The organism is Clostridioides sp. ZZV14-6150, assembly GCF_020657875.1.
Taxonomy (GTDB): Bacteria; Bacillota; Clostridia; order Peptostreptococcales; family Peptostreptococcaceae; genus Clostridioides.
In genome coordinates, this window is record NZ_JAGWDA010000009.1 from 57,672 (window position 1) to 173,014 (window position 115,343).

Consider the following 115,343-nt stretch of genomic DNA (forward strand, 5'->3'; position numbering starts at 1 on the left):
GTACTTTTTTAATGCCAGGTGCACTTGATGTATTATCATATCTTAAAAGTAAATACAAAATTATCATAATAACAAATGGAATTTCTAAAGTCCAAAATAATAGACTTAAAAACTCAGAAATAAAAGAATATATTGATGGAATGATTGTATCAGAAGAAGTAAAAGTATCAAAACCAAATCCTGAAATATTTAAATATGCATTTAAGAAGTTTAACTGTTATGATAAAACTTCTGCTTTGATGATTGGTGATAGTTTAACTTCAGACATATTAGGAGGAATAAATTCAGGAATAGATACTTGTTGGCTAAACTCCAATAACAGTATAAATTATACTAGTTCTATACCCACTTATGAAATAAATACTCTCATTGAATTAAAAAATTTATTATAATCTGTAAGTATGAGTATATCAAGTAGAATCTTATTATTTTGCAATAATTTTTTTAGCTAGCATATCTTTAAGCTAAAAAAATTATTGCAACTTACCAATATCAACTTTAATCTTGTAAAAATTTCTAAAAACACTTTCTAATACATTTACTACATCTTGATTCAGTGTTTTCTTTATCTCCCATTAAAATAAGCATCGCAACACTTTTTATAGGAGATAATTGATGATAATCATTGATTTCTATTTCTAGATTATCGTATTTATTTTTTACATATTCATAAATATCTTTTTGGTTTTCAACTTTAAAATCTTTATCTCCTGGATATATCTCATATGATATATTGAGATTACTATAGGTTTCCTTTAAATACATTTTTATTTTCTCGTTGATGTAGTCTAAGCACACTATACCTATTTTATCTAGTGCCAAACCTGCCATCATATTACAATTTTTCATGTAATCTTTCATTTTAATGTCAATTTTATCTCCTACGGTATATAAAATGGCAAATGCCTTTTTACACTCTTTAGGCATTTTATCAATATCAATTTCACTTACATAAACCTTAATATTCAATATACTTTTTATACTTTTTATTTCTTCTTCAACTATTCCATTAATCATTTCTGGAACTTTTCTATTCGAATATCCCAAAAACTTTAGCACTGTATCTTTATTTATATAAATATCTTCTAAATCTATATATTCTAAATAAGGCATATTTTCATTGTTATTCCAACTCATTCATATCAATCCTATCTAATTCTTTATAACTAATTCTCCCTGCCTTTATGGCTGCTTGTAAATTTTCTACTGGTGTTGTATTTAAACAGTTGCAACCAAAATCGCATAAGAAATTGTCATACTTTCTCATCTTTTTTAACAACTTTAGTGTTTCTTTTGTTATTTTATCAGGTGTGGAACGTCCAAGAAGTTTTATTGGGTCTAAATTTCCAATTAAAACTATATCTTTTGGAATTCTTGGTGCAATCTCTTCATAGTCTAGAATTTGGTCTAAACTTACTGCATCTATATTGCAACTCAACATATTATCTAACAACTCTCTTGTATCTCCACATATATGCATACCTTTCCAACAATCAAGTTCATCATATACTTTATTTAAATTTTTTACTATATATTCATCAAATCTAGTTTTGTTTAAAGTTACTGATGTTGGCTCTGCTATTGAAATATATTTTGCACCTGCTTTATTTGCAGCAACAGCATATCTCCTTACTAACTCAGTAGTGAATTCTAATAACTCCTCCACAAATTTTTTATCAGTTATTATACACCTCAAAAGTTGTGTAGCCCCAGCTAATTGACCCGCAAGAGTAAATGGACCTTGTATTGATTCATATAATGGTTTTTTTATAGTTTTTGATATTAGTGATAAGCTTTCTAGATTAAGTGGCATACGTCCACTTGTATATGGGTCTGGCACATCTAATTTTCTTAACTTTTCACTATTTGTTATTGTATGTGTCAATACACTTGGAAAATCATAATCTGGTCTTAGTGTCTCTAATCCCAGAGTCTCGCAAAATGTAATCCCATCACAAAATGAATATATAAAATCTGATTCAAAATATTTATCCATAGTTCTTGCTAATTCCAATTGTATATCTACACTATCATATACTTCATATGCTTTTTTATTTATCAAAAATAAACCATTTGTACCCATATCGGGCAGGAAAAATCCTCTATCTTCACTATTTATATATTGTAATAAAGTCATATCTGAAAACATTCTAAATTTCTCCTCCTATAAGTTTGTCTATTAATTTAACTGCTTTTGGAGCATTTGGACTATATCCATCTGCACCTATTTCTTCTGCAAAATCCATACTTACAGGACCTCCACCAATTATTACCTTTGGCCTTTTACTTAGATTAAGTCTGTTAAGCCTATTTATTACTGATTTCATGTTTTCCATCGTCGTTGTCATCATTGAAGATAAACCTATTATATCTACATTGTTTTTTATAGCCTCTTCTATTATATCTTCGCTTTTTCTATTTACACCTAAATCAATTACTTTGTATCCAGTGGCTTCAACCATTACTTTTACAATATTTTTTCCTATCTCATGAGTATCACCTTCTACTACAGACATTAAAATTACTCCCTTTGATTTTTCTTTTATTTTGCCAGTTCCCTTCAAGAGATTAATACCTTTATTTAATGCATCTGTACATACTATCACTTCTGAAAGATAGTATTCTTTATTCTCAAATTTGTCTAAAGCACCTATCATACCCTTGTTTAACCCATATTCATATATATCTTCTACATTAATATTTTCCTCTATAGCAGTTTTTACCAAGCCTTCTATATTATTTACATCCATATTTAATATACATTCTGCTATCTTTTCAAGTATATCCATATAATACTCATCCTTTCCAATTCCTTCATAAAAGTACTTTACTAACATTCAATAAAAAATTAGTTCATACTTTAAGAACATTTCTTATCAAATCTTAGGTTAAAAGTATAATAATTATTGATAATTTAAATTTGCAGTCCATGGAAAATCTATAGGAAATACTTTTGTAGTAAATTCATATATATTTTTCAAATGTTTAAATTCATTGTGTTGTTCTTCATTTCTTTCAAAAAATAGCTTATTAAGTTTATCTAAGCTTTCTATTATAAGCTCCTCTTCCTTATATTTGATGATATATTTATTTTCAACTTGTTTAAATTCAATATGCTCTAATAGTTCAGAATCTACATATTGATTAAAATAACCTTTTAAATTATTGCATAATTTACTATAATTTATTATTTTAATTGTTCCTTGTTGATAATCTAAAGACTTTAATTCATTACATTCTAATTGGTCTTTTAGATTTCTTACATGTACCTTATAGTCTAAATACTCTAAACCAAATTTATTCGTAGTATATTTTAATACATTTTCAACATTTATATTATTCAATCCTAGTTCAACTACTTCTCCTACAATAGAGTACTCTTTTTTTATTGTTCTTATTATTAAATATCCTATCATGTTATTATTATCTTTTATAAATACTTTCTTATAATTAATTGGTCCCCAAGCAAGAGTAGCTGCATGTAATAATTTTTTAAATTCATCTCTTGTTCTTATAAATCTAGTACTATTTTGATTATATAATTCAATCATTTTATTTAAATCAGTATCTTTTTCAAAATTAGTTTCATCAAATTCAACTATTTCATATGGTATTTCAATATTTTCTGGCTTTATTGTATATTTATAGAAACTCTTCACCACACTGCAATTTCTTCTACTATATAAACTTCTTGTCCCTGAAATAATTAAAACATCTACACCATCAGAAAACATTTTTTCTTCTGCTTTATCTAGTATTTTAGATGAATATCCCTTCTTCTCATAATCTGGATGTGTGCATACTCCACCTATAGCTGCAACCTTTAGTTTATTTCCTTGAATAGATACATCTTGTACCAAATAGTTTACATCTGAAACTACTTTTTCATTTTCTGATATTATAATCATATTTTCTATGTTATCTTTATTCAATAAAAGTGGAAACTCTTCCACCATAGTTGGCTTATAATTTCTTGATATTCTAAACACATAGTTTATTAATCCTGTTACTTTATTAAACTCTTCTACTTTTGCACTTCTTGGTTTTATTTCCATCTATATTCCTCCTGATATTATTTAAAATATTTCAATGTTATCATTCTTAGTAAAATATTTATTACCACGTTTTTAAATTTATCACTACATTTCTAATTATATCTTTTTTCTTCATGATTTTTAATTGTTTTTCAACAAACTTCTATAAAAAATATATATACTTTCCAGTTATACTTATAAAATGACCATTTATGTATAATATATTGAAATATTTCCTATATATTTATATGATTAAACTCTATAGGTCAATTGAAACAACCATTTTATTGAGAAGGTTATATTTTTTTATTACCTTCTTTTTTTTATAATAAATTACTATTTGCTTAATAGAAAATATTCTAAGTTGCTTTTAAATAATGACTTTATTGTTTAATTGTACTAAAATAGTATATGTAGGTTACAAATAATCTAATAAATACTAAAAATTGGAGGTAATAGATATGGCAGATTGTAATTCATGTCCATCAAAGGGAAATTGTAATAGTCAATCAAATTGTTCTATTGAAAATAACCCTAACAATAAATTTGGAAAAATAATTGGTGTTATGAGTGGGAAAGGTGGAGTTGGTAAATCGACTGTAACTGCTTTACTTGCTAATAAACTAAATAAAATGGGATACAAAGTTGGTATATTAGACTCTGATATAACAGGACCAAGTATTCCTAGACTTATGGGTCTAAAAAATGTAAAAGCTTATTCTGATGGCTCTTATATTTATCCTGTAGAAAATTCAAATAACATAAAAGTAATGTCTATAAATCTTATGATAGATGACGAAAATGAGCCTGTTGTTTGGAGAGGACCTCTAGTTGGAGGAGTTGTAAAACAATTTTATACTGATGTACTTTGGGAAGAACTAGATTATTTACTTATAGACATGCCCCCTGGAACTGGAGATGTTGCATTAACAGTTATGCAATCTATACCTATAAGTGGAATAGTTATGGTTTCAGTTCCTCAAGATTTGGTATCTATGATTGTATCAAAAGCTGTTAATATGGCTAAAAAAATGAACATAAACGTTCTTGGAGTTATTGAGAATATGAGTTATATTCAATGTCCTGATTGTTCTAAAAAAATCAAATTATTTGATGGTGACTCTACTGAAAAGTTTTTAAATGACTTAGATTTAAAACTTCTAGGTGAACTTCCTATGACTAAAGAAATCATAGATATTACTCATAATGGTGTTACAGAAATTAGTAATGATTTAGACTCAGTATTAACTGATATTGTTGAAAATATTAAATAGATATAAATTAAAATTTTATAGTTTTACACTTTAACACTAAAAAAAGAGGTGTGTATTTATTTTGTAATATTACAAATAAAATACACACCTCTTTTACATCTATCTATGTTTTAAATACACAAAATATTCTTCTATCATATCTCCATTTTTCACTTTTACTAGATATTCATTATAGTGAGCATTGTATGGCTGTGTCATTTTACACTCTACTACATTTTCTATATCTTCCAATTCTAAGAGTTCTACATCTTTTAAAAATTTTCTTTCTAAAAGCTCCATTAGTCTTTCCATAACCTATTCCCCCACTTCTCCAACATAATTAAAATAAAGCAAATAAATTCTCTACTTACAAAATTTACTTATTTATATTATATCCCATATCCTACAAATCCTAACAGAATTCATAAATTATTGTGAAAAAATATGCATTAACGTTTTAATAAATCTATCTTATAGTGATATATTAAGTATTCTTTCAATTATGTAAAGCACTCCTCTTAATCCAACAAATGGTGTATATGGATATATATTTACACTTTTTAAGTTTGGATTACTTATCTGTATATCTAACTTTGAATTATGATTCATATCAATACTAGTACCATCTCCAAATAAAACCAACAACTCATTTTCTTTTAAATATTTGTTTCTATCTAACTCATTATTTCCAATATATACGGATTCGTCCTTACAATCTGTATTATGTAATATGTTAACTCTATCAACTTCAAGACCTAATTCATTTAATAAATCTTTAAACCCTAAAGCAGTGTCATAATCTCCAAATACAGCACATTTTTTGCTTCCCTCATAAAAATAAAACTTCCTTTTTATATTAAATACTTGTCTTTTTATGCTAGATACTTCAGCTTCATAAGCACTTTTATTCAAATCCCACATAGTTACTTTTTGTATGTCTTTAATAAACTCTTCAGTATTTTTTATTCCATAAGGCTTTTTATATACATAAGGTATATTATACTTATCCTTCATAAAAGTTGCTGCTTTGATACCTTCTTTCCTAAGTACTATATTTAGACTAGACTTAGATGCATTTTCTATTTCCTCAATTGATGTGTATGATGTAAAGGTTACATTTACTTCTTTTTTGAAAAAAGCCTTTATCATCCTTTTAATTTCTTCACAATCTGATAAAAAATTATATTGGTCTATATTACATCCAATTATATTAAAGCTATCAATTTTTTCATTGCTCTCTTTTACTACATCCTTTGCTAATATATAAAGAAAATCTTCAACTCCTTGATTATAATCTTCTCTTAATCCACCTGTTGTGATTGGGATTAGCTTACAGTTTACGGAATCACTTATAATATTGCAGATTCCTACTATATCCACACCTATAATAGAAGATACAGATGAAGCCATTACAAATATATACTTGGGTTTAATATTATTATCTATTTCAATTATAGCCTTTTCTAATCTATCATAATTTCCAAACGTAACATCGCTTTCACTCATATGAGTTGAATAAATCTTTGCTTTGTCTTCTCCATTTAAACTTCCAATTGCTTCTATAGCATAGTGAGTTGTTCCTGATGGACCAAATTCTATGACACAGGCTTCGCTTATTGATGATACTGTAAATATTATTCCCATTCTATCAGAAGGATTTGGAAAATATTTATATACTTCCATATTAAATCACTTCCTTTCTTGTAACTTTCTCCACATCAAATAATTTAATTAAAGTTTCCATTATGCCTATTGGAAGCTCAAATCCTATTTTTTGTGCATGTTCGTCTAACGTTATTTGCATAAGTCCCTTTTCTTTTAATAACATTGGACTTTCATGACCTATATAAATATCTGCATTTATAGTATCATACAAACTTCTAAGTGGTGCTATATTTGCAATTCTGCTTACATATGGATTGTGTCCTTTTTTTATTATGTTGTCTTTAAATAAACTATCTTGTTCATAAAGTTCACGCACTTGTATAAATTCTGGCACTAACCCTAATTCTGTTAAGAAATCCACTGTTTCAAATGCCATCATTGGTGTATTCCCATAAATTAGCTTTTTACCTTCCATTAGAAGTCTACATTTATTCAATAACAAATTATATCTTTGTCTTTGCTCTAATAATTCATCTTGTACATCTATGTCTAAAATGTTACAAAGTTTATTATAGTTTTCCATTATAATTGACTCTTTCATGTTTTTATCAAAATATATGTATTCTATTCCAAATTTATTTTTCATATCTTCTGCTAAATCCAATGCTATCATATCTGTTACTATATTTAATTTAGAACTAGATGCACTTTTTATATCTCTTATAGTACATTTAGATGGTATTACACAATTTATTTTTACACCTTCTTTAGAAAGTAACTTTACAAGCTCTGTATCTTCTACATTCTCTTGTCTATGCCCTAAAATATTAACACCTTTTTTATTTGTATAATTCTCCATAACTGATGATAAACTCTTTAAAGCTCTGGTCATTCCAATTATATGAGAATTACAAGTATAATGTTCGGTATTAACTGCTAAAACAGGTACACCAATCAGTTCTTCCAATTCCTCAGATAAAGCATTATAATCCTCACCTATTAATTCTGGTACACATGTAGTTACTATCATTATTGCATCAAATTTTTCAACTTCTGAAATATACTTTACAGCTTCTATTACTTTTTTTTCTGCACCAAAAACTATATCTTTATCTTTTAAGACTACTGAATAAACACTATCTTGACCAGACTGTCTATGATATGCAAAATTTTTACTATAATAAGTACATTCATTTGTTCCTACTATCACAAGAGCCATGTTTTTTATATATGATGCAGTTAATACAACTCCAAACAATGGACAATGAGTCCCTGGAAACACAGCATATGATAAAGATTTTATATCTTTATCATACGCTATATCTTTTAATCTATTTAATACATTTAAAGTATACATATTTTTTCCTTTCCAATCCTATTACTTATACAACTTTATAAATTTAAAGTTACACTTATATTACTTTTTATATTTTTTCAACTATAGTCATCTTAAATATTAAAATTTTATATACTACTAGTTCTTCTACATAACATTATTGGATGAATTCTAGGCTTTTTACTAATTGGGTCTATATCTATATCACATTTTACCTTGTAAACATCTTTTATTATCTCTTCACTTATTACATTATTAGGATGTCCATCCGCTACTATAGCACCATTATTCATAATAATAAGTCTATCACTGTATTTGCTCGCTTGATTTATATCATGCAAAACCATAATTATAGTCATTCCAAATTTTTTATTTATATCTTTTACAAGCTCCATTAGTTCTAATTGATGAGATATATCCAAATATGTTGTAGGTTCATCTAATAAAAGTATATCTGGCTTTTGACAAAGTGCCATTGCTAACCATACTCTTTGTCTTTCTCCTCCAGATAAATTGCTTACCAATTTATCTTTATATGTTTCAAGACCTGTATTTCTCATTGCCCAATTTACTATTTCTTCATCATTTTTATTTTTACTTTCAAAAAAACCTTTATGTGGTATTCTTCCATAATATATTAAATCCTTTACTTTTATATCCTTTAGGGAGGCATTATGTTGAGCTAATAATGCCACTTTTCTCGAAATTTCTTTATTACTCATGACTTTCATATTTCTCTTACCGATATATATGTCACCCTGTTTAATTTTCAAAATTCTAGATAAGGACTTAAGTAATGTAGATTTTCCTGAACCATTTGGACCTAATATAGAAACCACTTCTTTTTCTTTAATGCTCACACTCAGATTGTCTATGATAATCTTATCTTCATAACCTATTTTGACATTTTTTACATTGAACATTAATAACTGCCTCTCTTTCTTAATAAATATAAGAAGAATGGACCCCCTATTATAGACATAATAACGCCTACTGGAATCTCTATAGAGCCTCCTATTGTTCTTGCTAATGTATCTGCAATTAATAATACAATACTCCCTAGTACTATACTAAATGGTATCGTATATTTATGGTCACTGCCAAGCAACATACGCGTTATATGTGGTACTATAAGACCTACAAAACTGATGACACCAACTATTGAAGTAGAAACACCTGCTAAAAATATAGCTACTAATGAGATTAAAAACCTACTTTTATTTACATTGAAGCCAAGATTTGTAGCTGCATCATCTCCTAATTGTAGTACATTTGCACTTCTGATGAGGAAAATAGCTCCTATCAATCCTATAACAGAATACCATATTAGCATATTTACATCTAACCAAGTCTTTGTGGCTAAACTTCCATTTAACCACAACATTGCACTTTGAATTCTTTCACTATACATAGTTGATAAATATGATATCACACCACCTAATATAGTGTTTACAGCTACTCCAGCTAGTATAATTCGCTCTGGTCTAAGCCCATTTTTATACGCCATCAAATATACTACTCCACAAGATATGAGCCCTCCTATAAAAGCAACTATTGGCAACATACTTGTATATTGTGGAAATAAAAGCAATATTATAATAGCAGCTACACTTGCTCCTGTAGATATACCTGTTATACCAGGGTCTGCTAATGGATTTTTCATAACAGCTTGTAACAATAGTCCTGAAACTGCTAGATTTGCACCAACTAACGCTGCTAAAATATTTCTAGGTAACCTCATCTTATAAACTATGGTAGTAACCATTGCATTATTTTCATTTATCAATGCATCAAATATTTCCCCAATACTTAAATTTACACTCCCTACAGTAGAAAAAACAATTAATAAAATAATTACAGTTATCAACCCTGTAAATATCAATAATACTTTTTTATTATCCATATTCTTCACCTAAAATTTATTTATCTCCATATAAGATATCTCCCAATTTATTTATTGAATCTTTGACATGTATATTTGCTGATACATTAAATATACTTGAGTCTAAATCTATAACTTTTCCATTTTTTACTGCACTTAATGTATCCCATGCAGGATTTTTATCAAAAGAATCATCAAATGCTTTTTTAGTCTCTTCTATATTCCCATGTGCAAATCTAAGTATGTAATCTGGATTTTCTTTTATAATTTGTTCTAAGCTAAATTGTATATAATCTGAATCCACACTATCTGTTAAGTTATCAGCTATATTTTCAGCACCTACTGTTTTAACCAAGTCACCAAGATATGAGCTCTTTGTAGCTAACATAAAATTATTTCCACCACCAAATAAAATAGCTACCCTTGGTTTTTTATCCTGTTTTTTTGACTTTTCTACTACAGATTCTTCTACTCCTTTTAGCTCTTTTATAAGTTTTTCTGCTTCATCTTGTTTATTTATTTTATTACCCAAATTCTCTATGCTTTTAAGAAACTTTGTGTATGTTCCAGTTTCAAAATAGAATGTATCTAGGTTATATTCTTTCATACTCTTTTCAACATTTTCTTTAAACATACTATCAACTATAAATACATCTGGCTCAAGAGAGGCTACAATTTCTAAATCAGGATTCATAGCTTGTCCTACTTCTGGTAGATTTTTATATTTTTCTGGTAGTTCAGATTTAGTCGTTGGAATGCCTACTAAAGTAGCATCTAATTTATCCAATACTTGTGTTGCTGCTACTGTGGCTGAGACAACTTTTACGTTGTTATCTGACTCCTTATTTGCAGACTCATCATTTGACGGCTTTGAGCATCCTGTTAATATTAATGCGCTAAGTAAAAATACTGAGCATATTTTTTTAAATTTCATAAAAATTTCCTCCATAATAAACTTTATTTTAAAACTGTATTTTCTATTTAAACCTATATCTATCTAGTTACTTTGTATAATCTTATTTGCAAGTTCTATATATACTTGTGACATTTCATTATCTTTATCTTCTTCTATAACGGTTCTTCCATTATTCTCAGACTGTTGCATGATTTTATTTCTTGGTATATAGTGAAAAACTTTACTTTTTATTTCATCAGCCAATTTTTCAACTAATTCTAATTCATTTTCAACATTTTTAGCATTTAATATGAGTCCTTTTAAAGAGGCATATCCTCTATTTTTAAATTGCTCTACAGCTAAAGATATATTACTAGCAGCATACATTGACATCATTTCTCCAGAAGTTACTATATACACTTCATTTGCAAATCCATTTCTTATTGGCATTGAAAATCCTCCACAAACAACGTCTCCAAGTACATCGTAAATTACTACATCTGGATTATATATTTCAAAGGCCTTTAATTCTTCTAATTTTTCAAAAGCCGCTATTATACCTCTTCCAGCGCACCCTACTCCTGGAGTTGGTCCTCCAGCTTCAATACATAATACTCCACCATATCCTTCAAATACTATGTCTTCAAGTTTCAAATCATCTTTCTTCTCTTTCATGACATCGAGAACTGTTGGTATAAATTTTCCTTTCATTAAATTTTTAGTAGAATCTGATTTAGGGTCACATCCTATTTGCATAACCTTATATCCTAAATGAGAAAGTGATGCAGATAAATTGGAAGTTGTTGTTGATTTTCCAATTCCTCCCTTCCCATAAATAGCTATTTTTTTCATTGACTTTTTACCTCTCTTACATCATAATATTATTTAACGAAATTAATTATCATTCGCAACAACTATTTTACGCGATATGTTTTTTAAATTCTTAACTATATTTGTTTTTTTATAAAAATATTTGTATAAATTTAAATGAGGTGATTTTTTGAAATGTTTTAAAGATGATATAGAACTTATCATTAATGATTTTTTTGACTGTTGTAATATCCCAACAAAAGTGATTAATAAGGATTTAAAAGAACTTTGTAGCGTTGGCTACAATGATAAACTAGAAAAGTACTTTTCTAGTTTAAACATATTCAATAATATAAAAAGTACAGATTTTATATCTAATAAAAACTTGTCCTATATAATGTTAAGTTTTTGCGATGACATACAATTTTTAATTATGCCGATACATAAATTTGATATTTCTAGTGGCTATTTTGTTATAGGACCTTTTAAATCATGCATTAATAATGATATTGAGTTTTCTGACATACCATTTAAGCCTCTATCATGTATAGATTATATATCAAATCTTTTATCAGAAATATGTAATGATAAAATGAAACACAAACCAGCTCTTAGTTTTTATGTAAAAAAAACTATTGATTATATTCATAAAAACTACTCAGAAGATATAACAGTAAGTGATATATGTAATAATTTACAACTTAATAAAAGTTATTTTTGTTCCCTATTTAAAAAAGAAAGTGGATATACATTTACTAATTTTCTCAATAAAGTTCGAGTCGAAAAAAGTAAAAAATATTTACTTCGAGAAGATATGTCTATTTTAGATGTTGCTGTATTTGTTGGGTTCAATAGCCAAAATTATTATAGTATGGTTTTTAAAAAGTTTAACAACCTTACACCAATTGAATATAAAAATATTTATAACTAAAAAAGTTAATTCTTTGTTAAGTTGATTTTATCCAAAATATGCTAAATATCACCTCAAGTATTTAAATTACTATATGATATAAGTTTTCTCAAATTAACAACAACTTAAAGATTTAACATTCTCTTAACCTATACTTAACAAAACGTTAATATTTAAATTGACAAAATTTGTTATTCTATATTATGGAAACGATAAATTTTAGTTAATAAAGTTTATAATTCATATAAAAAATTTATTAATTTCTTAAGGGAGGAAATGTTGTGAATATAGCAATTAGTCTTATCGGTGGTCTTGGACTTTTTCTTTATGGAATGAGTTTAATGGGAGAAGGTTTACAAAAATCGGCAGGAGACAAATTAAAGAAAATCATCGAACTCTTAACAAGTAATGTTGTTATGGGTGTATTGGTAGGTACAGTTGTTACAGGTATCATACAAAGTTCAAGTGCTACTACTGTAATGGTTGTAGGATTTGTAAATGCAGGAATAATGAATCTAAGTCAAGCCATTGGTGTAATAATGGGTGCAAATATAGGTACTACTGTTACTGCCCAACTAGTTTCATTTAATCTTGAAGGAATAGCCCCAATTGCATTAGGTATAGGTATAGTATTTTATTTATTTACATCAAATCAAAAAACAAAACACTTAGCTGAAATACTTATTGGTTTTGGTATATTGTTTACAGGTATGGAATTTATGAAAGATGCAGTAGCTCCACTTGCTGAATATAAGGGATTTACTGATACACTTTTATATTTTAGTAAAAATCCTATACTTGGTATATTGGCAGGATTTGCAATCACTGGTATCATACAAAGTTCAAGTGCTTCTATGGGTATGCTAATCGCTTTAGCTTCTCAAGGAATACTTCCTCTATCAGCTGCTTTACCTATACTTTATGGAGATAATATTGGTACTTGTGTTACTTCACTTTTATCAAGTGTTGGTGCAAATAGAAATGCTAGACGTGCAGCTGTAATGCATTTAAGTTTTAATGTCATTGGTACAATAATATTTATGCTTGTTTTAAATAAACCTATATCAGCTATAGTTACTCATTTTGACCCAACTGACACAGCTAGACAAATAGCAAATGCACATACTTTATTTAATCTTACAAATGTTATAATATTATTGCCATTTTCTAAATACATAGTTAAATTAGCAAACAAACTTATACCTATTAAAGAAACTGAGTCAGAAATTGTAAACAATACTAAGTACTTAGATGAAAGAATGTTTAGTACTCCATCTATAGCACTTGGTAATACTGTACAAGAAGTTGTTAGAATGGGACACAAGGCCACAAACTCTTTAGAACATTCAATTGCAGGTTTTTTAAATAAAAGTAGTGAAGATATTAAGAAAACTTTTGAGTCTGAAAAAGTTGTTAATAAATTGCAGAAAGATATATTAAATTATTTGTTAAAACTTTCTAAAGAACCACTTAGAGATGATGAACGATTTAGAACAGATTTACTCTTCAATACAGTAAATGATATCGAAAGAGTATCTGACCATGCTGAAAATATAGCTGAGTTGGCTATGACTGTTAAAGAAATGAATGTTAACTTCTCTGATAGTGCAATAAAAGAAATCTATGAAATATACAATAAAACTATGACTAACTTTAAGGATGCTTTAGTAGTTTTAGATGTAAAAGATTTTGAATTAGCAAACAAAGTTTTAGAAGTTGAAAATGAAGTAAATTACTTAGAAAAAACTTTTAGAAATGCTCATATGATTAGATTAAATAATGGTAGTTGTACAATTGATGCTGGTGTACTTTACCTTGACTTACTTACTAACTTAGAAAGAATTTCTGACCACTCAACAAACATAGTAACACAAGTTTTAAAACTTAAACAAAAAATATAGTTATTACAATTTATATTTAATTTTAATTAACTATTTAATATAATAAAAAGCTATAAATAATAATTCTATTATTTATAGCTTTTTTAATTTAATTAATATAAATTTGGAATATGTATTTTACTTTTTCTCTTATATAATAAACAAGTACCCTAAACATTTGATTTAATTTTCAGTGCAGGATTTTTTAATAATTGCTCAAAATCATCTTGTGGCATTGGCTTTGCATAAAAATATCCTTGTGCCAAATAACATCCAATTTCTTTTAGTCTTATCACTTGTTCTATACTTTCTACTCCTTCACATATAACTTTCATATTTAATTCTTTTGCCATATTTACCACTCCACGCACAACAGCTTGTTCACGACTACCATGCATTCCTTTTTGTATAAATGTACGGTCCAACTTAATTATATCAACAGAAAATTGTTGTAATAAACCAAGAGATGAATATCCAGAACCAAAATCATCTATAGAAATAGGAAATCCTGATTCTTTTAGTTGATTAAAATGACTCAAAATCTGATTGAGATTTTCAACAAAAATGCTTTCTGTGACTTCTATTTCAAGGTATTTGTGAGGTATTTTATAGTAATCTGCTATTTCTATCAATGTTTCTGAGAAGCTTTCATTATTAAAATGAATTCTGGAAAAATTACAAGATACTGGACTAATATTTAATCCCAAATCTATCCATCTCTTTAACAGTTTGCAGACTTCTTCATAGATATAAAAGTCAATTTCTACCACAAATCCGTTTTTTTCAAAATAAGGAATGAATTTTCCAGGACTTATTATACCTTTATCTGGATAATTCCATCTTACCAGTGCTTCACTTCCTACCAATTTATTTGTATTCATATCTACCTTTGGTTGAAAGTATGGAACAAACTCTCCATGTTCTAAGGCTATTTGCATCCTATCTGTTAGGTTTCTTTGATGTAACCCTTCCTCTCTCATAGTCATATCATAAAGTACAACACAACTTTTGTGAGTTATTTCCGTATTTCTTCTCGCATAATTTGCTAGGTCAAGCATAAGAGATATATCATGTTTTTCAACTTCATTTACTATGTATATGCCAAATACAAGAATAAGTTGGTAAGTTTTTCTCATTTTTTCTACCCAATCATTTAATTGAGTATCAATCTTAAAGAGACGTTCTTCTAAGCAATCCCAGCTATTGTATTTTAATAACATAACAAATTGGTCTGCAGAAACGCGAGCACAAGATTCTTCAAAAGAGACAGTATTTTGTAAAGCTTTAGCTAATACACAAAGTATTTCATCTCCTTCTGAAAATCCTAAAGTGTCATTAATCATTCGAAATTGTTTTATATCTAAATAAACAATCACATATGAACCACTTTCTGCATTTCTTAAACTCTTAATAGCTTCTTTACAAAATTTATTTAAATTCCAAATTCCTGTAAGACTATCTCGGTATAACAAACTCTCAATACGTTTATTATTTTTTGACTTTAATAAAAGTAGAAAACTCAAAAGTATAATAATAATAGCTGCTATTATAATAATTCCTCCAATAATTGCCATTGGATGCTGATGAATAATATCTTGCCAAGTTATATCATATTGAATTATTGTATTTTTTAAAATTATTCTGTCCATTTGTTCTGTTGACATGTATTGAATACATTTATCTAGTATAGAAAATAACCTTGAATCTGCAGAATCAGAAATGCCAATACTTATTTCTTCTGCATAGTTTGTCAAAGTCGAAACAGAAAATTTTTCATAACGAGGATTGGACAATAGATAATCCGCAATATATGTATTTACATAAACAGCATCCACTTTATCCTTTAATACAGCTTCAAAACATTCTTTTGGAGAATTATAATATTCTATAGTTCTATCTAGTTTCCCATCTTCAGTAATATTTTGTCCAATTAAAGAACCATTTACAGCTGCTACTTTTTTAATTTTATTTTCTTTTTCTCCACTAACTAAAACTACTGGAGCACGTAAATAATACTGAGTTGTTCTTATATTGTTTTTTTGGTTATTAATATAATCGTTTTCCATACCACAAACTATAGATGTGCTAGAATCTTTTGATACTTGAAGTGCTTCATTATAACTTTTTGCAGAAATAAATCTAAATTTTAACCCAGTGTTATTTGTAATTTCCTTAAATAAATCAGCAACCACACCAGAAAACTCGCCTGTTTTGGAATCACCATATTCTAGTGGTGCCTTTGTAGAATCATACACAGCTGAAATTTCACCAGATTGTTGTATATATTCTTGCTCATCTTTTGTAAATACTGGCTTCTGAGCAGTACTTATAGAAAAATATTTATTGTATAATTTTGTTTCATAACTTGAATTCCTAAGTGTCAATGTATTCAAAGCAGAATTCAGTTGAGATAATAAATCCAGCTTCTTATTTGAAACCACAGTATAAAGTGGCTCTGGAGAAAACTGTGCTACACTTTTAAATGTACTAGTCCGACCAAGATGTGTTATAGCAACACCGTCAAGATTTCCATTTTTTAAATTTCTTAACAAATCATCTGTTTCTTTATAAGATATAATTTGAACTTCAAAATCATTTGTTTTACAATATTCTTTAAAGTTTTCAGCATCCTTACTATTACTAATAATACCTACTTTCATATCCTGAAAAGAATCAAAATCCTCATAATCATAACGAGTATCGTCCACTCTTACATTTAAAGTTGTATAGATATTACACATTGGTAGGGTTGGAAAAAGCATTTCTTTTGTGCGTTCTTTTGTATAATAGACACTAGGAAGAACATCTATCTCACCTGATTTTAACATTTCAAAAGCATTTTCCCAACTTTTACAATCTACTATTTCATATTTCCAGTTAGTGTACTTAGTAATTTCTTGTAAGTATTCAAAATTAAATCCTATATACTCTCCATTTTCATTTCGACTCATATAATCGCCATCATCATAATACCCGACTTTAACTGGAACCCTATCTGAAGCAGAGTTAATTTCTATTGGAAAAGAAGGAAAAATCATACAAACAATCAGAATCAATTGAAAGGATTTTAACTTCAAAATTTTGTCCTCCTCCCTCTTAGTAGATATATTATATCATTTTCAATAGAAAAATAGAATATACTGCCAGTTTTTTAACTTTCAAAATACTTCTAAAATATATATTACAAGTGACAATACAGAAAACTTAACTTATATAAATATACCACTTTTTATACCTACCACACATAATAAGAATACTTAAAAAAGCTATATAAATTTGCAAAATAACAAATTTATATAGCTTTTAGTATTATAAAATAATTAATTTTTTATATAGTTTTTTATAATTACATCAAATTGAAATTTCTATAAATTAATTTTATTGCACAATTGATACTTTAATAATATCCCCATTTTTTCTTTCTAGATGAACCACTTCTCCAGTCAAATCATAATCAAATGCCTTAACTAATATTTCAGTAACTTTTTTACCATCAACTACATCATCTTTTCCATTAAACAAATCTAAAGCATTGTTTTCAATCATTCTCTTTGCAAAATTTACAGGTAATTTTATATGTATTTTGTCGCCTGTATGTGACAGTACCCTTATTCTTAAAAACTTTTCTAAATTATTTCTTGGTGTTTGTTTTGATGCCATTCTATTAAATCACTCTCCCCTTATTTTTTATTTAATAATAAATTTTATTCTTAAAAATATCTTTATATGTATCTATTATAAAAGTAACACTATTATTTTCTGTGTTTAATTTATACTTAACTCTATCTAATATGCCAATTTCATGAGCGCATATAATTTTTTTAATAATTGTACATTTTTAGACTTTATTTTATAATTATTCTATATGCTTTATACTCTCAATGAAACTTTTTTATCAAAATGTTTTATTATATAAAATATTAAAATTAAACTAATCTATTTATCACTAAATAGTATCAGGGGGACATATTTATGATAGAAAAAATTAAAAACATGTTAAAAAATTGCAATCATGATATATATATTTCACCACACAAATTATTAAGACCATACATAGCCCATTATACAATAACTGTTCAAGATAAAAATTCTATAGAAAACCTGACATTGATACCTGATGCAAGTGGATGTATGGTATTTGAATTTAGTAAAAAAGGTATAAATAGCAAATTTTGGGGTGCTACAACAAAAACTACTATTGTAAAAAACGATATAGAAAATATACTCTTTAGGGTATTTGTTGAATTTCTTCCATGTGGAGTATACTATTTGACAGGTTTTCCTCAAATAGAATCAGCCGATTTAATAATTCCTGTTAAAGATTTTAACACTCAACTTGATTTGGAAACTAATTCTATCTTTGAAAAGTCCAGTACTCTTGAAGAACTCATTGAACAATTTGATAGGTTATTTTTATCGTACTTATTTAAATCTAATATAAAAGATTTAACAATACCAATTCTTATAGATGCTAGAAAACAAAACTCTATCATGTCTGTTAAAAATATTGCTCAAATTAGTTGTTATAGTGAACGCCATTTAAATAGGATTTTTAATAATTCTCTTGGTATGAGTGTTAAGACATACCTTAGATTATTACGTATAAACATGGTACTACAAGAAATACAAAGTAATAAGATGTCATTTACAACTTTAGCTCAAAATATAGGTTATTATGACCAATCTCACTTTATAAATGATTTTAAATCTATTTGTGGTGTTAATCCAACAACCTATATAAAAAATTTGTCTGATTTTTACAATGAGAAATATAAATTTTAACATATAATTATATAAAGTTTATATTTGAGGAGTGATTTAAAATGATAGAATCAAGATGTGGAATTTTGTGTTGTGAATGTAAGTATAAGGAAGATGTAAATTGCGCTGGATGTACAAATATTGATAAACCTTTTTGGTCTGAAGAATGTCCTGTAAAATCATGTTGTGAGAATAAAAATCTTACACATTGTGGCCTATGTGACACATTTCCATGTGAAATATTAACTCAATTTGCATACAATAAAGAGCAAGGTGATGATGGAAAAAGAATTTCTCAATGTGAAAAATGGGCTTCTCTAGCTTTATAATAGTATAATATTTATATATTTTATCTTATATATAAATATTATACTATTACTTTAATACATAATTATATATTCTCTAAGATAGATAGCTATTATTCAATATAAAATAATAGCTATCTATCTTTTTCGCAAATAAACATTGATTTTTAAATCTCTTAATTTTAGATTTTAATATTTATGTCAGTTAAATGTCAGTAAAGTATTTTATCTACATTTTCACTAATATATAGCAATACAAAGCTTTTTAATTTTTTTATGGTTAAGGATAAACAAAAAATGTTAACTAAAAATTACAATTAAGTAGACATTTTTATTAATCTGTGATACAATAGTATTTGTGGTAATACACAATTAAATCAAGTATATCTTGATATAGGTTAATAGGAGTATTTTTAATGAATAATGGAATAGTGAAATGGTTTAACAACGAAAAAGGATTTGGTTTTATAACAGTAGACGGTGGAGATGACGTATTTGCTCATTTCTCAGCTATACAAACTTCAGGATTTAAATCATTAGAAGAAGGTCAAAAAGTAAGCTTTGATATAGTTAAAGGTGCTAGAGGTCAGCAAGCAGAAAACATAACTATATTATAATTATATAGATTTTTTCGGAAAGACTCTTTTAAGAGTCTTTTTTTATTGATAATATATATGATAATTATTAATTAAGTAAATAATATTGTTTGGACAAATGAAAAAATCCCTCTTCTAAATATAAAATAATCTTCATAAATAAGAGTTAATTCAGTAAGGATATATAGTATGTTGTATATAAAAAAATCCAATAGATTAACTCTATTAGATTTTTATTTCATATATAAACATTTTTCATTAATGTTTTCAAAATTTTAATAATGTTTTTGAAATTTTATCAAACCTTTCATTAGATATACCAAATTTTTGCTTAAATTTTTCATCGTTCATTCTTTCAATAATCACTTTATTTGGAGATAATTCATCAATAATACTTTTTATCTTATTAATAGATTCCTCATTATCATTATATCCCTTGATAATTGTTACTTCTAAAATAAATTTTCCTTTATACTGTTTATTAAATAAAATCATATTTGAAATATATTCTTCTAGAGTATATCCTACAATTGGTCTCTGAATTTTTTGAAAATCTTTTTCCGATATTGTTTTTATCTCTCCAATAATTTCATCACACATATTGGCTACTTTTATATATTCATCTTTACCTAATAAATATCCATTAGAAAGTAATCGTACAGGCACTCTTTTACGTTTTACTAACTCAATTACATCACAAACTTTATCATTCAATAGGGCTTCTCCTTTTGAATTAATGAAAACTAGTTCTGCTTTATACTTTTCTATCATACGTTCTAATTCTCTAAGTGAGTCATCAATCTTGTCAAATGATTGAGGTGTATCTACTTTATTATATGACCTTCCAATAGGACAGAATATACAATCAAAATTACAATACTTTTCAGGAAGTATGTTTACTTCTAATACTCTTTTGCCATCCTCAATATAAATATCTTTATAACTAAAACTACTCATTACTCTACACTCCCTCAAATTAATTTATTGATACTTCTTTATTGTTAATATCTAAAATTGAAATTTTACATGTTCCACCTAAATTTTCTTGAACTGTTTTCACTAAATCATTCAAAGCATTCTCAAATTCTTCAAATCTGCTTTCATCTACTAATTCAATGCATAAAAAGGCATTGTTTGTATTTTCAGTAAGCATTGTTCTCACTGCTTCACGCCAATTCCAACACCTACAAATTGCTCCACCATTATCTTTATAAACTATTTCTCCTTCATATGGAGATGAGTTTTCACCTGCTCCTAATGGTATAAATTCTTCATTTCCAACTGCTCTAGTCAACCTAATATCTCCTATAAATTTGTCTATGTCTTCTCCACCACAAGGCAATGCATATTTTAATGAAATAGAATTGTAAATATCCACTAAGGGGTTAATCGTTGCTATATGATTTCCATTATGAACTCTTTTTAACAATGCCTCAATAGATGACCTTGCTCCTTTTTTCGTTTTAAATTTTTTGAATGCTTCTCTCCATACTTTAATTACTTGGTTATTGCTAAATTCTACATCCTTCAAATGTTTTAATGCATATTCTTCTCCCTGCAAAATCATTTCCTTATATTCTTCTTTATCCTTTATAGAATTGTCTATGTCCTGACAAATAACAACTCCAATCTTTGAACTAGGAAATAGGTTCCAAAACTCATTCTCAACAACAAATTTTTTCATTAGAATACCTCCTCAACTTTAAAATATCTAAAAATAAAAAAGCCTACAGAAATATTATTAAATATCTCCCAGGCTTTTATCCTTCCGTGTACACAATAACCGTGCGTTTTCTCTTGGACCTGCCCATTATAAAATGCGGAACCCTAGAAAACTAAACTATATATTTTTGTAATTTATAAAATACAAATAAATTTTAGCATAATATAAGATTTAAAACAATACTATATTGGATTCTTCTATTTATATTATACAAAATAATATTTAAAGGTTATTTAGCTAATCTAATAGAATACTACATTATTAATATAGTTTTATTAATAAAATTATAAGTATAAAAATTTCAAAATAGGTCTATTTTAAATGTAAGTTATAAATCTCAATTAAAATAGACTTAAATTTCATTTTATGTTAAAATCTTTACAGTAATAAACAATTTTATTTTAAGGAGATAATTTTATGAATAATTACTTAAAATTTGCTACATATCAACTCATAGGCTTTACATCTTCTATACCTAAACTTATAAAAATCAAAAAAAATCCAGATAAATTTAGCTTAAAAGAAAAATTTGAATTTATGCAAAAACAAGCTAAAAAATCTTTAGATATAGTAAATATAGACCTTAATATACTTGGCAAAGAAACATTACCAAAAGAACCAATCTTATTTGTTGTAAATCACTCAAGTATGCTTGATAGTTTTATCCTAGCAGCAAGTGTAGAGAGACCAATTGGATGTGTAATTGCAGATGAACCAGTTTGGAGAAATATACCTATATTTAAAGAATGGGCAAAGTTGTTAAGATGTGTATATGTAAACAGAAAAAATAATCGAGAAGGGATTAAAAGTATTGCTGAAGCCTCACAAAATATACTTACAGGCCAGAGTATGGCAGTGTTTCCAGAAGGGGATTTAACATGGATTAAAGAACCAAATTCACTAGTATCAGATTTTAGAAGTGGAGCCTTAAAAATAGCATATAAAGCAAAGTGTCCTATTGTTCCATTAGTCATAAAAAATTCAAAAGATACTTATGAAGGATATCAACCTATTGGTAAAATTAATTCTGTTCCTGTTGAAGTTGAATTTCTAGAACCAATTTATGACCATATTGAAAATCCTAGACTAAAATCTTCTGTATTAGGCGAAAATATAAAAAAAAATATGATAAGCAAAATAGAAAGTTTTAGAAAAACAAACAAAAACTTTTAAAGAATTTTAATGTTAAAATTTATTGACTATAAAAAATTTTAATGTTAAAATTTTTTTAAGAGGTGATTAAGGTGGCAAAAAATACAAAACAAACAACGGTTCACATTGATGAAACATTACTTAAAGAAGTTAAAAGAATAGGAATTAATGAAAATAAAAGTATATCTCAAATAATAAATGAATCAATAATAGATTATGTATTAGTTTACAGAGAAAACGAAGACAAAGAAAAAAATGAACACGATAAAAATTTAAATGATACAATAAATGCTTTTAAAAGAGAAGAAGAAAAAAGAATCGAGGAAAAAAGTGCTGCTAGAGCTATAGCAGAAGCAAAAAAACGAGTTCTCTACTAATAAAGATAAAAAATCGGTACAAACTATGCACCGATTTTTTTATATCTAAAACATATTTAAAAGCACTTAAATTTTCTTTAAATTATATCAAATCTCCAACAACTTTTACTTTTATAAGGAGTGCATTCCCTGGAAGATATGCAAGTGGAACATCTTCTATATTTAATACTTCTATAGTATCCTTTTTAGCACCTGCTTTTAAAGCTTTATTTATGGCTTCTTGTTTTGCATCTTCTATAGCATCTTCTCTAGACATTTTATCTAAGCTGTACACTTTTTCTACATCTCCACTTATTTGCCCTAAAGCCGCACCAATAGCATTTGCTGCGGTATAATGAGGAGGTCTTATAACATCACTTATGCCTTTTAGTTTTTCTGGGACAATTATACTTCCTCCACCAGTTAAAACTAATTCAACATCATTTTGGCTAGTCTTCATTTGGTCTACAGCATCTTCTAGTTTTAAAATTACTTTTTTATATACATCATCACAATAATCTTTATCTAAATTTTCAACATTACTTTTTCTATCCTCAAATGCCATGCCTAACTTTGTAACAACATCTGATAAAGTTAAAGTGTCACCACCAAATATTATTGCATCTTCAGTTATTCTATACCCTACACTCTCAGGGCCTATTTTTATATTGTCTTTTTCACCTTTTACACAAGTTCCCCCAGCAAGTCCAATGGTTAAAACATCTGGCATTCTAAAGTTTGTATGTACTCCTCCAATTGTAACAGGAATTGAAGATTCTCTAGGAAATCCATTGTATAATACACCTAAATCACTCGTAGTTCCTCCAACATCTAGTACTATTGCATTTTTTACTTTTGATAAAAAGGATGCTCCCCTTATAGAATTTGTTATTCCACATCCAATTGTGAAAATAGGATACTTCATTGTGTACTCTAAATTCATTAATGTTCCATCATTTTGACTAAAATATATTTCTGCATCTATTCCTAAATCTTTCAATGCTTTCTCAAATCCTAAAGAAACAGCCTTACCTACTCTAGACAATGCAGAGTTTAAAATTGCTCCGTTTTCTCTTTCCAGGATACCTATATTACCTATTTCATTTGATAAGGATATTGGAATATCACCAAGAATCTCTCTAACCCATTTTGCAACTTCTTCTTCTTGTTGCTTATTTACAGGAGCAAATACTCCACTTATTGCAACACTTTCTACCTTACCTTTTATCTTATTGCAAAAATCTACTACTTCATCTTTACAAAGTTCATTTATCTTTCTTCCATCAAACTCATAACCACCAGATATCAATATTGAATCTAATTCTATTTTTTCTCTTAAATCTTCTGGCCAATCTATAAATGGTAAAATGGCAGTGGTTGCTGGTTTTCCTATTCTTATCATTGCTACATTATTAAGCCTTTTTCTTTCTACTATTGCATTTGTACAGTGAGTTGTACCAAGCATAGCATATTTTATTAATGAATGGTCAATTTTACTTTCATCTATAACTTTTTTTAAGGCATTATAAACACCAGTTTCAACATCTTTTGTAGTTGCTACTTTAACTGAATGGATTACTTTTAATTCCTTATCCAGTATACAAGCATCTGTATTTGTTCCTCCAACGTCAATTCCTACACGATACATCAAAATTTCCCCCTAAATTTTTATTTTCCTTGTAATTCTTCTACTGTTTTATACTCTACATCATACCCAAAGTATCCAGGTCCAACTGTCTCAATTCCTTTTTTAGTTCTCCATTTTTCATTACAAGGAAAAGCTACTACCATCACACGAGAACCATATTTTATTCTTTCTGTAGTTATTGGGAATCCAGTTTCTAAATCTAATATTGCTATTAAATCTGGTGTAATACAAAGTGGTGTACTACCTTTTTTTGCAATTAGATTTTCATTTTGGAATAGTACAGAGTATTCTCCATCATATCCATTAATTCCAGCAAAGAATGCATGCCCTCTAGTAAACCCACCTTTTAATTCTCTTTTAATATCAACTACTTTTCCTTCAAATAATTTGTATCCTTTTAATTCTTTCAATATATTTTCAATAGCACCTTTTGAGTCTGACTTATTCTCAAGTAAAAATCCTCCTATAGTTTCAGCTATAGTCAAGGTATTTCCTATAGCAGCTTTTTTAACTTGAGCTCCGCTTAAATTATAGTCACTAATAGAAGAACTTCCTCCCATTTCTACTGTTAAAGTTCTAGCCAATCTTTCTGACCAAATTCCATCAACAGGATAAAGGATAGCTGAATTACCCTTTTCATCAGCCATTACAGCAGGTGATGCTTCATATCCTTCAAGATAAAAAGTTACCATTTGAGCTTCCGGAAACGCTCTACCCATAGAATCTGCATCCAAAATAGGAAGCCCTTTTTTTGCAGCAACTGCTATTGGCATAAGTGAATTTATTCCCCCTATTTCTATAGGAATTATAACATCAACTTTTCTATTCAATAATTTTTCCATTATCTCTAAAGGAGTAGTTAATTCCACTTCAGAAAGTAATTTTTCTATTGTAATTACAGGAGAACCCATACCAGATACTGGTACTACTAAAGCATCATCCTCTAGTTCATCTAAACTAATCACTTTTACAGGTCCATACTTTTTAATTGCTTGTTTTGCAACTAATTTACCTATGTATGGGTCTCCTCCTCCTCCAGTTCCAAGCACTGCTGCGCCAACTGCTATTTTATCCACGCTTTCTTCTGTTAAAAATCTCATGTTACTTTCTCCTCATATCCCAAATTTATTTTATACTTTACAAGCATATTTCATTAAACTGCTTTTTTTACTTCTTGTTTGTTTTTTGATGAACAAATCGCTTTTCCAATAATTGATTGTATTATAAATCCTGCTATAAAACCATCTAAAGGTGCTATAGTAGTAAGAGTTATAAATCCATATGTAGAAAGGTATGTTATTAATATACCAATTATCCAAGATATTATTGAATGTTTAACTATTGGTTTGTATGCTATCCCCTTATCAAATCCTTTAAGTTCTTGTTTTACTATATAATATTCTGCTGTATACACACCACCAACAGGTGCAATAACAATTCCAAGTAAATTTAAAAATCCTATAAATCCTTCATATATTCCAAATACAGCTAATAAAGTTGCTACAACACCAAGAACTATAGTTAATACTTTTTCAGGAGCTTTTTTTAGTACAAGAGCTATACTTAGTGATGCAGAATATACATTGCTTGTATTTGTAGTCCATTGAGCTAATGTAAGTACAATTATACCTGGTATAGCAATTCCTAATGTAATAAAAATTCTCATAATATCTGAAGTACCCATACATTTTACTAATATTATTGATACTACTATCATAAAGGCATTTCCAAATTGTATCCCTAGAAAACTTGAAAGTGCACAATCTCTTCTACTTTTAGCCCAGCGACTTATATCAGGAGATACTATTGCTCCAACTATTATTATACTCATTGATAGAGAAACTCCACCTGCAAATGTCATAGTCGATTTCATATTATCATCAACTGGAATTCCATTTGCTTTAAAAGACAAGAATATAGTTAACATCATAAGAATTAATAAGAATGGTACTGAATACACACTTAATTTTTCCATTGCTTTATATCCATAAATAGCTGTACTCATCATCAAAAGACCACCTATGAGGCTTAAAACTTGCATGCTCACATCTAGATTAAATATATCTTTTATTATTATTTGAGCATTTTGAGCAAAGAAGCCTACTTGAACTCCAAACCATCCTAATAGAGAAACCCCTATAACTAGAGAAAATATTTTTGCTCCAGCTTCTCCAAATACATATTTTGTTATCATAGATGTAGATAAACTTGTAGATGAGCCAACTAAAGAGCATATAGTATACAAAATAGCAGAAAAAAATGAACCTACAATTACTGATAATATTGCTTGTTTCATTGGCATACTTTGAGCTAACTCAGCTCCTAAAATAACAGATGATAAATCCACGCCTATCGCTACTAGCACTGAAAACATAGCTACCCAACCACGTTTTTGATTCTCTGGAACCTGTTCCAAGGCATAATTAATTTTTTCTTCTTCCATTTTCATCCCTCCATTAAAATTGTAAAACCATTTAGTTAGTTTATTTTACAATTTTCTAATTTATAAATTTATTAACAACTATATATTTATAATTTTCATTTAATATATAGTTTTAAATTTTCTGAAATAATTTTATAATAAAAAACGCCTCTTGGAAAAAATCCAAGAGACGAATACAAATCCGTGTTACCACTCTTATTAGTAAAAATTTATTTTACTCACTCATTTTCTTAAGGCGAATTAAACCACTACTACAATAGAGCTGTAATAGTATTCTCCAAAGTTCTTTTCACACAAATTTCAATATTAGTTCTCAGCTAAATCTAACTCTCTGTAAAATTCCTTTATGCTACTTTCTTCTTCTGCGAATCTACGTTATTTATTTATGATTTATATCATAATATATATGCAATATTTTGTCAACTTAAAAAGTAAATTACTTGTATTTTTTAGTTTTATATGTAATTTTTTATATTATTACTGTATTTATATTTTGTATTTTTTAAATTTAATAAAATTTTATATTATTTTTATATACAATTGAATATAATTTTACAAATTATTTTCATTTTATATGATGGATACTACTTGTTACTCAGGTAAAATTATACATTCAATTCAAAATCTAACTTATCTTGTTCTATGCCATTAATGATGAGTACAATCGAATGAGTTCCTGAGTAATATTTCCTTACACTTACATCTGCAAAAGAATGTTTTTTCGTGTAAAGCTTCTTCTCATTTTCTTTTAATAAAACCTCTGATATTTTAAAAATCTTCCTCTTTCTTTTTCCGCATATGAGTATCTCTCCTCCCATATTTAATTTATTAATCATATCTCATATTATACAACAGTATGTTATATTGTTAAATCTATCTATTTAAAATACTTTACACTACACATTCTGAAATATTGTGAAGTATCTCCTGACAGTAAAAATGTCCGAACAGCCTATAAAACAAGGCTATACGAACATTTAAGAAAATTTTTAAATATAATCAGAAATTTATTTTAAGTTTAATCAAATTTTTATTGAATTATATCTATTGAATCTCCAATATTTATAACTCCTTCCTTTAAAACCTTAACAAAAATTCCTTCGCGTGGCATTACACAGTCCCCTGTTAATTTTTTAATCTCACATCCATTATGACACTTTTTCCCTATTTGAGTTACTTCAACTTCACATTTGCCTATCTTTAATTTTGTACCAACAGGTAATGAAAATACTTCTATTCCTTCTGTAGTTATATTTTCAGCAAAGTCTCCAAATTTTAATTGGTCAAAGCCTCTCATTTTCATTTTATCTATACTTTCTTTTCCAAGTAAACTTATTTGACGATGCCAGTTTCCTGCATGTGCATCTCCAACTATTCCATAATTTATTTTTAGTTCTGCACATTGCACAGGAACCTTAATGACACCCTTTCTGTCACTTATATTTATTGACACTACTTTAGCCATATTTCCTCCAAATTTTCACCCATATATTCTTAAATTATTCAAACTTAAAATCACCTGATTTTCCACCAGTTTTCTCCACAAGATGTATATTGCTTATGACCATCTTTTTATCAACTGCTTTACACATATCATAAATTGTAAGCGCTGCTAAAGAACAAGCATTTAATGCTTCCATTTCTACACCAGTTTTGCCAAGCGATTTACAGGTTGCATATATTTTAATAGCAGACATAGAATCATCTATCTCAAATTCTAAATCACATCCAACCAATTTAATTTGATGGCACATTGGTATATTTGAAGATGTATTTTTAGCTCCCATTATCCCTGCAACTTGAGCTACGGATAATACATCTCCCTTTTTTATTTGTCCATTTTTTACCTTTTCTAAAGCTTCTTTGCCAAGAGTAATCGTAGCTGTTGCTATAGCAGTTCTCTTAGTATCATCTTTTTCACTTATATCTACCATTTTAGCATACCCTTTTTCATTTATGTGCGTTAACATTACCTATCCTCCAATTTCATACATACGTCTATTTGTATCACTACATTTATTTTCTATTAAATGATGTTTTTCTGGCTTTTCTTTTATTATATCTTTCATAGTTTCTCTAAATAACAATGGTTTATGTAAAAGTGGTTTTATATCTATTTCTTCTTTTGAATGTAGACACAGTTTTATTGCACCACTAGAGGTAAGTCTAATACGATTACAAGTGTTGCAAAATGAACAGCTTAATGGAGTTATAATTCCTATTCTTCCTTTTGCTCCTTTAAACTTATAATATTCTGCTGTACTTTTTTCATCATTTTTAACTTTATATAAACCATATATTTTTTCAACCATTTCTTTTACATTAAAATATCCTTTTTTGTAGACTCTATTAGCTTCACCTAATGGCATAAGTTCAATAAATCTTACATCAATTGGTGATTTAACTGTTAAAAACATAAAGTCTTTAAGCTCATCATCATTAAATCCATTTATGGCAACACAATTTACTTTTACTTTTATACCTAAATTTAAACATGACTCAATCGATTTTAATACTTCTTTTAAATTGCCGCCTCTTGTCACAGATTTATATTTATATTCCTTTAAAGAATCTAAGCTTATATTTACTTTATTCAGACCACATTCTTTAAGCTCAAATATTCTATCAGAAAGTCCAAGAGCATTAGTTGTCATTCCTATATTTTCTATTCCACATTCTTCTCTTGTAAACCTTATAAGTTCATTTAAATTGGGATATAAAAGAGGCTCTCCTCCAGTAAATCTAACCTTTGTTATCCCTTGTTCTGACATAGCCTTTATAATAAATTTATAGTCTTCAAAACTTAGATTATCGTTTATATAATTTTTTTCAAATTTAACATCTGGTGGCATACAATAAACACACCTTAAATTACACTTATCTGTAAGTGAAATACGAAGGTAGTCTATTTTTCTTCCATACTTATCAATCATACTTTATCTACCTCTTTGTCTATTTTTTATCTATCTGAATTATATACTATTTTTTGTTATTAGTGGCACATTCTGTGGCTTCTCCTCTTAAAATTTCTATGCCATGGTCTAAGACATCAATAATGAAGCTTAGATTTTCAACTGCACCTTTGGGACTTCCAGGTAAATTTATTATTATAGAATTATTCCTTATTCCACTTACACCCCTACTTAGTATAGCTTTTTTAGTAATTTCTGTAGATTTCATTCTCATGTATTCACTAAGACCTGGTATCTCTCTTTCTAAAACATCTTTAGTAGCCTCTGGAGTTATATCTCTCTTTGAAAATCCAGTACCTCCATTGGTAAGAATTAAATCTACTTTATTACTGTCACAAATTTTTATAATATTTTCCTTTAACATTTCCTTATCATCTTTTATCAACACATATTCAATAACTTTATAATTCCCTGTATTTTCAACAAATTCAGTTAATTTTTTGCCTGTTATGTCTTCTCTTTTCCCTTCATAGCCCTTATCACTAAGTGTTATAATTGCTACATTAAACATATGGTTTCACCCCTTTACATATTAATTAAACTTTTATAAATAAAAAATCTATTTAATAGAACCTATTCTGGTAATATTCCTTCTGATAATAATGCTTCTAAAACTGCTCCTGCTATACAACGTCCTTTATCTGATATCGTAAATGAATTTTTTACTTCTTTCATTCGAGGGTCTATATCCAATATCTTTAATCCTTTTTCTATTTGTGAACCATTTCTCAATATGCCTCTCAAAACACCATCTAAAGAAGTTTTCACTTCTATTTTATTTCCATTTTTTTCAGTGATATAACATATTATATCTCCTTTTTTAACTACATCTCCTATATTACATATAGTTTCTATTATTCCAACGTTCTCAGAATAAAAAACTCGGTCTTTAGTTATACCCAATATAGCACCTGGTATTCCTGTATTTTTTAAAGCATATCCTTCTCTTATCACTTTTCCTAAATTATGTCCTCTCATAGTTTCAATAACTATATCTGCATCTTTACCTGCACAAAACCCTGGACCCAAAGCTATTGCAAGTGGTGCCATCGCTTTATTTGTTCCAATATTTTTTTTTGCAAGTATACAATCTATAACTGCTACAGGACGTATTTCATCTATATATTTACCTTTTGGGTCTATTATTAGCGCCACTTTTCTTTTATTTAAAGCTTTTTTTATTTCTGTTTTATCTTTGCAATACACACAATAGACACCTTCCACAGAAACTTCCTTTTCATAAATAGCCTCACTAAAAGAAACTTTCCTTCTTATTGCAAGAGGAGTTTCAACTTCTAAAGCAATTATTTTAAAACCACAGTTATGTAACTTGTGTATAACTGCTGTTGCTAAATCTCCAGCTCCTCTAACTATTATAACATTGTTCATATTTTCTCCTACTAATAAAAATTTTAAAGTCTATACTTTATATTATATAATATAATTTTACTTATTTATATAATATCATCTTATTTTATTATCATAATGGTTAAAAATTACTTTTACCTGATATTTTTCAAACAAAAAGAGACATCCATAAAATTTATAAAAGATGTCTCTTTCTAATTACTTATACTTTATTTTTCAGCTATATCATTGTTATCTTCTAAAATAACTGCTGTTCCATAAGCAAGCATTTCTGCTGCTCCTTGTATAACTGAAGCTGAAGACAATCTAAATGCTATTATTGCATTTGCACCTTTAGATTCTGCATCTTCAACCATTCTGCCTATTGCAATTTGTCTTGCTTCTGTAAGCATTTCATTATATCCTGTAAGTTCTCCACCAACAAGATTCTTAAAGCTTGCTCCTATATCTTTTCCAACATGTTTTGCTCTTATTGTACTTCCTCTAACTAATCCTAACACTTCTGCTATTTTTTTTCCTTCTACTTTTTCTGTAGTTACTATTAACATAATATATCAACTCCTTAATATTCCTGTTTAATATATTATATCATGTAAATAGGAATTTTCTTAATAAATCTTTTAATTTGATACTTTATCTAGGAAATCTATATTATAAAATAAGATATTTCGTTAACCAATTATGTTCTTAATCATTTCTATATATAATTTTACTTAGTTAACTCATCATATAAACTTAAATTGTATTCTACATTCAATTTTAAATCCTTAATTTTTTTAATAATCATTTCACTAAAGCTTCCTTTTTCAAACCAGATATTTTGTATGTCTAAAAGTTCTATCTCTTCTAAAATGGCATCCATCTTAGACTGCTTATCTATAATAGCTACAACATCAATATTGTGTGGTACGTCTTTTAGACACTCGTATACATCTATACCTTCAATATTCTTTTTCTCTTCATCTATAGCAACAACTTTGTACATATTCTTTTTAAGTTCATCTAATATTTTATATGCTTTGCTTCCTTCGTCACTATTATTTAATATCACTGCCCAAGAATCACATTTAAGTAAATTCATAAATTCTCCTCCATATAAATCCTACTCTATTTTACAACCGTAGCTAATTAAACTTCAGTCAATTTTTTATACTCATCAATAGTATTTACATTTAAAAATAAATCTTCGTTATCAAAGTATATATAGCTTTTATCTATTTTTTCTATAAGAGTTCTAAGCTTCAAATCATTTTTCCCTATACATAAAGATACTTTATTTATTATACTCTTTTTGTATCCAGAACACAATGGTTGTAACTTTCCATTTGTTACTGAAATTACACTTTTATCATCCATTTCATCAGCTATTTTTTCGACTATTTCATTATTTAGATACGGCATATCACATGCAACTGTAACTATATCATACTTTGCATGTTCAAGAGCAGTATATATTCCTCCTATTGGACCAACATTTTTTATTATATCATTATAAACTTTAATGTTATATTTTGAATATAATTCTTCATTATTAGATACTATTATTACTTCATCAAAATTTTTAAAAACTTCTATTGCAATTTCAATAAAAGGCTTTTCATGTAATTCTAAAAAAGCTTTATCTTTCCCCATTCTAGAGCTTTTCCCTCCTGCTAAAATTACACCTGTTCTCTCTATACAAATCGCCTCCTCTAAAATACTTTTATTTATATATATTTGAAAAATGGCGCTATTGCGCCATTTCAATATTGATTGACTACTCAAAAACCTGAATAATTTTTTCTTTAAATGCATTCATAAGTTTTTCTTTTTCTTCTAAATATTCACTATAACACTCATACTCTCTACAGATACAATTTATAATTTCACTTGATGTAAAATTGATTTTTTCAAGATTATAGTTATATAAAATTTCAACACTATCAACTTCACTTATACTATTAAAAATACAATTATATATATCTTCAATTATAAATTTACTATCTTCTTCAAATTGACATAAGAGTTGTTCTCTATTTTCTTCAAGCAATACATTTTCCTTTATAAACTCTACAAAGTTTTCAAAGTCTTCAGTGTTATTACATGGTTCTATTTCAAACAATATCCTAAAAAATAAGTTCCATGGAAACTCCGTATTTAGTCTACTTCTAAAATGATTTCCTAAATCATTACAGAATTTATCATCAAATGTAGGTTCTCTTTCAAACTCTATTTGGTCATTAAAATCTATATCTTTATTTACAATTTCATTTAATCTTGCAAACTCATCGAGCATAAAATTACCTAAAACTTCATCGCTTATATCTTGTTTATTAAAAGAATAACTTAATATAGTTTCACATGGCTTTTTAAAATCCACAACAAAACCTATACTTTTATTCATCTTTTCTGAAAAAGCATCGTACACTAATTTTGCAAAGAGCTTTTCAATTTCTTTTTTACTTCCTTTCATGTTAAAAGACTTTCCTGAGTGAAAGTTTTTATAAATACTCAAAAGCTGATTATCTATCATAGTAAGATTATTCTTTATAGAGTCCATCATATCCTTTATAAATTTATCAGCAAGTAAATATGTGTTATTTTTATAAATTATTTTATGTTCAATCTCACTCCAAAACACATTTACAAGAGATTTAATTTGAAGTTCAAATTTTACCTCTCTATCTAAATATGCAAAAACTCCATCTATCTTATATATTTCAAATCCATTTTTTTGCTTATTAGGTTGTCTTTCAGACAATTTTAATTTAATATTTTTATTTTCTTTATTATAGTAGTTTATTTTATCATCTGTTTTATTAAAGTATCTTCTTAAAAGCCTATATATCTTATTTTCATCCTCAATAAATCTACACTCAATTCTTAGTCCTATTAAATCAGATACATTATGAATAAGATTACTTGCCTCCCCATATTTTTTTAAATATCTATTTCTAATTATCTTTTCCCGTAAACTTGATTCTGATTTTATTCTAGAGGTTACATTTATATACTCTTGATTTTTTTCATCCAAGATATTTTCAAAGTACTCTTCTATTTCATCTGATATAGTTTCTAATGTTGGAGACATTGTCCTCAACATTTCTATAGACTCTTCAATAAAATCAAATTCTTTTAATCCCATAAATTTTTACACTCCTATGTTTAATAACTGTTAGCTATTTCAGTTCTTTATATTTAACTACATTCTTATTTTAACATTTTTTCCTATTATAAGTAAGTATTCTCCAAAAACCTTCATATATATTTCAAATTAGAATTAAAATATCAGATAAAATTAAAAGATTTCGTAATAATGAAGTTATAAAAATAGTGGATTTTTTTTCCTAATACGAGTATACTATAGATATAAATATTTAACTAATTAGTTAAATATTTATATCTATAGCAAGGAGGATATTATGGTAAAAGTATTTAAAGCATTAAGTGATGAAACTAGAAGAGAAATTTTAAAATTACTTAATGAAAGAGATATGAATGCAGGAGAAATAGCAAGTCATTTTAATATGTCTAAACCAGCAATATCTAAACATTTAGATATTTTAAAAGATGCAGAACTTATTAGCTCAGAAAAAATGGGACAATTTTTGATTTATTCTATTAATTTATCAGTCCTTCAAGAAGTACTTGGAAACTTCTTGGATATTTTTAAAAAGATATAGGAGAGTTGCAACTGTTAAAATTGACAATACTGAAAAAGCAGAGCAACAAGAGTTAGTTGAAGATATGATACAGATAATCACAGTTTTTAGTTGTAGGCTTCAAGGCAAGAGAGGTAATAAAGCCAAGAAGATGATAAAGGAGTTGATAGAAGATGATACTAGCGAAAAAAGTTAGATTGTATCCAAGTCAACTTCAAGAGCAAAAGTTGTGGCAATCAGTAGGTGCTGCTAGATTTATATATAATTGGACACTTGCGAAACAAGAAGAAAATTATAAAAATGGTGGTAAGTTTATTTCAGATAACGAACTAAGAAAAGAAATAACTAAATTAAAGAAATCTGAATTAAGTTGTCTTAAAGAAGTATCTAATAATGTAGCGAAACAATCAGTTAAAGATGCTTGTGATAGTTACAGGAGATTTTTCAAAGGCTTATCAGATAAACCAATATTTAAGAGTAGAAGGAAAAGTAAGAAGTCCTTCTACAATGATAACTGTAAGTTAAAAGTAAAGGAAGGAAAGTTAGTTAATATTGAAAAAGTTGGTTGGATAAGAACTAATGAACAATTACCTACTGGAGTTAAATATAGTAATCCAAGAATAAGTTATGATAACAAGTATTGGTACATTTCAGTAGGTATAGAGCAAGAAGAAATTAAAGAAGAGTTAACAGATGTATCATTAGGAATAGACTTAGGACTAAAAGACTTAGCAATTTGTTCTGATGGTATAGTCTACAAGAACATAAATAAAACTTATGTAGTTAGAAAATTAGATAAGAAACTTCGTAGGTTGCAACGTCAAGTTTCTTGTAAGTATGAAAATAATAAAAAAGGAAAGGAGTATGTCAAAACTAACAATATTATAAAACTTGAAAAGCAAATACAACTAATGCACAGAAGACTTGCAAATATTAGAAATAACTATCTTCATCAAACTACAACGAGTATAGTGAAAGCCAAACCATACAGAGTTGTAATAGAAGATTTATCAGTTTCTAATTTGATGAAAAATAAGCATTTATCAAAAGCTATTACAAAACAAGGCTTCTATGAATTTAGACGACAACTTGAATACAAGTGTAAGTTTAGAGGAATAGAGTTAGTTATAGCAGGTAGATTTTATCCATCATCAAAAACTTGTAGTCAATGTGGTGAGGTTAAGAAAGATTTAAAACTTAAAAATAGATATTATAATTGCAAATGTGGATTATCTATTGATAGAGATTTAAATGCTTCAATTAATCTTTCAAATTATAAATTAGCATAAATCACCAAAAAGATAATGCTAATATGTAGGATGCATTGTATCCGAATTTACGATTGTGGAGTATCACATCAAATGAAAGTAGCTTGTTGTAGTTTGACTTGCAAAATCAGATACGTTGAAACAATAATTAAACATACTTTATAAAGTTTTATAAGGTTTTGGCAACGGTTATTATGGAAAATATAGGTTTAATATTACTTGTAGCATTATTAATTATAAACTATGTAAATGCACCAGAAATTTTAGGTTTTTCAAAAGATAACCCAAAAGTTAAAACTGCAAGAAGGTTACAAATGTTATTTTTAATAGTCGCAGTTGGAAGGTTTATCATTCCTTTACTAGGTATAGATGAGATATTTTCTTATGAAATTAACGACAAAGTATCAGTTATAATAAATGCCATTATAATTATGTATTTTGGTAATTTATTACCTAAGCTACAAATTTATAAGAACATAGATACTAAATATGCTTGGGCCATTGGAGATGAAAAAATATGGAAAAAGGCAAGTAAGATTTTTGCGTATTTATCATTTGTTATAGCTATTGGAATGATTATATTGAGTTTTTACTTTGATTCAGCTACAGTCACAACAGCATGCCAGTTCATATGGTTTGCAATACCTTTATTATATTTATTGCTTCATTATAGAAATAAATTTAGAGCTCATACTCCTAAATAAATAATTATAAATATAATAAAATAAAGCAACTTCTTCTTAAAGGAAGCTATAATTTGTTTTAATATTGAAATGAAACATTTATAAAATAAATTGCCACCAAAAAATTTATGGTGGCAATTTATTAATAATCATATTTTTAGTATTTTATATAATTTCTAAATATATTAAATTAAACTCTCTTAAATTAAAAACCTATATAAATACCTATTGTTAAAAAAACTAAAGATACAGCTGTTAAAATCAACAATATAGGCATTATAAATTTTACCCATTTTGAAAAAGGAACATGAGCTACCGCAAGTGCTCCCATTAGTACTCCAGATGTTGGAGTTATAAAGTTTGTAAGACCTACCCCAAATTGATAAGCAGTTACTATAACTTGAGCTGATATATTAACTAAATCACCAAGAGGAGCAAGAACAGGCACTGTAAGTGAAGCAAGTCCTGAAGATGATGGAATCAAAAATGCCAACGCAGCTTCCAAGAAAAATGATAGATATACAAATATAACCTTTGGAAGTCCACCTAAAAAGCTTGCTGCAGAATTTAATATAGTATCTATTATGAATCCATTTTGAGCAATTATTACAATTCCACGAGCTAAAGCTATTGCAAGAGCAGCTGATGCTAAATCTTTTGCTCCATCTATGAAACTATCAGAAATTTCACTTTGTGACAATCTACCAACTAATCCAGAAAGTACACCTATCGCAGCAAAACACATTGATATTTCTGGGATATACCATCCTTGGCTTAAAACACCCCAAATCATTATCGCCATTCCTATTCCAAATATAGCAAGAACAGATACTTCTTTAAAAGTAAACTCTTTTATTTCAGTTGAAGTATGATTAAGTATTGATTTATTATTTTTATCTATCTCATACACTATTGAGCTTTCAGGGTTTTCTTTAACTTTTTTAGCATAATACATTACAAACGCTATACTGATTAATATATATGCTATAAAAATCACTACTCTATATGCTACTCCTGAACCAGGAGCAAGTTGAGCTAGTGCTTGTGCAATACCAACTGAGAATGGATTTATTGTCGATGCAGCCGCTCCTGCCGCTGCTCCTATAAATACAATCGCAATGGCGGTTAGAGAATCATATCCTAAGGATGTCATAAGTGGAACAAATATCATATAAAATGGTAATGTTTCTTCTGCCATCCCAAATGTAGTACCTCCAAGACCAAATAAAATCATTGATATCGGAATTATAAGTAGTTCTTTTCCTTTAAACTTCGATATAACTGATGCTATTCCTGCTTCTATAGCTCCAGTTCTATTTACAATACCAAAAGCACCTCCAACTATTAAAACAAATCCTACAACTTCTGCTGAATCAATAAAACCTTCTATAGGCGCTTTAAAAACATCTGTAAATCCTTGAGGATTACTTTCTACACTTTGATAAGTCCCTGGTACAACAACCATCCTACCTTCTACATCTTCTCTACTAAATTCACCACTTGGTACTATCCAAGTTAATATTGCCATTAAGACTATTAGCAAGAATATAATTGTAAAAGTGTGTGGTATAATAAATCGTTTCTTCTTACTGTCAATCATTATAATGTCCTCCATACTTTACTAAATTTTGAATCTATATAGGATATTTTTTAATCTCTCTGACTAAAGTTTTCCCTTTTTACAATTTTTTATTAGCAAAGATACAAAATAAAAAAGCTCTCTTTTAGATTTTAAAAGATAGCTTTTTTTATTTTTATTCAATTTAAATACTTTACTTCCTATTTTGCTAATTGAATTTTTTCATTATAATTTGATATTGTTTCTTCAATATTTTTAGATTTCATTATAGTTGACATTACAGCAAAATCATCACAGTATTTTAATGTTTCTTTGACATTAGATGGTAGAATTCCTCCAAGTGCAACTATCTTAATATCAGTAATTTTCTTAGCTTCCTTTAAAAGTTCAATTCCTTTTGGCAATAAATTTTCTTTACACTTAGTTTCATATATATGTGATAATGTTATGTAATCTATTTTTATATTTTGTTTTCTTATTATTTCTTCTAGATACTTTACTTCTTCTACTTTATGTAATGACAATCCCAATATTTTATTTTCATTGAAATTATACCTATTTCCCAGTAAATTCAAAAACAATTTAAATGGAAGATGAATACCTTGACAATCTATCTTTTCAAAAAATTCTATATTACTATTTATTATGAAGTTTACGTTAAAGCCATCATTATTTTCTTTCTTTTTTATACTGTTCTTCAAGCTTTCATCTAATATTTTTTCTTGAAAATTAATGCACTTGATTTTCTTTTTTATCTTTATATATAAATCTTTTAATGCTTCATATTCTAAATCTTTTTCTCTTATTATAATATTTTCTACGCCACTCAATATAGATTCTTTAATAACCTCTAAGTATCGTTCCTCACTACATAAATTTCTATTTGTTATCAAATACATCTAAAATCTTTCCCAATCTTTAAATACATGTTGATAACCAATTGAATTTAGCATTTTCTCTATATCTTCAACAGTACTTTCATCATTTATTTTGAATTGAGCAGTATCATGTTCATCTTGAGAATGACCTCCTACATCTGTAGATACACCTGCACTTAATTTAGTTACCCCTAAAGGTATTATATGACTTCTCATTTCTAAATTTTCTCTAGTAGATATATTTAAAGCTGCATGAGGGTCAAACAGTCTCATACAAACCATAGCTTGAACTAAATCAGTATCGCTTATATCTACTAATTCTTCAAAACAACCTTTGAATGGTCTCATTCTTGGTGTTGAATATGAAAGCTCAATATGAGGATATTTTGTTTTTAGATATTTCCCATGCAATATCGTAAAGAAGGTCTCTTTTCTAAAATCGTTTAATCCTAAAAGCGCTCCTATTGATAGAGTTCTCATACCTGCCTTTGCTCCTCTTTCAGGAGCATCTAATCTAAATTTATAATTTGATTTTGGCCCTTTTAAATGTACTCTTTTATATATTTCCTCATCATAAGTCTCTTGGTATACAGTTAGACCTTCAACACCTTTGTCTACAATATACTTATATTCATCTACTTCCATCGGATATACTTCAATTCCTATAGATGGAAATTTATCTCTTAATATTTCTATAGCTTCACCTATATATTCTACACTTGAATGAAAACTACTTTCACCAGTTAAAACAAGTAGGTGTTTGAAACCTTCTTTTGAAATTTCATTTCCTTCCTCTCTAATTTCATCCATAGTTAGTTTTTTTCTTTTTATTCCACTTTTTATATTGTAACTACAATAAACACATTGATTTACACAGTAATTTGCTATATACATTGGGGTATATAGACAGACTGTCTTTCCAAAATATTGAACACTTAATTTATGTGCTTTTTGTGCCATAGCTTCTAAATATTTTACAGCAGTTTCAGAAAGTAAATTTAATATATCAAAATCCTCAAGTTTGTCTTTTGATAAACTTCTTAAAACATCATTGTCTGTAACATTATTTAAATATCCATCAAAATCAAAATCCCTATATTTTTCTATTACCTCATAAAAACTCATCATCAATCACCACTTTCTATAAATTGCCTAAAAAACCTGTTAAAGGAGAAGATGCGTTTGCAAATTCTGATACACTTCCTGCTTTTGCTATATAAGCTTCTCGTCCACCTTCTACAGCTAACTTAAATGCTCTAGCCATTTGCACCGGGTCACCTGCTGAAGCTATAGCAGTATTAACAAGTACTGCATCAGCTCCCATTTCCATAGCTTCCATAGCTTGAGACGGTTTACCAATACCTGCATCAACTATTATTGGTATATCTAATTCATCTATCATTATTTTTATCATTTCTTTCATTTGAAGACCTCTATTTGAACCAATTGGAGCACCAAGAGGCATAACCGCTGCTGCTTTAGCTTCTATAAGTCTTCTTCCAGCATAAAGGTCTGGTGTCATATATGGAAGTACTATAAATCCCTCATCAGCAAGTATTTTTGTAGCTTTTATAGTTTCTTCATTATCAGGAAGTAAGTATCTAGTATCTGATATTACTTCTATTTTTATAAAGTCTCCACAACCCATTTTTCTAGATATTCTAGCTATTCTTACAGCTTCTTCTGCATTAGTAGCTCCTGATGTATTTGGAAGTATAGTCATTTCTTTTGGAATATATGTTAAGATATTTTCTTGTTTATTATCTAAATCTACTCTTCTAAGTGCCATTGTTATTATTTCGCTTCCACTTTCTTTGATTACTTTAGGCAATATATCATTTGAGCCATATTTACCTGTTCCAACCAATAATCTACTATTAAATTCATGTCCTCCAAGTACTAATTTATCCATTTTCTTTCCTCCCAGTCTTAACTTTTTCAATTTTCAATCTTTTTATTTTGTGACTCACGCATTTACATATCTATAAGTATTTGTGTTGCCAAATTTGCCATATGATTTGCGCAAATAGCTACTCTTGGTGCCATAAGTCCTTCTCCAAATTTAGCTTCATTTACAAAATCTCCACATATATAAAATCTATCTCTTATTTTCTTAGTAGTTATTATATTTGAGTCATAATAACCTGCCATACCTGATGATGCTATCAAATATTTATCTTTCAAGTTTAGTAAGGTATAATTACAAACTTGTGCTTTACATGAAGCATCATCGAAAGCTTCAATTATCAAATCTGCCTCTTTAAGTACATCCATATCGTATTTATTTAAAAAAACATTTTGCGTTTTTAATTTTACAAATGGATTAATTTTTGTTATATTTTCAACCATAGCATCTGTTTTTAGTTTTCCTATATCGTCTATAAAGTATTGCTGTCTATTTAAGTTAGATGGCTCTACAACATCATAATCTATAAGTAGAAGTTCTCCAACTCCAATTCGAGCTAAAGAGATAGCTATATTGGATCCAAGTCCACCTAGTCCCAATATAGCAACTCTTCCTTTTTTTAATTTATTATGCACATTTGGAGTATGCCTAGCTATCAACAAGCTTTCTAGCTCATCAAAAGAAGGCTTAACCCCTTTTTGTATAAGTGTTAATTTATCATTTTCAGAAAGTGGAATGTCAGCTTTAATTGGATATCCATTCAACACCAATACATCACATTTGTGATTATAATTATCTCTAACTTTATAGGCAGTTGTATTTTCTTCAACATCTGTTAATATTTCATTTACAAAGATTTTTATTTTAACCACCTCCAATAAAGCCAATAAGTTCTACAACATCTTCATCCTTTAATATATATGTATTGTAATTAGATTCTTCAACTATTTCTAGATTTATCTCAACTACAACTCTATCACTCTTTAAGTTATATTTATTCAACAAATCTATAACAGTTAAATTTTCTTTGAATTCAATATTCTTGCCATTAACCTTCACTAACTCACCTCCTCCTTTTGACTTTATTCAACCAATCTTCAGTACAAATTATATTAAATTAAGTTCCTCATTGTTTAATATTTTCTTAACTGTTCTCATTGAACACATTTTTCCACACATAGTACAACTATCTTCATGAGTAGGAGTTGACTCATCTCTATATCTTTTAGCCTTTTCAGGGTCTATTGCAAGTCTAAACATTTCACACCAGTCTAAATCTGCTCTAGCTTTACTCATTTTGTTATCCCACTCACGAGCTCCTTTAACATTCTTAGCTATATCTCCTGCATGAGCTGCTATTTTAGCAGCTATTATCCCTTCTTTCATATCATCTAAATTAGGTAATCTTAAGTGTTCTGCTGGAGTTACGTAGCATAAAAAATCTACTCCTTTAGCACATGCTAATGCTCCTCCTATTGCACTAGTTATATGGTCATAACCTGGTGCTATATCCGTAACCAATGGTCCAAGAACATAAAAAGGCGCTCCATGACATAGTCTTTTTTCTAACACTACATTTGCTTCTATTTCATCAATAGCCATATGACCAGGGCCTTCTATCATGACTTGTACATTTCTTTCCCATGCTCTTTTAGTAAGCTCTCCTAATACAACAAGTTCTTGAATCTGAACACCATCTGTAGAATCTTTTATACAACCAGGTCTGCAAGCATCTCCTAAACTTAATGTGACATCATATTCTTCACATATATCTAAAATCTTATCAAAATTAGTATAAATAGGATTTTCTTTATTATTTAACTCCATCCAAGCAAATAATAATGAACCTCCTCGAGATACTATATGAGTCAATCTTTCATGATTTTTTATCTTTTGGCAAACACTTCTAGTAAGACCAGCATGTATAGTAATAAAATCAACTCCGTCAATAGCATGTTGTCTTATTACATTTAAAAATTCTTCTTCTGTTATATCCTTTAGTTCTTTTTCTAAATACCCTACTGCATCATACATAGGAACCGAACCTATCATTGCAGGTGACATTTCAACAACTTTTTCTCTAAATTCTCTAGTTTTTCCATAGTTACTTAAATCCATTATTGCTTCAGCTTTCATGTCTATTGCCACTTTAACTTTTTCAAGTTCATTTTCTATATTCTTACAATCTCTTGAAATTCCTAGGTTTACATTTATCTTTGTCCTTAAATTTTTACCTACACCTTCTGCACTTAAGGATTTATGATTTTTGTTAGCAGGTATAACAACTTGTCCCTTTGCTATTAATTCTCTTAATTCATTTACATCTACTTGTTCCTTTTGAGAAACGATTTCCATTTCTTTAGTTATTATGCCTTTTCTAGCAGCATCCATTTGCGTTGTATAATTCATATTACATTCCTCCAAGATTAAAGTTATAGTTTTTAACAATAAAAAAAGTGCTTTTCCTTGTTTTGGAAAGCACTCTTATAATCATATATACACTTAGACAAATTTCTCACTATACAGAATAATTTATCTATTTATATAACAAAATTATATTACAAAGCTTCCCTTCGCAAGCATTATCTTGATCAGGTTATTAGGGTTTGTAAGTTACGGCTTTATCTCTCAGCTAGCCAATTCTAGCGCCCCTAGCTCTAAATTTTTATCATTTTTACAAATTCAGTATAACACAGCAAAAATATTAGTTCAACACAATAATACAAATTTTATATTTTAATCCACCTAACTTTACTCTAATGATACACCTTTTTTCGAATTTTCAAGATAAGTTTTAAGTATTACAGCCCTTATATTTTCATACTTTATTGAATCTGGAAGTTTTCTTTTTATGTTATTTAAATTTTCATAACCTATTTTTTCACACACTTCTAAAATCATTTTCTTTTCATCTTCAGTATAAAAACTTTCTAAATCCAATGTAAATGACATACTCTGCCCATCTTTCACATAATCATATACATATCCAATAACTGTAGATAAGGATACTTCTATTTCTTGGCTAACACTTTGTATGTCCTTCCCTTGATTTAGTAAATCTAATGCTATTTCATTGTTTTTTCTGCTTTCTCCATCTAGTATCAATTTTCTTTTTTTCTTTTTCTCCCAATTAACATCAATACTATTTTCTTTTACATAATGTTTAACTTCATCTAAAATACTAGCCCCATACTTTTCAATTTTTACTTCACCTATACCTGAAATATCCTTTAATTGTTCTTTATCAATGGGATATCTTCCACTTATTTCTTTCAAAGCTTTATTAGTTAAAATCATGTATGGAAGTAATTTTTCTTTTTTAGCATATTCTTCTCGAATATTTATTAGCCTTTCATATAAAGCTTTATCTGTATTAACTTCAAGAAATTCACTATTATCATTCGTTAAATCGATATTTTTTTCTTTATCTTTTTTATTTATATTATTTTTTTCGACATATTCTTTGATTAGTGTTTCAAAATCTTCACCATATTTTTGATATTTAATTTCTCCTACTCCAGATATATTTAGCATTTCTTCTTTATTGACTGGATAACTACTAGACATAGCTCTAAGTGTTCCATCTCCAAAAACCATATATGGAGCTATTTTTTCTTCACTTGCAATTAAGTGTCTTAACTCTCTTAAAGCATTATATAATTCATCTTCTACTTCTAGGGATTTTGTCATTACAATTTCCTTAAATTCTACCTTTGCCTCACCCTTCAAAACTTTCATAGACATATCATTTAATCTTATAGTTGGGTAACTTCCTCTGTTTCCGCTACCTAAAGTTTCGACTAAATCTAAAAACCCATGAGAAACTAATGTATTTATAAAATTCTTCAAGTCTTCACTTGAATAATCTCTCATAATATTATATGTAGACAAAGTATCTAAACCAAGTTGTAAAATTTTTTTGTTTTTAGACCCTCTAAGTACATCTACAATAGTAGTAACACCATAGCTTCTTTTCATTCTAGCTACACATGAAATAACTTTTTGAGCATCTATGGTTTTATCTACTATTTCCCCCTCCACTAGACAATTACTACAGTTATTACAATTTTCTACATGATTTTCCCCAAAATAATTTAATATTGTCTTTCTATAACAAGAATTACTATAGACTAAATCAATCATATTCTGAAGTTTTTTATGTTGAAATAATTTTCTTTCAGGATTTTCAACACCAATATCTATTAAATATTTTTGTATATGTACATCTCCTGGAGAAAATAAAAGTATACATTCACTTTTTTCTCCATCCCTACCAGCTCTCCCTATTTCTTGGTAGTAATTTTCCACACTTTGAGGCATATTATAGTGTATAACCCATCTTATATTGGGCTTATCAATACCCATTCCAAATGCATTTGTTGCTATCATTATATCTATATTATCATTTATAAAATCTTCTTGATTCTTATTTCTTTCATTTTTAGATAAACCTGCATGGTATTTTGATACAGATATATTTCTCTTTGCTAAGCCATTATAGATATTTTCAACTTCTTTTCTAGTAGCTGTATATATAATTCCAGACTCATTTTTATGATTTTGAATATAATCTAAAATATATTTATTTTTACTAGATGATTTTACTATATTTATTGCTAGGTTTTCTCTATCAAACCCTGTTATGTAACAATCTGGACTCTCTAAACACAATAAATTTATTATATCAGCTCTTACCTCTTCTGATGCAGTAGCTGTAAAAGCTGTGACTATGGGTCTTTTAGACAAACTATTGATAAACGTAGAAATCCTTCTATAGCTCAGTCTAAAATCATGTCCCCATTGAGATACACAATGTGCTTCATCTATTGCAATTTGGCTTATGTCATTATCATTTATTAGTTCAAGAAATTCTTGAGTATCTAATCTTTCTGGAGCAATATAAAGTATTTTATAAGTATTTTTTCTAATATTACTTAATATTTCATTAAATTCTTTGTTTCCCAATGAACTATTTATAAAAGCAGCATCGATTCCCATGGCTTTTAAAGCGTCTACTTGGTCTTTCATAAGAGATATAAGTGGTGAAATCACTACTGTCATTCCATCTAATATCAATGCTGGAAGTTGATAACATATAGATTTTCCTCCTCCAGTTGGCATTATAGCTAATACATCTTTTTTATTCAAAATAGAATTTATTATGGACTCTTGGCCTTTTCTAAAACTTGTATATCCATAGTATTTTGATAATATTTCTAAAGGTTTTTTGTTCATATATTTCTCTCCCAATTCAAATTAATTAAACTTCTTTTCTGATTATGTTCAAATTTTTATTTTTATATTCACAATCGCATTATTCCAAAGTTTCTAGCTGTTATATATTATATATTAACATATATTTTTTAAAAAATAGTTTGCAAAGTAAAATAATTTATGATACATTCTAAATATAAATTTAATACTTAATCTTCGGGGTAGGGTGAAATTCCCAATCGGCGGTATAGCCCGCGAGCTGAGTTAGAACTTGGTTGATTTGGTTAAATTCCAAAGCCGACAGTAAAGTCTGGATGGAAGAAGATATATGCTAAATAAGTGTTTTTGTAGAGCAGTTTTGCTATACATTTATGCAATATTTATTGTAGATTATTCTAGACCCTGAGTTAATTCTCAGGGTTTTTTGTTTGAAAATTATCTAAGTTTAAATAGGAGGTGTAAATATTGTGAAATTTATAAGTCAAAAAGAAAAAGATATTTATTATATGAAAAAAGCTATTGAATTGGCCAAAAATGGAGAAGGTTTTGTAAATCCAAATCCATTAGTGGGATGTGTAATTGTTAAGGATAACGACATAATAGGTAAAGGATATCATGAGAAATTTGGCTCTAATCACGCTGAAATAAATGCTATAAATAGTGCTAATCAAAGTTTAAAAGACACTACTCTTTATGTAAATTTAGAACCATGTTCTCATTATGGCAAAACACCTCCTTGTGTAGATAAAATTATTCAAAATAAGATTAAGAGAGTCGTAATATCTACATTAGACCCAAATCCAATCGTTTGTGGTAATGGAGTAAAAAAACTAAGGGACAATAACATTGATGTTACTGTAGGTGTATTAGAAAAAGAAGCAAAACAATTAAATGAAATATTTTTTTACTACATAAAAACAAAAAAACCTCTTTGTATTGTAAAATCAGCAATAAGTTTAGATGGCAAGATTGCCACAAAATCGCTAGAATCAAAATGGATATCTAATGAATCATCAAGATATCTAAGTCATAAGTATAGAAATAAATATCAAGGTATAATGGTTGGGATAAATACAGTTTTAAATGATAATCCGCTACTAACTTGCAGACTTAACCAGGAAAATGTATCTCACCCTGTAAGAATAATAATAGACACAAATTTAAAATTGCCAGTTGATAGCAAATTAGTTAAAGATAAAAACAGTAAAACTATAGTTTTTACATGTTGTGAAGATAGTGAAAAATCATCAGTTCTAATAAAAAATAATATTGACGTAGTACTTTCTCCTAAAAAAAATAATATGGTAGATTTAGAATTTGTAATGTATAAATTAGGCGAATTAAAAATTGATTCTGTTTTAGTTGAAGGTGGTGCTACACTTAATGACAGTCTATTTAGAAACAATTTAGTTGATAAAGTCAAATTATTTTTATCACCTAAAATTATAGGTGGAAAAGATGCTCCTACTTTCGTTTCTGGAGAGGGAATAAATTACTTATCAGATGCTATACAATTAGAAATTAAGAATGTAACTTTAATAGATGGAGATATTTTGGTGGAGTCTGATGTTTTAAATTAAATTTATAAATATACATGTCTAGGAGGTCAAAATGTTTACTGGCATAGTAGAAGAAGTTGGAATACTTAGAAAAATCACAGCTAATGGCAAAAGTGGAAAAGTCACCATACAATCAAATAAAATACTAGATGGCACAAATCTTGGAGATAGTATTGCTGTAAATGGAGTTTGCTTAACTGTTTCAAGTTTAGGTAAAAATGAATTTACTGCTGATGTCATGATGGAAACAGTTCGTTCCACAAATTTAAGTTCATTAAATCCAAATGATAAAGTAAATCTCGAAAGAGCTATGAGTCTTTCTTCTAGATTTGGTGGACACATAGTAACAGGTCATGTTGATAGTAAAGGTACTATTTGTAAATTTGAAAAAGATGAAAATGCAGTTTTAATAAGCATACAATCATCCAAAGAACTTTTATCAACAATAATACACAAAGGCTCTGTGGCTATTGATGGTGTAAGCCTAACTATAGCTTATCTAGATGATGAAATATTTAAGGTTTCTGTTATACCTCATACTAAATTTAACACTACTCTCTTAACTAAGAATGTTGGAGATTTTGTCAATTTAGAAAGTGATGTAATTGGAAAGTATGTTAATAATTTTCTTGTAAAAAACTACAAGGAATTAAATTCTAATAGTAATAACTATAAATCAAATATAGATAAAGAATTTTTATTTAAAAATGGTTTTTAAAAATAATAAAGGAGTGAATTACATGTTTAATACTATTGAAGAAGCTATTAATGATATCAAAAATGGAAAAATGGTAATCGTAGTTGATGATGAAAGTAGAGAAAATGAAGGAGATTTATTGATGGCAGCTGAAATGGCTACAGCTGAGACAATAAACTTTATGGCTACATATGGTAGAGGACTTATTTGTCTACCTGCTACTGAAGAAAAATTTAAAAGTTTAAATATACCTCTTATGGTTAAAGAAAATACAGACACATTTCAAACGGCATTTACTGTCACTATAGATGGCATAGACACTTTAACAGGTATATCTGCATATGAGAGAGCTGAGACTGTCAAACTATTCTGTAATGAAAGTTCCACAAGTAAAGATTTTAAAACGCCTGGACATGTATTCCCATTAATCGCAAAAACTGGAGGTGTCCTAGTTAGAGATGGTCATACAGAAGCTTCTGTAGACCTTGCTAGACTTGCAGGATTTAAAGAAATTGGTCTTATCTGCGAAATAATGAAAGATGATGGTACAATGGCAAGAGTTGATGATTTAATGATATTTAAAGAAAAACATAATTTAAAAATAATTACTATAAAAGACTTGATAGAATATCGTAAAAGAAATGAAACCACTATAGAAAAAATTTCTAGTGCTTTTCTTCCAACAAAATATGGAAATTTTGAAATCATAGGATATAAAGATATTTATTCAAATGAAGAACACATTGCACTTACTTACGGAAATGTAAATGAAGAAAATACACTAGTTAGACTTCATTCTGAATGTTTAACAGGTGATGTATTTCATTCTTTAAAATGTGATTGTGGCCTACAATTAGAAACTTCTATGAAAAAAATTGTAGAAAATGGGAGTGGTGTTTTAATTTATATGAAACAGGAAGGTAGAGGTATTGGCCTTTTAAATAAAATTAAAGCTTATAAGCTTCAAGAAGAAGGTTATGATACTGTTGAAGCAAATTTAATGCTTGGATTTGAAGAAGATATGAGGGATTTTTATATAGCTGCTCAGATATTAAAAAACTTACATATAAAAAGTATAAATCTTTTAAGTAATAACCCTGACAAAATAAACCAGTTAGAAAAATATGGAATAAAGATTGAACATAGAGTTCCTATTAATGAAGAAATCAATGATTTTAATAAATTATATCTAAAAACTAAGAAGGATAAAATGGGACATCTATTAGATATTATATAGCTAATGGTATTTAATTTTTATTCTACTAAGTAATTTTTATTACAATAATATGTATACATACTAAAAATATAAATTTATAACCTAAATAAAATTGGAGGAAATAAAAATGATATATGAAGGAAAACTTATTGGAAAAGACTTAAAAATAGGTATAATAAACTCTCGTTTTAATGAATTTATAACATCAAAACTTTTATCTGGTGCTCAAGATTGCCTTTTAAGACATGATGTTACTCAGGAAAATATAGAAGTAGTTTGGGTACCTGGAGCTTTTGAGATTCCTCTTGTTGCTCAAAAAATGTCTAAGAATGGTAAGTATGATGCTATAATATGTTTAGGATGTGTTATAAGAGGTGCTACTTCTCATTATGATTATGTATGTAGTGAAGTATCTAAAGGCATTGCAAAAGTATCTTTGGATAATGAATTACCTGTTATATTTGGAATAGTAACAACAGAAAATATTGAACAAGCTATTGAAAGAGCTGGCACAAAAGCCGGAAATAAAGGATATGATTGTGCTATGAATGCACTAGAAATGGCAAACCTATTTAAGGTTCTAGATTAAATACTATTATTGATTAAATAGTGGAAATTAACATAGAGACTATAAAATACTATTAAGTACCAAGATGGCAAAGCATATTTGTCTTTTGGTACTTAATAATTTTAAACATGATTATATATGAAACTGCAATAACTCTATTAGTAAAGGATATTGAAACATAGTTTTCTACATAGTTACTTAAAAGAATATTTTGTTTAGAAAAAATTAGTTTTCTACATCCTAATTGAGTGAAAAACTCTTGTAATATTCTTATGTATATACTTAATGCGTCATCTGAGATTAATACATACAAAGTTGCTTTCTTAATAGAAACTTTGGTTTGTACATTTCTAATATAGTTTTCAACATCACCTTCAAATAGATAGTGATAAAATGGTACATTTGGTATAGGCTGTATTGAAAAGGATATTCTCTCCTTTAAATCATTATCTTTATGATAAAACATAAAACAGTCACGGCATACTACAACAATATACTCATTCTTACTGAACAATTTATCTCCCTCTCCCCTAAAATATAAGTTAATAATTATAAATACTTTTAAAAGCCTAAAATAACTACAAATATAACTCTAAATATAAAATACCATAAATTCGCATATATTACTATCAAAGCTATCGTTTTTATTTATAGCATATATTAATGTTATATTAATTATCTATTTTATTATTTTCTCGATTAATTATACAATATAATTAAGTAAGCAATAATAAACTATAAATGAACACCATAATTTAATGGTTGTTTATTGAATATTTATGGGGGACTGAATTATGAAAACAAGTTCAATACAAAATTTAACACTAGAAAAACGTAACCTTATAAAAAAATATTCTCTTACTTTGAATGAAGATTTAATTTGGGAATTTAAACACGATAAATACCACACTATAAAATACTTCACACACAAGTTTGCAGTTAAAGAATCTGTGCTTGCTCTTTTATTCAACATACATAGATTATGTTATGCTAAAATAAAATACTTTGAATCAAATTTTTCAAAATATGAACCTTATAAATACAGTTATCAAGAAGGATTTGTTAAATGTGAAATATATGATATGAGTTTTATGTTGCATAAATATAGCAATATGATGATAGACTTAAGAAATTTACAAGAAATCAAAAATATAGAAGAGTTTAGATTATTTTGTGATTACTTAGAAAGCTTTGAAGATAACTTACAAGATTTGATTGTGTAGTATTTAAAAATATAAGTTTTAATATAGGATTTATAATAATTAAATTGTATTTAAATACTAAAAACTTTTAATAAAATATAAAGTACTTGAGATAAAAAAATATTACTGGAATTAAAAATTCCAGTAATATAAGTTAACTAAAATACTATATTCATATAAATTAAATACACTCTAATATATCAAAATTACTTTATAATTTTTATAATACTTTTTATCCTAAACGTTCATCAGATAATTCATTGTGCCACTCTGATACATTTTCTAATCCTTCTATTTCATCTGCAATAAATACAGGATCTTTTATTCCAGATTTTTTTTGACTTGTATAATCTTTTAAAGCAATAAATGCGTACTTACCTAAAAGAGTTATTGCTATTAAGTTTATTATAGCCATCAGTGCCATAAATAAATCTGCTAAATTCCAAACTACCTCTACTTGAGTAAGAGAACCAAATAAAACCATACCTACAACAAAAACTCTAAATACATTAAGTTTAGTTTTACTTCCACTCATAAACTCCATATTTGATTCTCCATAGTAATAATTTCCTACTATAGAACTAAATGCAAATAAGAATATACAAACTGCTATAAAAATATTTCCTATTGGTCCTATATGGTGAGTTAAAGCTTCTTGAGCTAATTCAATTCCTGTTGCTCCACTACTAGCATAATCTGAATATAATAATACCATGAATGCTGTACAACTACATATAATTATAGTATCTGTAAAAACACCTAGAGATTGGATTAAACCTTGTTTTACAGGATGAGTTACATGTGCTGTTGCAGCAGCATTAGGCGCACTACCCATACCTGCTTCATTAGAAAATAAGCCTCTTTTTACTCCAGTCATTACAACTCCCATAAACGTACCAATTGCCATTCCTCTAAAATCAAATGCGCTTTCTACTATTAATGATATAATTCCTGGTATTTCTGTTATATTCATTACAACTATAGCTAAAGCAACTAATATGTATAATCCTGCAAATACAGGAACTATTATTTCTGAAACTTTTGCTATTCTATGAACACCACCAAAAATAACTATTGCTGTTAAAATTCCAAGACCTATTCCCATAGCCATTTTACTTATACCAAATGCATTATTAAATGCCAATGAAACAGTATTTGCTTGAACTGCATTAAATACAAATCCATAACAGATAGTTATAAGTATTGAAAATAAAACACCCATCCATCTTTTATTTAAACCTTGTTCCATATAATAAGCTGGTCCACCTCTAAAAGCTGGTCCATTCTTAACTTTATAAATTTGAGCTAATGTACTCTCCACAAAACTTGAAGCAGAACCAATTAATGCTATAAGCCACATCCAAAATACAGCACCAGGACCTCCTGCTACTACTGCAATTGCTATTCCTGCTATATTTCCAGTACCAACTCTTGAAGATGTACTTATACAAAAGGCTTGAAATGAAGATATTTTTCCTTCTTTTTTTGCATTTTTATTTGCTGCACCATCACCTAAAAGCCTAAACATTTCTATAAAATATCTGAATTGTACAAAATTTGTTTTAATAGTAAAGTAAATACCAATTACAACTAACATTATAATTAGAATATAAGACCATAAGTAATTGTTTACAAATACTACCGCATTGTTAATGCCCGTTAAAATACCATTTAAAAAATCCATTTTATTAATTACCCCCTGTTAATATTGTTTTCTCAATAAATCTTAAAATCAAAAAAATGCATAATTCCTTGTGAAAAATTCATTAATTTAATTATAATATTTATAAATTTAAATTACAAGGTTTAAAATGAATAATTTGTTTGATAAATTGCAGTTTTATCTTTAAATTCAACTTTATTCTATTAATTTTATAATTTAGATATAATTAATATTTTATATTGCTTATCAAATACAATAAATTATAATTTTGGAGTATATTTTTTCGTTTGTCGTTTAATATTATAAGTAATGATATGATTTTAAAATTTATTTAAATAACAAAAATTTTCTTTAAATTCTGTTAATTTTTCGAAAACTTTGTTAAATAATATACTTTTATACATCCATTGAAAAAACTAGAAAAAAGTAATACTATATATAGTACTAGCATTAGACACAAAAGAATACAAATGGAGGTACTTATATTATGGAATTTCAACAAATAATAGCTATATGTATATTTTTAATAGTTATGGCAGCTATTATTACAGAAAAGGTAAACAGATCTGTAGCAGCTGTTGGTGGTGCACTATTAATGATAATCTTCAATATACTTACACTTGATGAAGGATTAAGCCATATAGACTTCAATACTATTGGAGTATTAGTTGGTATGATGCTATTTGTTGCTGTTGTTAAAAACTCAGGGCTATTTGAATATATAGCTATTTGGACTGCAAAAAAAGCTAAAGGTGATCCATGGAGAATAATGATTTGTTTTGCTATTATAACAGCCATTTTATCTGCTGTATTAGATAATGTTACTACTGTTTTACTTATAGGGCCAATGACTATAGTTATTACACAAATTTTGGGACTTAATCCAGTTCCATTTTTAATAACACAAATTTTAGCTTCAAATATCGGAGGTACATCTACTCTTATAGGTGACCCTCCAAATATTATGATTGGTAGTGCTGCCAATCTTAGTTTCATGGATTTTGTGATAAATTTAGGACCTGCTGTTATAGTAATACTTATTATAACAATAATATGTTTTAAATTTATTTATGGAAAAGAACTTGTTGTGGATGATAAAGCCAAAGAAGTAATATTAAAACTTGATGAAAAAAAATCTATTAAAGATAAACCCTTACTTATAAAAAGTCTTCTTTTAATAGCATTTATACTCTTTGGTTTTATGTTTCATAGCACAATCCATATAGATTCTTCTGTTGTAGCATTAACTGGTGCATCTATAATGCTTCTTATAGGAAAGCAAGATGTAGATGAAATTATGGCAGGTATTGAATGGTCTACAATCTTATTCTTTATGGGATTATTTGTAGTAGTTGGTGGATTAGTAGAAGTGGGTATAATAAATAAATTAGCTCAAGCATTGATTGGACTTACAGAGGGCCATATTGTATTTACGATGTTATTAATATTATGGTTATCAGCAATAGTTTCTTCATTCTTAGATAATATTCCTTTTGTTGCAACATTAATTCCACTTATTTTGACTATGCAGGCTGAAGGAATTGATGTAATGCCACTATGGTGGGCAACATCTCTTGGAGCTTGTCTTGGAGGTAATGGGACACTTATTGGAGCCTCTGCCAATGTTGTACTAGCAGGTATAGGTAATAAACATGGTCATCCTATATCTTTTAAAGAGTATTTTAAGATAGGTTTTCCACTTATGATTATATCTATTATTATATCTACGGTTTATTTAATTATAAAATTTTAGAAAATATAGTATAATAGTATTAAAGGGGATGTGTATATATGAATATTAATACTGTTCAAGGAGATTCAATTGAAGTTCTTTTAAGACAACTTGGAGCTACAAAAATATCAAAAGTAAGTAGTACATTATATTTTATCAAGTTTGATTTAGGAGACAACTGGAAAATATCTTATACTTATAATATTAATGCTAAAGATCAATATTTTTTACAAAGAATTGAACCATATCCTATTGGTAGAGGTCTGTTTAATGATGAATATGAAATAATATCATTTATATCAAAGGATTTAAACAAATTTCTAAATGCTAAAAATAGTAGTAACTTTAAAACGTTTGTTGAAGTTACTAGAAAAGTCAATTCTATTATTGATAATGTAGAAGAATTATTTTTAAACTATAATGTAGATGGAGATGATTTAAAAACACTCAATAAAGAACTTAACGATATATTAAATGATATTAACTATATAGAAAAGCATACAAAGAAAATCTAAAGTAAGATACTTATAAATTTAAGATTATATAAAAAACTTTGTACAACTTCAAAATTTAATACTAAAGATAAAAAATCTTATTTGTTAAAATGATAAAATAGCTGATGAAGCATATGCTTCATCAGCTATCTTGTTTTTAATGATGTCCACATCCATCATGTGAACAAGTATGATTTGATGGAAATTCTACTAATTTCCCATCTTTAAGTAAGTCCAAATTACCACTGATAGTATCAGCTTCAGCTCTATAAACTTTTATTCCCATACTATTTAATTTAACTATGGCACCTTGCCCTATTCCTCCAACTACTACTGCATCTACAATTGTACCTGATAATGCTTTTATTGGTTGACACTTTCCATGTTCATGACCTAAATCTCCATTGTCTAAAGATTTAACTTCTCCACTTTCTAAATCACACACAACAAAGATTGGTGCAGAACCAAAATGACCATATGGTTTACTATCTAATCCTTTATTTTCTTCTACTGGTATACATACTTTCATTATTATTTCTCCCTTCTCTTACAACATTTTTTCATAGATTTACATTCTTTACTGCATCCTAGATGTATTGTATTTACATCAAATACATCTATAAAGCTTTCACTAGAATTACTTAACATAGAATTTATAAAATCCATACATATGTTAAACACTTCTTTGTTAATATGATATAAGACATAGTATCCTTCTTTATATCCTGTTATTATGCCAACTTCTTTTAATATTTTTATATGTTGTGAAACAGCAGAATCCGAAATTCCTAAATATTTAGAAATTCCTTTTTGGCAGATATTTCTTTTAGATACTAATATAAGTATGTTAAGTCTAGTTTCATCACTCAATGCTTTAAATATTTTAACCAAATTTTCCATAAATACCTCTTTTTGATTAAGTAATTACTTAATTAAATTATAGTACTCTTAATTAGATTTTTCAACTATTATTTTGAAATTTTGGAACTTATTATAAATAATTCTAATTATTTCTATATATATTTCAATTGTTAGTTTAAATCTATCAAAATAAACACACCTAGAGATACATTTCTAAGATATCTCGAAAGGAAATAATAATATACAAATAAAAAACTATCTAAAATAATATAATTATTTTAGACAGTTTTTTATTTGTATATTTAAAAATTTACTTACTAGTTATATTAAGCTCTTTTTAATTTATCCAGATAATAAACAGCATTTAATGCTGCTATTTGTCCTTGCCCAGCTGCTTTGATATAAGAATATGGTTTACCTACACAGTCTCCTGCAGCAAAACACCCTTCTATATTAGTTTTCATATTATTATCAACCTTGATATGGATACCATCAATTTCTATTCCAGGAATCAATGTACTTGGAGCTGTACTATCTTTTATAACGAATACTCCATCAACTTCAATATGATTTTCTTTAAAAGATATCTTATTTACAAGTTTATCTCCATCTATTTGCACTGGTCTATCGTGTATAATCTCAATAGAATCATCTAAATTATCTGAACTTCTCATAAGGTTTTCCTTTTTATACATAGGTATAAAATAAGTTTTTGAAGTAAGTTCACTTAAAAAATTTGCCTCTTCTTTAGATTCTTCATTATATCCTATGACTGCTACTTTTTTATTTCTATAAAGTGGTGCATCGCATGTAGCACAATACCCTACTCCTCTTCCTAGAAATTCTTCTTCACCTTTTATTGGTCTAGTATATTCTACACCAGTCGCAAGGATTACAGTAGTAGCTTCATACATATCATTTCCAGACATTATTGCAAAGTATTCTCCCATAGCATAAATATTATTTATTCTTTTATTTTCAATTGAAATATCCATGTTATCTATATGCGATTTAAATTTGTCTTTTAATTCATCTCCACTTATATCATAAAAACCTAAATAATTATCTATTGAAGGAGCTTTAACAAGCTTATTACTTAAATTATCATTACCAAACATAATCATTGTTTTATTTCTTATTTTTGCATTTATAGCAGCAGATAATCCTGCTGGACCACTACCTATTATAGCTATGTCATATCTCATAATATTCACCCATTTTTTATAAATATGATTTTACTTTCATTTCAATTTTGTTCTTAGGCATAAATCCAATTAGAGTTTCAACTGGCTCTCCATCTTTAAATATAATCATAGTTGGTACTGTAGATACACTAAATTGTTGAGCTATTTCTAAGCTTTCATCTATATCAACTTTTACAAATCTAGCTTTGTCTTTCATCTCTTCGCCTAATTCTGCAAATACAGGTCCTAACATATTACAAGGTCCACACCAAGTTGCAAAGAAATCTACTACAACTACTCCTTTACTACCTTCAACACTACTTCTAAATTCAGATGTATTTATAACTTTTGCCATTTTTTTAATCCTCCTAAAAATTTATTATCCTTATAATTATACTATGAAATTTATAAATATAATTTTACTTTTATAAATTCTTTTATATTTTATTTTATACTAATTAGTATACCCATTCTTTATTTGTAAAAACAGATTTTTTATATTTTTATTATTTTAGTTTTTTTGGTATTGATATTTCAAATGTAGTTCCAATGCCTATATCAGAAGTTACATCTATTTCAATAGACAAATTCAAGCTAATCATATGCGCTATTGAAAGACCTATTCCAGAACCTTCTAAATCTTTGTTTCTCACATTTTCACTTCTAAAAAATCTGTCAAATATAAAAGGTATTTCTTCTTTTTTTATACCTATACCAGTATCTCTTATAATTAGTGTTACTTCATCTTCCACATCTTCTTTTAATTCTAATACTATCTCATCACCTAGTTTAGTATATTTAAAAGCATTATCAATAAAAATTAATATAAGTTGTCTCAATTTATTTTTATCTGTTATTATAACTTTATTCTTTAATTCAGAGTGAAATGTAAATTTTTTTTCTTGAAACTCAGCAATATCCACATAATCCTCTGATATTTCTTCTAGTAATTTTTCTAAATCAATTTCCTCCAGATTAACTTTAACAATAGAATCTTCCTTAGTAAGAGATAGTAAATCTGTTATCATCTTTTTAAGTCTTCTAGTTTCTTTCATTGCAGTAGCTATTGTTTCAACTTCATCATTTACTGTATTTTCTGGAGATTTTAACATACTTTCTAATTTTGATGAAACTATTGTTATTGGAGTCCTTAACTCATGTGAAGCATCTTGTATAAATTTAGCTTGATTCCTCCAAGCAGTCTCTATTGGAATTAATGCTTTTCGAGTAAGATATACAGCTACAAAGTACGTGATTATAACAGAAATTAGTATTCCAATTATAAGTACAGATGTCAACTGTTTTAAAGAATTCATCTCTGAGTCAATGTTTCTGATTATTTGTATCTGATATCTGCCCATATCCACATTTAATTCTCTAAATGTATAACCATTTTCTGTATATTTAAAAAATGTATTTTTCTTATCTAGTCTTCTGTCTGGAAGTAATTCATCAAAATATTCATTTTGAGTATAGTAACTTATTCTGTCATCTTCATAAACATATACCATATCTTTAGGGTCTTTAAGTCTTATTGGGTTTAAAAATGAGGTTCTCTTAAATTGAGAAACTATATACTCCAGTTCATCATTGATTTCACTATCAATTCCACTATATGTAAGACCTCTAAAATATGAATATATAAATATAGAAAATATTATTAAAAAACTACCCACTACAACAATGTACATTTTTATTAAATGGTTTTTAGTGCTGGTAAATACATTCTTATTTATCATCGAATATGTATCCTACCTTACGCTTAGTTTTAATATATTTATCATATCCATATTTACTTAGTTTTTTTCTCAGATTACTTACATATACCTCTACTATTTCAATAGTTGCATCTGAATCAATTCCCCATATTCTATCATAAATCTGTTCTTTTAATAGAATCGAACCTCTATTTAAAACAAAATATTCCAATAAGTTAAACTGTTTATTTTGAAGTTTTATTTCTTCTTTTTCAATATACACTCTTTTTTCTAATGTATCCAGATATAAAGATTTAAATTCTAATCCATTTCTTTCTTTTATTTTTCCATTAGTCCTCAATATGGCATATACTCTTGCTACTAGTTCCTCCATATAAAAAGGTTTTGTCAAATAATCATTAGCTCCTATAGTAAATGCTTCTACTTTATCGTCTAATGCTTCTTTGGCGGTCAATATAAGTACAGGTGTATCTATATTATTGATTCTCATTTTCTTCAAAATATCAATTCCATTTATATTAGGAAGCATTAAATCTAAGATAACTAAATCATATATATTTTGATTTATTAAATATAATGCTTCTTCTCCATCTTCACATTTTTCAGTTTCAAAATGAGTACTAAGTTCTTCTACTACACTTTCTAAAAGCACCCTGTTATCTTCAACTATTAAAACCTTCATAAATATCCCCTACCTTTATTTGTCTATCTTGACTTTATGAGATTTCAAATCAATATCTACATTTGCCTTTTCTTTTATATCATCATAAGTATATCCTACTATTTCAACATTCTTTGCTTTTGTTGAACATGTTATATCTATATCTGTTTCTTCTGAAGCCTTTAAAACTTTGTATGATGGTACACGACTTACTGTTAAGTATTCTCCATTATCATTAACTTCCGCTGTCTTAAGGATAATATTCCCCAAATCTTTTGATGATGAATTCTTTACTTTTATTTGATATGTGATTCCCTCTTTTGACTCATTTACTTTTTTAAGTTCTGAAGTAGATAATACTTCATACTGACTACTATTTTCTAGCTTAATTTTATTGTTTCTTATATCAATAGTATTTTTTTTTAAATTAACATATACAATTTTACCCTCTGCTTCATACTCATATGCATAGACTTCTACACTTTTGGCAAAAGTTTTATGTCCACATTCTACATAAGCAACTTTTCCAGGCATTAAAGTCATATCTAAAAGAGATTTACTATCAGATGAAGTAATTTTTTTATTTGCATCATATTCATTATATATTAGTTCAACATTTGATATATTAAATGTTGAATTATTTTCTATCTTTGTGGATGTATCTATTTTTCCATCTTCAGCTATATTTATAATCTCTGTTGCTCCTATATTCAATACTTTTGCATTGTCCTTATCTATTGTCACTTCATTGTTGTCTTCTGCTTGAATCTCAACTGAATCAGAATGTTCTTTTTCCCTTTTACATGCAGTCAGTGTAAAAATAAATATTGTTAATATAATCATTAAAAAAATTAATTTTTTTACTATTTTATTCATATTAAGCACCTCATATAGTAGTATTTTATAGTAGATTTTTATATTTTTTCATGAATTCCTTCAATGCTTGTGTAAGTATTTGGTGTTTTTCAAAATTTGAGTTGCTACATAATCTTTCAAAGTCACTCCAAGTTTCTTTATCTATACGTATTCTTGTTGTTTTTAATTCACTTAAAGATTCATTATCTATATGTACATCTTTTTTATTAGATATTTTTTTAGGTTTTATATTATAATCCTTCACTTCTAAATACCAATCATACACTTCACAAAGCTTATCTAAATCTTCTTGAGTTATATTTATTTTTCTGTCTTTTTTAGGTTTAATATTTTTTCTTACCTTTGTATTTTTTAAATCTGTGTCGTTAAACTCAATTTGTTCAATACTCTTATCTAAAACCTTTTCATTAGATTTCTTCTTTTTGGTGCTTACCTTTTTTATATTATTAATGTTATCTTCCTTAGTTTTTTCTTTATCTAAATCTTCTTTATACTTTAATTCGTCTTTTAATATGTATTTACCTTTTTCTGACTTATATCCTTTTTTATTTAAAAAAGTTCTTAAAGTACTTTGACTAATTTTTAAATTTTGAGCTATCTCTGTAAATTTTATTCCTTTATTTTGAAGCTCTAAAAATTTATCAATTCTTTCTTCATTATTCATTAATACTCCTCCGTCAATATCTTCTTGTCTTTCTTTTCATATTTCTTATTATATTCTTCTTTTCTAAATCTACTCTGTTTGATTCAATTATCTTTTGTAACATTTTATTATAAGTAAAATCATCTAAATTGTTGTTTTTTATATAAAGAAGTGTTTCTTCTTCATACTTAACAAAACAAATTGATAATAGCCATGCCATACCCATTTTAACATAATATTCTTCACTTTGTATATTGTTACAGTATTCAAAGATATCTTTAATATATTCATCATCAACATAATATATTAAAAACATAACTAATGCAAATCTAATCTCCCACAGATTTTCTGAACAAACATATTTTTTTAGTATATCATACATGTATTCTTTATAATTATTTGTACTCTTTAGTCCAGAACAAAATCCATCACAAATTGCCCAATTACTTATTTTAGGTACAAACTTTTTTATATAATATGAAATTTCTTCAAAATTACTATTTATATTACCAATCACCATACCTTGTAACATAACTTCTTCATAATAAGTATCTTCTGCTACTTCTAAAAATTCTTTCCAGTTACCTTTACTTATTTCTTTTGACAACTTTCTTAAATTGGGAATTCTAATACCTATTATATTTTCTGTCCCTGGTATAAGTTTCTTATTAAAATCTCTATACTTAATATCTTGCATAGATTTCATATACTCTAAAAATTCGGTATATTCCAATTTATCCCATTTTTCCCTACTAAGCATCATTTATTTACTCCTTAGTTCCTTTTTTCTTATTGTAACATAAAATTATATAAAAAAAAGCTTCTAACTATCAGAAGCTTTTTCAAAAATATACTAAATTTTTCAATTTAAAATTAAAATTAAATTAAAATTTTCTACAACATAATATCTCTTTAGAAAACCTTACTAATCTCCTACACCGAAGTCTGTATTATTATATAAAACTTCTATATTTGGATTTTCATTTAGGAATTCATACTTATTAATAAACCATTTAACCAGCTCTTCATCTCTTTTTATTTTAGAAGAATTGTTTATAAAAACATTCACAGTTGCTTTTTCAAAAGTATTTAAAATAATATCTATATCATTATCTATCATTTCTTTAGTCTGTCCTTTAATTCCAACCATAATACAAGGTGAATCAAAATATTCTTTTACCTCTTCTGGAGTTCTAAATCTTGCATTTTTATTTAAAAAATTATTTCTAAAATCATAATCAAATGTTTCAACCCCAATTTTAAATATTATAGGTATTTCAAAATAATCTCTCATTTCCTTTAGTCTATTTTTGTAGGACCAATGACTTTCTAAGAATAGTTTTTTTATATTTTTTTCTTTTATAATCTTCTTTATTCTCTCTAAAGTATCTTTAGGTATTTCAAAACAGCTACCAGAATTTATGACTTCAAGAACTCCATATTTTCCAGTTATATTTTTTAAAACTTCAAAATTTAATTTGTTCATTTCTTCTTCCAAATTAGAATTATCATCTATATAATCACAAAAAGAACATCTTCTCCATATACATGGAAAGCTTTTAAGTAAAACTATTTCTCTTTGATTTTTATTTATTATCTCACTATATCTATCCATATTCTCTCCTATCTTTCTCCAGTTAATGATACTTTTAAAGTCTTTGGAACTGCATTTAGTCCTAAATTTACCAAAACAACCGCAATTAATTTATCTGTATAATCTGTGAACACTTGAGTTATAAACACACTAAATACATCTCCAAACCCTAGTACTTTTAAAATTTGAACTATATAAGAAGAACCAGATGATGTAACACCTCCAAACAAAAAAGCTGAAATTACTGAACTTACTATAGATGTTGGTATGGCAAATAACAATACTCCTAATGGAGTTTTTAGACCAGTTAAGAATTTCTTTTTAAAAGCAATACCAGCAAGTAATCCTGTTGATATCTGGACTGGTGCAAAATAAAGAGAATATACATCAAATGTAACCCCACTTATTAAACTTCCAAACACGCCTGTAATAACAGCATATTTAGGTCCCAAAAGTGAAGCTATCATTATAGTTCCTATTGAATCTAAATATATAGGTAATCTTAGTCCCATAGCTATAAATGCACCTACTATATTTATAGAAATACCAAAGGCTATAAGTGTAATAGTTTTGACACATATTTTTCTTTTCACACTATATCACTCCTTCCACAGAGTCTATAATGTTTTCATATCCTTTAAAAAGTCTTTTTAAAAACATGTACATAAATTTCTTTTCATCAACCTCATTTAGAATAATCGCATTAGCATGTTTTTTGTAGAAATCAAATGAATCTACTATAGATTGCCCCATAGCTATTCCATCTTCCACAATTTCTACATATGATTCAAATCCCTTACATATACTTCTATCTATAAAATATGCTACTGCTAGAGGGTCATTTATTACACAACCTATTATTCCTTCTTGTTCCCAATGAAAATCAATATAAAATCTAGTGATTTCAGTTATATACTTAGCCATTTTTTCATCAAGTCTATTTATAAACTCAATAATATTAGGAGTAAGTACAATTTTTCTAGTTACATCCAAACATACCATGTGAATTTTTTTAGATAAATTCTTGTAAACATAATCCGCTCCATGTGGGTCTACCCAATAGTTAAACTCTGCTATTGGAGAACAGTTTCCATGAATTTTAAATGCTCCTCCCATAGATACAAATTCATCAAGATTTTCAAAGGCTTTTTTATCTTTCATAAGTGCTTTAGCTATGTTTGTAAGTGGTGCAAGTGCTATTATAGATACTTTTTCATGATTATGTAAAGTATTTATTATAAAATCTACTGCTCCATTTCTTGCTTTAACCTCTGTCACTTTTTGATAAAAATTTTCTCCTATACCATCTTCTCCATGTGTATCTTGAGCTGTTACAAGTGTTCTTTTTAGTGGTGCTTCTTCTCCTATATATACTGGAATATTTAGTGAAGAACACATTTGAAGTGTTTTTAGTGCATTTTCTGCACCTACATTTGCTGGTACGTTACCACAGCATGTGGTAATTCCAAGTACTTCTAGCTCTGGTGAGTTTAAAGCCAGAAGGATTGCCAAAGAATCATCAATTCCTGGGTCACAATCAATTATTACTTTTCTTTTTTCCATATTACTATCCTCCTTGATTTGTGGTCGAGGAGAACTACACATCTTTTTTCCACTTTCAAAAAGGTGTGTCTAAGGGTATTAATTATATACTGCCACTATATAATTCCTTAGTTTTTTATACTTGGAGTTCTCGAACAAGTACAGATGTTAAGTTTAGTTATGATTTTAAGTTATTTATTATAACATGTCAATCAACTAGAACCTTTCAAACACCTGATTTACTAACTACAAAAACTCTGTTTGTAGTTTAAAAGAATTTATTATATTTTTATGTGTCTCATTAAAGCATGCTCAAATAATAAACAAACTTTAATAAAATGTGGCACGTTTAAACCGATTATTATTATACAACAATATCATAAATATTACAATTAATACCTTTAATTAACTTTACATATAAAACTATCAAAACATTGAAATACTCAAATAGTATTATACCTAACATATAGCCTATTTTTAAGGGTTTATATTTTTATTCTATATAAATCTTTATTTAAGTTTTTGCGTTTTTTATTTATTTCTATAAAAATCATATCTCATTGTTTTTTTTAGATATTTTAATATTATGCCAGATGAATTATTTAGAGAAAACTTAAGAAAAGTAGCTGTGTCAGCATTTTTCTTTACACTTTCATCACTGTCAATAGCTATGGTTTTATCCATCATTTCAGATAATATTTCTACTATTGAAAATGGTCTAGGAATAAGTTTTTCTATAGCAATGATTAGCTTTGTTGCAATTTTTGCATATTTACAATACAAAGAAGGAAAAGGACTAGAATAATGATGTTTCGTTCAAGAACTAAAGAATATAGAGCAAAACATAATATGAAACAGGATGAACTGGCATCATTAGTAGGAGTAAGAAGAGAAACTATAGGAAATCTTGAAAACGGAAAATATAACCCTTCATTAAAATTAGCATTTGACATTGCTAACGTATTCAATGTAAGTATAGAGGAAATTTTTGAATATATAAAAAATTAGCAACTATTCTCTTCTTAAAATTTTTGCTATACTTTTATTAAGTAGATTAAAACTAATATAAGTTGGTGATTATATGAAAAGAAAACTTTCAACACACTTTTGGGGATATATATTTGGTTTATTCATAGTATTTTTAGTAGCTTTTATATTAAAAAAATTAGCGATAGATACTATGATAGGAATAATAATTGGAACTGGAATTGGATTTTTATTAATTTATCTATTTAATAAAAAAAGATGATGATAAGATTTGCAATACTTCAATATTGATGTTTACGAAAACCAATAATTATTTAGTATGACATCCAAGTGCTTACTGATAATTGTAAATAAAAAATGAATTGGATAATAATTCAACCAGTTTTACAATTGTAATATCCAGTTTTACATATACACTTGTAAAATATATTAAAGCGAAGTATTATACATATATATTTTCAAATAAAATAATTTATTTTATTTACTGAATATTTTTATTTTTTAGGGGGATGTATTGTGTTTAAAGACAAAGTTGATGAATGTGTTCATATAATGACTGCATACATTGTTAGTTTGAAAGAATACTATTCATTTATAGAAACTCAGATTGATGATTTTATTAAAAAATATGGAGAAGATATTGTGGAGTCTTGTCTTCATAGAATTATGATTTTATTATGTGAATGTGGTTTGGCATAAAATTTAAATTATCAAAAATAATAAGAAGAATTTTATATAAAATTCTTCTTATCTAAATATTTAATTTAATAAAAATTTTAAATTACGCTTTTTCTTTTATAAATGCTCTTGCTTTATCCATTGTTGACCACACATCACTATCATATATTTGTGTAAATTTTTCTCCTGTGGTCTTACTCATTTCTTTCATCTTGCTACAGGCACCTCCGCCAATAACATACAGATTCTCTGTTTTATATGGCTTATAATCTTTTATATCTATTACTAAATAACTTTCGTCTTTTCTTTTATAATATAATCCTATTATTTCTGCTGAAACTCTATCATCTCCACTATAAACTATTGTATGTTTAATCTTCTTGATATCTTCACTTTTTATATTATTATTTAATATACCTTCTACGATTAGCTTAGCCAAGCCCTCATATCCAAGTTTTTCTGCTTTCTCATAATCCTCTTTATTATCACAAAAAAAACTTTCTATTAATATAGCTGTAGGTTTTGAACTATTTAAAATATACAATCCTTTATCTAATTTAGCTCCCCTATTTTTGAATACCATACCTAATTTATTACATATTCTAGTTGCATATTCTAAGCCTTTATTGCTATAATATAACACTTCTGAGCCTTTTCCTTGACCATCACTTGCATTTAAATGTAACTCTATAAGTAAATCATATTCTCCATCATTAACTCTAGGTATTTTATAAGACTTTTCTTCATTTTTAGAACTAAACTGTTTTTCAGGGCATATTATTACACTTACTGTATGCCCTTTTTTTCTAAATATATCTGCTACTATTGGCGCCAATAACTTGTTATACTGATATTCGTTAACTAATCCATCAGCAGAAGTACATGCCCCATTTTTTAGAATACTATGTCCTACTGTAATACATATTTTCATAACATTTCACTCCCTTAATTAGATTTTATCTCGTGTATATGTCCCATAATAATGAAAATCTAAATGCATATAAATCATTCATCTTCATAAAAAAAAATAATCATTATTTTATTTTTTTTATAAAAATATCACAAATATTCTTAATATTCAATGTATAATACATAACTGGCAATCTAAAATGCACAACTAGACAAAAACATATTTATTTTTATGTGATTCTACCATATAATCTTTATTGTCTATTTTTATTTAAAAATTCGTAAAATTATTAATTGATAATACTTTTTTTAACTATAACACTTTTCTCATTTATATAATTTATAAATACTCTGTCTTAATTTTTTTATATTAATATCTCTTCATTACATTTTTTAATATAATTTTAGTTATATCAAAAATATCTTTTTAATCTTAAATATATTCACACATTCTCATAAATTATGTTATAATAAGAACATTGCGATGACAGTTTTAGATTTTTGACAACCGGAGTGTAAAATCACTCCTTTTTCTTTTTTACTAATTATAATAAATATTCAGTTAATATTAATATACTATTATATAAAGTAAATATAAAAAATAAACTTTGTTATATGTACATTTTGCATTAACGCAAAAATGAATTTCATATATATTTCTCACAATAGGAGTGCTATAGCACTCTTTTTTGTTTTTTATAATTATGTAAAACATTCAGATACCATGTAATAAATCTTCATTTTTCAATCCTATATAAGAATCAATTATTAGATAAATAATATTTTTTTTATCTTAATATTATCTAAATCAACACAAGATAAATCCAATATATCTTTTTAACATAAAAATCTTTTTCTTTAATATCATTTATCAAAATAGTAAGTATTCGCCTAAAAAGATTCTAATCAATTTTAATATCCTAAATTATTTTACAAGACCAAATTAAACTGATTTAAGAATAACTTAATTAAATTTGTAAACATTGTACCAATATAGAAAGTATAGAAATCTATATTATTAATAGATTATTGACAGACTTAAAAAAAAAAGATACAATAACATTATAAATTAAATTAACACCGTTAAGTTAAAGAGGTGATTATATGGGTATCAAAGAAAGACGTAAAAATGAAAAAATAGAAATGAAGAAAAAAATTATGGATGCTGCCATTGAAATTATCAACCAGGAGGGATATGAAAGTTTATCAATTAGAAAGATTGCTACAAAAATAGAATATTCTCCAACCACTATTTATCTTTATTACAAAGATAAGGCACAGATTATTAGTGATATGGCTAATGAACTTTATAATAAAATAGAAAATAATTCTATTGCTGTTATTGATAAATACTCATCATTTTCAGTAGATAAACAAATCAGAGAAATTATGCTTACTTTTATCAAAATTCTTTCTAGCAATCCAGAAATGACAAAAGCCATAATGTATAGTGGAATGAATATTATATTTGCATCTCAAAGTACTGCTAGTACCCCTACTAATAATGGTATAGAGGTGTTTGATGAACTTATTGCTACTGGAATTAAGCAAAAAATATTTAAACCAAATATAGATAATGCTTCTTGGATGCTTATAAGTGCATTATTAGGCTTTGTTTTATGTGCTGTTGAAAATCAATTGTATTCTTTACATAACTTCCCACAATTTATAGACAATTTCATGGATATTTTACTTGGAGGAATTTACAATGAGCATTCACAACAAAAATCTTAATAAGAAAAATAAATTTTTAAGAATTCTAAAAGTATTAACAGTTTTATTTTTTATATTTATATGTATTATTATTGTAGCTGTAGTTAATTTGAAACCAGAAAAATTAGTAGTACAAAATATAAATCCTACTAAAATAAAAAATGGTACTTATCTTGGAAGTGCTGATAATGGTTTAGTAAAAGCTACTGTATCTGTCGAAGTTAACAATGGAGTAATAAAAGATATTGATATATTGAAACATGACACTCTTTTAGGCCAGCCAGCTGAAAAGATTGTAAATAATATTATTAAGCAACAGTCTTTAGAAGTAGATGCTATAACTTCTGCAACTTACAGCAGTGATACTATACGAAAAGCTATAGAAAATGCGTTACAAAAAGGAGAGTAAAATATGAATACTATTATTATATATTCAAGTAAATATGGTTGTACCGCAGACTGTGCAAATATATTAAAAAGTAGACTATCAAATAATGTTACTATTGTTGATATTAAGGATAAAAACAGTAAAATTGAATTATCAAAATTTGATACCATTATTATTGGAAGTTCAATATATGTGGGTTCAGTTTCAAAAGAAATTCGTACATTCTGTAATGATAATATAGAGTTGTTAAACCAAAAGAAAGTTGGAATCTTTCTTTGTTGCGCATTCTCTGAGCAAACGGATAAATATCTGTCAAGCAATTTCCCATCATCATTATTAAAGAGTGCAAAATCAATAAGTGTATTTGGTGGTGAAGCTAGATTAGAGAAAATGAAATTTTTTGACAAATTGATTATGAAATCAGTTACAAAAAATGATTACAATAGTTTGAAAATATCACAGGATAATATAGATAATTTTTTAAAAAATTTTAATGACTAAAATAAGCTATACTCTTCGTTGATAAATCCATCTACCCCTGCTTTGTTTCAAAGAGTTCAAAAGTCATAGAACGTTTTGCCATATATTTTTGTACATTTCGTTACATAACTTTCCCTTATATAACTTTTGATATAAAATATAATAAAGTACATAATATGTTTTCACATTTAAACTTGAACATTATAAAATAAAAACTATTATATTTACTACATTGGAGATGATATTTATGGGAAAAGTTAAAATCAGACTGGCAAAGGAAACAGATGCTGAAGAAATATTAGCAATATATACACCATATATCACTAATACAGCAATTACTTTTGAATACGATGTCCCAAATATTAGTGATTTTAAAAATAGAATAAAAACAATTTGTTCAAAATATCCATATCTAGTATGTTTAATTGACGAAAAAATTGTTGGATATGCTTATGCTCATGAACATAATGAAAGAACCGCTTATCAATGGAATGCTGGATTATCAATTTATGTTGACGAAAAGTTCGTCAGTTGTAAAATAGGCATAGCTCTTTATAATTCAATAATAGATATATTAAAATTACAAAATATTCAAAACTTATATGTTAGCATTACATCACCTAATATTAAAAGCGAAAGACTTCATCAACACTTTGGTTTCAAACTATGTGGAATTTATCATAATACAGGATATAAGTTTGGTAGTTGGCATGATGTTATGTTATTTGAAAAATACATAGGTACTCATCCTATAAAACCAAACTACATAAAAACAATTAAACAAATTGATACAAAAGAAATCGCTACTATTTTAGAAAAAAGCAGTCTTCTTGTTAAATTACTTTAAAACACAAACTTTAAATAAACTAAAATAAAAATAAGAAAGTTACTTTAAAATAAGTATTTTAAAGTAACTTTCTTATTTTTTATTAAATTTTATAATAATAGTCATATTAACGTAAATACTATAAAAAGAGTTTAACTTTATTTATTTAGTAAAATCAAATCAAAATAGAAAAAATGGAAGGAGAATAATTGATGATAAAACTAATTGGTATATTAATAGTTGTGATTGGATTTATACTTAAAATTGATACATTATTTACTGTATTATTAGCAGGAATAGCAACAGGACTTGTAGCAGGATTAGATTTTAATCAAATCTTTACAATCCTAGGAGATTCTTTTGTCTCAAATAGAGGTGTGTCATTGTTTATACTAACACTACCCGTAATTGGTGTTTTGGAAAGATATGGATTAAAACAAAGAGCAGTTTCTCTAATAGAAAAATTACAAAGACTCACAACAGGAAAAGTACTGAGTATATATATGTTTGCTAGACAAATAGCTGGAGCCTTATCAATAAGAATGAGTGGACATCCTCAATTTGTAAGACCACTTGTTAACCCTATGGCACAAGCTGCTGGATTAAGCAACAGTGATGAATTAAAAGAATCAGACGAAGAAGCTATAAAAGCATTGTCTGCTGCATCAGAAAACTATGGTAACTTCTATGGTCAAAACTTGTTTGCAGGTAGTAGTGGAGTTTTACTTATAGCATCTACTCTTACTCAATTTGGATATAATGTAACTGGAATTGAGATTGTAAAAGCTAATATCATTATGGCCATAATAGCATTTATAGCTGCTACAATCCAATTTACTCTATATGATAAAAAATTAAATAAAAGTCATAAGAGATAGATTTATTTAGGAGGTATAAAAATGCAAAATTTTATAAACATATCGTTGGAAATTTTTTATGCATTAATGGGGCTTTTAATGATTGTCATAGCATACAGGTCTTTTACTACAATAGACAATAATAAAAAATACGGTACATCATTATTTTGGATACTAATATCGCTACCATTTATATTTGGAAGATTAATTCCAGCTAATATAATAGGAATCATACTAATATTATCTAGTTTATTAACACTTACTAAACAAGTCGTATTTGCAAGATACGAAGAACCAAATGAAAATTTTGGGAAAGAACAGGCAGACAAACTTAAAAATAAAATATTCATACCATCATTAATATTAGCTTTTGCAGCAGTAATTGTAGCTATGAGTCTTTCTAATTTTGATAACTCTTCACAGTTTGCAATAGGTGTAGGTTCAATAATCGCATTAATATCTGCTCTTATAATAACCAAATCAAAATCATCTACCTCAGTTCACGATGGTTCAAGATTACTTCAACAAATGGGACCAGCTAGTATGCTACCACAACTTTTGGTTGCATTAGGTGCTTTGTTTACTCAAGCTGGAGTTGGAGAAGTTATCTCAGGTATGATATCAGGAGTAGTTCCTACTGACAATAGATTATTTGGTGTTATAGCTTATGTATTAGGTATGGTTATATTTACTATGATAATGGGAAACGCATTTGCTGCATTTTCAGTCATAACAGCAGGAATTGGAATTCCTTTTGTATTGTCTCAAGGTGGAAATCCTGCTATAATTGGAGCATTAGCATTAACAGCAGGGTATTGTGGAACTCTACTTACTCCAATGGCTGCTAATTTTAATATAGTTCCAGCAGCTTTACTTGAATGTAAAAATGATTATGTTGTTATAAAGTATCAAGCACCAGTTGCTTTAATATTAATTGTAGCACACATATTAGTAATGTATTTTTTAGGATTTTAATATGAATAGGAGGTAAAATAATGAAAGTTTTATTAACAGGATTTGACCCATTTGGTGGAGAACCAATAAATCCCGCTCAAGAAGCTGTTGAAAGGGTCAAAGATAATATAAATGGCTCAGAAATCATAAAAATAACTATACCAACAGTTATGACAAAATCTGTTGAAGCAATAGATAAAGCTATTCAAAAACACAACCCTGATATAGTAATATCAGTCGGACAAGCAGGAGGTAGATTTGATATTACACCTGAGAGAGTTGCTATAAATGTAGATGATTTTAGAATAAAAGATAATGAAGGAAATCAGGTTATAGACACGGTTATAAAGGAAGATGGTCAACCTGCATATTTTTCAAAATTACCTGTAAAAGCCATGGTAAAACATATGAATGAAAATAAAATTCCAGCTAGTGTCTCAAACACTGCAGGTACATTTGTTTGTAATCATGTAATGTATGGAATTCTCTACATGATAGATAAAAAATATCCTAATATAAGAGGAGGCTTCATACACATACCATATGTGACTTCACAAATAATAGATAAAAAGAATACACCATTTATGTCTTTAGAAGAAATAGTTAAAGGTTTGGAATTAGCCATAGAAGCTTGTATAATCCACAAAGATGATATAAAAGAAATTGGTGGTGAAATTTCATAATAAATATCTAAAATAAACTTTTTAAATTATAAATGAAAATATATTTGTTTAAATATAGACTGTAAGTATATTTGTTTAAATTCAAACTTACCTACAGTCTTTTTATAATATGTACAATATTCAAATATAAAATTAAATTCTATTCTGTTCTCCCCACTCACACATTGCATCTAAAATCTTAATCAGAGACTTCCCTCTCTTTGATAAACTGTATTCTACTTTAGGTGGTATTTGAGGATATTCAGTACGAATAATCAAATCATCTGCTTCCAATTCCTTTAATGATAAGCTCAGAGTCTTATAAGAAATAGTCTTTATATAACGTTTTAGTTCATTATATCTAACAACTTTAAATTCAGCAAGGCAATAAAGAATTACCATCTTGTATTTTCCATTAATCAGTGAAAGTGTATAACTAAACCCTGTTTCACTTAAATCTGCCTGTGAGATACAATCCATACCCATGTGCTACACTCTCCTTTAGGTTAGTATTGAACAAAAATGTGCGTACTTGTCTTTTAACTAATTTATAATAAAATTATAGTGTAAGAACAATTAAAAGTCAATTTGCTATAATACATATAAATCTTGCTTAAATCCTAGTACTTTAGCATATTGTCAAATTTTTAATTCAATTACTCTTCAATTCAAGTTATAAAAAACTTCTAACAAATGTAGTTTCATATCACTGATAAATTTAATAATAGGAGGTGTTTTAAATGGACAAAAAAATTATTGTTTTAAACGGAAGTCCAAGAACAAATGGAAATACATCTGTACTTATAGATTCATTTGTGTCAGGTGCTGAAGAATCTGAAAATACAGTTAAAAGTTTTAATCTTCAACAAATGAATATACACCCTTGTATGGGCTGTTTCGGTGGTGGCAAAGATACTGAAAGTCCATGCGTTCAAAAAGATGATATGGATAAAATCTATCCATACTATAAAGAAGCAGACATCGTTGTACTTGCGTCTCCACTCTATTACTGGAGTATCAGTGGACAACTTAAGTGCGCATTTGACCGTTTATTTGCTGTAGCAGAAATTGACCCCAACTACAACAATCCCAAAAAAGACTGTATTTTGCTAATGGTAGCAGAAGGACATGATTTTGATGAAACTATACAGTATTATAACGGATTAATCAAACATTTAGGATGGGAAAATTTAGGCGAGGTCTTAGCTGGTGGTGTCATGCAAATTGGAGATATTCATGGAAAACCTATTTTAGAAAAAGCAAAGACCCTTGGAATGTCTATTAAATAAAGTTTACTGGAGGAATTTCTAATGAAAGTTTTATTAATAAATGGTAGCCCAAACCAATACGGATGTACTTATACAGCATTAAATGAAGTTGCTAAAACATTAAATAAGCATGATATTGAAACCGAAATATTGTATTTAGGTAAAAAGCCAATACCAGGTTGTATCGCTTGCTCATCCTGCTTTCAAACTGGCAAATGTACTTGGAATGATAAGGTCAATGAGTTAGCGAAAGAACTAGATAATATTGATGGCATTATTGTTGGTTCTCCTGTATATTTTTCTGGTGCAAGTGGACAACTAACTTCATTTCTTGACCGCTTATTTTTTTCAGCTGGAAGTAAAATGGCAAAGAAACTTGGTGCATCAGTTGTATCATGTCGACGTGGTGGAGCAACTGCAACATTTGACCAACTAAATAAATATTTCTCAATTAGTAATATGCCTATTGTATCATCACAATACTGGAATCAGGTGCATGGTTTTACACCAGAGGACGTTATGAAAGATAAAGAGGGATTACAAACTATGAGAACTTTAGGTGAAAACATGGCATGGCTCCTTAAGTGTATTTCAGCTGGGCAAAAAACAGGAGTCAAAGACCCTCAATATGAAGAAAAAGTTATGACTAACTTTATACAATAAATAATTGAGTTTTATTAATTGTTAATTTAAGATTAAAGTCATGCTTACTAAATAGAATAGCTCATATAAAACAGTGTAATAGCTAGCTAGTGGTTTTGATTTTATTTATATCAAAACCACTAGTTTATTATTTCATCTGTTTAAAACGATTAATTTCTGACATGCTCAGCTATACCTTTCCATTTTCTTTTATAAAAATAGACTACCCCAATAATCGCTGGAAATATGTGCTTGTTTAGTCTCTCCAAGTCCCCTAAGAATAGAACAAATTGAATTGTATCCAAATACAAACACAGTACTTCCTACTACTTGACCAACAACAATCATGTCTACAATATTATAAAATGATTGCAATAAATTTATGAAAAATAATGGTATACTAAGTTTTACTAACTTTGTAAACACATTACCAGTAGTTAAATCTTCTTCTATTCTTTTCATGATATAAATTTTCCTCTCTTTTTATAATTAAAATAAAAAAAGCAGTAAGTATTGTACTTTAATACAACCCTCCTGCTCTTACGCTTTAAATAATTTATATTGTTTTAATACTTAATAATAAATGACAATATAAAAAGGGCTATATACAAACATCGTATATAACCCTCAAAATAAACACTCTTATTCAATATTAGACAGCTTAAATAAGTATAGATGACTATACTAAAAATTTGATTTTGATTGTGTGCAAATAGAGATAATATTTTTAATTGCTTTTTATCTATATACATAATAAAACTTAAATCTTATATCAATATAATTCTAACCTTAAATAAAACTTAAATTATTTAAATTATGTGTTTAGTTTTATTCGCTACTTATTTTTATTGTAATTTTTTAGTTTACATTTTTTATAATAAACTTGCTATACTTTTATTAATAAGATTAAATCTAAAATAAGTTGGTGATTGTATGAAAAGTATAAATATTTATACCAAATTAAAAATAATCTTCTTAACATCTATGGCTATGTTTGTTATTGGAGCAGCATTTATCTTTTTTATAGAAAATTATATAATATCAATTATTTTTGTACTTGTTGGTATTTTTATTGATTGGAAATTTTATCGTTGCCCAAATTGTAATCATTATTTAAATTCAAGAATGGAACTTGTAAAGGATATCACTTATTGCCCATATTGTGGAAAAATTATCAAATAGTGATTTAAATTGCATTTTATATTTAATAAAGAAATTTTATTATTGATAATCAGGATATTACATATAAATAATTAAGGTTTAACCGAATTTAATTGCATTTGTTTTATTTATTTTTATAAAAGAATATATATATGCTATAGGTATAGTCTTATCTTTTTTGTTGTATCTTAAAATTTTTTAGCATAATAAAAAAGATATAAAGAACTATCTACAAGTTCTTTATATCTTTTAAATATCTATAAGTAAATCAATTAATTTTTACATCCTCTTCAAAATATCTCTTTTAAAGTTCTTACTAACAGTAACAGTAAATTTTATTTTTTATCTTATTGTTGATTTTAATATTCCAACATCTCACTTTATTTATTCTTACATTCATTTTAATAATATATCACTGAATACTTTTTTATGTTTATTCTCTACTTTAAATTTAATTAATTCGAATATATAAGCCTTTAAGTCAATGCACCCATGTAAACCTTGTCAGTTTATTGTTGTAGTTTATTCTTCAAAAAATAAATATAATTTTATAATATTTTTTAATCTAAAACAAGCATGTTGAATAATAAATCATATTCTAGTATTATTAACTTGTAGAATAAAAACTAAATTGGTAAAACTAGAAAAATTTAGTAATAAAAGTTATAGTGATAAGTACTAAAAAATTCTTTGTAAGTTATGTTAGCAAGTTAGCACATATATAATTTTTTTATTTTTACTAAAGTTTTTAGGGGGATGGATAATATGTTTATTGGAGAAATAGACAGATGTACACATATATTAACTGCTTATATCAGTAGTTCATATGATTATTGTAATTTTATAGATACACAATTAGATGATTTTATATCAGAATATGGAGAAACTGTAGTTGAATCTTGTTTATATCAAGTTTTATTGTTAGTAAGTAGATATAATTAAAATTAAGTTTCATTTTCTAGAAAAACCTTTTTAGATTTTCTACCTTAAATAACTATATAATTTTTTATACTTTGTAAGTAACTATAACTTCTTTTAAAGTAAAGATGTATTGGGAGTACATCTTTACTTTTTCATTATACAATTAAAAAGTGTATACTATAAAACAAAACAACTAATACAAATTACACCTTTTATATTCTCTTGAAACACATGAATCATTCTATACACAGATTCTACAATCTCATCAAATATGAATCTAAGTTTTTACTACTTCAAATTTTATCTATCTATAACGCAAATCATATTTATAAAATATCCCCCTAGTACACTTAAATCATATATAAAGTAACATCAATATTTAGAATATTCAATATCAATTGCGTAACTGGTCAATAAAAACGTATAACTAGACAAATTTCCATATTTATATAAAAAATTCAAGAAAAACAATCATTTTATTTATATATTTTTTATTTTTTTATTTTCATCCCATTTACAACATTTCCTCTAAAATAGGAATTAATGACAATCCCTTTTTTGAAAGTGAATATATAATAATTTTCCACTTCCCTCCAATAATTGAAAGAGTATATCCAAATGGTGTAGAAGTTATATTAGTTAAATCAGATATATTGTAGTTTTTCATACTCATTTAATCACCATTATGTAATAAAACTACTATCCTAAACGTTAGTACCTTACTTAAAAGTAAGTACTTGTTTAAATATAAAATAGTACATATACTTATATAAATAAAAGTTAAAAAATATGAGGAGATGACTTTCATGAAAAAATGTAAAATAGAAGTGATAAAAACAACATTCCACAAAGACTTAGCAGATGAGTATGGATGTAAAGGTATTGGGAAATGTCCTATGCATGAAGTAGGGGAAGTATTTTTTGGAGATTTTGCTAAACCTGAAAAATTATGTGATGAAGCATGGAAAGCAATGTATCAATATGTATTTGCTTTATCTCATGGTAGTGAAAAATTTTACTATGGAGATTGGATAGATAAAGAAGGAGTGGCTATATGCTCCTGTAATGATGGAATTCGTCCTGTCATTTTTAAAATTGAGAGAACTGATGAAGAATCTAAAATGGAATATAAACCTATAAGATAGATAATATTTACAATATTGTATGTTTTAATGCATTACATAGAACACTCACAATTATTTACTTAATCAATAAATTCCTTATAACCTTAATGCTACAATAAATGAAGAACAAATATTTCAGCAGACAGTAGAATGGTTCTCTGTAAAATTTACTACTGCTTCTATTGTTATTATAGAACCCTATCCAAGCAGACCATAATACATTGTTACTATTTTGGGTTAAATATATAATCAATACTCTCTTTAGATAACAGCTCAGTTTTATGTTAATTGATGACATTTTTTTCTTTAATGTCAATTATATGTCTGGTCTTAAATACTACTAAATAAATGTATTTCACTACTATTTACTATTATTTAATAGTATTTATAACTCAGATTTGATATAATACATATGGTAAAATTTTAATCAATAAAGCCTATATATTACTTATATATTAAAGTTAACAAATTTAAAACTAAGGAGAGCTATATGTTAAAAGCAATAAAAGGAAATATAATTTTTACAAAGACCTCAGATACTTTTACAGTATTTGAAAATAGCTACATTATACTAAACAAGGGCAAAGTAAAAGGTGTCTTTAAAGATATCCCTAAAGAATATAAAAATTTAGAAATCATAGACTACACTGATAAACTTATAATACCTGGTATGAACGACCTTCATTGTCATGCACCCCAATTTAGAAATTTAGGCATGGCTATGGATAAAGAACTTATACCATGGCTTGAAACTTATACATTCCCAGAAGAATCAAAGTATATAGATATAGAATATGCTACAAAGATGTATAAAAAATTTGTAAAAGAAGTCTGGAAAGCAGGTACTACTAGAATAGCTGTATTTGCAACAGTACATAAAAAAGCTTCTATGAAACTTATGGATATTTTTAAAGAGGTTGGTCTTGGAGCATATGTTGGTAAAGTAAATATGAACATGAATTGTCCTGACACTCTACTAGAAAATACGGAGGATTCTATCAACGATACAGAAGAAATAATAAGCAAATACAATGACATAAATTCTATTGTAAAACCAATTATAACGCCTAGATTTATACCTAGTTGTACAAGTAAACTTTTAAAAGAATTAGGCGATTTATGTTTAAAATATAATGTTCCTATACAATCACATTTATCTGAAAATCATGATGAAATTGAATGGGTTAAAAGTTTAGAACCTGAATCTAAATTTTATGGAGATGCCTATAATAGATACAATTTATTTGGTCAAACCCCTACATTAATGGCTCATTGTATTCACTGCTCTCAAGAAGAAATAGATTTAATGAAAGAAAATGAGGTTATGGCTGTTCATTGTCCTGCTTCTAATTTTAATGTTGGTAGTGGAGCTATGCCTATTAGAAAATTACTTGATAATAATATTAAACTAGCCCTTGGTTCTGATATAAGTGGTGGCCATACACTATCAATATTTAAGGCAATAGTATCTGCAATACAGTTATCAAAATTATACTGGGTAAATTCTAATAAGAAATGCAATTTTCTATCTTTATCTGAAGCCTTTTATATTGCAACTAAAGGTGGAGGAAGTTTTTTTGGAAATGTTGGTAGTTTTGAAGAAGACTACGATTTTGATGCATTAATTATTGATGATTCAGATTTAAATCATGACAATTATTCTATACCTGAAAGACTTGAAAGATTTATATATGTTGGTGATGACAGAAATATCATTCATAGATATGTATGTGGAAAATTAATTGAAGAACCTAATATAGAATTATAATAAAAATTTTGATTATATAGAATTTGTTTAATTTATATAACTAGTAAAAGAGTATATTTTGAACCTAAAAAACTATAGGTTAAAATATACTCTTTTTCTTTAATCTATTTATAACTTTAGTAATTATATCATATTTCCCTTAATATAATCCCCTATTCACATCTTAGATTATCTATATACATCCAAATATTAAAAAAATAATTATGATTTTATAGAACTAATCAATTTTTTCTTTGTAAGCATTTTTAAACTTTATTTTTACTTTTGTTGTATGCTTTACATACACTAACTATTAAGAGTATACCTATAACTCCAAGTGATATTCTACTGATTACAAATCCCTGTGGAATATTAAATGCAAGATTCCCCATCATATATGCAACTTTACTCTCCAGTATAGAGTTTACTAGACTCTTACCAGATATAATAGATAGTGCACCAGAATTTGTTATAAGAAATATTATTGGAATAAAAATATATAGTAAATTTCCATTTATATTACCAATAAACATACCCATCCCTAATACAAATAATACAGATGGTATTAAAATAAGAAATATAGGCTGTACAAACTGACCAAAGTTATTGAATTGAAATACTCTATTGTAAAAAATAAAACTTATCGCAATTACAATTGCAACTGTTAGAAGATATCCAACTGCTATTGTAATACTTTTTAAGCAAAAATATGTTGTAGGCTTTATCTTAGTTGTCATAGTAATTGTCCTTACTGCTTCTTCTTTTTTTGAAAATATATATGTACAAAACATAAGAACTATAACTAGTAAAAATGGATTTACATCAAGTAAAAAACTTGAATAGCTCCACTCTGAAAATGGTGCTGTATCATTTAAACCATAGATTGTTTTTGTCTTAAGAACATTGTAGGAGAACCATCCTGTTATTAATAGTAAAACTAAATACACCTTAGAAAATAATAGTCTCTTCATTTCATATTTCATTATTTTTAAATTATTCAAGATTCAATTCCTCCCCTGTAAGATTACAAGCTTTTAAGAAATCATCATATTTTAATATATTGTACTTGTATTTATCATATAAACTTTTGAGAATAGTTTCAAATTTATCTTGACCTAAAATCTCTTCCGCCTTTAAAAGTTGTAGTGGCATTTTGTTGTAAAGAAGTCTCATAGAATTAGGTGATAAAATATTGAATACATAGTTCTCAGGTAACTTTTCTAGATATTGTGGATTATTCATATAGAAATTCCTATTAAGTTTATCATTTTCTTTTTTCCAATTATCTATAGTTTTTTTACTATACTCTTTTCCATATTCATACTCCATAAACTTATTAGTCGCATAATTTGTTATACCTTCTGCTGACCAAGGTGATACCATTGGATCAACTTGTACTATAATTCCCCACCATTGATGACATATTTCATGTGCCAAAACTTCAGCCCCATTACTACCTTCTCCTATACTATTTTCAAATACACCTGGGTTGAAAATACTTTCATCCATATAACTTATATTCTCATATGCTTTTCCTCCAGTCCCAATGCTTGATGTAGCTCCTCCTTCTACTAACTTAAGTGGAATAACTTTATAACGCTCTAATTCTCCATATTGCTTCATATAAAAAGCAATAGAATCTTTTATAATTTTCTCTGCATTCATTTTGTTTATCTTGTCTTCATTCTTTCTATTATAATAAAACTGTACCTTAATCCCACCTGCTTGTATATCTTTTTTTACATAGTCCGCAGCTATTATAGTTAATTTAGTTCCTTGTGTATTGAATTTCCATGTACATTCATTATTCTTTTTATCAACTTTTAGCTTTTCTGTACTTATTCCACTTATTACAGGTGTTATACCTGTAGGTAAAGTGATGTTACCGTGAATCATTGATTCCATTGTATTCATAACATCAATTTTAGGTTCTGGGTATATTGAGCTACCAACTATCTTAATATTCTCTTCACTTATTATATATCCTGAAAGAATTTCTTCTAGCAATTGATTATTTATTAATTTACCTCCATACTCAATTTCAATTTTAAGATTTTTTTCTTTAGTTGTATCTAAACTAATTCGTCCTTCTGGTTGCTTCTTTTTAGAGATATCAAATTTAGCTTTTTTACCATTTATCTTGATATCTTTAACATTGTATCCAGGATTTAAATCAAATTTCAATTTTTGTTCTTTACCACTATTATTTTCCATAGTATATTCTATTTTCCCATCCAAGCTTGCCTTCTTAGGATTTATTTTTATATCAAGATTTGAATCAATTAATTTTATATCCTTATTTAACTTTTCATCCTCTTTAGTAGCCATAACTACACCTGAACCAGATTTCTTATCTACTACATTCTCCATTTTAGTTGGAGGACTATCATCATAATACGGTTCTAATGCATATATACTATAAGAACTAGCAATTAACACTACAGTTAAAATTGATATTGATACTTTCTTCATATTAAACATCATAGATGAAAAGATATTTTTTTCATATTTTCTTGTGCATATTACACCCATTAAATAAGTTGATATTGACACGAAACTCCAAAGCAGTCTATTCCAATATAAAGCTCTTAATTGCAAGGCATTTCCAAAACTAGAAGAGTAAATAGTTACCTTTGTCTGTACCCAATCAATAAGATAACTATCTTTTACATTTATAGATAAAAATATTAGTATAAGTAACATAATTATACTTAAATCAATGCGTCTTGTTATAGAGTAAAATCCAGCTGAAAGTAAAATACCAAATAATATAGCTGGTAACATTAAAACTAAGTAATTTATCAGATAAATATTTAAACTAAAATCCTCACTCATCTTAATGATAGAGTATGGTAGACAGATAATCATTGAAATTATTACAGATACTATAGCTGATACAAGAATAGAAATTACCTTAGCTAGATTTAAACTTTTGGCATCCATGATAGTTTCTATAATCCCATTAGTTTTGTTTCTGTAGACATTATCCATCTCATATATTGTAAACATCGAAAATAAGACTGTGCCTATTAAAGCCCCTAGTTTTGCTGGATTAAGTAAAACAGGTACACTCAAACTAAGCTCTTGTCCTAAATTACTTTGTAGTAATAATTCAGGCATTTCATACATTATTATTGATAAACCTGGTATCAATGCTATTACTAATATGAAAGTCCATGTAATCTTTGAACTAAAAAGCCTCTTTATCTCATCTTTGATAAATTTAATTGATTGCATTACTTTATCTCCTCCTCAGATATTAAAAACATATATGCATCCTCTAGGGATGGTTCTACAGATATTGCAAAATCTGGAAGTTTATGACTTACAATACGATATGAAGTTCCTGTTGTGGTAAGAATACTTGATGTAACTTTAAATTTGCTTTTTCCATTTTTATGTATTTCTCCATTTTTATCTTCATAAATACCAACATGTCCTTGTGCTTTTTTAATTAACTCTTCTGAGCTTCCATCAAACAGTACATTTCCTTTATTTATCACGATTAGTCTATTACATACTGACTGAACATCCTCTATAATATGTGTCGACAATATTACAATTTTATCTCTTGAATTTTTTGAAAATAAGTTACGGAAGTTTATTCTCTCCTCAGGGTCTAATCCAACTGTAGGTTCATCCAGTATTAATAGTCCTGGATTTCCCATTATTGCTTGGGCTATACCTACTCTCTGTTTTTGTCCCCCTGACAGGGTTTTAATTTTTGAGTTTCTTTTTTCTAATAAATTGGTCTGATTAATAACTTCTTCTATTATCTTTTTTGTGTTTTTATTAATACCTTTTAAAATTGACATATATTCGAGGAATTGATACACTGTCAATTCATCATATAATCCAAATTCTTGTGGTAAATATCCTAATTTACTTTTTAACTCTGTCTCACACTGTTGAAGAGGTTTCCCATTTACTAAAATCTGACCTGAAGTTTGTAATATTCTTGAAGTTAGTAGCTTCATTAAAGTGCTTTTTCCTGCTCCATTTGGACCCAATAAGCCTATAAAATTTGGACTTTCAAGACTCATATTTATATTTTTTAGTGCTTCCTTCCCTGCTTTATAAGTCATATTTAAATTTTTAACATCGATTTTCATATTTCACTCACCTTTCATATTTTTAGTTTCTTATTACATTTTTTATTATATAAATGAAGTATGTAGTTAATATGTTCTTACCTTGTTTTTTATATGGCACCTAAATACTTTTTAAATACATGTTTATACTCAAAATAACCCTATACTAAAATTTAACTTTAAAATTTTAGTATAGGGTTATTTTATTTATAAAATATTTACTGCAATGTATTTTTTAATGCGATAGGAAATATAGCTGTAAATTTTACACCCACTGATGTATTTTCAATTTTATATTTAACCTTGTGCATATCAAATATAATTTTAATAATATACAATCCTAAACCACTTCCGCCAGATTGTCTACTTCGTGACTTATCTACACGATAAAAAGGATTAAAAATATTTTCTATCTCAGATTCTTCTATAAATGTATTTGAATTCTCAACCTCAAAAACTCCACATTCATTATTCTTATACAATTTTATATTTACCAAAGCACCGTTTTTTGAGTGCTTAATTGAATTGTTAATAATATTAGAAATAGCTTTTTTCATCAATTTTATATCTACAAAAGAGTATAAATTTTTTTCTATATCACTAAGAATATCTATATTCTTATTTTCTGCTAATATTAAGTAATTTTGTATTGATTTTTGTATTAATGAACTCATATTGATTTCTACTGTATTTAATTTAAATCCAGATGACTCCATACGAGAAATATCAAGAATTTCACGTACCATTTCTTCCATGCTTTCCATTACCTTAAGTGAATGTCTTAAATAAGTATCTCTATCCTTATACATGCCAATATTATATATCATGCCTTCAAGTTGACCTTTTATAATCGTAATTGGCGTTTTTAGCTCATGAGATACCGCTGCAAAAAAAGCTCTTCTACTTATTTCGTTCTTTCTTTCCTTTTCAATATCTTCTTGAAGCTTTGAATTTGCATGTTCAAGATTATTAAGTGTAATTGATAAATTATGTGCAAGTTCATTTAAACTTAAAGCAAGAGAACCTATTTCATCGTGACTTTCTACATCACATCTAACATCTAAATTCATCTGTGCAATTTTTTTTGAGGTGTTACTTATCTTGACAACAGGTTTTGTAATTACTCTGGAATAAATAAATGCAGTAACTAGTGATATTATCAAAATCATTATTGCGACTACTGGTATCAATTTTAATAAAATTATAGAAGCTTCATCAACTACCATCAATTTTGGTACAACAGAGAGAATATATTTATCTGAACTATCTTTAAATGTAATCTCAGTGGATATAGCACTTACATAGCTACTTCCCGAAATTTGATTATTATTTAAGTACTTATATAAAAAATTATCTTCATTGAATATAGCTTTTTGCTTCTTATTTGATATAATATTTTCATCACCTAATTTACCATACTTTATATTAGATGGTATTTCTACTAATTTTCCATTTTTCACTAAATCAATAGACACATTATTTTCAATTATAAAATCATAAAATTTAGGTGCTGAATCCTCATATTTAGTATTCTCAATAACTTTAACAAATTCATCAAGATTTTTTTTGATATCATCGGTTAGGTATGATTTATATGTTTTGGGCATTGACATCATGATAAATATATAAATTAGCGTACAGGACAAAATAAGTATCAAGGTTGTACTTAAAAAAACTTTTCTATTTAGACTTTTCTTAATCCAATACATCAATCCTATATCCTACCCCTCTTATTGTTTCTATGTAATCCACATCAAGTTTTTTTCTAAGATTTTTTATATGTGTATCTACAACCCTTTCATCTCCTAAAAAATCATACTTCCACAGACTATTTATTAAATTTTCTCTAGTAAGTACACGACCCTTGTGTTCTATTAATTCTTTTAGAACTTCAAATTCTCTAGCAGTCAATTCAATCTTTTTACCATTAACAAAAACTTTATATCCTTCAACATCAATATTGATATCTCTATATAATAAAAATTCCCTATCTTCATGATTTTCTTCTTTGTCACCGATTCTTCTTAATACTGCCTCTACTCTTTTTAGAAGAACAATTGTAGAAAAGGGCTTTGTAATATAATCATCCACTTTTAATTCAAATCCTTTTACTTGGTCTGTTTCTTCATCCAATGCTGTAAGTATAATAATTGGAATATTAGATTCATTTCTTATCATTTCACAAACTACAAAACCGTCTATCTTTGGCATCAAAATATCCAATAAAATCAAATCAAATTGTTGTCTTTTAAACTTCTCAATCCCATCAAGACCATCATTTGCTGTTATAATGATATAACCTGCATTTTCTAAAAATGTTTTTATTATATTTTGGATATCTATATCGTCTTCTATGACCAATATTCTCTTTGACAAGTTTATCCCCTCTTTCTATAACTATAAACTTTAGGTTGTATATTTATATATATTTAGATTATACATTATCTTTATGTTTTTAATGTGTAGCATAAGGCAATTCTCATAAACTCCTCTCCTATTATATATTGGTAAAATTGTCAGTTCAATATAATATTTCTATAAAATTTTTACCATTTATTATTTTAAAAATATTTCCTTATTTTATTTTTATTAATTTTTTTTAGAAATACTAAATTTTATTTGTAAATATATAGTAATTTTTACATTATTCTTATATAATATATATGAATAAATAATTTTGGAGGACTTGTCTAATGAGTGAATTTAAAAATGTTAATGCAGTGAAAAAAGCAAACGTTTATTTTGATGGTAAGGTAAGTAGTAGAGTACTAATATTTCCTAATGGCGAAAGAAAAACTTTAGGATTGATGTTACCTGGAGAGTACACTTTTTCTACTAGAGAAGAAGAAATAATGGAAATGCTTGCTGGAAGCATGGATGTAAAACTGCCTGGAAGCAATGAGTTTGTAACATATACAGAAGGTCAAAAATTTAATGTTCCTTCTGATTCAAGCTTTGATTTAAAAGTAACTGAAGTTGTTGACTATTGCTGTTCATACATAGCTGATTAATAAATATACATGATATTCTTATATAAAATTTAATGTAAATAAAAAAAGAACAACTCTATTTAATATTAAGTTGCTCTTTTTTATATTATTCAAGTCAGTTTAAATCTGGAGCTATTGTGTCTAGTATCTCATCTAATACAAATAACATAACTTTTATCATAATTGGCATTAATACCGCTAATACCATAGTTATAAGGATTAGCTCTTTACTTAGAGCTACAAAGGAGAATAGTCCACCTAAAAATAGAATACCAATAACAAATGATATAGTCATGCTTACAATTAAAAATAATCTTTCTTTATTAAATGGCAAGCATTGCTGTCTTAATATCAAAAGACCACATATACCAGTTAATATAGCACACATTGTAGAAAATACACTTGAACTATAACCTAAATATTCGACTATATTGTAAACAATAATTACATTTAATGTTACACATAGTGCTCCTGGTAAAGCATTTTTTAATATATTAAGCAAGAAATTTCCTGAAATTCTACTTCTATTTGCCTCAAGAGCTAAAAAGAATGATGGTATACCTACTGTTACAGCTCCAATCAAGGATAATTGAATTGGTACAAATGGATATTGTCTACTAAAGAAAAATAATGTTAATAATGACAAGAAGAATGAAAATATTGTCTTTACTAAAAACAAAGAAGATGCTCTTTGAATATTATTGATTACCTTTCTTCCTTCCATAACAACCTTTGGCATGGATGCAAAGTTTGAATCTAATAAAACTAAATTAGAAACATTTTTGGTAGCATCACTTCCAGATGCCATAGCAATACTACAGTCAGCTTCTTTAAGTGCTAACACATCATTTACACCATCTCCTGTCATTGCTACTGTACGATTTTGTTGTTTTAATGCTATAATCATTTGTTTCTTTTGTTGTGGGCTTACTCTTCCAAAAACACTATATTTATCAACAGCATCATATATGTCTTTATCATTTTTAAATGTTGTTGCATCAATAAATCTATTAGCTGTTTTAAGACCTGCTTTTCTTGCTACTTCACTTACTGTTATAGGATTATCTCCAGATATAATTTTTATATCTACACCTTCATTATAAAAAAATTCTAAAGTTTCCTTGGCCTCATCCCTAATTTTATCTAATATCAGTATAAAAGCAAGCGGTTTTATATCTTCAGGTATATTATGCTCTTCCATATAAGAGTTACTATGAGCTAAAGCTATTACTCTATTTCCTGCTTTAGAATATTTTTCAATCTCTATTTTTAAGTCTTTATATCTATCTTTAAAAATAAACTCAAAAGCTCCTATTAAGTATGTACCTTCATTTTCAAAAACAACACCACTGTATTTTCTTGCTGATGAGAATGGAATTAAATTTTTTACTTTATATGTATCTGAAATATCATATTTATCTCTTATAGCATTTAATGTTGCATTGTCATCTTTAAGAGAATTACACAAATTTCCCATTATCTCGTTTATATCAACTTTTTCAAGCATTACTACATCATCAACTTGCATTTTACCCTCTGTAATTGTACCTGTTTTATCAAGACATAATGTGTCAACTCTAGCAAGAGTCTCTACACAATATAATTCTTGAACTAAAGTCTTGTGACTTGCAAGCTTTATTGTCCCAACAGCTAAAGCAATACTTGTAAGTAGCGTTAATCCTTCTGGTATCATTCCATTTACAGCTGCCACAGTACCTACTACAGATGTTGCTATAGAATCTCCATTTCCAAAATGTTGTTTTACAAACAAGATAATTCCTAAAGGAATAATTATTACACCAACAACTTTTAATATTGCATTTAATGAATTTCTAAGTTGAGAATTGTGTTTCTTGGAAATTTTAGCATCATTAGCTATCTTATTTGCATAGTTATCTTTTCCTATGTTTTCAACTTTTACAAATGCCTCTCCAGAAACTACAAAACTACCAGAATATAAAAAATCGCCTTTGTTTTTTACAATAATATCAGATTCTCCTGTGATTAGAGATTCATTTATCTCTAACTTTCCTTCTAAAACTTTTGAATCTGCACAGATTTGATTTCCTGTTTTTAAAATCATAATATCATCTAGCACTAATTCCTGAACATCAATCTCTCTTTTCTCTTTTTCCCTTATAACAGATACTTTGCTTGATACTATAACAGATAGATTGTCCAACAATCTTTTTGCTCTTATTTCTTGAATAACACCAATAATAGTATTAATTACAGCAATAAATATAAATAAGGTATTTTTAAAAGAGCCAACTGAAACTAGCAAACAAACTAAAACAATATTTATAAGATTAAAAAGTGTAAATATATTATCTTTAAAAATTTGCTTGTATGTTTTAGTTTTTCCATTGTCAAATACATTAATTAAATTATCATCTATTCTACTTTGAAGTTGTTCACTGTTTAATCCAACATTTATATCACAATTATATCTTTTTAGGTTAACTTTATCCATATTATACTCCTTTCAACTTAACTTTTTCTTTAACATTAATATCTATAAATATATTGTAAAATTCTAATTTAGTTTAATATATCTTATTATAGTTTATATAATAAAACATAAATCTAAAGATTTAAATATCATAATTCTTAAGATTTCCTAAATTTTTTATGAATTTCGATATATTTTTATTAAGTTTAAATTAAGTTAAAAGAATAAGTAGATTTATTATATCCTATAAAATAAAACTACTCTGTATATTCAGTTTCCAAATCTTCACATTTTTCTTTACCATATATAACCATTCCTATAATTGAAATTATTATAAGCACACTTCCTACAATACTATAAAGATTGAACTCTTCATTCAGTAGAAATACTCCTGCAAATATAGATACCACTGTAGCTATGTTTGATAATATTGATGATTTTACAGCCTCTAGTTTAGACCTTGAGTAGTTATTTAAAAACATAGCTAACAAAGAACACCCCATACCCAAATAAACTATTGGAAATACAATCTCCATATTAAATAATCCTTTTGCATATTCTATTAGACTCCCTGATATCAATTCACCACCAACAGATATTGATGTAAATGATATTGTTCCAATTAGTTGCATTGCTGCTGTTATTTCAATTGGTGTAAATTCGCTTTTAGATAATTTTCTTACATATACACCATATGCACCAGCACAAATTACTGCCCCAAGTATCATTATTCTTCCAAGCATGCTACTTGTTTGATTCCCTGTATTTTGTAAGTTTACTATTATAACTCCAAAAACTGCAATTGCGATGCACACTACTTGTTTCAAGTTCATTTTTTCATTTAAAAATATAATTCCCATAATTCCTGTAACTACTGGTATCATAGATATCATAACACCAAATTCTGATGTAGATGTATACTTAACTCCAAGTGTCTCAAGCATAAAATATAGAAATGGTTGAAACATACATAAAATCAAAAGTGATTTAATATCTTTACCTTTAAAGTTTAAGCTTATAAATTTAAACTTATATAATGCTATTACTGCTATCAATCCAATTGTAAATCTTAATGATAATACTGTAAAAACCTTATTGTCAACCAAATTTAATACTGTCTTAGTAAAATAAAAAGAAAAACCAAATAGAATATTTGCCAATACCCCTAAAGTATAACCTTTTGTTACATCACTTACCTTGTTCATAAATTTAACATCCTCACATTTTCTAATAATATATAAAAAACTTTAACAGTACATACCATGTATGTCAACATATACACAAAAAAGCTATCTAATTTAAGATAGTTTAGATAGCTTTTTAATACAAATATAAAATTTTTGTATATTTAAATTATTTATTATTTTTATTATTTATCTTTGTGACCATGTTAATATAGGCTTTTTCACTGCTCTTGCATCATCAACTCTTTTAACTAAAGTATTATGTGGAGCAGTTTTTAGTAATTCTGGTTCTTCCTTAGCTTCTTTTGCGACATTCTTCATAGCTTCAATAAAACTATCTAATGTTTCTATACTCTCACTTTCTGTAGGCTCTATCATAAGCGCCTCATTTATAATAAGAGGGAAATACATTGTTGGAGGATGATATCCATAATCCAACAATCGCTTTGCTATGTCAATAGTTTTTATATTTGCTTCTCCTCTTGGTAATCCGCCTAATACAAACTCATGTTTACATAAAATATCTATTGGTAAAATATAATCATCTTTTATACTTTCTTTTATATAATTAGCATTTAGAACTGCCATTTCACTAGTTTCTTTAAGTCCATCTCTTCCCATTGTTAATATATATGTGTAAGCTCTTACAAGGACACCAAAATTTCCATAAAAATTTTTAATTTTTCCGATAGATTTTGGTCTGTCATAATTTAATACATATTTATCTTCTTGTTTTTCAATTACTGGAATTGGTAAAAAAGACACTAACTCTTTTTTTGCTCCAACAGGTCCAGCCCCTGGACCACCGCCACCATGAGGAGTTGAAAATGTCTTATGAAGATTAAGATGGACTACATCAAATCCCATATCTCCTGGTCTTGTTATTCCCATAATAGCATTCATGTTTGCACCATCATAATACAAAAGACCACCTGCTTCATGTACAAGGTCAGCTATTTCTTTTATATTTTTTTCAAATAGCCCAAGAGTGCTTGGATTTGTAAGCATAAGGGCTGCTACTTCATCATTTAAAACTTCTTTTAACGCATCTATATCTACAGCACCATTTTTATCAGATGTTATTTGAATTACATCAAAATTCGCCATAGCTGCACTTGCTGGATTTGTTCCATGTGCAGAATCTGGAATTATTACTTTAGTTCTTTTATAGTCTCCTCTATTTTCATGATACGCCTTTATCAGCATAAGACCTGTAAATTCACCATGTGAACCTGCTGAAGGTTGAAGTGTCACTTCATCCATACCTGTAATTTCTGCAAGCTTATTTGATAAATCATACATAAGAGCAAGAGACCCTTGTGCTGTATCTGGAGATTGATATGGATGCATTCCAGTAAAGTTTGGAAGTGCTGCCATATCTTCATTAATTTTAGGGTTATATTTCATTGTACAAGAACCTAAGGGATAAAAACCAGTATCAACACCAAAATTCTTATTTGACAATAAAGTATAATGTCTAACTAATTCTAATTCACCAACTTCTGGTAAGTTTAATTCATTTTGTCTAGCCATACTTGGGTCAATCATATCTTCTATTTTTATATCATCTATATCTAACTCTGGAATTGAGTATGCTTTTCTGCCTTTTTTAGATATATCTATCAACAAACTATTATATTCTTTCATTATAACCCCTCCATTATTCCAACTAACTTATCTATTTCATTTTTACTTCTTTTTTCAGTTACACAAAGTAAAGTTGAATTTTTTAATTCTGGATAATTGTGTTCTAAATTATAACCACCTAATATATTTTCTTCTAAAAGTTTATCGTTTATAGTATCTATATTATGATTTCCTTGTACTGCAAATTCTTTAAAAAATCGGCCTTTAAATATAGGTCTGTATTTTCCTGTTTGCACAAGTTTATTATAAGCATAGTGTGCTTTTTTCATTGATTGCATACCAACTTCTTTAAATCCTTCTTTACCCATAGTAGCCATGTATATTGATGCTACAAGAGCATTTAGAGCTTGATTGGAACATATATTAGAAGTTGCTTTTTCTCTTCTTACATGTTGCTCTCTAGTTTGTAAAGTTAATACATATGCAATTTTCCCTTCTGTATCTAAACTTTGCCCAACTATTCTTCCTGGCATTTTTCTTGTATATTTAGATTTACTAGCCAAAAATCCTACATAAGGACCTCCAAAATTAAGAGGATTTCCTAGTGATTGAGCTTCTCCAACAACAATATCTGCTCCTATTTCACCTGGTGTTTTTAAAACACCTAATGATATTGGGTCAACACTCATAATTAACATGGCTTTATTTTCATGAGTTATCTTTTCTATTCCTTCCATTTCTTCAATAATCCCAAAGAAGTTAGGAGTTTGTATAAGGACACATGCTGTATCTTTATCTACAGAAGCTCTTAATTTTTCTATATCTGTAGTTCCATATTCACTACAAAAATCAATTTCTACTATTTCACAATCTTTATATTGTAAATAAGTTCTTAGTACTGATAAAGTTTCTGGATGTATAGTCTTTGATACTACTATTTTACTTTTTCTAGTTTGATTCATTGCCATTATACATGCTTCTATTGCAGCAGTAGCTCCATCATACATTGATGCATTTGCAATTTCCATACCAGTAATTTCTGCAATCATGGATTGAAACTCAAACACTACTTGCAAAGTTCCTTGACTTATTTCTGCTTGATATGGAGTATATGCTGTATAAAATTCTGACCTTGAAGTTATATGTTTTATAATTGATGGAATATAATGGTCATACGCACCAGCTCCAAGAAAACAAGTTAAATCTTCTAGACTTAAATTTTCCTCTGACAATCTTTTTACTATTTTACTAACTTCTAATTCAGATTTTCCACTGTCTAGATTTAAATCTCTTTTTAATTTTAGTTCATCTGGTACATCTGAAAATAATTCATCAACTGAGTTTAATCCAACTACTTTTAACATTTTTATCTTATCTTCATTTGTAGCAGGTATATATGAAAATTTATTTTCTTTATTTACTACAACATTATCTTTTTTATATTGTTTTTTATAAAAAGGCTTCTTAACTGTTATAGCAGGAACAACTTTTTTTCTAATGGCTATACCTATTTCAGTTCCTGCTTTTGCATATTCAGCATCTATAATTCCCATACCTAAGATTTTCCCTGTTGTTGGAGATGCACACCCAGTAGTTACAAAACCAACTGTTTTATCTCCAACTTTTATATCATATCCATTTCTAGGCATCCCTTTGCCTTGCATTTCAAATCCTACTAATTTTCTTTTAATCCCATTTTCTTTTTCTTCTGCTAAGATTGATTTGCCAATAAATGATTCCTTATTTACTTTTACAAAAATAGATAATCCTCCTTCAAGTGGAGATATGTGTTCATTTATTTCATGTCCATATAGAGGTAAGGCTGCTTCAAACCTTAAAGTATCTCTACAACCTAGACCAGCTGGACATATATCTTCTCCTCCAACTTTTAGGACTTCATCCCAAATTGCTTTTACATGTTCATTTTTGCAATATATTTCAAAACCATCTTCTCCAGTATATCCTGTTCTTGAAACTAAACAAGAGTATCCAGATACTTTTACTTCTGGCATTGACTTATAAAATTTTATTGATTCTAAATTTATGTCTGTGATTTTTTGAAGAATTTTTTCTGCTTTAGGTCCTTGAACTGCTAATTGACAAACTTCATTAGATATATTTTTTATATTTACTTTATATCCTTCACTTTGCTTGATTATCCAGGCAACATCTTTGTCTATATTTCCTGCATTTATTACTAACAAATAATCTTCTTCCCCAAACTTATATATTAATAAATCATCAACAACTCCACCATTTTCATAGCACATAGGTGTATATATGATGTCATTGACTTTTAATCCACTTATATCATTCGTAACTAGGTTTTGTATAAATTTTTCTGATTCTACTCCTTTTACTTCTACTTCTCCCATGTGAGATACATCAAATATACCTGCACTTTTTCTAACCATTTTATGCTCTTTGTTTATTCCTTCATATTCCAAAGGCATCTCCCAGCCAGCAAATTCAACAAGCTTTGCACCAAGCTCTTTGTGTGTATTATACAAAGGCACTCTTTTTAATTCATTCATATATAACCCTCCCCATAAAATTAAACCTATTATATTTAAGCAACTTCACCACTATGTCCTGTATTTTCTCATAAAAAAAATATATAAGCATAGAAAATAATCCTAGCCTATATATCCCTGTTTGTATACCTGAAAGATTTAATAATTTAATATTATTCTGCTTCTTCGGTGACTTATAGTATTTAACTTAAGTCTCTCCAGAGTCCCATCAATTAGCGATATTTTTGCCTGAAAGCTTCTCTAAGGATTGGCATTTCTTAAATTTCTTCTTCGGCGCCTTTTTGTATAAAGGTCTCTCTCGCTAATCTCACTTGGAAATATTTATTTTCAATTTTATTTTATGAATATTTAAATCAAATGTCAACACATTATATTTATTTTTTTTTATGTATTAATTTTTTTGTTAAGTTTTTATTATCAATCATTTCTCTTTTATATTATTCACTCTTCTGCAAAGATATTATATATTAATGCAAAATAACATTTTCACTTAATTTATTATTAAAATAACACACAAATAACCAAATGTAAATTTGTATTGAGATTTACTATAACATGTTAAAAGTATATTCATACACTTGATGAAATCGTTTACAATTTTAAACTTGTGAAAAATAAGATTTTTAAAATAGAATATTTTTAATAGAATTACAACTATTGAATGGTTATGTGATTTGAATATTTTTAAAATTTTAGTCATTTAAAAAAAGCACCTCATATTAAAGTGCCAATCTATCATATATTGATTTTTCTAGTATTTTTCATCGTATCAAGACTCATTCATAAGTAGTAAATTAATGGTAAAATAACTTCTTAAATCCTTTGTAACTGCTTATAATTTCAATTTTTCTGTGGATAATCTAACTTTTAGTTATTTTTTCGATTTAAAAAAAAGTAGAAATGTTTGCATTATGTTTTAAGATAGTTATTTATCAAAAAATAAAAACGGGATAGCCCACTCCGAAAGCCAGCAACCCCAGTTTTTTTCAGCACAACTAAGTACTGTAAAGTGCGGATGAAGGGAGTCGAACCCCCACGCCAATGGCGCTAGATCCTAAGTCTAGTGCGTCTGCCAATTCCGCCACATCCGCTTATATCACTCTTTTATTTTACTATATTTCGCTATTATTTTCAATAACTTTTTTAAATTATCTAAAAATAAATAAAATAATGATAATAGAAGGTGAAATTCATTTACAGCCTTATTCTGCAAGTTCTACTTCTACTTCATCTACTTTCTTACCTATAATTTGAAGACCTACAAATACAGCTACTATAGCAACTGGCAATACTATATATATTGGCAATCCAAATCCAGCTGGTATATATCCAAATACAATAGTAATTACTGCTGTAAATATGGCATATGGCATTTGAGTATTAACATGGTCTATATGATTACATCCAGCTCCCATTGAAGAAAGTATTGTTGTATCTGAAATTGGGGAACAATGGTCTCCAAATATTGCACCTGTTAAAACTGCGCTTGTACTTACTATTACATAAGACATATCAGGATTTAGTGAATATGCAAGTGGTATTGCAAGTGGCATAAGTATACCCATTGTTCCATAAGCTGTTCCAGTAGCAAAAGATATTATTGCTCCTAATCCAAATATTAAGCTTGGTAGCAAGAATGGAGGCAATGAACCAGATAATAAATGTATCAAGAATTTAGCTGTACCTAACTCTTTTATTACTGAACTTAATGACCAAGCAAGTATTAATATTACACCAGTGATTACTAAACTTTTCATTCCATCTATCCAAACATCAATTGCTTCTGATACTGTAAAAATCTTTTTAACTACAGCCATTATAATAGCAACTAAACTTGCAACTAATGCAGATTGGAATAATGCTCTAGATGCATCAGATGCACTAAATGCTTCTTTTATTGCTTCAAAAGAATATGGTGAATTTGTAAATAATTGTATTAAAGTCTTATCTTCACCTCCCATTATAGATGTATATCCACTATAATAGAATGATGCTAGTGCAACTACTATCAATGTACCTATTGGAATTATAGCATTCCATACACTTAATTTTACTCCATCTTTTGGAGCTAAATCATCCAATTCTTCAACGCCTTCATCAAGGTCTGTGCCAATTTTTCTACTTCTAGATTTTATTTCAGCTTTTCTCATTGGTCCAAATTCTTTTAATAATAACGCTGAAATTACAATAAATGCTAATATTAATATGTTATAAAATCTAAATGGTATTGTATTTAAAAATATGCCAAACGCATCAACATCTACACTTATACTTTCAAAAGCATCATGTATTAAACCAACTTCAAGACCTATCCATGTAGATATTATGGCAAGCCCAGCAACTGGTGCTGCTGTAGCATCTATTATAAATGCTAATTTTTCTCTTGATATTTTCATTTTATCTGCAACAGGTCTCATCATAGGCCCTACAATTAATGAATTAGCATAATCATCAAAGAAAACTAAAAGACCTAAAAACCAAGTTATAATCTGTGTCCCTTTAGCTGATTTTGCTCTCTTTGCAAGTGCTTCAGCTATAGCCTTGGCACCACCCATCTTGGCAACAAGATTTATTACTCCCCCAATTGCTAAGACTTGTAGTATTATCCCCGCATTCCACGGGTCTGATAGAGATACTAAAGCTCTATCTACTAAGTCTAAAAATGCTTGTATAAATGCAGCAAATACATTAACGCCACTGACTTGAATTATAAAACTCCCAGAAAGAATTCCTAGCAACAAAGAAATTATTACATTTTTAGTTATAAATGCAAGTATTATAGCAACTAATGGTGGTATTAAAGTTAAGATTCCAAATTTTTCTGCGTTAGCTAATGCAATAGTATCTATATCTTCCTCTGCAAATACCATTACAGTTGACATTATAAACATAATTGTCGTCAGAAAAATAATGTTAAATTTTTTATTTCTCATATAAATCTCCCTCTCTTTTTAATTTTGTGAATTATATAGGGTATTATGGGTTATGATAAAATAAAAAAGCCTTGAGTGGTAAACACTCAAGGCTTAAACATTACATACATTGATAATACTAAAAAACAAATATAATATAATTCCTTAAATGATAGCTCACCACAAATAAACCTGTGACAGTTGTACATATATTTTATGTACCCCCAGCAATATAATCTTAAAGCATCGATTATAAAACTTCGGCAATATCCCCTTTCCCAATAATTCTTTGTGCTTAACTCCTTATTAGTACTGATAGATTATTGCGCCTCTACCCTTTTATTCACTTTTATTAAATATATTTTGAGTATATATTATTTATTTAAACTTTGCAAGGAAGTTTTAAAAATTTTACTTTAAAGGATTTTTTATATCATTGTCGAATTATAAAATTAATTGTACTAAAATCAGCTAAAAAAATTTTATCAATTATATGGAGGAATTACTTTAATGTTATTAATTTACAATGAAAAAACAAACCCTTATTTCAATTTAGCAATGGAAGAATATCTACTTAAAAATTTTGACGAAGATTTATTTATTTTATGGAGGAATGAACCATCTATAATTGTTGGAAAAAATCAAAATACACTTTCTGAAATAAACTTAGAATATATAAGAGAACATTCAATACCAGTTGTTAGAAGACAATCTGGTGGAGGAGCTGTATTTCATGATTTAGGAAATATAAACTTTACATTTATAGCTTGTAATAATAATAGTTTTAGTGATTTCAGAAGATTCACTCAACCAATAATAGACTTACTTAAAACCTTAGATGTCAGTGCTGAGTTTTCTGGAAGAAATGACCTTCTTATAGATGGCAAAAAATTCTCTGGAAATGCTCAACATAACTATAAAAATAAAGTAATGCATCATGGGACACTTTTATTTTCATCTGAGATAAATGACCTTTCAAATGCACTAAAAGTAAAACCCATAAAATTTGAGGGTAAAGGTATAAAATCTGTAAAGTCTCGTGTAACCAATATAAGTGAACATTTACAGTCTGATATGGATATACTTGAGTTTAAAGATGCTATAATGAATTATCTTTCTGCGACAAATGCTGATAATACAAATTATTCTCTAAGTAAACATGACATAGAGGAAATAGAAAAACTTACTAAATCAAAATATGAAACTTGGGATTGGAACTTTGGTAATTCACCGAAATACTCTCTTTCAAATGAATTAAAATATGTTGGTGGAAATGTAGAATTTAATTTAAATGTTGATAAAGGTATAATAACTAGTATAAAGTTTTTTGGAGATTTCTTTGGGAAGTACGATGTATCTTTTGTAGAAGATAAACTTATCGGTACAAAACATGAGGAAAATTCATTGAGAACTATTTTAGATACAATTGAAATAAATGACTATTTCTTGGGTGCTGATACTAATATTTTAGTTTCTGGAATTTTAGGTGTTAAGTAAAAATAACAAAAATTTTAAAATATTTATAAAATTATGTTTACAGATACAAAAAATCATGCTAATATTTATAACATAATTAAAAATTAATACTTCTTATCCAGAGTGGTGAAGGGACTGGCCCTATGAAACCCAGCAACCAGTATATTTTAATATACATTGGTGCTAAATCCTGCAGTATTGTACTGAAAGATGAGTTTAAATTAGCTTTTAAAGCCTGAGTTTATACTCAGGCTTATTTTATTTTCACAATGTGATAAAAAGAGGGTATTTTATTTTTAACTAATCAATTATATTCAGGAGGGAATTTTTATGAAATTCAAAAAATTATTAAGTTTGTTATTATGTCTAGTATTTACTTTATCTGTAGTTGGATGTTCAAAATCTAAAGACGATAAAAAAATTGTTGTTGGTGCTACTTTAGTTCCAGGTGGAGAGTTGTTAGAAGAACTAAAACCACTTATTGAAGAAAAAGGTTATACTTTAGAAGTTAAAAACTTTGACGATTACATACTTCCAAATGAAGCTTTAAATAATGGCGAAATTGATGCAAATCTATTTCAACATGAACCTTATCTAAAAGAAGCTGTTAAAGCTAAAGGCTATAAAATAATGGCAGGAACTAAACTATATGTATGCCCAGCCATACTTTACTCTTACAAAATAAAATCTGTTGATGAATTTAAAAAGGGAGATACAATTGCAATAAGCAACAATCCATCTTCTTGTTCTAAAGACCTTAGATATCTTGAAAGTATGGGACTTTTAACTTTACCTAAAGAAAATAATTTAGTTAGTCCTAAAGATATAATTGAAAATCCAAAGGGCATACAATTCAAAGAATTAGATATTGCTCAAATACCATCTTCTCTTCCAGATGTAACTGCTGCATTTATAGACACTACTTACGCAGTACCTGCTGGTCTTAATGCTAAGAAAAATGGAATCTACACAGCACCAGTGAATGATGAGTATGCTAATCTTTTAGCATTTAGAACTGAAGATAAAGATAGTGAAAAAATTAAAGTTCTACAAGAAGTTCTTACATCAGATAAAGCAAGAAACTTAATTGAAGAAAAATATAAAGGAATTGTAATTCCTGTTTTTTAGTAGAATTAGTATAATTTGAACATTATTATTGTAATCTTGTTGAATATTGACTTATTAAGTGCTACCATTTAAATAAATCTATGTTTGTGGAGGAAGATTACTATGGCTATAGAATTGAAAAAAGGACAAAAAATAAATCTTACAAAAAAAGAAAATACCGATTTAGGTGAGATTTTAGTTAATTTAAATTGGAATCAAAAAGTACAAAAAAAGGGCTTTTTTGGAGCTCTAAGAAGTAGTAATATAGATTTAGATTTAGGCTGCTTGTTTGAAATGAAAAATGGTGCAAAAGGTGCTGTTCAAGCATTGGGCAATTCCTTTGGTAATTTAGAACATCCTCCTTTTGCTCAACTAGATGGAGATGACCGAACAGGAAGCAATACACAAGGCGAAAATATAAGAATCAACGGTAACAAGATAAAAGAAATAAAAAGAATATTGATTTATGCTTTTATTTATGAAGGTGTGGCTAATTGGTCAGAAGCTGATGGAATTGTAACTATTAAACAAAAACAAGATTCTGATTTAGTGGTTAAGCTTGATGAGCATAAAAATGGCTATAATATGTGTTCAATAGCATTAATAGAAAATGTAAATGATGAAACATTTAGCGTTGAAAAAGTAGTTAAATACTTTAAAGGACATAGAGAAATGGATAATGAGTTTAACTGGGGCTTAAAATGGGTTGCAGGAAAAAAATAATAATGTTTAAGAAGGTTCATCTTATCCAAAACATAACTTCATATTATTTACACCTCACATAAAACTTTATAAGAATTTATAGTTTTCATATAATTATTTATTTAAAATCGTATATCATATATATTGATGTTATTCTCAGTACTTATACCACTATACGTTTTTAAATAGTTAACAAAATCTAATAAAGTACTTATAATATAAGTACTTTATTAGATTATTATATATTAAAATATACTTTAACTATTATAAACTATAAACAATTTCTTTATCTAATATTTTTTCAAACTCTAACATTGGCATTGGTTTATAAAAGACAAACCCTTGAACCAAATCACACCCAATCTCTTTAAGAAACTCAACCTGTTCTTTATATTCAATACCTTCAGCAACAGTTATAATATTTAACTCTTTTATCATCTGTATAATATTTTTTATTACTATCTTCTCTTTTTCTTTGTTTAAACTCTCTTTAAAAAACATCGAGTCAAGCTTTAAAACATCAAATGGTAAATCCTTCAAAACACTTAGAGACGAGTATCCCTTTCCAAAATCATCCAAAGAACAAGTAAATCCACTTTCATGTAGGTCATGTACAATTTCTAAAAGATGCTCTTGATTTTCAAAAGCAACACTTTCTGTAAATTCAATTTCTATAGTATTTTTAGGTATATTATATTTATTTTGTATGTGCGAATAAGTTTCTACAAACTTAGCATTATAAAATTGAATCTTAGAAACATTAACTGAGATAGGAACAATTGTTTTATTTTCATCTAATCTCTTTCTAATCCATCTACATACCTCTTCAAACACATATTGGTCTACCAAACTAATAAAAAACTCCTTTTCCAGTATTGGAATAAATATCGCTGGAGATATCACACATTTGTCTGGTGTCATCCAACGTACTAAGGCTTCTGCACAATCTATTTTTTGATTATGTAAGTTAACTTTAGGTTGAAAATAAACAACAAATTCTCTTCTATTGAGTGCTTCATGTATTCTACTCTTAATTGTATTTTCTTCAATCATTTTTTTACGAATATTTTCATTATAAAAAGCATACTTAGTACCTGGTTTATTTTTGACAGTCTTTTGTGCAAAGTTTGCACGATTTATCAAATCATCTATATTTAATTTCTCATTCACATCTTCAATACAACAAATTCCACTAACAATAGTAATACTATATTTATTTTTAATTTCATCTGTAATGTTAATCAACTTATCATCTACAACTTGTTGTCTTCTTAGCAAAGTCTCCTTATCTACATAACATCTTAATGCAACAAATCTATCTGCAATCTCTCTTGCAAATACTTCGTATTTTCCAATATCATCCATCATGATATTAGAATAGCGTTTTAATATCATGTCACCATAATCGTATCCAAATATATCATTGATATACTTAAAATTTTCAAAATCGATATAAAATATAGCAAATTTCTTATCTTTATACTTATAAATATACTGCTCTGCATCCAACTTAAACTTTTCTATAGTATTTGCTCCTGTAAGTTCATCTTTATATGCAATATTTTTTAAATCTACGTTTAGTTTTTCAAGTTTAATTAATCTTCTATTGTACTGTATAATCAATATAATCCATGCTACTATGCCTACAATCGATATTATAATTATTAAAGTCATTAAGTAATTGCTTTTTTCTTTAGAATAATGTTCTATTTCGAATACTGTGTCATTTGCAATCTTAAAAAATTCTTCACTTGTTTGTAATAACTGACTACTATCTTCTTCCATCCTTACTTTTTTAATTTCAATATTTAAATCTTCCCATTTTCTTTCTAGTAAAGATAAATACTCATTATATTTTTTACAGTCAGTGACTACTAGACCATATTTTCCATGTCCTGTATTTAATTCATGTAAAATTTCATCGATATATTCTACTAGTTCATCATTTGGTTGAAGATTCATTTCTAATTTAGTTAGACGTTGACTAGCTCCACGAACAATACCAACATAATTAATCAACTTTCCATAATCTCCAATGTTGTGAATTAATTGAACAGAAATGTAACTTATAGAAATTAATAAAACAAATAAAACTAAGATAGTCATCTTTAAAAATCTCTTCATAAAATACCTCTATCCCCTATATTTTCACGTTTATCAGATATTCTACAATTATGCTAACTAGGTTTTTTATATGTTATAAATAATTAGTATGATTTCAATTTTCTAAACATTTTTAATAACCAACTTAGTAAAAATATTGTATAATCATTTTTCTCAAATAACGTGTATTAAACTTTAATAAAATTCTCTTATCACTTAAAATATAAATAAGCTTCCTTAATTCCATCTTCTTGTGACTTAATTACATTTAAAAATTCTGCTCTTTGTTTAGTAGAACTTTCAGCTTTATTAAATTTTTAATAATCATATGTAATTAATCTAGGTTGTTCATTCTCGTTTGTAGGTGGTATTGAAAACATCAATGTGTTTTTTTATAATCATACTCAATAAAATAATCATCCATAAGTTCATACACACGTAAATGTTTTTCAAGTTCTGTTGTACAAAGTATTTTTCATGTAAACTAGTTGAGAAATAAGGGTCTATTTGATAAATATTAGAAATAGCTTAATCTAGTTCTTTAATCAAACCATTATTATCGCCTCGGCCAGTCATGAAATAGAAGGGTTTTAGAGAAAATTTGGCAATTGTTTTTACATTTTCAATATAATTCGTATTATAGTTAAGCATGTCTTCTGAGAACCATCTTGCATAGCCTGTATCTGTTCTTTTTCACTATCACAATATACATATTGTGGTATAAAGACTTCTTTTACAATATGCTTCTAAATCTTTTATCATTTTATTGTTATTTCTAATTACTACAACCCTCAATGTCTGTGTAGCTTGAGCGTCAATAATAATGTCTTTTGTATCATCATACAATACTTGTAAAACAGTGTCAGATACTACATAACTATGACTTGAATAGTTATATATTTTTCCAAAGTCATCATTTAAATTATAGCTCCCATTAAATCAATTTAGCCCAATTCTACCTTCTTTCTTTAGTGCATATGCTGTAGGTGTTATATGGATAAAAGCAATAATTAGTACTAAAAATAAAAAAACGTTTTTTTAGAGATTTTCTTCTTATATTTAACCCCCCTTCTGGGAAATTATATAATAAATAAATATATATCCATTGAATTATTAATATAATAACATAACCTTGTTCATGTATATATTGGATTAATTGTATCAAAATAACTAATAAACCACAAGTTCTAGCTAGTTTTTTAAACATAGAATGATAAAATCCTTATAATCAAAGAAATTTTTTCACAACATTATATTTATGTTAAATAGTATTGTACATAATGAGCTATATCTTTCAATTAAATAAACTATATAAAGCAAAGCTTATAATGTTATTAACCACAGAAATATTTAAATCATAAAAAATCAGCCACTTTAAAGTGGCTGATTAATATAATCATTATATAAAGCACATTTGCTATAAACAATATGCTTACTTATTAACTGCTTTTGAAGCATCATCTATCATTTTATTTAAAGATGTAAGACCACCATCATTTACATACCATATTGGTGCATCTAAGTATATTATATTATCATTTTTATAAGCATCCATAGATTTTATTACGTCATTGTTTAAAACAGATTTAGCTGTTAAACCAGCTTTCACATCACTACCAGTAGCTATACCTCTATCTATAACAAACATAATATCTGGATTTTGTTTAGCTACATATTCAAAAGTAATATTTTGACCATGACTTGATTCCTTTATATCTTTATCCTTATTCTTAAATCCAAAACTATTGTATAATATGCTAAATCTAGACTCTTCACCAAATACACTTAAATTCCCCTCATTTACCATAAGAGTTAAAGCATTTAAGTCTTTCTCTGTTACTTTTTTATTTAAAACTTCTATTTTCTTTTCAATTTTAGCAAATTCTTGATTAGCTTTCTCTTCTACTCCAAATATTTTAGCTATTTTATTTATATTACTTTTGACAGATTCTAAATACTTCTTATCATCTTTACTTGTACTTATTGTTGGTGCTATCTTAGATAATTGCTCATAAAAATCTTCTTGTCTTCCATTTATTATAATTAAATCTGGATTTGTTGATTTTATACCTTCTAAATCTGGTTCTTTTAATCCACCTAAGTCTGCATATTTTTCATCTTTATACTTTTCTAAAGATGCTGGCAAACTTGATTTTGGAAGTCCTACTAAACTCTCACTGACACCTAGTGCATCCATTGTATCTAGTGCTGAATAATCAAATACTACTACTTTTTTAGGCTTTAACTTTACATCTATTTCTCCTAAGCTATGAGTTATTTTTATAGTAGCATCTGAAGCATCTGCTGTTTTCTTCTCACCTTTTTTACTCCCACCTAATGCAAATACTGCTACTAATCCTACTATAGCCACTGTTGCTATTATTGCTGCTTTTTTATTCATCTTAATGTCTCCCTCATTTTTTATTAATATTCGTCTTAGTTTAAATTTTGATTAGAAAATTCATAGATTCCTATCTATAGTGTCTTAAAAATAAACACATATTCTATTTCCATTTATATGCTTAATGTCAAAGTTCATTTCGTAAATATCTCCTAAAACTTTTTCATTGACTATTTCATCTGTACGACCTACCTTTTCAATTTTTCCATTTTTAAGTGCAACTATATTATCTGAATAGCATGAAGCAAAATTTATATCATGCATGACCAACACTATAGTCTTACCTAATTCATCACAAAGACTTCTAAGTACCTTCATCATTTGTACTGAATGATTCATATCCAAATTGTTAAGTGGTTCATCAAGTAATATGTACTCTGTATTTTGGGCTATTACCATTGCTATATAAGCTCTTTGTCTTTGACCTCCACTTAATTCATCCAAATATTTGTCTTGTATATCAGTTAGTTTCATATACTCTATAGCTTCATTAATGTATTTTTCATCATCTTGAGTTAAATTTCCTTCACTGTATGGAAATCTTCCAAATCCAACTAATTCTCTTATTGTGAGTTTTAAAGTTATATTATTAGATTGTTTAAGTATAGCTATTTTTTTAGCTAGTTCTTTATTATTGTAAGAGTTTAAGTTTTTTCCTTCTATCAATACTTCTCCACTATCACCTCCTATAAGTCTTGTTACTATTGATAATACAGTACTTTTACCAGCCCCATTTGGACCTATAAAAGATGTTATTTTCCCTTTTTCTATATTAAAAGAAACATTATCTACAACATTTTTATTTTTATATTTTTTAAATATGTTTTTTATTTCTATCATCTATTTGCCCCCTTTAATAATAATTGGATAAAGTAAATTCCTCCTATAAAATTTATTACTACGCTTAATGTTGTATCAAATTTGAATATATGTTGTATAAAAAATTGACCTATTATTAATGTAATTATTCCTAGCAATATAGAACCTAAAATTAAATACGTATGTTTATATGTTTTAAAAACTTCTCTAGCTATGTTGGCTAGTAAAAGACCTAAAAATGTCATAGGTCCAATAAGTGCTGTTGATACTGAAACTAAAATTGCTATTAGGATTATCATTTTTTTTACTACTTTATCAAAATCTACACCTAAATTAATCGCTTGCTCTCTACCTAATGACAGTACATCTAAATATTTTATATCATCATATATAAAAGGTATTGTTGCAATAACTATTATAAATGCAATTAATAATACATTTGTATTTATATTATTTAGACTAGCCATTATGCTAGTTTGTAGTGCTAGAAATTCATTAGGGTCTATCATTACTTGAATAAATGTTGTTGCACTTTTAAATAAAGTTCCAAATACCATTCCTACTAGGATTAAAAAGAAAATATTATTTTCTTTTCTTTCAAACAATGCTCTATACAATAGCATTGAAGCTACAATCATTATAGTAACATTAATGATAAAATTATAATTTTCATTTATGATAAGAATACTGGTTGCTCCAAATATAAATACTATTATAGTTTGAATCATTACATATAAGGAATCTAACCCTAGTACACTTGGTGTTAATATCTGATTGTTAGTAATTGTTTGAAATACTACAGTAGTAAATGCTATACATCCTCCTCCAAGTATCATCGCAAGTACTTTTGGTATTCTTTGTGATAATGCATAATCTAGATTATTCATGTCTATTCCATAGGTTAAAAAAAGCACCATTGATATCAAGAGTAATGCAGTCATCAAATAAATTTTTTTATTAAGACTAAGCTTCATTTATATTCCTCCTTAGTATTAAGTAAAGGAATAGTATACTTCCTATAACGCCAACTGTAAGCCCTATAGATATTTCATATGGATAAATGATAATCCTTCCAAAAATATCACATATAAGTACAAATATTGCCCCAAATAATCCCGTATGCCATATACTATCTCTTATATTATCACCCATATACAGAGATACAATATTTGGAACTATTAGACCTATAAAAGGTATATTACCAGCAGTAACAACTACACATACTGTGACAAGAGCTACTATTATTAAACCTAAATTGACGACTTTTTTATAACTTAGCCCTAAGTTAGTTGCAAAATCCATCCCCATTCCAACAACAGTAAATCTATTTGCATAAATATATGCTACTATTATGAGAGGTATTGTTATGTATAATATTTCATAATTTCCTTTAAGTATCATAGAAAAATCACCCTGCATCCAAGAACTTACATTTTGACTCAAATCATATTTATATGCAATAAAATCAGTCATAGAACCTATTATATTTCCAAACATTATACCTACTAATGGTACGAATATTATACTTTTAAACTGTAACTTCCTTATTATTTTCATAAACATAAATGTTCCTATAAGAGAAAATATAAATGCTATTATAGTCTTCATGAAAATCGATGCACTTGGTATTAAAAGCATACAAATTACTATACCAAATTGAGCCGCATCTATTGTTGCTCCTGTAGTAGGCGATACAAATTTATTTTTACTTATCTGTTGCATTATAAGGCCTGCTATACTCATTCCTATACCTGCAATCAATATACTTATTAATCTTGGTATTCTACTCATGACAAATATCATAAGTTTATGCTGATTTTTTGCAAATATATGCATTATGTTTATATCTTCTGCTCCTATAAATAAGGAAAAATAAGATAAAATTATTATTCCTATAATTAAATATCTCTTTTTCATTCTCCCTCCTTAGTTTTTACTAAAAATGATAATAATTATCATTTCTTTTATAGTTTATCAATAATAATTATCATTGTCAATATATATAGATATTTGTTTTTTTATATAAAAAATGTTACTAGAATTTTTAATTCTAGTAACATTTAAATTTAATCTAATCTATATACCATATATAAACCTATATATATGAATGCTTATTATTAAGTATAGCATTTTCTACACCTAATTTAGTTAATATCTTACTTTAGTATCTCTTTAAATACTCTATAAAAGTTTCCACTAGATATTAAGTTTATATCACTCTTTTTATATCCTCTTTTTTCAAGCTCTACTATTATATTCTTAGCTTCATATGTACTTTTAAGCCCATCTACACTTGGATTTTTGGAATTTTCTTCAGTAAAAGAACCTATAGTCTCTTCTCCTAGATAATCACTAAAATCAAAACCAAAAGATACATGCTCTATACCTATAAGATTCACCATATAATCTATATGGTCAACTAAGTGTATTAAATCTTGCTTTTTCGGATTAATATTGGTAAATCCTCTAAAGCTATTTATTCCCACTAATCCACCTGTTTTTGAAATTTCTTTTAATTGATTATCTGTGAGATTTCTTTTTGCATCACATAGATTTTTAACATTAGAATGAGATGCTATAACTGGTTTACTTACAACAGACATCAAATCCCAAAATGATTTTTCATTTAGATGTGATACATCTATTAGCATACCTAATTGTTCTAACTTCTCTACTGCTTTTTTTCCTATTTCAGTTAATCCTCTGTTTTCATCTCCTAAACACCCTGTAGCAAGTTCATTCTGTTCATTCCAAGTTAATGATGCATGTCTAGCTCCAACTTCTTTATAATAATATTCGATTAAGTCTAAATTTTTTCCAACATGGCTTAAACCTTCAAGACCTATTAAAATATTTATTTTATTCTCATTTAGACCTTTATTTATATCAGAATATTTTTTTACTATATTTACAATATCCTTCATATCTTCAATTTCTTCTTTTACACATTCTATTATCTGCTTAACTCTCTTTTCCGGCTTTTTATCATATGGCGGGTCTATCCATATTACAAAAATAGCCCCTTCAATATTTGCTTTTTTAAAATTTTCAAGATGGATTCTTCTAAATACATCTTTCTCTCCATTAAGCCTTCTTATCGTTACATCTGACCAAGTATCTGAATGTCCATCAAAAATCATGACAACCTCCAATTAAATAAAGTTTTTTTCAAACGTTTGTTTTTCACTTTTTATAAAACTTATATTAAAATATTTCCTACCAAAAGACCAAAATAATTACCAACTATATATCCAAATGTCCCAACTATAAGTATTGGCCCTACTAACTTAGACCACCCTTTTGATATTGCCATAGCTGCTGCTGTTGTAGGTCCACCAATATTTGCATTAGATGCAAGAATAGCTTCTTCCAAGGTAAACTTAAATATTTTGGCAACTATAAATGTAACTAACATGTTTATAAGTACCATTATTCCACAATATAAAAGTAATAATGGAGATTTTTGAATTATTAATGTGATTGAAGCAGGAACACCTACTACAACAAAGAAAATGTAGATTAAAAATGTGCCCAGCTCTTGAGCTCCTTTTATATCACTAAAGAAATTAGGCATAAAGGTAGCAAATATCATAGTTAAAGTAGTTATTATTAGATATTGATTGCCAAATAAAGTATTTAACATTGCTAAAAATGGACTTGACGTTGGTATTATAGATTTAAACCAACCTGACAATTCTACTGATACTGCAACTATTATAAAAGCACTACCAATGGCTATTGCTATATCTTTTAAAGATATTTCTTTTCTTCCCCAATAATTTGCTGCTATTGTTTCGCCTTCATTTACACCTATGCTTTCCATCTCATCTACATGTGGATGTTTAAAATGTTTTCTAAAAAATCCAATAGATGGGATAGCTATTAAAACAAAGAAATATAATGCCATCAAAAGATTATCTGCTACAACAGTTGCTGATACCAATTCCCCAGGTGCATCAAATGCTCCTGACATAGCTGCAAAGTTTACATTTCCACCTATATAAGAACCTGTCATCATAGCTGCAACAATATTTAAATCTGGTACTGCATTTTTTAATGCCAAGAATCCAATCATAGCTCCAAGTACAGTTCCTATCGAACCTACAAGAAATATTACAAGTAATCTTCCACTCTCTTTCCATATCTTTTTGATATTACATTGATATAACAACAAAGCTATAGCTAAAGGTACAACATAACCCCAGACTTGGTCATATACAACAGACTCTACTGGTATAATATTTAGATTTGATAATAACATTGCCCCTACAAGGGCTATTATTGCTCCTGATATTTTTGATGCCCAACTATACTTTTGCTCTAAATAAATACTAAATGCTGCCCATCCAGTTACAATTGCCCATAATACCCAAATATTATCAGGACTTACAAAACTCCTCATCTCAACCGCCTCCATTTCATTAAATTAAAATATCAATATTAATATTCAATATATTGAATATTAATACTATTATAATTCATCTTTTCAGAAAATTCAATATAACGATGTAAATACATGCATTACATAACTTTTATTTTATTTTATTAATTTTGGAAACTATATATGTTATAATCATGTTTGAGGGGGTTTTTATCTAATGGACATAGATGTTGGAAGCAAAATTAGAGCTCTTAGAAAATCTAAAAATATAAGTATAGCTACTTTAGCCAAAGAGTCAGGTTTAAGTACAGGTTTAATAAGTCAAATTGAACGTAATATGGTTGTTCCATCAATTATAGCAATGTGGAAAATAGCAAAATCTCTTGATGTAAACATAGGCTATTTTTTTGATGATATTGGGAAGGATGATTCTAATATAGTAGTAAAGAAAAACAATCGAAAGAAAATAGTAACTAACGATTCTACAAAATTTTATGAGCTTCTTGTTCCTAATCTAATTGGAAAAAAAATAGAATTCATACTTGTTACATTAAATGGACATACAAAAAAAAGTAGCGAATTCGTAACACATGAAGGAGAAGAATGTGGGTACATAATAAAAGGAAAAATGAAAATAACACTTGGTAATAAAGAGTATATATTAGAGGAAGGGGACAGTTTTTATTTTAACAGCACTATACCTCATATATATGAAAACTGTGATAATGATGAATGTATTTCAGTTTGGGCAATGACTCCACCTTCATTTTAATATATTAGACTCTTGTTTAAGTATAAATTAATAAAAATCTGAAATAAATTAGTATGATAAATTTTATCCTAATTTATTTCAGACTTTTCTAGTTTATTGGTTATATATTAAGTAGACAACTTTCATCTAAAATTTTAGATAGTATTTCTTCAGTTCCACTCATTCCATCAAATTTACTTGATATAAATGTGTTTTTTCTTTCATTTTTATTTATATCACCATGCTTCAATACATAAGCTTTATTTGAAATATCTAGCATTCCATAATCCATAATAGAATCCCCAATTGCATAAAAATTTTCTATTCCTAATTCTTTGGTTAGGTATTCGATAGCATTTTCTTTTGAGATTTCTTTTGGTATAAAATAAATTTTTCTACCACTTACATACAATCTCCAATTTTTTGATTCCAATATATTTATATACTCTCTAATTGAATCTAAATTAAATTTTTTAAAATCTACAACTATATAAAAAAATGTATCCTCTGCAACTTTAAAATTAGTTATTCCTTCTACATTCAAATACGTTTTAAATTTATCTACCATGCTTTCAATAGGCTCATAGTTAGATTTTAATTTGTCTATCTTTTCACTCCATGATTTCAATATTTCATTATCTTTAAGTATAACTCCTCCATTTGAAGTTATACTCCATGGAAAATAAATGCCATATTTATTAAATTCTATACGCTTAAACTGTTCTATTGTTCTAGTGGTAGTTGGTATAAACATACCATAATATTGTATTTGTTTTATTAAATTTATGGTATTTAAAGATATATAAGAGATTTCTTTCTTTTTATAGATTTCTATATTTGTATATCTCTTATCAGTATTTAAAAATTTATCAGAGTAAATAATACTCCTGTCTAAGTCTGAAAAAACAATCATTCAGTATTCTCCTGTCAAATATATTTTCTAAATATCTTTCATATTTTTTATTATGCCACAACACTTGTAAGCTTTTAAATTCATTTCTTCAACTTCAACATTTTTCTCTTTTGCCAAAATAAATATATGCTCTAAAGATTTATCATTTAAGTCTTTAACAAGTATCTTATATGGAACTCTCCTAAGTAAAACTCTTGTTGTTTCTCCTACACCTGGCTTGATAAAGTTGATATCTTTTATATCGTACTTTTCCTTTATATTTAAAACATCAAAATAACCATCTTTAGTTATAATATCACTTTTCCATTTTTCAACTTCATCAGATATATTTTCAAATTGGTTTTTGAAACATGCCTCTATAGTTTCTATATAATTTATAGACTCATCTTTATCCTTTAAGTGGTTATAAAACTTAGCACCATGAAAATCATCCTTACCAATCAAATCGTCTCTTAGCACAGTTCTACTCACTAGCCCAGAAACAGTTGAGTTTAAACATGCACTTGGTATTAAAAAGTCTTCTCTAATTCCATAAAGTCCAGAATATCCAGCAGGGTCAGCTAATACAGCAAGAGTTGAATCAAAATTCTTTTTAAATTTAAATTTAAGCTCATCACATGCTTTTTCTAGCTCTCTTGATATTGTTCCCTTACCAGTCCATCCATCTAAAAATTGTATGTTTGAATTTGGATGACTATTTATTATATATTCAACTGCATTCATATCTATTCCTTTATCTCTTATTATAGATATTGTATAGTGAGGTAAATTTAAATTATACTTATTTCTTAGGTATCTCTTTGCCAAAATACCAATTGGTGTTCCAGCTCTAGCAAGTGAAACTAGTACAACATCATTTCCATTTTTTTTAATTATCTTTTCACACATAACACCTATAGAAAATGCCAGTTTATTCTTGTTTTGTTCTAGTTTATCATGATATAATTTCAGATAATCTTCGCTAACCTCATACTCTACTGGTATCATTTCTGAATAATGTCTGCCACTTTGTATTTTTAACTCTCTCTCTTTGTTTCCTTCTTCTTCAATTAAATTTGATATATCTTTTAATAAAAAGACAACATCATCTTTAGAATATGTGCTAAATTCTCCCATATGACTCAACTCCTACCTTAAAACTGTGATATATTTTATCTTGATAAAACATTTTAGCTACAACATACTATAGTCAATTTTTTTATACTTGTTTTTTTAATTATATCAATAAATTCCAGATAAGAATTCTCACTTTTATCTAACTCAACAAATAAATAACACTCAGAAAAATCATGTCTATCTATGTTGTAAATATAATTTTGAACGTCAGAATTATAAAAACTCTTTAATTTAAACTTACTTCTAATAGGATAATTGTTTTTATCAATATTAATTATTGGACTTCTAGTTGTTGAATGATAGTATATATCACATTGATTTTCTTTTTCTTTTGCAAATAACATTGGTATATACATGAATTCTTCAGTACCTAAAAATAGAACCTTTTCTGCTTTCTTTTTTAAAGATTCTTTACTTTCTATAACTATTTTTTTACTTTCTCTTTTTACAATTTCTTTTAATTTAATTTGTTCTCTTTTGTTAATTCCAAATCTACCTGTATATCTTATATATTTTTTATTTCCAATATAATCTTCTAAATCAACATTGACATGATTTACTATTAAATTTATTTTGTCATCCTTCATAATACTTGATTGACTAATAGTACAATTATCATTGTAATTTGCAACAATATCTTCATTTATATCAAAATTAAAGTCTCCTTTAAATAAATACACAAATTCTATTTTACATCCAAGTTCTTTTTCCAGACTACTAATTTTTTTTAAATTTTCATCACTTACCCAATTAAGTATAGAACATATAGTATATTTCTTTTTAGGATAAATACTTTGAATCTTTCTAATTATATTCATACACGTATTAGCTGTAGTAATTTCATCATCTACCAAAATTACTTCATCGCCAAATTTAAAGTTATCTAGCATTTCAAAATATAAATTTTGGTCTGTTGCATGAGAGTGTTCTTCTAAAAAGTCTAAATTTTCTAGCTCATCAAATTGCTCCCTAGTGGTATGAATAAATTCATAATCTCCAGATAAGTAATCAAAAAAGCTATGTCCAACAGCTGTACCAGTTTCGGCAAAAGCTATTACAGTCCCATTTGATGCTACCTTATTTTTTTTATTATAAATCGTGGCCATTAGCTTTCCTAAATTATCCATTTCACTTGGTTTACAAGCTAAATGTTTTCCAAGTTTTTTTGATATAAATAAAAAACGTCTCTTTCTGTTATT

The 115,343-nt window shown here is 27.4% G+C and carries 115 protein-coding genes, 1 tRNA gene, 1 pseudogene, 7 riboswitches and 1 other annotated feature (2 of these 125 cut by a window edge); of the genes and pseudogenes, 42 read left to right on the forward strand and 75 right to left on the reverse strand.

The annotated features are described in order from the left end of the window. Positions 1 to 392 carry the 3' portion of a YjjG family noncanonical pyrimidine nucleotidase gene (locus tag KGF41_RS11825; RefSeq protein ID WP_227856682.1) on the forward strand. Its footprint begins 295 nt before the window's first position, so only the last 392 of its 687 coding nucleotides appear in the window; its start codon lies off the left edge, out of view; its stop codon occupies positions 390 to 392. Between the two features lie 124 nt (positions 393 to 516). On the opposite strand, the gene KGF41_RS11830 is transcribed toward KGF41_RS11825, so the two are convergent. From KGF41_RS11830 to KGF41_RS11845, 4 genes are all read right to left on the reverse strand, one after another. Further along, positions 517 to 1,137 (reverse strand): hypothetical protein, encoded by a 621-nt coding sequence (locus tag KGF41_RS11830; RefSeq protein ID WP_227828460.1) that lies wholly within the window; start codon positions 1,135 to 1,137, stop codon positions 517 to 519. Continuing rightward, a complete protein-coding gene (locus tag KGF41_RS11835; RefSeq protein WP_227828459.1) occupies positions 1,124 to 2,149 on the reverse strand; it encodes a uroporphyrinogen decarboxylase family protein in 1,026 nt (341 codons plus the stop codon). The genes KGF41_RS11830 and KGF41_RS11835 overlap by 14 nt, the downstream gene beginning before the upstream one ends. A gap of 1 nt (position 2,150) precedes the next feature. Then, positions 2,151 to 2,789 carry a B12-binding domain-containing protein gene (locus KGF41_RS11840; protein WP_227828458.1) on the reverse strand — a complete coding sequence of 213 codons (639 nt, stop codon included), beginning with the start codon at positions 2,787 to 2,789 and terminating at the stop codon, positions 2,151 to 2,153. A 114-nt stretch (positions 2,790 to 2,903) separates the two neighbouring features. Then, on the reverse strand, positions 2,904 to 4,055 hold the full coding sequence (locus KGF41_RS11845; RefSeq protein WP_227850413.1) for a GNAT family N-acetyltransferase: 1,152 nt from the start codon (positions 4,053 to 4,055) through the stop codon (positions 2,904 to 2,906). A 440-nt stretch (positions 4,056 to 4,495) separates the two neighbouring features. Here KGF41_RS11845 and KGF41_RS11850 point away from each other — a divergent pair, with 440 nt between their 5' ends. Then, positions 4,496 to 5,308 carry an Mrp/NBP35 family ATP-binding protein gene (locus KGF41_RS11850; protein ID WP_227840239.1) on the forward strand — a complete coding sequence of 271 codons (813 nt, stop codon included), beginning with the start codon at positions 4,496 to 4,498 and terminating at the stop codon, positions 5,306 to 5,308. Between the two features lie 99 nt (positions 5,309 to 5,407). On the opposite strand, the gene KGF41_RS11855 is transcribed toward KGF41_RS11850, so the two are convergent. From KGF41_RS11855 to KGF41_RS11885, 7 genes are all read right to left on the reverse strand, one after another. After that, the gene (locus tag KGF41_RS11855; RefSeq protein WP_227828455.1) at positions 5,408 to 5,599 is read right to left on the reverse strand and encodes a hypothetical protein; all 192 of its coding nucleotides are present in this window, start codon (positions 5,597 to 5,599) and stop codon (positions 5,408 to 5,410) included. 159 nt (positions 5,600 to 5,758) lie between these two features. Then, entirely contained in the window at positions 5,759 to 6,970 is a 1,212-nt protein-coding gene (locus tag KGF41_RS11860; RefSeq protein WP_227841761.1) for a nitrogenase component 1, read from the reverse strand. Between the two features lies 1 nt (position 6,971). Then, positions 6,972 to 8,249: a nitrogenase component 1 gene (locus tag KGF41_RS11865; protein ID WP_227856683.1), complete on the reverse strand. Its 1,278-nt coding sequence runs from the start codon at positions 8,247 to 8,249 to the stop codon at positions 6,972 to 6,974. Between the two features lie 107 nt (positions 8,250 to 8,356). After that, complete coding sequence (locus KGF41_RS11870; protein ID WP_227828452.1) at positions 8,357 to 9,151, reverse strand: ABC transporter ATP-binding protein; 795 nt, start codon at positions 9,149 to 9,151, stop codon at positions 8,357 to 8,359. Further along, complete coding sequence (locus KGF41_RS11875; RefSeq protein WP_227828451.1) at positions 9,151 to 10,131, reverse strand: FecCD family ABC transporter permease; 981 nt, start codon at positions 10,129 to 10,131, stop codon at positions 9,151 to 9,153. The genes KGF41_RS11870 and KGF41_RS11875 overlap by 1 nt, the downstream gene beginning before the upstream one ends. A 16-nt stretch (positions 10,132 to 10,147) precedes the next feature. Next, a complete protein-coding gene (locus KGF41_RS11880; RefSeq protein WP_227828450.1) occupies positions 10,148 to 11,044 on the reverse strand; it encodes an ABC transporter substrate-binding protein in 897 nt (298 codons plus the stop codon). A 63-nt stretch (positions 11,045 to 11,107) separates the two neighbouring features. Further along, positions 11,108 to 11,857 (reverse strand): nitrogenase iron protein NifH, encoded by a 750-nt coding sequence (locus KGF41_RS11885; RefSeq protein WP_227828449.1) that lies wholly within the window; start codon positions 11,855 to 11,857, stop codon positions 11,108 to 11,110. A gap of 148 nt (positions 11,858 to 12,005) precedes the next feature. On the opposite strand from KGF41_RS11885, the gene KGF41_RS11890 reads away from it, so the two are divergent. Both KGF41_RS11890 and KGF41_RS11895 read left to right on the forward strand, forming a co-directional pair. Then, positions 12,006 to 12,746, forward strand: coding sequence for a helix-turn-helix domain-containing protein (locus KGF41_RS11890; protein ID WP_227850418.1), 741 nt, complete (start codon positions 12,006 to 12,008; stop codon positions 12,744 to 12,746). 260 nt (positions 12,747 to 13,006) lie between these two features. Further along, the gene (locus tag KGF41_RS11895; protein ID WP_227850419.1) at positions 13,007 to 14,626 is read left to right on the forward strand and encodes a Na/Pi cotransporter family protein; all 1,620 of its coding nucleotides are present in this window, start codon (positions 13,007 to 13,009) and stop codon (positions 14,624 to 14,626) included. Between the two features lie 149 nt (positions 14,627 to 14,775). Here KGF41_RS11895 and KGF41_RS11900 read toward each other — a convergent pair whose 3' ends face one another. Together KGF41_RS11900 and KGF41_RS11905 are read right to left on the reverse strand one after the other, a co-directional pair. Beyond that, the gene (locus KGF41_RS11900; protein ID WP_227856684.1) at positions 14,776 to 17,682 is read right to left on the reverse strand and encodes an EAL domain-containing protein; all 2,907 of its coding nucleotides are present in this window, start codon (positions 17,680 to 17,682) and stop codon (positions 14,776 to 14,778) included. 301 nt (positions 17,683 to 17,983) lie between these two features. Further along, the gene (locus KGF41_RS11905) at positions 17,984 to 18,265 is read right to left on the reverse strand and encodes a hypothetical protein (RefSeq protein ID WP_003420428.1); all 282 of its coding nucleotides are present in this window, start codon (positions 18,263 to 18,265) and stop codon (positions 17,984 to 17,986) included. Between the two features lie 312 nt (positions 18,266 to 18,577). Between KGF41_RS11905 and KGF41_RS11910 the strand changes: the two genes are divergently transcribed. From KGF41_RS11910 to KGF41_RS11920, 3 genes are all read left to right on the forward strand, one after another. Continuing rightward, complete coding sequence (locus KGF41_RS11910; RefSeq protein ID WP_227828445.1) at positions 18,578 to 19,387, forward strand: helix-turn-helix transcriptional regulator; 810 nt, start codon at positions 18,578 to 18,580, stop codon at positions 19,385 to 19,387. Between the two features lie 41 nt (positions 19,388 to 19,428). Continuing rightward, the gene (locus KGF41_RS11915) at positions 19,429 to 19,695 is read left to right on the forward strand and encodes a DUF3795 domain-containing protein (protein WP_227856685.1); all 267 of its coding nucleotides are present in this window, start codon (positions 19,429 to 19,431) and stop codon (positions 19,693 to 19,695) included. A gap of 392 nt (positions 19,696 to 20,087) precedes the next feature. Next, positions 20,088 to 20,288 carry a cold-shock protein gene (locus KGF41_RS11920; RefSeq protein ID WP_227828444.1) on the forward strand — a complete coding sequence of 67 codons (201 nt, stop codon included), beginning with the start codon at positions 20,088 to 20,090 and terminating at the stop codon, positions 20,286 to 20,288. Positions 20,289 to 20,534: 246 nt separating this feature from the next. On the opposite strand, the gene KGF41_RS11925 is transcribed toward KGF41_RS11920, so the two are convergent. Together KGF41_RS11925 and KGF41_RS11930 are read right to left on the reverse strand one after the other, a co-directional pair. After that, the gene (locus KGF41_RS11925; protein ID WP_227856686.1) at positions 20,535 to 21,224 is read right to left on the reverse strand and encodes a radical SAM protein; all 690 of its coding nucleotides are present in this window, start codon (positions 21,222 to 21,224) and stop codon (positions 20,535 to 20,537) included. A gap of 19 nt (positions 21,225 to 21,243) precedes the next feature. Then, positions 21,244 to 21,951: a B3/4 domain-containing protein gene (locus tag KGF41_RS11930; protein WP_227841768.1), complete on the reverse strand. Its 708-nt coding sequence runs from the start codon at positions 21,949 to 21,951 to the stop codon at positions 21,244 to 21,246. A gap of 63 nt (positions 21,952 to 22,014) precedes the next feature. Then, positions 22,015 to 22,109, reverse strand: a riboswitch (guanidine-I (ykkC/yxkD leader). Positions 22,110 to 22,407: 298 nt separating this feature from the next. On the opposite strand from KGF41_RS11930, the gene KGF41_RS11935 reads away from it, so the two are divergent. Both KGF41_RS11935 and KGF41_RS11940 read left to right on the forward strand, forming a co-directional pair. Then, on the forward strand, positions 22,408 to 23,163 hold the full coding sequence (locus tag KGF41_RS11935) for a lysophospholipid acyltransferase family protein (protein ID WP_227828441.1): 756 nt from the start codon (positions 22,408 to 22,410) through the stop codon (positions 23,161 to 23,163). Positions 23,164 to 23,234: 71 nt separating this feature from the next. Next, positions 23,235 to 23,519 (forward strand): transcriptional regulator, encoded by a 285-nt coding sequence (locus KGF41_RS11940; RefSeq protein ID WP_227828440.1) that lies wholly within the window; start codon positions 23,235 to 23,237, stop codon positions 23,517 to 23,519. A gap of 82 nt (positions 23,520 to 23,601) precedes the next feature. Here KGF41_RS11940 and KGF41_RS11945 read toward each other — a convergent pair whose 3' ends face one another. The 13 genes from KGF41_RS11945 to KGF41_RS12005 form a co-directional block, all read right to left on the reverse strand. Beyond that, positions 23,602 to 25,146: a hydantoinase/oxoprolinase family protein gene (locus KGF41_RS11945; RefSeq protein ID WP_227840252.1), complete on the reverse strand. Its 1,545-nt coding sequence runs from the start codon at positions 25,144 to 25,146 to the stop codon at positions 23,602 to 23,604. 20 nt (positions 25,147 to 25,166) lie between these two features. After that, positions 25,167 to 26,246 carry a DUF917 domain-containing protein gene (locus KGF41_RS11950; RefSeq protein ID WP_227828438.1) on the reverse strand — a complete coding sequence of 360 codons (1,080 nt, stop codon included), beginning with the start codon at positions 26,244 to 26,246 and terminating at the stop codon, positions 25,167 to 25,169. Between the two features lie 53 nt (positions 26,247 to 26,299). Next, positions 26,300 to 27,589 (reverse strand): cytosine permease, encoded by a 1,290-nt coding sequence (locus KGF41_RS11955; RefSeq protein ID WP_227828437.1) that lies wholly within the window; start codon positions 27,587 to 27,589, stop codon positions 26,300 to 26,302. 162 nt (positions 27,590 to 27,751) lie between these two features. Then, positions 27,752 to 27,963, reverse strand: a binding site (T-box leader). A gap of 231 nt (positions 27,964 to 28,194) precedes the next feature. Further along, positions 28,195 to 28,425 carry a hypothetical protein gene (locus KGF41_RS11960; protein WP_413840993.1) on the reverse strand — a complete coding sequence of 77 codons (231 nt, stop codon included), beginning with the start codon at positions 28,423 to 28,425 and terminating at the stop codon, positions 28,195 to 28,197. Between the two features lie 194 nt (positions 28,426 to 28,619). Then, a complete protein-coding gene (locus tag KGF41_RS11965) occupies positions 28,620 to 29,054 on the reverse strand; it encodes an MOSC domain-containing protein (protein ID WP_227828436.1) in 435 nt (144 codons plus the stop codon). A gap of 34 nt (positions 29,055 to 29,088) precedes the next feature. Next, a complete protein-coding gene (moaC, locus tag KGF41_RS11970) occupies positions 29,089 to 29,559 on the reverse strand; it encodes a cyclic pyranopterin monophosphate synthase MoaC (protein WP_227828435.1) in 471 nt (156 codons plus the stop codon). A gap of 3 nt (positions 29,560 to 29,562) precedes the next feature. Further along, a complete protein-coding gene (moaA, locus tag KGF41_RS11975) occupies positions 29,563 to 30,522 on the reverse strand; it encodes a GTP 3',8-cyclase MoaA (protein ID WP_227828434.1) in 960 nt (319 codons plus the stop codon). 46 nt (positions 30,523 to 30,568) lie between these two features. Continuing rightward, entirely contained in the window at positions 30,569 to 31,072 is a 504-nt protein-coding gene (locus tag KGF41_RS11980; RefSeq protein ID WP_227828433.1) for a molybdenum cofactor biosynthesis protein B, read from the reverse strand. A 62-nt stretch (positions 31,073 to 31,134) separates the two neighbouring features. Beyond that, positions 31,135 to 31,950 (reverse strand): selenium-dependent molybdenum cofactor biosynthesis protein YqeB, encoded by an 816-nt coding sequence (gene yqeB, locus KGF41_RS11985; protein ID WP_227856687.1) that lies wholly within the window; start codon positions 31,948 to 31,950, stop codon positions 31,135 to 31,137. 188 nt (positions 31,951 to 32,138) lie between these two features. After that, on the reverse strand, positions 32,139 to 32,477 hold the full coding sequence (locus tag KGF41_RS11990) for a heavy metal-binding domain-containing protein (RefSeq protein ID WP_227850422.1): 339 nt from the start codon (positions 32,475 to 32,477) through the stop codon (positions 32,139 to 32,141). A gap of 161 nt (positions 32,478 to 32,638) precedes the next feature. Next, positions 32,639 to 33,010, reverse strand: coding sequence for a CoA-binding protein (locus tag KGF41_RS11995; protein ID WP_227828430.1), 372 nt, complete (start codon positions 33,008 to 33,010; stop codon positions 32,639 to 32,641). 47 nt (positions 33,011 to 33,057) lie between these two features. After that, positions 33,058 to 33,561 carry a molybdenum cofactor guanylyltransferase gene (locus KGF41_RS12000; RefSeq protein ID WP_255287807.1) on the reverse strand — a complete coding sequence of 168 codons (504 nt, stop codon included), beginning with the start codon at positions 33,559 to 33,561 and terminating at the stop codon, positions 33,058 to 33,060. 124 nt (positions 33,562 to 33,685) lie between these two features. After that, the gene (locus tag KGF41_RS12005; protein ID WP_227828428.1) at positions 33,686 to 35,053 is read right to left on the reverse strand and encodes a GTP pyrophosphokinase family protein; all 1,368 of its coding nucleotides are present in this window, start codon (positions 35,051 to 35,053) and stop codon (positions 33,686 to 33,688) included. A 277-nt stretch (positions 35,054 to 35,330) separates the two neighbouring features. Here KGF41_RS12005 and KGF41_RS12010 point away from each other — a divergent pair, with 277 nt between their 5' ends. From KGF41_RS12010 to KGF41_RS12025, 4 genes and pseudogenes are all read left to right on the forward strand, one after another. After that, positions 35,331 to 35,591 carry an autorepressor SdpR family transcription factor gene (locus KGF41_RS12010; RefSeq protein ID WP_227828427.1) on the forward strand — a complete coding sequence of 87 codons (261 nt, stop codon included), beginning with the start codon at positions 35,331 to 35,333 and terminating at the stop codon, positions 35,589 to 35,591. A 19-nt stretch (positions 35,592 to 35,610) separates the two neighbouring features. Continuing rightward, positions 35,611 to 35,766: pseudogene (locus KGF41_RS12015) on the forward strand (IS607 family transposase); the annotation flags it as partial. Further along, entirely contained in the window at positions 35,744 to 36,859 is a 1,116-nt protein-coding gene (locus KGF41_RS12020; protein ID WP_227856688.1) for a transposase, read from the forward strand. The pseudogene KGF41_RS12015 and the gene KGF41_RS12020, both read left to right, overlap by 23 nt. A gap of 173 nt (positions 36,860 to 37,032) precedes the next feature. Then, positions 37,033 to 37,542 (forward strand): SdpI family protein, encoded by a 510-nt coding sequence (locus KGF41_RS12025; protein WP_227828425.1) that lies wholly within the window; start codon positions 37,033 to 37,035, stop codon positions 37,540 to 37,542. Between the two features lie 184 nt (positions 37,543 to 37,726). Here the strand turns inward: KGF41_RS12025 and KGF41_RS12030 are convergent, their stop codons facing one another. From KGF41_RS12030 to recQ, 8 genes are all read right to left on the reverse strand, one after another. Next, on the reverse strand, positions 37,727 to 39,121 hold the full coding sequence (locus KGF41_RS12030) for a YfcC family protein (RefSeq protein ID WP_227828424.1): 1,395 nt from the start codon (positions 39,119 to 39,121) through the stop codon (positions 37,727 to 37,729). Positions 39,122 to 39,300: 179 nt separating this feature from the next. Further along, positions 39,301 to 39,999 carry a thiamine phosphate synthase gene (locus tag KGF41_RS12035; RefSeq protein WP_227850425.1) on the reverse strand — a complete coding sequence of 233 codons (699 nt, stop codon included), beginning with the start codon at positions 39,997 to 39,999 and terminating at the stop codon, positions 39,301 to 39,303. Continuing rightward, positions 40,000 to 41,103 (reverse strand): 2-iminoacetate synthase ThiH, encoded by a 1,104-nt coding sequence (gene thiH, locus KGF41_RS12040; protein WP_227841770.1) that lies wholly within the window; start codon positions 41,101 to 41,103, stop codon positions 40,000 to 40,002. Between the two features lie 16 nt (positions 41,104 to 41,119). Continuing rightward, complete coding sequence (locus KGF41_RS12045; RefSeq protein ID WP_227828421.1) at positions 41,120 to 41,890, reverse strand: thiazole synthase; 771 nt, start codon at positions 41,888 to 41,890, stop codon at positions 41,120 to 41,122. A 62-nt stretch (positions 41,891 to 41,952) separates the two neighbouring features. After that, positions 41,953 to 42,756, reverse strand: a complete 804-nt coding sequence (thiF, locus tag KGF41_RS12050) for a thiamine biosynthesis protein ThiF (RefSeq protein ID WP_227850426.1) — start codon at positions 42,754 to 42,756, stop codon at positions 41,953 to 41,955. Then, a complete protein-coding gene (thiS, locus tag KGF41_RS12055; protein WP_227828419.1) occupies positions 42,749 to 42,943 on the reverse strand; it encodes a sulfur carrier protein ThiS in 195 nt (64 codons plus the stop codon). The genes thiF and thiS overlap by 8 nt, the downstream gene beginning before the upstream one ends. Positions 42,944 to 42,991: 48 nt before the next feature. Then, on the reverse strand, positions 42,992 to 44,293 hold the full coding sequence (gene thiC / locus KGF41_RS12060) for a phosphomethylpyrimidine synthase ThiC (RefSeq protein WP_227433195.1): 1,302 nt from the start codon (positions 44,291 to 44,293) through the stop codon (positions 42,992 to 42,994). A gap of 142 nt (positions 44,294 to 44,435) precedes the next feature. After that, a riboswitch (TPP riboswitch) is annotated at positions 44,436 to 44,547 on the reverse strand. An 88-nt stretch (positions 44,548 to 44,635) separates the two neighbouring features. Further along, on the reverse strand, positions 44,636 to 47,119 hold the full coding sequence (gene recQ, locus KGF41_RS12065; protein ID WP_227850427.1) for a DNA helicase RecQ: 2,484 nt from the start codon (positions 47,117 to 47,119) through the stop codon (positions 44,636 to 44,638). A 187-nt stretch (positions 47,120 to 47,306) separates the two neighbouring features. Next, positions 47,307 to 47,428: riboswitch (FMN riboswitch) on the forward strand. Positions 47,429 to 47,565: 137 nt separating this feature from the next. Here recQ and ribD point away from each other — a divergent pair. The 4 genes from ribD (at position 47,566) to ribE (ending at position 51,159) form a co-directional block, all read left to right on the forward strand. Then, entirely contained in the window at positions 47,566 to 48,678 is a 1,113-nt protein-coding gene (gene ribD / locus KGF41_RS12070) for a bifunctional diaminohydroxyphosphoribosylaminopyrimidine deaminase/5-amino-6-(5-phosphoribosylamino)uracil reductase RibD (RefSeq protein WP_227841773.1), read from the forward strand. Between the two features lie 31 nt (positions 48,679 to 48,709). Then, the gene (locus tag KGF41_RS12075; RefSeq protein WP_227828416.1) at positions 48,710 to 49,375 is read left to right on the forward strand and encodes a riboflavin synthase; all 666 of its coding nucleotides are present in this window, start codon (positions 48,710 to 48,712) and stop codon (positions 49,373 to 49,375) included. Between the two features lie 22 nt (positions 49,376 to 49,397). After that, on the forward strand, positions 49,398 to 50,591 hold the full coding sequence (locus KGF41_RS12080; protein ID WP_227828415.1) for a bifunctional 3,4-dihydroxy-2-butanone-4-phosphate synthase/GTP cyclohydrolase II: 1,194 nt from the start codon (positions 49,398 to 49,400) through the stop codon (positions 50,589 to 50,591). A 106-nt stretch (positions 50,592 to 50,697) separates the two neighbouring features. Next, on the forward strand, positions 50,698 to 51,159 hold the full coding sequence (gene ribE, locus KGF41_RS12085) for a 6,7-dimethyl-8-ribityllumazine synthase (RefSeq protein WP_227483246.1): 462 nt from the start codon (positions 50,698 to 50,700) through the stop codon (positions 51,157 to 51,159). 52 nt (positions 51,160 to 51,211) lie between these two features. Here ribE and KGF41_RS12090 read toward each other — a convergent pair whose 3' ends face one another. Further along, positions 51,212 to 51,652, reverse strand: coding sequence for a hypothetical protein (locus KGF41_RS12090; RefSeq protein ID WP_227856689.1), 441 nt, complete (start codon positions 51,650 to 51,652; stop codon positions 51,212 to 51,214). Positions 51,653 to 51,932: 280 nt separating this feature from the next. Between KGF41_RS12090 and KGF41_RS12095 the strand changes: the two genes are divergently transcribed. Beyond that, a complete protein-coding gene (locus tag KGF41_RS12095; RefSeq protein ID WP_227828413.1) occupies positions 51,933 to 52,361 on the forward strand; it encodes a hypothetical protein in 429 nt (142 codons plus the stop codon). Between the two features lie 211 nt (positions 52,362 to 52,572). On the opposite strand, the gene KGF41_RS12100 is transcribed toward KGF41_RS12095, so the two are convergent. Further along, positions 52,573 to 54,024 (reverse strand): alanine/glycine:cation symporter family protein, encoded by a 1,452-nt coding sequence (locus tag KGF41_RS12100; RefSeq protein ID WP_227828412.1) that lies wholly within the window; start codon positions 54,022 to 54,024, stop codon positions 52,573 to 52,575. A gap of 466 nt (positions 54,025 to 54,490) precedes the next feature. Here KGF41_RS12100 and KGF41_RS12105 point away from each other — a divergent pair, with 466 nt between their 5' ends. Both KGF41_RS12105 and KGF41_RS12110 read left to right on the forward strand, forming a co-directional pair. Then, the gene (locus tag KGF41_RS12105; protein ID WP_227433187.1) at positions 54,491 to 55,756 is read left to right on the forward strand and encodes an ArsB/NhaD family transporter; all 1,266 of its coding nucleotides are present in this window, start codon (positions 54,491 to 54,493) and stop codon (positions 55,754 to 55,756) included. 38 nt (positions 55,757 to 55,794) lie between these two features. Next, on the forward strand, positions 55,795 to 56,250 hold the full coding sequence (locus KGF41_RS12110; RefSeq protein ID WP_227841777.1) for a hypothetical protein: 456 nt from the start codon (positions 55,795 to 55,797) through the stop codon (positions 56,248 to 56,250). A gap of 136 nt (positions 56,251 to 56,386) precedes the next feature. Here the strand turns inward: KGF41_RS12110 and KGF41_RS12115 are convergent, their stop codons facing one another. From KGF41_RS12115 to KGF41_RS12170, 12 genes are all read right to left on the reverse strand, one after another. Beyond that, positions 56,387 to 56,758 carry a NifB/NifX family molybdenum-iron cluster-binding protein gene (locus tag KGF41_RS12115; RefSeq protein WP_227841778.1) on the reverse strand — a complete coding sequence of 124 codons (372 nt, stop codon included), beginning with the start codon at positions 56,756 to 56,758 and terminating at the stop codon, positions 56,387 to 56,389. 2 nt (positions 56,759 to 56,760) lie between these two features. Next, positions 56,761 to 57,129, reverse strand: coding sequence for an ArsR/SmtB family transcription factor (locus KGF41_RS12120; protein WP_227828410.1), 369 nt, complete (start codon positions 57,127 to 57,129; stop codon positions 56,761 to 56,763). Positions 57,130 to 57,416: 287 nt separating this feature from the next. Then, positions 57,417 to 58,295 carry an NAD(P)/FAD-dependent oxidoreductase gene (locus KGF41_RS12125; protein ID WP_227433183.1) on the reverse strand — a complete coding sequence of 293 codons (879 nt, stop codon included), beginning with the start codon at positions 58,293 to 58,295 and terminating at the stop codon, positions 57,417 to 57,419. Between the two features lie 16 nt (positions 58,296 to 58,311). Next, on the reverse strand, positions 58,312 to 58,629 hold the full coding sequence (trxA, locus tag KGF41_RS12130) for a thioredoxin (protein ID WP_227840685.1): 318 nt from the start codon (positions 58,627 to 58,629) through the stop codon (positions 58,312 to 58,314). A gap of 151 nt (positions 58,630 to 58,780) precedes the next feature. Further along, positions 58,781 to 60,013 carry a sensor histidine kinase gene (locus tag KGF41_RS12135; RefSeq protein WP_227841084.1) on the reverse strand — a complete coding sequence of 411 codons (1,233 nt, stop codon included), beginning with the start codon at positions 60,011 to 60,013 and terminating at the stop codon, positions 58,781 to 58,783. Continuing rightward, positions 60,003 to 60,674: a response regulator transcription factor gene (locus KGF41_RS12140; RefSeq protein ID WP_227841780.1), complete on the reverse strand. Its 672-nt coding sequence runs from the start codon at positions 60,672 to 60,674 to the stop codon at positions 60,003 to 60,005. Before KGF41_RS12140 ends, KGF41_RS12135 begins: the two co-directional genes overlap by 11 nt. Before the next feature lie 15 nt (positions 60,675 to 60,689). Then, complete coding sequence (locus KGF41_RS12145; protein WP_227856690.1) at positions 60,690 to 61,529, reverse strand: hypothetical protein; 840 nt, start codon at positions 61,527 to 61,529, stop codon at positions 60,690 to 60,692. A 25-nt stretch (positions 61,530 to 61,554) separates the two neighbouring features. Next, entirely contained in the window at positions 61,555 to 62,193 is a 639-nt protein-coding gene (locus KGF41_RS12150; RefSeq protein ID WP_227828404.1) for a DNA-binding protein, read from the reverse strand. A gap of 13 nt (positions 62,194 to 62,206) precedes the next feature. Further along, positions 62,207 to 62,935 carry a DNA alkylation repair protein gene (locus KGF41_RS12155; RefSeq protein WP_227828403.1) on the reverse strand — a complete coding sequence of 243 codons (729 nt, stop codon included), beginning with the start codon at positions 62,933 to 62,935 and terminating at the stop codon, positions 62,207 to 62,209. Positions 62,936 to 63,097: 162 nt separating this feature from the next. Further along, the gene (locus tag KGF41_RS12160; RefSeq protein WP_227841782.1) at positions 63,098 to 63,787 is read right to left on the reverse strand and encodes a radical SAM protein; all 690 of its coding nucleotides are present in this window, start codon (positions 63,785 to 63,787) and stop codon (positions 63,098 to 63,100) included. Positions 63,788 to 63,795: 8 nt separating this feature from the next. Then, positions 63,796 to 64,359 carry an ECF transporter S component gene (locus KGF41_RS12165; RefSeq protein ID WP_227828401.1) on the reverse strand — a complete coding sequence of 188 codons (564 nt, stop codon included), beginning with the start codon at positions 64,357 to 64,359 and terminating at the stop codon, positions 63,796 to 63,798. A gap of 1 nt (position 64,360) precedes the next feature. Further along, on the reverse strand, positions 64,361 to 65,329 hold the full coding sequence (locus KGF41_RS12170) for a nucleoside hydrolase (protein ID WP_227856691.1): 969 nt from the start codon (positions 65,327 to 65,329) through the stop codon (positions 64,361 to 64,363). Positions 65,330 to 65,430: 101 nt separating this feature from the next. Next, positions 65,431 to 65,474: riboswitch (PreQ1 riboswitch) on the reverse strand. 393 nt (positions 65,475 to 65,867) lie between these two features. Here KGF41_RS12170 and KGF41_RS12175 point away from each other — a divergent pair. From KGF41_RS12175 to KGF41_RS12190, 4 genes are all read left to right on the forward strand, one after another. Further along, positions 65,868 to 66,113 carry a DUF3796 domain-containing protein gene (locus tag KGF41_RS12175; protein WP_227828556.1) on the forward strand — a complete coding sequence of 82 codons (246 nt, stop codon included), beginning with the start codon at positions 65,868 to 65,870 and terminating at the stop codon, positions 66,111 to 66,113. 2 nt (positions 66,114 to 66,115) lie between these two features. Continuing rightward, on the forward strand, positions 66,116 to 66,316 hold the full coding sequence (locus tag KGF41_RS12180) for a helix-turn-helix transcriptional regulator (RefSeq protein ID WP_227828555.1): 201 nt from the start codon (positions 66,116 to 66,118) through the stop codon (positions 66,314 to 66,316). Positions 66,317 to 66,389: 73 nt separating this feature from the next. Beyond that, positions 66,390 to 66,557 (forward strand): succinate dehydrogenase, encoded by a 168-nt coding sequence (locus tag KGF41_RS12185; protein WP_227828399.1) that lies wholly within the window; start codon positions 66,390 to 66,392, stop codon positions 66,555 to 66,557. 254 nt (positions 66,558 to 66,811) lie between these two features. Further along, positions 66,812 to 66,994: a hypothetical protein gene (locus tag KGF41_RS12190; RefSeq protein WP_227828398.1), complete on the forward strand. Its 183-nt coding sequence runs from the start codon at positions 66,812 to 66,814 to the stop codon at positions 66,992 to 66,994. Positions 66,995 to 67,076: 82 nt separating this feature from the next. Here KGF41_RS12190 and KGF41_RS12195 read toward each other — a convergent pair whose 3' ends face one another. Continuing rightward, on the reverse strand, positions 67,077 to 67,904 hold the full coding sequence (locus KGF41_RS12195) for an N-acetylmuramoyl-L-alanine amidase (protein WP_227828397.1): 828 nt from the start codon (positions 67,902 to 67,904) through the stop codon (positions 67,077 to 67,079). Positions 67,905 to 68,986: 1,082 nt separating this feature from the next. On the opposite strand from KGF41_RS12195, the gene KGF41_RS12200 reads away from it, so the two are divergent. From KGF41_RS12200 to pcp, 7 genes are all read left to right on the forward strand, one after another. After that, positions 68,987 to 69,616, forward strand: coding sequence for a TetR/AcrR family transcriptional regulator (locus KGF41_RS12200; RefSeq protein WP_227856692.1), 630 nt, complete (start codon positions 68,987 to 68,989; stop codon positions 69,614 to 69,616). Continuing rightward, positions 69,591 to 70,004, forward strand: coding sequence for an FMN-binding protein (locus KGF41_RS12205; RefSeq protein ID WP_227856693.1), 414 nt, complete (start codon positions 69,591 to 69,593; stop codon positions 70,002 to 70,004). Before KGF41_RS12200 ends, KGF41_RS12205 begins: the two co-directional genes overlap by 26 nt. 3 nt (positions 70,005 to 70,007) lie before the next feature. Continuing rightward, positions 70,008 to 70,484 carry a flavodoxin domain-containing protein gene (locus KGF41_RS12210; protein WP_227856694.1) on the forward strand — a complete coding sequence of 159 codons (477 nt, stop codon included), beginning with the start codon at positions 70,008 to 70,010 and terminating at the stop codon, positions 70,482 to 70,484. 226 nt (positions 70,485 to 70,710) lie between these two features. Continuing rightward, entirely contained in the window at positions 70,711 to 71,310 is a 600-nt protein-coding gene (locus KGF41_RS12215; protein ID WP_227829693.1) for a GNAT family N-acetyltransferase, read from the forward strand. A 191-nt stretch (positions 71,311 to 71,501) separates the two neighbouring features. Then, positions 71,502 to 72,167, forward strand: a complete 666-nt coding sequence (locus KGF41_RS12220) for a DUF969 domain-containing protein (protein ID WP_227856695.1) — start codon at positions 71,502 to 71,504, stop codon at positions 72,165 to 72,167. Positions 72,168 to 72,188: 21 nt separating this feature from the next. Beyond that, positions 72,189 to 73,121: a DUF979 domain-containing protein gene (locus KGF41_RS12225; protein WP_227829695.1), complete on the forward strand. Its 933-nt coding sequence runs from the start codon at positions 72,189 to 72,191 to the stop codon at positions 73,119 to 73,121. Between the two features lie 20 nt (positions 73,122 to 73,141). Continuing rightward, complete coding sequence (gene pcp / locus KGF41_RS12230; RefSeq protein WP_227856696.1) at positions 73,142 to 73,783, forward strand: pyroglutamyl-peptidase I; 642 nt, start codon at positions 73,142 to 73,144, stop codon at positions 73,781 to 73,783. Between the two features lie 132 nt (positions 73,784 to 73,915). On the opposite strand, the gene KGF41_RS12235 is transcribed toward pcp, so the two are convergent. Beyond that, on the reverse strand, positions 73,916 to 74,248 hold the full coding sequence (locus KGF41_RS12235; RefSeq protein WP_227829697.1) for a winged helix-turn-helix transcriptional regulator: 333 nt from the start codon (positions 74,246 to 74,248) through the stop codon (positions 73,916 to 73,918). Between the two features lie 254 nt (positions 74,249 to 74,502). Here KGF41_RS12235 and KGF41_RS12240 point away from each other — a divergent pair, with 254 nt between their 5' ends. Both KGF41_RS12240 and KGF41_RS12245 read left to right on the forward strand, forming a co-directional pair. Then, positions 74,503 to 75,051: a flavodoxin family protein gene (locus KGF41_RS12240; RefSeq protein ID WP_227856697.1), complete on the forward strand. Its 549-nt coding sequence runs from the start codon at positions 74,503 to 74,505 to the stop codon at positions 75,049 to 75,051. A gap of 21 nt (positions 75,052 to 75,072) precedes the next feature. After that, positions 75,073 to 75,693 (forward strand): flavodoxin family protein, encoded by a 621-nt coding sequence (locus KGF41_RS12245; RefSeq protein WP_227856698.1) that lies wholly within the window; start codon positions 75,073 to 75,075, stop codon positions 75,691 to 75,693. 189 nt (positions 75,694 to 75,882) lie between these two features. Here the strand turns inward: KGF41_RS12245 and KGF41_RS12250 are convergent, their stop codons facing one another. After that, a complete protein-coding gene (locus tag KGF41_RS12250) occupies positions 75,883 to 76,134 on the reverse strand; it encodes a hypothetical protein (protein ID WP_227841787.1) in 252 nt (83 codons plus the stop codon). Between the two features lie 471 nt (positions 76,135 to 76,605). Here KGF41_RS12250 and KGF41_RS12255 point away from each other — a divergent pair, with 471 nt between their 5' ends. Together KGF41_RS12255 and KGF41_RS12260 are read left to right on the forward strand one after the other, a co-directional pair. Beyond that, positions 76,606 to 76,854, forward strand: a complete 249-nt coding sequence (locus KGF41_RS12255) for a hypothetical protein (RefSeq protein WP_227829701.1) — start codon at positions 76,606 to 76,608, stop codon at positions 76,852 to 76,854. A gap of 744 nt (positions 76,855 to 77,598) precedes the next feature. Beyond that, positions 77,599 to 77,775 carry a hypothetical protein gene (locus KGF41_RS12260; RefSeq protein ID WP_227433148.1) on the forward strand — a complete coding sequence of 59 codons (177 nt, stop codon included), beginning with the start codon at positions 77,599 to 77,601 and terminating at the stop codon, positions 77,773 to 77,775. A 493-nt stretch (positions 77,776 to 78,268) separates the two neighbouring features. Here KGF41_RS12260 and KGF41_RS12265 read toward each other — a convergent pair whose 3' ends face one another. Continuing rightward, positions 78,269 to 78,427 (reverse strand): hypothetical protein, encoded by a 159-nt coding sequence (locus tag KGF41_RS12265; protein WP_227850431.1) that lies wholly within the window; start codon positions 78,425 to 78,427, stop codon positions 78,269 to 78,271. Between the two features lie 133 nt (positions 78,428 to 78,560). Here KGF41_RS12265 and KGF41_RS12270 point away from each other — a divergent pair, with 133 nt between their 5' ends. After that, on the forward strand, positions 78,561 to 78,899 hold the full coding sequence (locus KGF41_RS12270; protein WP_227829703.1) for a TIGR04076 family protein: 339 nt from the start codon (positions 78,561 to 78,563) through the stop codon (positions 78,897 to 78,899). 469 nt (positions 78,900 to 79,368) lie between these two features. After that, complete coding sequence (locus KGF41_RS12275; protein WP_227829704.1) at positions 79,369 to 80,646, forward strand: amidohydrolase family protein; 1,278 nt, start codon at positions 79,369 to 79,371, stop codon at positions 80,644 to 80,646. A 245-nt stretch (positions 80,647 to 80,891) separates the two neighbouring features. Here KGF41_RS12275 and KGF41_RS12280 read toward each other — a convergent pair whose 3' ends face one another. From KGF41_RS12280 to KGF41_RS12300, 5 genes are all read right to left on the reverse strand, one after another. Further along, a complete protein-coding gene (locus KGF41_RS12280) occupies positions 80,892 to 81,626 on the reverse strand; it encodes a hypothetical protein (RefSeq protein ID WP_227856699.1) in 735 nt (244 codons plus the stop codon). Next, the gene (locus KGF41_RS12285) at positions 81,619 to 83,862 is read right to left on the reverse strand and encodes a M1 family aminopeptidase (protein WP_227829706.1); all 2,244 of its coding nucleotides are present in this window, start codon (positions 83,860 to 83,862) and stop codon (positions 81,619 to 81,621) included. Before KGF41_RS12285 ends, KGF41_RS12280 begins: the two co-directional genes overlap by 8 nt. Next, a complete protein-coding gene (locus KGF41_RS12290) occupies positions 83,862 to 84,737 on the reverse strand; it encodes an ATP-binding cassette domain-containing protein (RefSeq protein ID WP_227829707.1) in 876 nt (291 codons plus the stop codon). Before KGF41_RS12290 ends, KGF41_RS12285 begins: the two co-directional genes overlap by 1 nt. 197 nt (positions 84,738 to 84,934) lie before the next feature. After that, the gene (locus tag KGF41_RS12295) at positions 84,935 to 86,323 is read right to left on the reverse strand and encodes a sensor histidine kinase (protein ID WP_227854697.1); all 1,389 of its coding nucleotides are present in this window, start codon (positions 86,321 to 86,323) and stop codon (positions 84,935 to 84,937) included. An 88-nt stretch (positions 86,324 to 86,411) separates the two neighbouring features. Continuing rightward, on the reverse strand, positions 86,412 to 87,092 hold the full coding sequence (locus KGF41_RS12300) for a response regulator transcription factor (RefSeq protein WP_227829709.1): 681 nt from the start codon (positions 87,090 to 87,092) through the stop codon (positions 86,412 to 86,414). A gap of 317 nt (positions 87,093 to 87,409) precedes the next feature. On the opposite strand from KGF41_RS12300, the gene KGF41_RS12305 reads away from it, so the two are divergent. Beyond that, a complete protein-coding gene (locus KGF41_RS12305) occupies positions 87,410 to 87,727 on the forward strand; it encodes a pyrimidine/purine nucleoside phosphorylase (RefSeq protein ID WP_227829710.1) in 318 nt (105 codons plus the stop codon). A gap of 94 nt (positions 87,728 to 87,821) precedes the next feature. Here KGF41_RS12305 and KGF41_RS12310 read toward each other — a convergent pair whose 3' ends face one another. The 6 genes from KGF41_RS12310 to KGF41_RS12340 form a co-directional block, all read right to left on the reverse strand. Next, a complete protein-coding gene (locus KGF41_RS12310; RefSeq protein WP_227829711.1) occupies positions 87,822 to 90,179 on the reverse strand; it encodes an HAD-IC family P-type ATPase in 2,358 nt (785 codons plus the stop codon). Between the two features lie 236 nt (positions 90,180 to 90,415). Continuing rightward, complete coding sequence (locus KGF41_RS12315) at positions 90,416 to 91,363, reverse strand: DMT family transporter (RefSeq protein ID WP_227856700.1); 948 nt, start codon at positions 91,361 to 91,363, stop codon at positions 90,416 to 90,418. Between the two features lie 168 nt (positions 91,364 to 91,531). Beyond that, positions 91,532 to 92,989 carry an aminomethyl-transferring glycine dehydrogenase subunit GcvPB gene (gcvPB, locus tag KGF41_RS12320; RefSeq protein WP_227829713.1) on the reverse strand — a complete coding sequence of 486 codons (1,458 nt, stop codon included), beginning with the start codon at positions 92,987 to 92,989 and terminating at the stop codon, positions 91,532 to 91,534. Continuing rightward, entirely contained in the window at positions 92,989 to 95,463 is a 2,475-nt protein-coding gene (gcvPA, locus tag KGF41_RS20900) for an aminomethyl-transferring glycine dehydrogenase subunit GcvPA (protein ID WP_255611413.1), read from the reverse strand. Before gcvPA ends, gcvPB begins: the two co-directional genes overlap by 1 nt. Positions 95,464 to 95,669: 206 nt before the next feature. Then, positions 95,670 to 95,774: riboswitch (glycine riboswitch) on the reverse strand. 699 nt (positions 95,775 to 96,473) lie between these two features. Beyond that, positions 96,474 to 96,554 (reverse strand) — tRNA-Leu (locus tag KGF41_RS12335). A 111-nt stretch (positions 96,555 to 96,665) separates the two neighbouring features. After that, the gene (locus tag KGF41_RS12340; RefSeq protein ID WP_227829714.1) at positions 96,666 to 98,396 is read right to left on the reverse strand and encodes a Na+/H+ antiporter NhaC family protein; all 1,731 of its coding nucleotides are present in this window, start codon (positions 98,394 to 98,396) and stop codon (positions 96,666 to 96,668) included. 144 nt (positions 98,397 to 98,540) lie between these two features. Then, a riboswitch (Lysine riboswitch) is annotated at positions 98,541 to 98,717 on the reverse strand. Between the two features lie 168 nt (positions 98,718 to 98,885). Between KGF41_RS12340 and KGF41_RS12345 the strand changes: the two genes are divergently transcribed. The 3 genes from KGF41_RS12345 (at position 98,886) to KGF41_RS12355 (ending at position 101,681) form a co-directional block, all read left to right on the forward strand. Continuing rightward, complete coding sequence (locus KGF41_RS12345) at positions 98,886 to 99,872, forward strand: lipoate--protein ligase (protein ID WP_227841859.1); 987 nt, start codon at positions 98,886 to 98,888, stop codon at positions 99,870 to 99,872. Positions 99,873 to 99,962: 90 nt separating this feature from the next. Beyond that, positions 99,963 to 100,068: riboswitch (SAM riboswitch) on the forward strand. 113 nt (positions 100,069 to 100,181) lie between these two features. Then, positions 100,182 to 100,979 carry a MetQ/NlpA family ABC transporter substrate-binding protein gene (locus tag KGF41_RS12350; protein WP_227841860.1) on the forward strand — a complete coding sequence of 266 codons (798 nt, stop codon included), beginning with the start codon at positions 100,182 to 100,184 and terminating at the stop codon, positions 100,977 to 100,979. 102 nt (positions 100,980 to 101,081) lie between these two features. After that, entirely contained in the window at positions 101,082 to 101,681 is a 600-nt protein-coding gene (locus KGF41_RS12355) for a TerD family protein (RefSeq protein ID WP_227829717.1), read from the forward strand. A 243-nt stretch (positions 101,682 to 101,924) separates the two neighbouring features. Here the strand turns inward: KGF41_RS12355 and KGF41_RS12360 are convergent, their stop codons facing one another. The 7 genes from KGF41_RS12360 to KGF41_RS12390 form a co-directional block, all read right to left on the reverse strand. Continuing rightward, complete coding sequence (locus tag KGF41_RS12360; RefSeq protein ID WP_227838845.1) at positions 101,925 to 103,784, reverse strand: putative bifunctional diguanylate cyclase/phosphodiesterase; 1,860 nt, start codon at positions 103,782 to 103,784, stop codon at positions 101,925 to 101,927. 1,411 nt (positions 103,785 to 105,195) lie between these two features. Next, entirely contained in the window at positions 105,196 to 106,164 is a 969-nt protein-coding gene (locus KGF41_RS12365; protein WP_227856701.1) for a siderophore ABC transporter substrate-binding protein, read from the reverse strand. A gap of 84 nt (positions 106,165 to 106,248) precedes the next feature. Further along, positions 106,249 to 107,004: an ABC transporter ATP-binding protein gene (locus KGF41_RS12370; protein ID WP_227829720.1), complete on the reverse strand. Its 756-nt coding sequence runs from the start codon at positions 107,002 to 107,004 to the stop codon at positions 106,249 to 106,251. Next, positions 107,001 to 107,957, reverse strand: coding sequence for an iron chelate uptake ABC transporter family permease subunit (locus KGF41_RS12375; protein WP_227829721.1), 957 nt, complete (start codon positions 107,955 to 107,957; stop codon positions 107,001 to 107,003). The genes KGF41_RS12370 and KGF41_RS12375 overlap by 4 nt, the downstream gene beginning before the upstream one ends. Then, positions 107,947 to 108,900 (reverse strand): ABC transporter permease, encoded by a 954-nt coding sequence (locus KGF41_RS12380; RefSeq protein WP_227829722.1) that lies wholly within the window; start codon positions 108,898 to 108,900, stop codon positions 107,947 to 107,949. The genes KGF41_RS12375 and KGF41_RS12380 overlap by 11 nt, the downstream gene beginning before the upstream one ends. 239 nt (positions 108,901 to 109,139) lie before the next feature. Then, a complete protein-coding gene (locus KGF41_RS12385) occupies positions 109,140 to 110,123 on the reverse strand; it encodes a dipeptidase (RefSeq protein WP_227854698.1) in 984 nt (327 codons plus the stop codon). A 59-nt stretch (positions 110,124 to 110,182) separates the two neighbouring features. Further along, positions 110,183 to 111,385, reverse strand: coding sequence for a DUF819 domain-containing protein (locus KGF41_RS12390; protein WP_227829724.1), 1,203 nt, complete (start codon positions 111,383 to 111,385; stop codon positions 110,183 to 110,185). Positions 111,386 to 111,581: 196 nt separating this feature from the next. Between KGF41_RS12390 and KGF41_RS12395 the strand changes: the two genes are divergently transcribed. Then, positions 111,582 to 112,136: a cupin domain-containing protein gene (locus tag KGF41_RS12395; RefSeq protein WP_227829725.1), complete on the forward strand. Its 555-nt coding sequence runs from the start codon at positions 111,582 to 111,584 to the stop codon at positions 112,134 to 112,136. Positions 112,137 to 112,236: 100 nt separating this feature from the next. On the opposite strand, the gene KGF41_RS12400 is transcribed toward KGF41_RS12395, so the two are convergent. The 3 genes in view from KGF41_RS12400 to KGF41_RS12410 are tightly spaced (at most 53 nt apart) and all read right to left on the reverse strand, a layout consistent with a single transcriptional unit that may run on beyond the window. After that, positions 112,237 to 113,028, reverse strand: a complete 792-nt coding sequence (locus tag KGF41_RS12400; protein WP_227829726.1) for an HAD hydrolase family protein — start codon at positions 113,026 to 113,028, stop codon at positions 112,237 to 112,239. 27 nt (positions 113,029 to 113,055) lie between these two features. Next, positions 113,056 to 114,144, reverse strand: coding sequence for a cysteine protease StiP family protein (locus tag KGF41_RS12405; protein ID WP_227829727.1), 1,089 nt, complete (start codon positions 114,142 to 114,144; stop codon positions 113,056 to 113,058). Positions 114,145 to 114,197: 53 nt separating this feature from the next. After that, positions 114,198 to 115,343, reverse strand: partial view of a phosphoribosyltransferase family protein gene (locus KGF41_RS12410; protein ID WP_227829728.1) — the 3' portion only. Its footprint extends 93 nt past the window's final position; 1,146 of the gene's 1,239 nt are visible here — the last part of the coding sequence; its start codon lies beyond the right edge, outside the window — the gene reads right to left on this strand; it ends in the stop codon at positions 114,198 to 114,200.

Coding starts and splice junctions, on each gene's coding strand:
- KGF41_RS12390 (WP_227829724.1), bottom strand. CDS start 111,385: ATGAGGAGTTTTGTAAGTCCTGATAATATTTGGGTATTATGGGCAATT.
- KGF41_RS12150 (WP_227828404.1), bottom strand. CDS start 62,193: ATGAATAATGAAGAAAGAATTGATAAATTTTTAGAGCTTCAAAATAAA.
- KGF41_RS12035 (WP_227850425.1), bottom strand. CDS start 39,999: ATGTATTTGATAACAAATAGAAATTTATGTAGTGAGGAACGATACTTA.
- KGF41_RS12200 (WP_227856692.1), top strand. CDS start 68,987: ATGGGTATCAAAGAAAGACGTAAAAATGAAAAAATAGAAATGAAGAAA.
- KGF41_RS11845 (WP_227850413.1), bottom strand. CDS start 4,055: ATGGAAATAAAACCAAGAAGTGCAAAAGTAGAAGAGTTTAATAAAGTA.
- KGF41_RS11855 (WP_227828455.1), bottom strand. CDS start 5,599: ATGGAAAGACTAATGGAGCTTTTAGAAAGAAAATTTTTAAAAGATGTA.
- trxA (WP_227840685.1), bottom strand. CDS start 58,629: ATGGCAAAAGTTATAAATACATCTGAATTTAGAAGTAGTGTTGAAGGT.
- KGF41_RS11945 (WP_227840252.1), bottom strand. CDS start 25,146: ATGTATCGTGTAGGAATTGACGTTGGAGGAACAAATACAGATGCTTGT.
- gcvPB (WP_227829713.1), bottom strand. CDS start 92,989: ATGAAAGAATATAATAGTTTGTTGATAGATATATCTAAAAAAGGCAGA.
- KGF41_RS12305 (WP_227829710.1), top strand. CDS start 87,410: ATGAGTGAATTTAAAAATGTTAATGCAGTGAAAAAAGCAAACGTTTAT.
- KGF41_RS11870 (WP_227828452.1), bottom strand. CDS start 9,151: ATGTTCAATGTAAAAAATGTCAAAATAGGTTATGAAGATAAGATTATC.
- KGF41_RS12295 (WP_227854697.1), bottom strand. CDS start 86,323: ATGCCCAAAACATATAAATCATACCTAACCGATGATATCAAAAAAAAT.
- KGF41_RS12155 (WP_227828403.1), bottom strand. CDS start 62,935: ATGATGCTTAGTAGGGAAAAATGGGATAAATTGGAATATACCGAATTT.
- KGF41_RS12250 (WP_227841787.1), bottom strand. CDS start 76,134: ATGAAAAGAATAGAAGAAGATTTAACTACTGGTAATGTGTTTACAAAG.
- KGF41_RS12375 (WP_227829721.1), bottom strand. CDS start 107,957: ATGAAGCTTAGTCTTAATAAAAAAATTTATTTGATGACTGCATTACTC.
- KGF41_RS12380 (WP_227829722.1), bottom strand. CDS start 108,900: ATGAAAAAGAGATATTTAATTATAGGAATAATAATTTTATCTTATTTT.
- KGF41_RS12080 (WP_227828415.1), top strand. CDS start 49,398: ATGTTTAATACTATTGAAGAAGCTATTAATGATATCAAAAATGGAAAA.
- KGF41_RS12000 (WP_255287807.1), bottom strand. CDS start 33,561: ATGGGGAAAGATAAAGCTTTTTTAGAATTACATGAAAAGCCTTTTATT.
- KGF41_RS12270 (WP_227829703.1), top strand. CDS start 78,561: ATGAAAAAATGTAAAATAGAAGTGATAAAAACAACATTCCACAAAGAC.
- KGF41_RS12025 (WP_227828425.1), top strand. CDS start 37,033: ATGGAAAATATAGGTTTAATATTACTTGTAGCATTATTAATTATAAAC.
- KGF41_RS12255 (WP_227829701.1), top strand. CDS start 76,606: ATGAAAAGTATAAATATTTATACCAAATTAAAAATAATCTTCTTAACA.
- KGF41_RS11925 (WP_227856686.1), bottom strand. CDS start 21,224: ATGAGTAGTTTTAGTTATAAAGATATTTATATTGAGGATGGCAAAAGA.
- KGF41_RS11935 (WP_227828441.1), top strand. CDS start 22,408: ATGAATAATTACTTAAAATTTGCTACATATCAACTCATAGGCTTTACA.
- KGF41_RS11960 (WP_413840993.1), bottom strand. CDS start 28,425: ATGATTAATAAATTAAATATGGGAGGAGAGATACTCATATGCGGAAAA.
- KGF41_RS12010 (WP_227828427.1), top strand. CDS start 35,331: ATGGTAAAAGTATTTAAAGCATTAAGTGATGAAACTAGAAGAGAAATT.
- KGF41_RS11955 (WP_227828437.1), bottom strand. CDS start 27,589: ATGGAAGAAGAAAAAATTAATTATGCCTTGGAACAGGTTCCAGAGAAT.
- KGF41_RS11905 (WP_003420428.1), bottom strand. CDS start 18,265: ATGGCATCAAAACAAACACCAAGAAATAATTTAGAAAAGTTTTTAAGA.
- KGF41_RS11915 (WP_227856685.1), top strand. CDS start 19,429: ATGATAGAATCAAGATGTGGAATTTTGTGTTGTGAATGTAAGTATAAG.
- KGF41_RS11950 (WP_227828438.1), bottom strand. CDS start 26,246: ATGAGATTTTTAACAGAAGAAAGCGTGGATAAAATAGCAGTTGGCGCA.
- KGF41_RS12245 (WP_227856698.1), top strand. CDS start 75,073: ATGAAAGTTTTATTAATAAATGGTAGCCCAAACCAATACGGATGTACT.
- KGF41_RS12045 (WP_227828421.1), bottom strand. CDS start 41,890: ATGGATAAATTAGTACTTGGAGGACATGAATTTAATAGTAGATTATTG.
- KGF41_RS12125 (WP_227433183.1), bottom strand. CDS start 58,295: ATGAGATATGACATAGCTATAATAGGTAGTGGTCCAGCAGGATTATCT.
- KGF41_RS12350 (WP_227841860.1), top strand. CDS start 100,182: ATGAAATTCAAAAAATTATTAAGTTTGTTATTATGTCTAGTATTTACT.
- KGF41_RS12105 (WP_227433187.1), top strand. CDS start 54,491: ATGGAATTTCAACAAATAATAGCTATATGTATATTTTTAATAGTTATG.
- KGF41_RS12135 (WP_227841084.1), bottom strand. CDS start 60,013: ATGATAAATAAGAATGTATTTACCAGCACTAAAAACCATTTAATAAAA.
- KGF41_RS12395 (WP_227829725.1), top strand. CDS start 111,582: ATGGACATAGATGTTGGAAGCAAAATTAGAGCTCTTAGAAAATCTAAA.
- KGF41_RS12030 (WP_227828424.1), bottom strand. CDS start 39,121: ATGATTGACAGTAAGAAGAAACGATTTATTATACCACACACTTTTACA.
- KGF41_RS12170 (WP_227856691.1), bottom strand. CDS start 65,329: ATGGAAAAAAGAAAAGTAATAATTGATTGTGACCCAGGAATTGATGAT.
- KGF41_RS11980 (WP_227828433.1), bottom strand. CDS start 31,072: ATGTTTAATGTAGCAATTATAACACTTAGTGATAAGGGCTATGAAGGG.
- KGF41_RS12290 (WP_227829707.1), bottom strand. CDS start 84,737: ATGAAAATCGATGTTAAAAATTTAAATATGACTTATAAAGCAGGGAAG.
- KGF41_RS11850 (WP_227840239.1), top strand. CDS start 4,496: ATGGCAGATTGTAATTCATGTCCATCAAAGGGAAATTGTAATAGTCAA.
- KGF41_RS12370 (WP_227829720.1), bottom strand. CDS start 107,004: ATGATAGAAATAAAAAACATATTTAAAAAATATAAAAATAAAAATGTT.
- KGF41_RS12215 (WP_227829693.1), top strand. CDS start 70,711: ATGGGAAAAGTTAAAATCAGACTGGCAAAGGAAACAGATGCTGAAGAA.
- KGF41_RS11885 (WP_227828449.1), bottom strand. CDS start 11,857: ATGAAAAAAATAGCTATTTATGGGAAGGGAGGAATTGGAAAATCAACA.
- recQ (WP_227850427.1), bottom strand. CDS start 47,119: ATGAACAAAAAACCTTTAGAAATATTATCAAAATACTATGGATATACA.
- KGF41_RS11920 (WP_227828444.1), top strand. CDS start 20,088: ATGAATAATGGAATAGTGAAATGGTTTAACAACGAAAAAGGATTTGGT.
- KGF41_RS12400 (WP_227829726.1), bottom strand. CDS start 113,028: ATGATTGTTTTTTCAGACTTAGACAGGAGTATTATTTACTCTGATAAA.
- KGF41_RS11990 (WP_227850422.1), bottom strand. CDS start 32,477: ATGTTAATAGTAACTACAGAAAAAGTAGAAGGAAAAAAAATAGCAGAA.
- KGF41_RS12260 (WP_227433148.1), top strand. CDS start 77,599: ATGTTTATTGGAGAAATAGACAGATGTACACATATATTAACTGCTTAT.
- KGF41_RS12160 (WP_227841782.1), bottom strand. CDS start 63,787: ATGGATAGATATAGTGAGATAATAAATAAAAATCAAAGAGAAATAGTT.
- KGF41_RS12005 (WP_227828428.1), bottom strand. CDS start 35,053: ATGGGATTAAAAGAATTTGATTTTATTGAAGAGTCTATAGAAATGTTG.
- thiH (WP_227841770.1), bottom strand. CDS start 41,103: ATGAGTTTTTATGAGGTAATAGAAAAATATAGGGATTTTGATTTTGAT.
- KGF41_RS12235 (WP_227829697.1), bottom strand. CDS start 74,248: ATGGGTATGGATTGTATCTCACAGGCAGATTTAAGTGAAACAGGGTTT.
- KGF41_RS12285 (WP_227829706.1), bottom strand. CDS start 83,862: ATGCAATCAATTAAATTTATCAAAGATGAGATAAAGAGGCTTTTTAGT.
- KGF41_RS12185 (WP_227828399.1), top strand. CDS start 66,390: ATGAAAAGAAAACTTTCAACACACTTTTGGGGATATATATTTGGTTTA.
- KGF41_RS12205 (WP_227856693.1), top strand. CDS start 69,591: ATGAGCATTCACAACAAAAATCTTAATAAGAAAAATAAATTTTTAAGA.
- KGF41_RS12405 (WP_227829727.1), bottom strand. CDS start 114,144: ATGGGAGAATTTAGCACATATTCTAAAGATGATGTTGTCTTTTTATTA.
- KGF41_RS11840 (WP_227828458.1), bottom strand. CDS start 2,789: ATGGATATACTTGAAAAGATAGCAGAATGTATATTAAATATGGATGTA.
- KGF41_RS11860 (WP_227841761.1), bottom strand. CDS start 6,970: ATGGAAGTATATAAATATTTTCCAAATCCTTCTGATAGAATGGGAATA.
- KGF41_RS12075 (WP_227828416.1), top strand. CDS start 48,710: ATGTTTACTGGCATAGTAGAAGAAGTTGGAATACTTAGAAAAATCACA.
- moaA (WP_227828434.1), bottom strand. CDS start 30,522: ATGATTGATAAGTATGGAAGAAAAATAGACTACCTTCGTATTTCACTT.
- KGF41_RS12360 (WP_227838845.1), bottom strand. CDS start 103,784: ATGAAGAGATTTTTAAAGATGACTATCTTAGTTTTATTTGTTTTATTA.
- KGF41_RS12145 (WP_227856690.1), bottom strand. CDS start 61,529: ATGAATAAAATAGTAAAAAAATTAATTTTTTTAATGATTATATTAACA.
- KGF41_RS12115 (WP_227841778.1), bottom strand. CDS start 56,758: ATGAAAGTATGTATACCAGTAGAAGAAAATAAAGGATTAGATAGTAAA.
- KGF41_RS11830 (WP_227828460.1), bottom strand. CDS start 1,137: ATGAGTTGGAATAACAATGAAAATATGCCTTATTTAGAATATATAGAT.
- KGF41_RS12195 (WP_227828397.1), bottom strand. CDS start 67,904: ATGAAAATATGTATTACAGTAGGACATAGTATTCTAAAAAATGGGGCA.
- KGF41_RS12120 (WP_227828410.1), bottom strand. CDS start 57,129: ATGGAAAATTTGGTTAAAATATTTAAAGCATTGAGTGATGAAACTAGA.
- KGF41_RS12225 (WP_227829695.1), top strand. CDS start 72,189: ATGCAAAATTTTATAAACATATCGTTGGAAATTTTTTATGCATTAATG.
- KGF41_RS12110 (WP_227841777.1), top strand. CDS start 55,795: ATGAATATTAATACTGTTCAAGGAGATTCAATTGAAGTTCTTTTAAGA.
- KGF41_RS12180 (WP_227828555.1), top strand. CDS start 66,116: ATGTTTCGTTCAAGAACTAAAGAATATAGAGCAAAACATAATATGAAA.
- KGF41_RS11995 (WP_227828430.1), bottom strand. CDS start 33,010: ATGAATTTACTTAAATGTGATTCTTGGGCAGTGATATTAAATAATAGT.
- KGF41_RS12265 (WP_227850431.1), bottom strand. CDS start 78,427: ATGAGTATGAAAAACTACAATATATCTGATTTAACTAATATAACTTCT.
- KGF41_RS11930 (WP_227841768.1), bottom strand. CDS start 21,951: ATGAAAAAATTTGTTGTTGAGAATGAGTTTTGGAACCTATTTCCTAGT.
- KGF41_RS12140 (WP_227841780.1), bottom strand. CDS start 60,674: ATGAAGGTTTTAATAGTTGAAGATAACAGGGTGCTTTTAGAAAGTGTA.
- KGF41_RS11875 (WP_227828451.1), bottom strand. CDS start 10,131: ATGGATAATAAAAAAGTATTATTGATATTTACAGGGTTGATAACTGTA.
- thiC (WP_227433195.1), bottom strand. CDS start 44,293: ATGAATTATACAACGCAAATGGATGCTGCTAGAAAAGGCATAATAACT.
- KGF41_RS12365 (WP_227856701.1), bottom strand. CDS start 106,164: ATGAATAAAAAAGCAGCAATAATAGCAACAGTGGCTATAGTAGGATTA.
- KGF41_RS12385 (WP_227854698.1), bottom strand. CDS start 110,123: ATGATTTTTGATGGACATTCAGATACTTGGTCAGATGTAACGATAAGA.
- KGF41_RS12315 (WP_227856700.1), bottom strand. CDS start 91,363: ATGAACAAGGTAAGTGATGTAACAAAAGGTTATACTTTAGGGGTATTG.
- KGF41_RS12100 (WP_227828412.1), bottom strand. CDS start 54,024: ATGGATTTTTTAAATGGTATTTTAACGGGCATTAACAATGCGGTAGTA.
- ribE (WP_227483246.1), top strand. CDS start 50,698: ATGATATATGAAGGAAAACTTATTGGAAAAGACTTAAAAATAGGTATA.
- KGF41_RS11965 (WP_227828436.1), bottom strand. CDS start 29,054: ATGGCTAAAGTAGTGTCAATAAATATAAGTGACAGAAAGGGTGTCATT.
- KGF41_RS12275 (WP_227829704.1), top strand. CDS start 79,369: ATGTTAAAAGCAATAAAAGGAAATATAATTTTTACAAAGACCTCAGAT.
- KGF41_RS11880 (WP_227828450.1), bottom strand. CDS start 11,044: ATGAAATTTAAAAAAATATGCTCAGTATTTTTACTTAGCGCATTAATA.
- KGF41_RS12310 (WP_227829711.1), bottom strand. CDS start 90,179: ATGGATAAAGTTAACCTAAAAAGATATAATTGTGATATAAATGTTGGA.
- gcvPA (WP_255611413.1), bottom strand. CDS start 95,463: ATGAATGAATTAAAAAGAGTGCCTTTGTATAATACACACAAAGAGCTT.
- KGF41_RS12210 (WP_227856694.1), top strand. CDS start 70,008: ATGAATACTATTATTATATATTCAAGTAAATATGGTTGTACCGCAGAC.
- KGF41_RS12020 (WP_227856688.1), top strand. CDS start 35,744: ATGATACTAGCGAAAAAAGTTAGATTGTATCCAAGTCAACTTCAAGAG.
- pcp (WP_227856696.1), top strand. CDS start 73,142: ATGAAAGTTTTATTAACAGGATTTGACCCATTTGGTGGAGAACCAATA.
- KGF41_RS12355 (WP_227829717.1), top strand. CDS start 101,082: ATGGCTATAGAATTGAAAAAAGGACAAAAAATAAATCTTACAAAAAAA.
- KGF41_RS12220 (WP_227856695.1), top strand. CDS start 71,502: ATGATAAAACTAATTGGTATATTAATAGTTGTGATTGGATTTATACTT.
- moaC (WP_227828435.1), bottom strand. CDS start 29,559: ATGTTAACGCACATAAATGAAAAAGGGTATGCTAAAATGGTAGATATA.
- yqeB (WP_227856687.1), bottom strand. CDS start 31,950: ATGAACAATGTTATAATAGTTAGAGGAGCTGGAGATTTAGCAACAGCA.
- KGF41_RS11865 (WP_227856683.1), bottom strand. CDS start 8,249: ATGTATACTTTAAATGTATTAAATAGATTAAAAGATATAGCGTATGAT.
- KGF41_RS12240 (WP_227856697.1), top strand. CDS start 74,503: ATGGACAAAAAAATTATTGTTTTAAACGGAAGTCCAAGAACAAATGGA.
- KGF41_RS12340 (WP_227829714.1), bottom strand. CDS start 98,396: ATGAGAAATAAAAAATTTAACATTATTTTTCTGACGACAATTATGTTT.
- KGF41_RS11910 (WP_227828445.1), top strand. CDS start 18,578: ATGATAGAAAAAATTAAAAACATGTTAAAAAATTGCAATCATGATATA.
- KGF41_RS12345 (WP_227841859.1), top strand. CDS start 98,886: ATGTTATTAATTTACAATGAAAAAACAAACCCTTATTTCAATTTAGCA.
- KGF41_RS11835 (WP_227828459.1), bottom strand. CDS start 2,149: ATGTTTTCAGATATGACTTTATTACAATATATAAATAGTGAAGATAGA.
- KGF41_RS12095 (WP_227828413.1), top strand. CDS start 51,933: ATGAAAACAAGTTCAATACAAAATTTAACACTAGAAAAACGTAACCTT.